The following is a 111425-nucleotide window of genomic DNA, read 5'->3' on the forward strand; positions in this document are numbered from 1 at the left end:
GCACCGTGGGCTGCGTCCATGTGCATCCGAATTCGCGCAACGTCATCCCCGGCCGAGTGGATTTCACCGTCGATTTCCGCCATGCCGACGATGCCAGCCTGCTCGACATGGATGCCGCGCTGCGCGAGGCCGTAACCAAGCTGCAACGCGACTTCCCGGTCGGCGTGACGCTCGAGCAGGTGGTGTATTACCCGCCGGCGGCCTTCGATTCTGTGCTGGTGGATGCGATCCGCCACGGTGCCGAACGCGCCGGCTGCGATTTCCTGGACATCGTCAGCGGCGCCGGTCACGACGCGGTCTACGTGGCGCGCACCGCCCCCACCGCGATGATCTTCGTACCGTGCAAGGACGGCATCTCGCACAACGAGATCGAGGATGCCGAGCCGGCCCACCTGGAGGCCGGGGCCAACGTGCTGCTGCATGCGATGCTGGAGCGGGCCGGGGTAGCCAACTGACGATACAGCAAGGCAAGCGCGGCGCGGCACGGTACGGTTCTGGCTGCTGTGCTTGCTGATGCCGCACCCCCGTCAGCCGGCTGACCACCGAGATGGCGATCTCCGGGAACGGGCAGCAGGTTGCGATTGCTTGCCCCCCAAAGCCGAGTATGTCCAAGCACTCCACGACAGTGCTTTTTACACGATATACCGTGTATTTCTTCCATTGCATGGATATATTGCACGGATGTTCTCTCGATTGATCCAATCCCATCTCAGTACCCTGCTGGCCGAATTTCCGGCCGTGGCACTGCTCGGACCACGCCAGACCGGCAAGACCACGCTCGCGCTGGCCGAAGCCGAGCGGCGTGGTGACGCCCTCTATCTCGATCTGGAACTGCCGTCTGCCCAGCGTCAACTGGATGACCCGGAAGCATTTCTACTGGCGCACCGTAACCGCCTGGTCATTCTCGACGAAGTACAGCGCCTGCCCGAGTTGTTCGCCATTCTGCGCGGGGTGATCGACCAGCGCCGGCGGGCCGGTGAGACGGCCGGTCAGTTCCTGTTGCTCGGTTCAGCCTCCGGGATACTCATGCAGCAGGCCAGCGAAAGCCTTGCCGACCGGGTGGCACAGCTTGAACTCACCCCCTTTCTTGCCCGCGAGGTAATCGCCTCCCACACCGACGCCGTTTCCCGGCAGTTCGATGCGCTGTGGGTGCGTGGGGGCTTTCCGCTGTCGTGGCTGGCGAACAACGATGCAGCCAGTCTGCGCTGGCGCGAGGCATTCATCACCACCTACCTGGAACGCGACATCCCGGCGCTCGGGCCGCGCATTCCGACAACGACGCTGCGCCGTTTGTGGACCATGCTCGCCCACAGCCAAGGCGAGCTGCTCAACCAGGCACAATTGGCTGCGTCCCTGGCGGTAAGCGGTCAGACCGTGGCGCGCTACATCGATTTGCTCGTCGATCTGATGCTTGTGCGCCGCCTGCCCGCCTGGCACGGCAATGTCGGCAAGCGGCTCGTTCGGGCACCTAAAGTGTACGTACGTGACAGCGGACTGGTTCACGCGCTACTCGGCCTCGCCGACCTTGACGCCATACTGGCTCACCCGGTAGCCGGCGCCAGTTGGGAAGGCTGCGTCGTCGAGCAGTTGCTTGCCATCGCCCCCGACATGGAAGCCAGTTTCTACCGTACATCGCATGGCGCAGAAGCCGACCTCGTTCTGCAGCGGCGCAATGGGGAAACCTGGGTCATCGAGATCAAGCGTTCCTCTGCGCCCACCGTGTCGAGAGGCTTCCATTCTGCCGCTGCCGATGTTGGCGCCACACGCAAACTGCTGGTTGCGCCTGTGGCCGACAGTTACCCGATGCGCGAGGGGATCGAAGTAATGAATCCACTGGCTGCGGCGCAATTGCTGGCAACGTAGTACGCCGCGCCGCACGTGATCGACGTGCGCAATTTCGGCCTGATGGGCGGCATCGAACTCGAACCGCGCCCGGCGAGCCCACAACCAGCACCGTACGGTCAGCCGGCGCTGCAGTCCTTCAGATGATGATGCCCCACCAGCGCAGGGTCTGGCGGAAGTGGTCGCGCACCGCCTCGGCTGCACGCTCTTCGTCGCCGGCGATGATCCTGTCGATGATCTCCAGGTGTTCTTCCATCGCCGGCACGATGCGGTCAGGCAGCAGCGGCCGCGAATGCTGGATGATCGAGATCCGGTCGCGGTTGCGGGAGTAGATCTCCCGTGCGCTGTTGTTGTCCAGCGCATCGGCAAGCGTCGAATGCAGCGCCCAGTCGACAGCCATCGCCTCACGCTGCAGCGGCGGCGTGATGCCGCTGCGGGCGGCATCGAGCACCCGCTGGTGCGTCTCGCGCAGCGTGTCGAGCTTGCCTTGTACGCCGTCGCGCACGAGTTGGCGCGCACCTTCCTGATCGAAGATGGTGCGCAGGTGGAAGCACTCGCGAACCAGCTCCGGCGTGGCTTCCATGACGGCAACGCCACGCTTGGGCAGCACGCGTACCAGCGCGGCGGACTCGGCGCGCTTGACCGCCTCCCTGACGGGCGCGATCGGCAGCCCGATCGACTTCACCAGGTCAGGCATCGACACGAACTGGCCGGCGCGCAGGCCGCCGCCAGTGAACAAGTCACGCAGCGCCAGGAAGGCCTTGTCGGCCAGCAACAGGCCATCGGCATCCGGCATGTTCATCTCGATACTCCCGTGTGAGGGGGCATTGTCACATATGGCTGACGCAAGGCAAATGCCTGCCGGAATCTTAACCTTATACCATTTAAAATTTCTATTGTTATATTAGTGACGTTATAACTAACATTTCAGAAAAGATATAACCCGCCGCAGCCGGACGTAGCACCCGACGTCCAGGCAGTGGTGGCCGCAACGAGCGTGCCGAACCCCGGCCAGGCCTGAATGCGGCACAAACCAAAGACGGCTGCCGACGGCAGCCCCCTCCACACGGTTCGCGAGGTGAGCCATGAAGAAACCTTTCTACAAAACTTTGTTCGGGCAAGTCGTCATCGCCCTGATCCTCGGGGTGATCGTCGGCGTCGCATGGCCCGATTTCGCCGCCAAGCTCAAACCGCTCGGCGATGGCTTCATTAAGCTCATCAAGATGATCATCGCGCCGCTGGTGTTCTGCGTCGTCGTGCATGGCATCTGCAGCACGGGCGACCTGAAGAAGGTCGGCCGTGTCGGCGTCAAGGCACTGGTGTACTTCGAGATCGTCACCACCTTCGCACTGGCGCTCGGCATCCTGCTGGCCTATACGCTGCAGCCCGGTGTCGGCATGAACGTCGACCCGAGTTCGCTCGACGCCTCGGCGATGTCCGCCTACACCGACCGCGTCGCCCAGGCCACGAGCACGGTCAACTTCATCATGAAGATCATCCCGGCCACCTTCGTCGATGCCTTTGCCAAGGGCGACATCCTGCAGGTGCTGCTGATCGCGATCCTGTTCGGCACCGCGGTCGCGGCGCTGGGCGAAAAGGGGCGCCCGGTGACGGCCGCCATCGACAGCCTGTCGCATGTGTTCTTCAAGCTCATCGGCTTCATCGTCAAGCTCGCGCCGCTCGGCGTGCTCGGCGCGATCGCCTTCACGGTGGGCAAGTACGGTGTCGGTTCGCTGAAGCAACTGGGCATGCTGGTGGCGCTGTTCTACGTCACCTGCACGATCTTCGTCGTCGGCGTGCTCGGCATCATCCTGCGCCTCGCCGGCTTCAACATCTTCAAGTTCCTCAAGTACATCCGCGAGGAGCTGCTGGTGGTGCTCGGCACCGCATCGTCCGACTCCGTGCTGCCCCAGGTCATGCGCAAGCTCGAACTGATGGGCGTGAAGGATTCCACCGTGGGCCTGGTGATCCCGACCGGCTACTCCTTCAACCTCGACGGCTTCTCGATCTACCTGACGCTGGCGGCAGTTTTCATCGCCCAGGCCACCAACACGCCGCTGTCCACGGCCGACCTGCTGACCATCCTCGCCATCTCGCTCGTCACGTCCAAGGGAGCGCACGGCGTACCCGGCTCGGCGATCGTGATCCTGGCCGCGACGCTTTCCGCGGTGCCGGCGATTCCCGCGATCGGCCTGGTGCTGGTGCTGTCGGTGGACTGGTTCATGGGCATGGCCCGCGCGCTGACCAACATGATCGGCAACTGCGTGGCCACCGTCGTCATCGGCGTGTGGGAAAAGGACATCGACCGCGAGCGCGCCCACAAGGTGCTGAATGGGGAGATCATCGTCAACCTGCATGCGCCCATCCAGCCCGAAGCCCTGGCCGCCGCCCGTGCCGAAGCGGAAGCCGCCACGGTGGCCGACATCGCAGGCGCTGCGGCACCGGATGCCAAGCCCTCGCGCGCCTGAGCCCTGCCCCTGAGTTCCCCTCCACCTCCCGGCGGGAGCCCGACGCCCGCCGGCTCCATGCAGACCATTTCGTATACATCCACACAGGAGCATTTCCCATGGCCAGCCACACTCCCGGCGCCCCTGTTTTCGCCGCCCCCGCCGACCTGCCCGACTGGGCCCTGCGCTCGGTCGATCTCGCCAACCCACGCCTCGGCGCCAAGGCGATCGCCACCTCCGACGACTTCTTCGCCGAAGTCTCCCGCATGCTCAACCCCGAACCCGCTCAGTTCGTCCCCGGCAAGTTCGACACCAACGGCAAGTGGATGGACGGCTGGGAGTCCCGACGCAAGCGCGTCGCCGGCCATGACTGGGCCATCGTCCGGCTCGGCGTCAAGGGCCTCATCCGCGGCTTCGATGTCGATACCTCCCACTTCACCGGCAACTACCCGCCCGCCGTCTCCATCGAGGCCTGCGTCTCCGATTCCGACGACGCCGAGACCCTCAAGGCCGCCGCCTGGACCGAGATCCTGCCCGCCACCCCCTGCGGCCCCAACAGCCACCACATCCTCGAGTGCGCCAGCACCGAGGCCTGGACCCACCTGCGCGTGAACATGTACCCGGACGGCGGCATCGCCCGCCTGCGCGTCTATGGCCGACCGGTCGGTTCGCTTTCCGCCGCCGCCGGCGAGCTGGTCGATCTGGTGGCGATGGAGAACGGCGGCCGCGCCGTGTCGTGGAACGATGCGAGCTTCGGTTCATCCGCCGCCGCCCTGCTGCTGCCCGGGCGCGGCATGAACATGGGCGACGGCTGGGAGACCCGCCGCCGCCGCGAGCCCGGCAACGACTGGTGCGTGCTCGAGCTGGGCGCCCCCGGCACGGTCGAGCGGATCGAGGTCGATACCGCCTTCTTCAAGGGCAACTACCCGGACCGCTGCTCGGTCCAGGCCGCCTACGTCAGCGGCGGCACCGACCGCTCCATCACCACCCAGTCGATGTTCTGGCAGACCCTGCTGCCCGAGCAGAAGCTCGAGATGGATGCGATCCATACCTTCACCGAGCAGGTCGCCAAGCTCGGGACCATCACCCACGTGCGCTTCAACATCTTCCCCGACGGCGGCGTGTCGCGACTGCGCCTGTGGGGCAAGCCCGAAGCCCGGTAAAACCCGACGCAACACCTTCTGCACGCCCTTCCCGCCCCCGCCCGGGGGCGGGCCTTGTCCTTCCATTCCCCGCGAGAACGACCCATGTCCGAGACCACAGCTTTCCCGCTCCAGGTCCAGCCCCTCACCCGCGAGGCTTTCGCCCCGTTCGGCGAGGTCATCGAGGCCTGTGACGCGGTCCAGCACTTCACCATCAATGCCGGCAACACCGAGCGATACCACGACCTGGCCAACATCGAGCCCGGGCCCGACGGCCGCGTCATCGTCTCCATCTTCCGCGGCCAGCCCCGCTGCCTGCCCTTCACCGTCCAGATGATGGAGCGCCATCCGCTCGCCTCCCAGGCCTTCATCCCCATGTCCGGCAAGCCCTATCTCGTCGTCGTCGCCCCGGCCGGCGAGCCGCCCGCCGTCGAGGACCTCAAGGTCTTCCTCGCCCGGCACGACCAGGGCGTCAACTACGCCACCGGCGTATGGCACCACCCGCTGCTCGCACTCGACGACGTCTGCGACTTCATCGTCATCGACCGCAAAGGAATCGGGCACAACTGCGACGAAATAAAGCTCGAACAACACGGAATCATCCACGACAGAAACCCCTGATATCCAGCATCCACCGGCCCAGGCAGGCAAACGACGCATATCAATTTCCTGATCCACGCTATCGGTGCCCGCCACACACATGGCACGAACGCGCCTCTACACTCCGCGCGCCCCCAAATGCACCAAAGGAGTGCGCAATGTTGCTCGGCCTGTCGCTGTTCTACGTCGGTGCGGTACTGATCCTCAACGGACTCTGGATGCTCGGGCGGATCAGCGACCGTGAGATCTCGATCATCAACCTGTTCACCGGCGGCCTGACCCTGCTGGTGTCGCTGAAGCTCGCCTTCGGCGAAGGCGCGGATCACACCTCGATCAGGGGAGCAGCCCTGTCGCTGCTGTTCTCCTTCACCTACCTTTGGGTCGCCTTCAACCGCCTGACCGGCGCCGACGGACGCGGCCTGGGGTGGTTCAGCCTGTTCGTGGCAATCACCGCCGTGCCGGTCGCAATCGATACCCTGAGTACGGCATCCACTGCGCTGGACTGGTGGCAGGGCCTGTCGTGGGCGGCGTGGTCGCTGTTGTGGCTGCTGTTCTTCCTGATGCTGGCGCTGCACAAGCCGATCGTCCGCTTCACTGCCGGCATGGCGATCGGCCAGGGCATCCTCACCGGCTGGCTGCCGGGCTACCTGCTGCTGACCGGCGTGCTCGGCTGAACCTGTCCACCGCCCTGTCCGCGAAGGCCGTGCCATCCGTCCGGATGCACGGCCTTCGTGCATTCGGGAGCGCGCATCAGATCCGGGCGCACTTCGATTGTGCGCTGCAAAAATATAAATTTTTTTATTCCAGTTATTAGGCCGATGCACACCATATGCCGTGCTGAATCCATAGACTGCCTCCACGTCAATGCAGCACGGCACGGCCATCGCTCAGCAAGGCCCGCCAGGACAGACAATCACGGCCAGCAACAGGTGACAGAAGCAGCACTGAAGGGCAGTCGCAGCCCGCCGAACGGCGCCGGTGACCGCCCAGACGAAAAAAAACGGCACGGACATTGCGTTGACACTCCACCGGCCACGGGTCCGCTCCGGCGGCGAAGAGACAAACAAAAGCGAAGGAAGGGTACGACATGTCAGATCAAGCATCGAAAATCGACGCGCAGCAGATCCATCCGGTGGATGAGAAGCTGCCGACCGGGCGTCTCGCCACTCTGGGCATGCAGCACGTGCTGGTGATGTATGCCGGCGCCGTGGCAGTACCGCTGATCGTCGGCCGCGCGCTCGGCCTCGACCCCCACCAGGTCGCCATGCTGATCTCGGCTGACCTGTTCTGTTGCGGCCTGGTCACGCTGATCCAGTCGCTCGGCTTCACCAAGTACTTCGGCATCAAGCTGCCGGTGATGATGGGCGTCACCTTCGCCGCCGTCGGCCCGATGGTGGCGATGGCCAACGTCCAGAGCGGGCCGGAAGGGGCCCGCGCCATCTTCGGCGCGATCATCGGCGCCGGCCTGATCGCGATCGTCATCGCGCCATTCATGAGCCGGCTGCTGCGCTTCTTCCCGCCGGTCGTCACCGGCACCATCATCGCCATCATCGGCATCAGCCTGATGCGGGTGGGCGTGGGCTGGGCGATGGGCGGTCCGGCCCACCTGGCCCAGAGCGTCGATGTACCGCGGCTGGTGCAGATGGTCGATGGCGCCAAGGAAACGGCCGCTACCGCAGGTACCGAGCTGACCCGCCTGCCGGGCCCGATCCCGATGGCCGACAACCCCAACTACGGCGCGCTCGACACCATGGCGGTCGCGGCCTTCGTGCTGGTGGTGATCCTGCTGATGGTGCGCTTCGGCCGCGGCTTCGTCGCCAACATCGCAGTATTGCTGGGCATCGTCATCGGCTGCATCGTCGCGGTGATCATGGGCAAGATGCACTTCGACATGGTCGCCAAGGCCGACTGGTTCGCCATCGTCACGCCCTTCGCCTTCGGCATGCCGACTTTCGATCCGGTGATGGTGCTGACCATGGCGCTGGTGATGATCGTGGTGATGATCGAATCGGTGGGCATGTTCCTGGCGCTGGGCGAGATCACCGACAGGCACATCACCCGCACCGAACTGGCGGCAGGCCTGCGTACCGACGGCCTGGGCACGGTGATCGGCGGCATCTTCAACACCTTCCCCTACACCAGCTTCTCGCAGAACGTGGGCCTGGTCGGCGTGACCGGCGTCAAGAGCCGCTGGGTGTGCGTGGCGGCGGGCGTGATCATGATCGTGCTCGGCATGCTGCCCAAGATGGCTGCGCTGGTGGAATCGGTGCCGACCTTCGTGCTCGGCGGTGCGGGCCTGGTGATGTTCGGCATGGTCGCGGCGACCGGCATCCGCATCCTGACCAACGTCGATTTCAAGGGCAACCGCAACAACCTGTACATCGTCGCACTGTCGATCGGCTTCGGCCTGGTGCCGCTGGTGGCGCCGCGCTGGACCCAGCACATGGCCCACAGTCTGCATCCGCTGCTGGAGTCGGGCATCCTGCTGACCGCGATCTCGGCCGTGCTGCTGAACATGTACTTCAACGGCGGCCGCGACGACACCGCCGGTGCGATCGAGGCGGCAAAGACTGCGGAAGCACACTGATCCACGCAGTCCGGCAGTGAAGCACGACAGGCCACCGGGCAACATGCGGTGGCCTGTTCCATTTCAGGCCCGGGCGCTGGCGGCGCCCCAGCGCTCTCGCCGATACGGGAGCGACCGTGCTGCCCCTAAGCGCCCTCTTCCCTGCCTTCCCAATATCCCGGCCGGTTGTAGACCACCTTCAGGTAGTCGATGAAGTGCCTCACCTTGGCCGGCAGGTAGCGTTGCTGCGGATATACCGCCTGGATGTCGTAGCTCGGTGCGGCGAAGTCGTCGAGCACCGTCACCAGTTCGCCTCGCCGCAGTTCCGCCTGGATCTCCCAGGTCGAGCGCCAGCCCACCCCCAGGCTCTGCTTCACCCACTGGAACAGCAGCTCACCGTCGTTGCAGGCCAGGTCGCCTTCGACGCGGACGGCGAACAGCTTGCCGTCGCGCTGGAAGCTCCAGCCGCGCTGCTGGCCGCCGGCGAGGTTGAAGGCCAGGCAGTTGTGGCGCACGAGGTCTTCAGGCTGGCGCGGCACGCCATGGCGCTCGAAGTAGTCCGGCGTGCCGCAGACCACGCGCCGGTTCGGGAACAGCCGCACCGCGACGTAGTTGGGGTCGGTGACCTCGCCGATGCGGATCGACATGTCATAGCCTTCGCGCACCAGGTTGACCACGCTGTCGGTGAAGTTGAAGGACATCTTCAGCTCCGGGTGCATGGCCCGAAAGCCGAGCGCATGCGGTGCCACGTGCCGCCGGCCGAACGCGGCCGGCGCCGACACCACGAGGTGCCCGCGCACCACCTTGCGCCCGGCGCTGATGCCGCGTTCGATCTCGTCGAACTCGCGCAGCAGCTGCCGGCATTGCTCCAGGAACTGCTCGCCGAGGTCGGTCAGCGTCAGGCCGCGGGTGGAGCGGTGCATCAGCTTGACGCCGAGGCGCTTTTCCAGCCCGTCGAGGCGGCGGCCCATGATGACCGGCGTGACGCCCTCGACCAGGGCGGCGGCGGCGAAGCTGCCTTTTTCGGCGACGAGGGCGAAGCTGCGGATCTCGGTATGGCGGTCCATGGCATTCAGTACCTGAAGTATCGACAGAAACGATTTATACGCCCATTCAGTCTTCTTTGCAGGATGCTTATCCTGCAGCCATCGGATTCGCCCAACATCCATCAAAGGAGACAGAAATGGCCCGCATGAGAGCAGTCGATGCCGCAGCCGCGGTGATGCGCAAGGAAGGCGTGAGCACCGTGTTCGGTGTGCCCGGCGCCGCGATCAACCCGCTGTACTCGGCGATGAAGAAGAACGGCGGCTTCCAGCACGTTCTCGGTCGCCACGTCGAAGGCGCTTCGCACATGGCAGAGGGCTACACCCGTGCCAAGGCGGGCAACATCGGCGTCTGCATCGGCACCTCGGGCCCCGCCGGCACCGACATGATCACCGGCCTGTACTCCGCCTCGGCCGATTCGATCCCCATCCTTTGCATCACCGGCCAGGCGCCGCGCGCCCGGCTGTACAAGGAAGATTTCCAGGCGGTGGACATCGAGTCGATCGCCAAGCCGGTGACCAAGTGGGCGGTGACGGTGCGCGAGCCGGCGCTGGTGCCGCGCGTGTTCCAGCAGGCGTTCCACGTCATGCGCTCCGGCCGCCCCGGCCCGGTGCTGATCGACCTGCCCTTCGACGTGCAGATGGCCGAGATCGAATTCGACATCGACACCTACGAACCGCTGCCGGCGTACAAGCCCGCCGCCACCCGCGCCCAGGCCGAGAAGGCGATGGAGATGCTCAACGCCGCCGAGCGCCCGCTGATCGTCGCCGGCGGCGGCGTGCATAACGCCGACGCCGCTGCCCGCCTGCAGGAGTTCGCCGAACTCACCGGCGTGCCGGTGATCCCGACGCTGATGGGCTGGGGCAGCGTGCCCGACGACCATCCGCTGATGGCGGGCATGGTCGGCCTGCAGACCGCCCACCGCTACGGCAACGCGACCATGCTGGCGTCCGACTTCGTCATCGGCATCGGCAATCGCTGGGCCAACCGCCACACCGGCTCGGTCGAGGTCTATACCGAAGGCCGCAAGTTCGTCCATATCGACATCGAGCCGACCCAGATCGGCCGCGTCTTCGGCCCCGACTACGGCATCGTCTCCGACGCCGGCGCGGCACTCGACCGCCTGCTGGAAGTGGCACGCGAGATGAAGGCCGCCGGCACGCTGCGCGACCGCAGCGCCTGGGTCGCCGACTGCCAGGAACGCAAGCGCACGCTGCTGCGCAAGACGCACTTCGACAACGTGCCGATGAAGCCGCAGCGGGTGTACGAGGAGATGAACCAGGCTTTCGGCAAGGACACCTGCTACGTCAGCACGATCGGCCTGTCGCAGATCGCCGCCGCACAGTTCCTGCATGTGTACAAGCCGCGCCACTGGATCAACTGCGGCCAGGCCGGCCCGCTGGGCTGGACCATCCCCGCCGCGCTGGGCGTCTGCGCCGCCGATCCGCAGCGCAAGGTGGTGGCGATCTCGGGCGACTACGACTTCCAGTTCATGATCGAGGAACTGGCGGTGGGCGCGCAGTTCAACCTCCCCTACATCCACGTCCTGGTCAACAATGCCTACCTCGGCCTGATCCGCCAGTCGCAGCGCGGCTTCGACATGGACTACTGCGTGCAGCTCGCCTTCGACAACATCAACGCGCCGGAGACCGAAGGCTATGGCGTCGATCACGTCGCCGTGGTCGAAGGCCTGGGCTGCAAGGCGATCCGCGTGCGCAAGCCGGAGGACGTCGGCCCCGCCTTCGCCCAGGCCCAGCAGTTGATGCAGGAGTTCCGCGTGCCGGTGGTGGTCGAGATCATCCTCGAGCGGGTGACCAACATCTCGATGGGTACCGAGATCAACGCCATCAACGAATTCGAGGAACTGGCCGAGCGCGGCGAAGACGCCCCGACCGCCATTTCGATGCTCGATTGAGTAAGCTCGCCGGGCCGTCCCAGGACGGCCATGCGCGCCCTCTTGCGGGGGGCGTCCGCGCACGAGCCCCCACGACCGACAATAGGAGAACACGACGATGCCAAGATTCGCCGCCAACCTGACCATGCTGTTCAATGAAGTCCCGTTCCTCGAGCGTTTCGAGGCTGCCGCTCAGGCTGGCTTCAAGGGCGTGGAATACCTCTTCCCCTACGCCTTCGACAAGGAGGCGCTGGCCGAGCAGCTGCAGAAGCACGGCCTCGTGCAGGTGCTGCACAACCTGCCGGCGGGGAACTGGGAAGGCGGCGAGCGCGGCATCGCCTGCCATCCGGACCGCGTCGGCGAGTTCCAGGACGGCGTCGGCCGTGCGATCGAATACGCCACCGCGCTCGGCTGCAAGCAGATCAACTGCCTGGCCGGCATCACGCCGGCCGGCGCCGACGCCGGCAAGGTGCACGAGACCCTGGTGAGCAACCTGCGCTTCGCCGCCGGCAAGCTCGGCGAAGCCGGCATCCGCCTGCTGGTCGAGCCGATCAACACCTTCGACATTCCCGGCTTCCACGTGAATGGCACCGCGCAGGCGATCGCGCTGCTCGACGAGGTCGGCTCGGACAACATCTTCCTGCAGCACGACATCTACCACATGCAGCGCATGGAGGGCGAACTGGCCAACACCATCGCCCGCCAGCTGCCGCGCATCGCCCACATGCAGATCGCCGACAACCCTGGCCGCAACGAGCCGGGCACTGGCGAGATCAACTACGCCTGGCTGTTCCGCTTCATCGACGGCCTCGGCTACGACGGCTGGATCGGCTGCGAATACAAGCCGGCTGCCGGCACCCGCGAAGGCCTGGGCTGGATCGAGGCGCTGGCGCGCTGACGCATACATGCACCGAACACGACAAATATCAGGAGACGACATCATGGCGAACATCGGCTTCATCGGCCTCGGCATCATGGGCACCCCCATGGCCGCCAATCTCATCAAGGGCGGCCACACGGTCTACGCCCAATCCCGCAGCGGCGTGCCCGCCCAACTGCTCGAAGCGGGCGCCAAGCCGTGCGCCAACGCGGCCGAGGTCGCGCGCCAGGCCGACATCATCATCACCATGGTGCCGGACACGCCGCACGTCGAAGAAGCGCTGTTCGGCGCCGATGGCGTCGCCGCCGGACTGTCGAAGGGCAAGATCGTGGTCGACATGAGCTCGATCGCGCCAGTCGCGACCAAGGATTTCGCCAAGCGCATCAACGCGCTCGGCTGCGAATACCTCGACGCGCCGGTGTCGGGCGGCGAAGTCGGCGCCAAGGCCGCCAGCCTGACGATCATGGTCGGCGGCAGCGAAGCCGCCTTCGAGAAGGTCAAGCCGATCTTCGAGCTGATGGGCAAGAACATCACCCTGGTCGGCGACAACGGCGCCGGCCAGATCACCAAGGTCGCCAACCAGATCATCGTCGCGCTGAACATCGAGGCCGTCGGCGAGGCCCTGGTGCTGGCCGCCAAGGCCGGCGCCGACCCTGCCAAGGTGCGCCAGGCGCTGATGGGCGGCTTCGCCAACTCGCGCATCCTCGAAGTGCATGGCGAACGCATGGTCAAGCGCACCTTCGACCCCGGCTTCCGCATCGAACTGCACCAGAAGGATCTGAACCTGGCGCTGACCACCGCCCGCGAACTCGGCGTGTCGCTGCCCAACACCGCGACGGCGCAGGCCCTGTTCAACGCCTGCACGGCACACGGCGGCGCCAAGTGGGATCACTCCGGCATGGTGCGCGCGCTGGAGAAAATGGCCAATTTCGAAATCGGCCAGTGATCCGGACAATAAGCACAGGCTTATCGGCCAAGCCCATCAACAACTGATAATCACGAAGTACCGGCACAGACCGGCACCCGGGCGGCGGACGCTCTCCCTCCCCTCTTGCGTCCGCCGCCCACCCACCGAAGGAGATCACGATGCGCCATCTCGCCATCGAAGTCGGCTCGTTCCGCTTCGTTGCCCGCATGGAGGAAGAGGCCGCACCCAAGACCTGCGCCGCCTTCCTCGAACTGCTGCCTTTCTCGAACCAGGTCATCCACTCGCGCTGGAGCGGTGAAGCGGTATGGGTGCCGCTTGGTGAGTTCGATACCGGAGTCGGCTTCGAGAACCATACCAGCCACCCCTCGCGCGGCGACATCCTGCTGTATCCGGGCGGTTTCTCGGAAACGGAGATCCTGTTCGCCTACGGCAGCAGCTGCTTCGCCAGCAAGATGGGGCAACTCGCCGGCAACCACTTCCTGACCGTGGTCGAAGGCACCGATCAACTCTATGAAATGGGCCGCACCGTGCTGTGGAAAGGCGCGCAGTGGATCCGTTTCACCGACCTCGGCGAGCGCTGACCATGAAGCCCACACACATCCTGTCCCTGGAAGACGCCAGGCGCATCGCCATCGCCGCGGAAGCCGAAGCCCGCGACAAGGGCTGGTCGGTCAGCATCGCGATCTGCGACGCCGGCGGCCACGCGCTGTGGCTGCAGCGCATGGACGGCGCACCGCTGATGAGCGCCGCCGTCGCCCCGGAAAAGGCCCGAACCTGCGTGCTCAGCGGCAAGCCGAGCAAAACCTACGAAGACATGGTCAACAACGGCCGCTTCGCTGCCCTCGCCATGCCGGTGGTGCCACTCGAAGGCGGCGAGCCGATCGTCATCGACGGCAACATCATCGGTGCCGTCGGCGTGTCCGGCGTCAAGGCCGGCGAAGATGCCCAGGTTGCCCGCGCAGGCGTGGCCGCCCTCATTGCACATCAGGGAGATGCAGCATGAAACGCGAACGCAGCGCCCGCATCCTGGCCACCCTCGGCCCCGCCAGCTCCAGCCGCGAACAGATCCGCGCCCTGGCCGAGGCCGGCGCCGACGTCTTCCGCCTGAACTTCAGCCACGGCAGCCACGAGGACCACGCCGAACGCTATCGGACGATCCGCGAGGTCGAGCAGGAAGTCGGCCGCCCGATCGGCGTGCTGATGGACCTGCAAGGCCCCAAGCTGCGCGTCGGCCGCTTCGCCGAAGGCAAGATCACGCTCGCCGCCGGTGCGGCCTTCCGCCTCGACCTCGACCCGGCCGCCGGCGATGCCAGCCGCGCCAACCTGCCCCATCCCGAGATCTTCGCCGCGCTCGAAGCCGGCACCGAACTGCTGCTCGACGACGGCAAGCTGCGCCTGCGCGTCGATGCCTTCAGCGCCGACTTCGCCGAAACGACCGTGCTGGTCGGCGGCGTGCTGTCGGACCGCAAGGGCGTCAATGTGCCCGGCGTGGTACTGCCGATCTCGCCGCTGACCACCAAGGACCTCGCCGATCTCGACTTCGGCCTGTCGCTGGGCGTCGATTGGGTGGCGCTATCCTTCGTGCAGCGCGCGGAAGACCTGCGCGAGGCGCGCGAGATCATCGGCGACCGGGCCTGGATCATGGCCAAGCTGGAAAAGCCTGCAGCCATCGACCAGCTCGAACCGATCGTCGCGCTGGCCGACGGCATCATGGTGGCGCGCGGCGACCTCGGCGTGGAGCTGCCGCCGCAACAGGTGCCGGTACTGCAGCGGCGCATCGTGCGGGCCTCCCGCGCTGCCGGCAAGCCGGTGGTGGTCGCCACGCAGATGCTCGAATCGATGATCACCTCGCCGGTGCCTACACGCGCCGAAGCCTCGGACGTCGCCACCGCGATCTACGACGGCGCCGACGCGGTGATGCTGTCGGCCGAATCGGCCTCCGGCCAGTATCCGCTCGAAGCAGTCGGCATCATGCACCGCATCATCTGTGAGGTGGAACACGACCCCGCCTGGCGCGCCGGCCTGGAGGCCAGCCACACTCCAGCCGAATCGAACACGCCGGATGCGATCTGCTGCGCCCTTCGCCGCGTCACCGGCCTGCTCGGCGCGGCAGCCACCGTGGCCTATACCACCTCCGGTTTCAGCGCCCTGCGCGCCAGCCGCGAACGCCCGGTGGCGCCCATCCTCGCACTGACGCCGCAACTGGCGACCGCGCGCCGGCTGGCGCTGGTGTGGGGCGTGCATGCGGTACCGTTCGAGGAAGTGCATGACGTCACCGAAATGGTCGAGCACGCTGCCAACGCCGCCGTCAGCAACGGCTTCGCCAAGCCGGGTGACGACGTCGTGATCATCGCCGGCATCCCCTTCGGCCGCAGCGGCACCACCAACCTGCTGCACGTGGCGCGCATCCCGCGCTGACGAAGCGCTTTCGCGCCTTGAAGAGCGCCCTGCCCGCCGCCCTGTCCCTGCAGGCGACGGGCAGGCCGCCGGCTGTCCTGTCAGCCCGACAAAGCTCCACAGGCCGTGCGCCATTCGTGCGCAAGCCGTGCCATCAGCTCCGGCGCCGGCAACTCCCTCGCCGCAGCAACCCCCTGGCCAGCCCACAACGAAAGATAGTCCGCTCGCCCCCGAGCCGCGGCCACGCGACGCAAGGCGCCAGTAAGAGCGTTCTGGATGGGGTATTCGGGCACGCTGGCTTCATCGCACACAAGCCGCTCCATCATCGCATTGACGATGCCGCGCGCCGAACGGCCGGAATAGATGCGCGTCACGCGCGTATCCGTGGCCCTGGCACACGCCATGGCCTCACGCTGCGCCGAGGTGACGGCGGACTCGGGGCAGGCAAGAAAAGCCGTGCCCATCTGCACCGCCTGTGCGCCCAGCGCCTGCGCCGCGGCGATGCCGCGCCCGTCCATGATGCCGCCCGCGGCGATCACCGGAATGGACAGCGCATCCACGCACTGCGGCACCAGCGCCATGGTGCCGATCATGCTGGCGGCGAAATCCTCCGCCGACGGCTGCCCGCTCCCGTCCGTCATTCCACTCCGCGGCAGGAAAGTGCCGCGATGGCCGCCCGCCTCCATGCCAGACACACACACCGCATCCGCGCCCACTGCCTGCCATGCCAGCGCCTCGGCCGGCGTGGTCGCGGTACCGATCACAACGCTGCCGGCCTCGTCCCTCAGGCGCCGCACCTGGGCGGCATCGAGGATGCCGAAAGTGAAGCTCGCGACAACCGGGCGGGCGGCGATCAAGGCCTCGAACTGCGCGCCGAAATCCTCGCACCAGCGCTCCGGCGGTTCAGGCTCGAGGCCGAATTCGGCATACAGCGGTGCAAGCCGCGCCATTGCCGCCTGGACGACAGCGGGATCGGGCGAAGGAGTGGGCAGCACGAACAGATTCATGCCGAAGGGCTTGGCGGTGGCTGCACGCACCGCAGCGGCAGCTTCTGCCATCGCCGCGGGCGAACGCATGCCGCAGCCGAGCATGCCGAGCCCACCCGCTTGCGAGACGGCGGCAGCCAAACGGGGCGTATCGGCGCCGGCCATCGGCCCCTGGATGATGGGCAGCTCGATGCCCAGGCGTTGCAGCAGCGAATTCATGGGCCAGGTTCCATGCAAATGAATCGGACGGAGAGTGTCTGCGGGAGTGTGGCACGATTCTTCAGGGCTCATATGGGCCCAAGACCTGCAGACGCCTCTCGATGGCGCTCTCACGCTACTTGCGATCATCCCTGAGCTTCTCAAGAACCGCCTGCGCACCTGAATCGATCCCGCCCGGCTCATCAGGATGGCCACCTGGGGCCACTTCTGCCGGTTGCATTGCCTGCGAAAAGCATGATGGCCACGAAGGAAACGGGGGGCAAACGCCCCCCGGAATGGTATTCGCCGCCCCGCCCGAACCCCGCCGCTTCCCTGGCCGTGCTTCAGCCCCCCAGTCCGACCGGAGCGGGGGCAATGTTCACGATGCGGGAAAACAGTGCCGCATACTCGCCCGCCGCACCTTGCCACGGATTGTCGTTGGCAAGGAAAGCGGCGTCGATAGCGGCCCAGTCGTCGGCGGTGAGATGCTTTTTTGCGAGCGGAAAGATCATCCGCTCTTCCATGTTCATGTGTTGCCATTCGTGCTCGACATACGTCTTCAGCACGGCCTGAAAATCTGCCAGGCCAGCCGCGCCGCCCTGGCGCCAGGTGTTGAGCGCGGCGCGCAAGGCGACGATACGTGCATCCCCCTGGCGGTGCTCCTGTTCCAGATGCTCGATGATCGGCAGCGCCTCGTCGCTGCGCAGGCGCAGCAGGGCGAACAGGTAGGCGTCTTCCTTCGGGTGGTGGACCTTCTCCGGCACCTTGTCGATGTACTCGATCATCGAGGCCATCAGCTCGAAATCGGGCTGCAGCCGCCCGGCTTCGATCGCGGAGACCAGTGTGCGCAGGCCGCTCAGCATTGCCGCCAGAGCACGGTGCTCGTCGTGGATGACGTCGAGAGATGCGTATTTCATGTTCGGATTCCTTGCAAATGCAATCCGTGACTCAGACACCGAGGTGCTTCTGGATCAGCTCCGGCTGCGCGCGGATTTCGTCGCTGCTGCCGTCGAACACCACTTGCCCTTTCACCAGGATCATTGCCCGGTCGCAGATGCTGGTCACCGCGGCGTGGTTCTTGTTGACGATGACGGTGGCGATGCCGGTCTTGCGGATTTCCTTGACGATGCGCCAGATTTCCATCGCGATCAGCGGTGCGAGTCCTTCCGTGGCCTCGTCGAGGATCAGCAGGTCGGGGTTGGTCATCAGCGCGCGGCCGATGGTCAGCATCTGCTGCTCGCCGCCAGACAACTGCCAGCCGCCGTTGTTGATGCGCTCGCCCAGGCGCGGGAAGGTTTCCATCACGCGCTCGAAGGTCCATTCGCGGCGGCCGTCGACACCGGCACGCGCCGACATCAGCAGGTTCTCGCGCACCGTCAGGCTCTTGAAGATGCCGCGGCCCTCGGGCACGTAGGCGATGCCCTGTTGCGCGGTCTGGTAGGTGCGGGCCCTGGTGTAGTCGTCACCGCGCACCAGCACCCTGCCGTGGCGGGGACGGACCAGGCCCAGCATGCTCTTGATCAGCGTCGACTTGCCCATGCCGTTGCGCCCCATCAGCGCGATGCCCTCGCCTTCCTCGATGTGGAAGTCGATGCCATGCAGGATGTGGCTGGCACCGTAGTAGGTGTGGATCTCCTTGGCTTCGAGCAGCATGTTAGACATGGAAGCTGTCCTCCGTACCCAGATAGGCCTGCTGGACGGCCACGCTGGCCTTGATCTGCTCCGGCGGACCGCACTCCAGCAATTGCCCGTTGACCATCACGGTGATCATGTCCGCGACCGCGAACACCGCATCCATGTCGTGCTCCACCAGCAGGATTCCGCGCGTCTGGCGCAGGCGCTTGAGCACGGCGACCATGCTCGCGGATTCCTCCGAGCCCATGCCGGCCAGCGGCTCGTCGAGCAGCAGGACCTGGGCGTCGGTCGCGAGCACCATGGCGATCTCGAGCTGGCGCTGCTCGCCGTGGCTGAGCGTGCCCGCATTCCAGTTGACACGGCGGCCCAGGCCGGCGTCTTCGATGCAGGCGCGGGCCTTCTCCAGCGCCCATTTCGCCTCCATCGCCTTGCTGAAGATGCGCCAGGGCTGCTGGCGACGCGACTGCGCGGCGAGGCGGACGTTCTCGAGCACGGAGAACTGCGGGAAGATGTTGGTGCGCTGATAGCTGCGCCCGATCCCCACCTGCGAGCGCTGCGCCGCCGTCAATGCGGTGATGTCCTTGCCGCAGTAGAAGATCTTCCCCTCCGAGGGCGGCAGGTCGCCCGACAGCATGTTGATGCAGGTCGATTTGCCCGCGCCGTTGGGGCCCAGCAGCACGTGGATCATGCCGCGCTCCAGGGTCACGTCGAGGTCCTGGTTCGCGACCAGGCCGCCGAAGCGCCGTGTCAGCTTCTCCGCCTTCAGCAGGGTTTCCTTGCGGACGGGTTCGTTCATTTGGCATTTCCTCCCTGCAGCGCACGCTTGATCCGCCCGGGCACGCCGGCCAGGCCGCCCGGCAGGAACAGCACCACCGCGACGATCACGCCGCCCATCAGCAACTGCCAGTACTTGGTCACGTCGGCGAACACTTCGCGCATCGCCTCGAAGGCGAAGGCGCCGGCGATCGCGCCGCCGAGGTTGCCCATGCCGCCAAGAATGACCATCAGCAGCACGTTGCCCGATTCGTGCCACGACAGCAGTTCGGGGGTGACGAAGCCGAACAGCACGGCATAGAGGAAACCCGCCAGTCCGCCCAGGCCGCCGGCCAGGGTGAAGGCGCCGAGCTTGTAGCGGAAGGTGAAGTAGCCGAGCGACTGCATGCGGTGCTCGTTGCTCTTGATGCCGTACAGGGCGCGCCCGAACGGCGACTTCAGGATCCGGGCGAGAAACAGGTAGGCCAGCACCGTCATCACCAGGATGAAATAGAACATGTGCACTTCGTCGCCGAGATCGAACGGCTCCCAGTCGAAGATCGCCGCCGACGGCCGGCTGTTCAGGTACATGCCGTCCGAGCCCCCGCCCAGCGGGGTGTCGTGGAAGACGAAGTAGGCCATCTGCGCGAATGCCAGCGTCACCATGATGAAATAGATGCTCTTGGTGCGCAGCACGAACAGCCCGATCACGAACGCGGCGAGCGCCGACAGGCCGATGGAAGCCGGCAGCACCCACCACAGGCTCTGGGCGTCATGGCCGGGGCTCAGCAAGGCCACCGCATAGGCGGCGATGCCGAAGTACGCGGCATGGCCGAAGCTGACGAGGCCGGTGAAACCCACCAGCAGGTCGAGGCTCATGGCGAAGATCGCCATCACCAGCACCTTGCCGACGATTTCGATGTAGAACGACTCGCCCGACAGGGGCACACAGGCGATGGCGGCGACGACGGCCAGCCTGAGGATCAGGGAAACATGCGTGTTCATGGTTTCAGCCCTTCTTCAGGATGCCTTCGGGGCGCCACAGCAGCACCACGGCCATCACCACATACACGACGATGCCGGACAGCTCGGGGATCAGCACCTTGCCGAAGGTGTCGGCAAAACCCACGATCAGCGCCGCGATCAGCGCGCCCCATACCGAGCCGATGCCGCCGATGACGACGATCACGAAGGAGATGATCAGCACGTGGCTGCCCATGTTCGGGAACACCGACGAGATCGGCGCCGCCAGCATGCCGGCCAGCGCCGCCAGGGCCAGGCCCAGGGCGAAGACGATGCGGTAGATCATGTCGATGTTGATGCCGAGCGACTCGACCATCGTGCGGTCGTCGTTGCCGGCGCGGATCATCATGCCCAGCCGGGTGCGCTGGATGACGTAGTACAGGGCCACCGCCAGCACGATGCAGACCACGGAGATGGCCAGCCGATAGACCGGGTAGCTCATCACCTCGGTGAGCTGGATCGACGCGTCGAGGAAGGACGGGATGGCGACGCCATGCACGTCGTCGCCCACCAGCAGGCTGCGCAACTGCTCGAAGATCAGGATCAGGCCGTAGGTCAGCAGGACCTGCTCGAGGTGGTCGCGCTTGTACAGGTGGGAAAACAGCGCCCATTCCAGGAAGGCGCCAAAGGCGAGCGCCAGCGGAATGCCCAGCAGGACGGCGAACACCAGGCTGCCCGTGGCGCTGGTGAGCACGAAGGCGAGATAGGCGCCGATCATGTAGAAGCTGCCGTGCGCCAGGTTGATGATGCCCATGATGCCGAACACCAGCGTCAGCCCGCTTGCCACCAGGAAGAGCAGCAAGCCGTACTGCAGCGAGTTCAGCATCTGGATCAGGAAGCTTGCGAAATCCATGACTGTCCCCTGCCCGGCAGGCCGAAGCCTGCCGGGCCGACAAGATCTGTGGGAAGGATGCGGAGAGAGGGGGCTTACATCTTGCAGCCGCGCGCCGGATCTTCCAGGCCGCGGGTGGCGACCTCGATCACGACGTTGCCGCCCGCCTTGACTTCACGCATGTAGATGTCCTGGATGGGGTTGTGGGCACGGGACAGCGTGAAGGTGCCGCGCGGGCTTTCGATCTTCGCCGCTTCGATGCCCTTGATCACGGCTTCCTTCTGCTTCGGGTCGCCGCCCGCCGCCTTCAGGCCGGCGTCGAACATCTGCGCCGCATCGTAGCCCTGCACGGCGTAGACGTCGGGCTGGCCCTTGTAGGCCGCCTGGTACCGGGTGCGGAACGCGACGTCCTTGGCATTGTCGAGGCCGTCGGCATAGTGCAGCGTGGTCATCAGGCCTTCGCCGGCACCGCCCATGGCGTCGAGGTTGCCGTCGGTCAGGAAACCCGGGCCGTAGAGCGGCACGTTGTTCTTGAGGCCCGCTGCGGCGTAGTCGCTGACGAACTTGGCCGCGCCCGCGCCGGCAAAGAACACGAACACGGCATCGGGCTTGAGCGAGGCGATCTCGGTCAGGAAGGGCTGGAATTCGACGTTCGGAAAAGGCAGCGTCATTTCCTTGACGACCTTGCCGCCGCTCTTCTCGAAGGCTTCCTTGAAACCGGCGACCGATTCCTCGCCGAACGAATATTTCCAGGTCACGGTGGCGACGTTCTTGATGCCCTTCTTCGTCAGTGCCTCGCCCATCGCGTACGACGGCTGCCAGGCCGAGAACGACGAGCGGAACACATAGGGCGAGCACAGCGGGCCGGTGATGTCGTTGGCGCCCGCGTTGGGCACGATCATCAGCGTCCTGGTATCGCGCGCCACTTTCGCCATCGCCAGCGCGACGCCGGAATGGACCGTGCCGATCAGCACATCGACCTTGTCGCGCGACACCAGCTTCTTGGCGTTTTCGGTCGCCTTCGCCGGATTCGATTCATCGTCCACCACCGCGTATTCGACCTCGAGGCCGCCGAGCTTGCCGCCGTTCTCCGCCACATACTGCTTGAAGCCGTTGGTGATGGCGTTGCCCAGCGAGGCATAGGTGCCGGTGTAGGGCAGCATCAGGCCGACCTTGATCTTGTCCGCCGCATGCGCGCCGCCCATGCAGGCAGCGGCGATTGCGAAACCCAGCACGGCGCGGCCGGCGATCCTGACTGTCTTTTTCATGACTCCTCCTTCTTCTTTGTCTGTATTCGGGTGGGGAATGCGGTCGGCTGAGCCATGAAAGGCGCCGCTTCGTCTCCTCGGGGTTCCTGCACCACGCGCTCCACCGCAACGGTGTGAGGCGCAGATTACGGGCAGCGGAGGGGGCGCAATATCCACTTCCTGCACAACAGCTATCCGCTTTGTGCACGCAGGAATGGCGTGCAGGGATTGGATATCGATACTGCAGGAAGTGGATATTTCACGCCCCTGCTCATCCCTAGGATGCGGTCTCCATGCAGCACACAACAATGGAGACTCAGGCGATGATCACCACGGAATATCTGGACTCGCTGGTCCAGAAGGACAAGGACAAAGGAATTTTCCGCTGCAAGCGGGAGATGTTCACCAACAAGGAATTGTTCGAGCTCGAGATGGAACACATCTTCGAGGGCAGCTGGATCTATCTCGCCCACGAAAGCCAGTTGCCGAGCATCAACGACTACTACACGACCAAGATCGGCCGCCAGCCGGTGTTCATCACCCGCAACAAGAACGGCGAACTCAACTGCTTCATCAACTCCTGCGCGCACCGCGGCGCCACGCTGGCGCGCTTCAAGCACGGCAACAAGAGCAGCTTCACCTGCCCTTTCCACGGCTGGACCTTCAACAACTCGGGCAAGCTGCTGAAGATCAAGGACCCCACCGACACCGGCTACCCCGAGAGCTTCAACTGCAACGGCTCGCACGACCTGAAGAAGATCGCGCGCTTCGACTCCTACCGCGGCTTCCTGTTCGGCAGCGTGAATCCTGACGTGCAGCCGCTCGAGGACTTCCTCGGCGAGACGAAGACCATCATCGACATGATCGTCGACCAGTCGCCCGAAGGCCTGGAAGTGCTGCGCGGCGCCTCGACCTACGTCTTCGAGGGCAACTGGAAGCTGCAGGCCGAAAACGGCGCCGACGGCTACCACGTCACCGCCACGCACTGGAACTACGCCGCGACCCAGGCGCAGCGCAAGAGCCGCGACAGCGGCGACGACATCAAGGCGATGAGCGCCGGCGGCTGGGCCAAGCGCGGCGGCGGCTCGTATTCGTTCGAGAACGGCCACATCCTGCTGTGGACGCGCTGGGACAACCCCGAAGACCGCCCGCTGATGGAACAGCGCGACCGCCTGGTGGCGGAATTCGGCGAAGCGAAGGCCGACTGGATGATCGGCAATTCGCGCAACCTGTGCCTGTACCCGAACGTGTACCTGATGGACCAGTTCAGCTCGCAGATCCGCGTGTTCCGCCCGCTCGACGTCAATCGCACCGAAGTCACCATCTACTGCATCGCCCCCAAGGGCGAATCGCCGGAAGCCCGCGCCCGCCGCATCCGCCAGTACGAGGACTTCTTCAACGCCTCCGGCATGGCCACGCCCGACGACCTCGAGGAATTCCGCGCCTGCCAGGAAGGCTTCCTCGGCCGCTCGCTCGAATGGAACGACATGTCCCGCGGCGCGACGCACTGGATCGCAGGGCCGGACGACGAAGCCGACAAGATCGGCCTCAAGCCCGTGCTGTCGGGCGTCAAGACCGAGGACGAAGGCCTCTACGTCACCCAGCACAGCTACTGGCTCGAACAAATGCACAAAGCGGCCGCGGCCAAGTGAGCGAACGCCAACCGGAGACTATCGAAATGCGTATTTCCTACGACGACCTGTGCGCCTTCCTGTATCGCGAAGCCCGCTATCTGGACGAGCGCGACTGGGACAACTGGCTGGCGATGTACGCCGAGGACTGCACCTTCTGGATGCCGGCCTGGGACGACGACGGCGAACTGACCGAAGACCCCCAGAGCGAGATCTCGCTGATCTGGTACGGCCGCCGCGCCGGCCTCGAGGACCGCGTGTTCCGCATCCGCACCGAACGCTCGAGCGCCACCGTTCCCGACACGCGCACGAACCACCTGCTGGGCAACGTCGAGGTGCTCGAACAGGACGAGCAGGCGATCAGGCTGCGTTTCAACTGGCACACCACCAGCGTGCGCTACAACCACATCGATCACTTCTGCGGCACCAGCTTCTACACCCTGGACCTGAGCGGGCAACAGCCGATCATCAAGCACAAGAAAGTCGTCCTCAAATCCGACTACATCCGCCATCTCATCGACGTCTATCACGTCTGAGCCACCAACACGAAGACTGCCGCCGCGCGCCGGCCCGCTCGCCATCCAGGCGCAGCGCGCCCGGCAGCCGGACGGCCGCCCACCCCCAGCACTGGAGACCAGCATGGCATTCAAGATCGCCCTGAATTTCGAGGACGGCGTCACCCGCTTCATCGACTGCAACGCCTCGGAAACCGTCGCCGACGCCGCCTACCGCCAGGGCGTCAACGTGCCGATCGACTGTCGCGACGGCGCCTGCGGTGCCTGCAAGTGCAAGGCCGAATCGGGCGCCTACGAACTCGGCTTCTACATCGACGATGCGATGAGCGAGGAAGAGGCCGCGCTGGGCTACGTCCTCACCTGCCAGATGCACCCCAGGAGCGATTGCGTCGTGAACGTGCCGGCCTCGTCGGCGGTCTGCAAGATCAAGCAGGCGACGCTCAGCGCAACGGTGGCCGAGGTCCGCCAGTTGTCGCCGAGCACGATCAGCCTGGTTGTTCAGGGCGACGGCATCAACAAGCTCGCCTTCCTTCCCGGCCAGTACGCCAACCTCGAAGTCCCCGGCACCAGCCAGACCCGGGCCTACTCGTTCAGCTCGATGCCGGCCGACGGCAAGGTCGGCTTCCTGATCCGCAACGTGCCCGACGGCCTGATGAGCGGCTACCTCACCGGCCGCGCCAGCCCGGGCGACACGATCAGGCTCGCGGGCCCGATCGGCAGCTTCTACCTGCGCGACGTCGCCCGCCCGGTGCTGATGCTCGCCGGCGGAACCGGCCTTGCCCCTTTCCTCGCCATGCTCGACAAGCTCGCTGCCCAGGGCGGCAGCCCCCACCCCATCCACCTGATCTACGGCGTCAATACCGACGCCGACGTCGTCGCGCTCGATCGCCTGGATGCCTTCAAGGCGCTGCTGCCCAACTTCAGCTACGACGTCTGCGTGGTCGCCGACGACAGCGCCCATCCCCGCAAAGGCTACGTCACCGCCCACATCGAGCCGGCCCACCTGCACGACGGCAAGGTTGACATCTACCTTTGCGGCCCGCCGCCGATGGTCGAGGCCGTCGCGCACGCGCTGCGCGAACGCAAGATCGAACCGAACAGCTTCCACTACGAAAAATTCGCTGCCAGCGTCTGAGCCGGCCGGCCCCCAGGAGCAAACGAACATGAGAAAGCGCTTCCAGGACAAGGTGGCGATCATCACCGGCGCGGCACAGGGCATCGGCCAGCGCGTCGCCGAACGCATGGCCGAAGAAGGAGCGGCGCTCGTCCTCGTTGACCGTTCGGAGATCGTCCACGAAACCGCCCGGCGCCTCACCGAAGCGGGCACCAAGGTACTCGCGCTGACCGCCGACCTCGAGAAGTACGCCGAATGCCAGCGCATCGCCGACAGCGCGGTCGAGGCCTTCAGCCGCATCGACGTGCTGGTCAACAACGTCGGCGGCACCATCTGGGCCAAGCCCTACGAGCACTACGCCGAACACGAAATCGAAGCCGAGGTGCGCCGTTCGCTGTTCCCCACGCTGTGGTGCTGCCATGCAGTGCTGCCGCACATGCAGGCACGGAACAAGGGCGCGATCGTCAACGTGTCGTCGATCGCGACGCGCGGCGTCAATCGCGTCCCCTACGGCGCCGCCAAGGGCGGCGTCAATGCCCTGACCGCCTGCCTGGCAATGGAAAACGCGACGCGCGGCATCCGTGTCAATGCGAGCGCCCCCGGCGCCACCCAGGCACCGCCGCGCCGCGTGCCGCGCAACACCCAGCAGCAGAGCGAACAGGAAAAGATCTGGTACGAACAGATCTTCAGCCAGTCGCTCGAAAGCAGCCTGATGAAGCGCTACGGCAGCCTCGACGAGCAGACCGACCCGATCCTGTTCCTCGCCTCCGACGATGCCGCCTACATCACCGGCACCGTATTGCCGGTCGGCGGCGGCGACATGGGCTGATCAGCGCCCCCCTTCCCCTCCCCGTTGGCGCTTCCGCCGCGCCGCCCGCTTGGGCGCGGCGGTTTTTTCCCGGCACTGCGCCCGAGGCCAAAAATTTACCCTATGGCTATATAGACATTATTTTTACCCCTCAATAAAATCGAGATTATTTTTTTTCTCGACATAACAGCCATCCACGGCGCAATACACCCAACGACAGGCAGCAGGCTGTCCCTTGGAGGGGAGGGAATGACAATGCAGAGTTCACATCTGACGCAGACCGGCAGGGGCGGCATGGCGCCTCTCCAGTTCCTCAACGGCAACAGCCGCATCTTCTCCGGCGCCAATCCGTACGAGGTATCCGAGTACGTCCGCGCCAACGTCGGCTCGCACAGCCTGAAGCTCTCCAGCGCCAGCAAGGACAGCGCGTCGCTGAACCATCTCCACGCAGGCATGCTGGACCTGTGCCGCATCAGCTACGGCGCGCAGGCGCGCATTATTTCCGAGGGCCTGGGCGACATCTACCACGCCCAATTCATCCTGCGCGGCCACTGCCGCTACACGCTGGCCAACACCACGCTCGACCTGTCGGCAGGCCACGTGCTGGTGCTCAATTCGGACGACCCCATCGACCTCACCTACTCGGACGACTGCGAGAAGTTCATCCTGCGCATTCCGTCGTCGATGCTCGACGATGCCTGTGTCGAACACCGCTGGTTCAAGCCCAACGAGTACGTCAAGTTCAACCCGGTGCCGCACAAGTTCGAGGACATCGACAGCCTGCTGATGCTGCTCCATCTGCTGTGCGAAGAGGCCGAATCCGGCCTGAGCACGCCGCAGATGCTGCAGCACTACAGCCGCGTGATCACGACCAAGCTGATGGTCATGCTCGAGCACAACGTCAGCATGGGCACACCGATGCGCCATGCGCCGAGCTTCGAGCGCCTGGTGCAGTACATCGAGCGCAACATCAAGCTCGAACTGAGCGCGCAGGAGCTCGCCCGCCATGCCGGGCTCAGCCTGCGCTCGCTCTACATGCTGTTCGAGAAGAATGTGCGCACCACGCCCAAGAACTACGTCCGGCAAAGGAAGCTCGAGCGGGTACACGCAATTCTGAGCATGCCCCGGCAGTCCTGTCCGAACGTCACCGCAGTGGCGCTCGAATACGGCTTCACCCACCTCGGGCGTTTCTCCGAACTCTACAAATCCACTTACGGTGTGCTGCCATCGCAGACCATCCGTTCTCACCGCACCTGAGTCTCGCAACAGGACCCTCCCGACATGGAACGCTTGGCCATCAATCCCCCCGAACTATTCAGCGGCAAGGCTTTCAGCCAGACCTTCTCCATCCGGGGGCACGAGCGGCTGGTCTTCGTGTCGGGCCAGGTCGATTGCGACGCGGACGGCAAGGTCCGCCACCCGGATGACCTCGAAGCGCAACTCGCGGGCACGCTCGAGAATCTCGACATCGCCCTGCGCGCCCAGGGTGCCAGCATGCGCGACCTGGTCGCGGTGACGATCTACGTGGTCGGGCTGCAGCCCGAGCAGACCGCCCGCATCCGCGAAATCCGTTCAGCCTGGTTCGACGCCGAACGTCCTCCCGCCGTGACCCTGCTCGGCATCGAGCGCCTGGCCTTTCCCGGCCTGCGGGTCGAGATCGACATCATCGCTGCGCAATAAGGCTTCCCGATGCTCGCTGAACACCTCGAAGGCCCGCGCGCGCCCGCGCCGGGCTGGGGCCGCCTGCGCGCCGACCTCGGCCCCGGCTACCTGATCAATGGCCTGATCGGCTTCATTTTCGCCGCGACCGGCCCGGTGGCGATCATTCTCGCCGTCGGCACGCGGGGCGGCCTGAGCCCGGCGGAGCTGGCCTCATGGGTATTCGGTGTCTTCTTCATCAATGGCCTGCTCAGCATGCTGATGAGCTGGCGCTACCGCATGCCGCTCGGCTTCGCATGGACGATTCCCGGCACGGTGCTGGTCGGCCCCGCCCTGCAGCACCTGAGTTTTGCCGAGGTGATCGGCGCGTTCTACGCAACCGGCGTGGTCGTGCTGCTGATGGGCATGAGCGGCTGGGTCAAACGCTTCATGGCAACGCTGCCGATGCCGATCGTCATGGGGATGGTCGCGGGCGTTTTCCTGCGCTTCGGCCTCGATCTGGTGCGCGCGCTCCATAGCGACATCGCCATCGCGGGGCCGATGGTCGCCGTCTTCCTGCTGTTGTCGGCGGTTCCCGCGCTGGGCCGGCGGCTGCCGCCGGTCATCGGCGCATTGCTTGCCGGCGCGGCGGCCATGACCGTCCTCGGCAGCGTTGACTTCGGCACGATCGGCAGCCTCGGCATGGCCCGGCCGGTCATGCAGATTCCCGCGTGGTCGCTCGCCGCCATGATCGAGCTCGTCGTTCCGCTGGCCATTACAGTGCTCGTGGTGCAGAACGGCCAGGGCGTCGCCGTGCTGAAAGCGGCCGGGCACGAGCCTCCGGTCAACACCATCGCCGCCGTATGCGGCATCGGCAGCCTGCTGTCCGCCGCGGTGGGTGCCGTCAGCTCCTGCCTGACCGGCCCCACCAACGCGCTGCTCACCTCGTCGGGCGAACGCGAACGCCACTACATCGGCGCCCTGGGGTTCGGCATCCTCGCCATGTCCTTCGGCCTGATGGCGCCGATGTTCACCGACCTGATGCTGGCCGCGCCGGCCGAGTTCATCATGGTGCTCGGCGGCCTGGCGATGCTGCGGGTGCTGCAGGGCGCCTTCCTCGCCTCGTTCGGCGGCATGTTCTCGCTCGGCGCCCTGATCAGCTTCCTCGTCACCGTCGCCGACATCGGGCTGTTCAACATCGGCGCCGCCTTCTGGGGACTGCTGGCGGGCCTGGCCGTGTCCTGGCTGCTGGAAAGGCAGGATTTCGCCAGGGCAGCAAAAGGCTGACGGCGGAGCAGCTCGCGCGGGTGCGATTCGTGCACCGCCGCGCACCCCCCGTTGCCGCCTGGTGGCGAGCGATGTGCTGCGCAAATGGCGCGCTCCGCCCCGAAAAGCGGAAAAGGAAACGGGGGGCAGATGCCCCCCGAAATGCCCCCGTAATGCTTCGATATGGTGACGCCGCCCGACAGTGGCGGTCAGGCGTCCGATTTACAGGAGTTTCGACGGAACACCAAAGGTGCGCCGCCGTGCGAACGTTTCACCATCCACAGCGCCAGCGCCGAATCCATGTAGTCGGCGTGGCCCGGAAACCAGTCCATCAGGGCCTGGGCCAGGCCGCGCACGACCTCGGTGTTCCCTCCGGCCAGCGCCTGCTGGACCTCGCGCACCGACTCGAGCACCTTGGCGTGCTCGTCGATGTGACAGTCGGCGGCAGGAAAGCCGCTGCCCTTCATCCAGCCATCCTCCTCGCCGAAATGGGCGACGGCATGGTCGGCGAAGGCGGCCAGCGCCTGCTCCAGCTCGGCATCGGGCGCCCTCAGCAACGCATCGACCCGCTCGACGAATTCGCGATGCGTGTCATCCATCGCCGCATGGCCGAGCAGATAGCGATCGTTCCAGTCGAAACCTGCCGTTTCCTCGGCCATGCTCTGCCTCTCCCGCTGCGCTTCGATCAGGTCAACACGCTCAGGAAGCGCTCGTTGAGCTTCCGGTCGTGGTAGAAGATGCCGGTTCCGACCTCGTCGAAAGTCCAGGTCAGCGGCTGGTGGTCGGGATAGGTTTCGTAGCCGCCGGAGAAGGTCTCGAAGCGGTTGCCCGAAGGATCGAAGGCGTAGATCGTGGTGCCGCGGGTGATGCCGTGGCGGGTCGGGCCGATGTCGATCGAGACCTTGTTCATCGACATGATGTCGGCGGCGCGCAGCACTTGCTCCCAGCTTCCCAGCAGGAAAGACAGGTGATGCAGCTTGCCCGGCTCGGGATGGCAGATGAAGGCCAGGTCGTGGGCCTTGTGCGAGCACGAGATGAAGGTGCCCAGCAGCGCCTTGCCGTCTTCCATCAGCACGCGCTCGACCAGGTGGAAGCCCAGCACTTCGGTGAACAGCTTGAGGTTTTCCTCGATGTTCGGGCCGTACAGCAGGCAGTGGTCGAAGCGGTGGGGGCCGATGCCGTGCTCGGACGAGGGAATCCACGGATCGGGGTTGGTGTAGGACTGGCCGTTGCCGACGTCGGTCTTGTCGGCATACAGCTCCATCACGTGGCCGGTCGGGGTCGTGAAACGCACGCGTTCGCCGGTTTCGAGCAGCTCCCCCGCGGCAATGCGCTCGGTCGGAACGCCGTAGGCCTGCAGGTCCTTGTCGAGCTGCTCGAGGGTGGCCCGGTCCTTGACCTTGAAGCCGATCAGGTCCATCCCGGCACGGTCGGCCTGGCGCAGGATCACGCTGTTGTGGTCCCGTTCGTCCCAGGCCTTGAAATACACCCGCCCGGCATCGTCCCGGCCGGTTTCGACCAAGCCGAGCACGTTCTTGTAGAAATCGACACTCTCATCCAGGTCCAGCACGCGCAACTGGATATGCCCGGGACGCATCACGCCTGTAGTCGCCATCTTCCAATCTCCTCTTAGAGTCATGAACTGGGTTTCGGGCGCGACATGCCGCCCTCCACCCGGTTTGTGCAAATCGCGGGATGTCTCCCGTCAAACGCGCTGCCGCTCAGTTCCGCGGCTACGGACAAACGTTCTTCTTCATCTTTCCGAGAACCGCCAGGCGGATATCGGACAGGGGCTTGACCCGGCATGCGAGCACGATGCCGTCGCGCTCCTCCTCGGCACTGACGCATTCGCGGCTCATCACCCGCGCACTGAACGAGCCGGCCTCGATCTTCACCTTGCACACTCCGCAGCCGCCGCCGCGGCAGCCCACCGGAATGCCACGGCGGCCAAGCCGCTCCATGCCCGCCAGCAGGGTTTCGTCCTCGCGGCAGCGAAACACCTCGCCGGAATCGGCCACCGTCACCATGAAGGAAGCCTTGACTGGAAGCTTTTCCATGTCAGCAGGCGCCGCTCGCTTCCACCGGAACCGCTTGCCGTCCCCGCAGGCCGGCCCACCGCGGATTTCCGCAGCCGATGACACGGCCGGCGTTTCCCGCTGCGGCCATCAGCGCCGCCGGCTTGTCCCAGCCACCTGCCGTTGAACGGTTTTTCTCCACGGAAGCCTTATATATCGAGATATACAATAATCTCGATTTTATGGGAGAAGAAAAACAATGTCTATACGCCCATATGAGAAATTTTGATCGCAGCTCAGGCGGAGTCGGCGGCCTGCCGGCAGGTGGGACATCAGGACTTGCCGTGTCCGGGATCGAGAAATCCACGCAGCAGGCGGACCAGCCGGGGCATCACCAGCCAGGTCATCGTCACCACGATCAGCGCGGTCAGCAGCGCCGTGCGCAGCAGGAAGGGCAAGGGCTCCAGCAAGGGGGCGACCAGCCAGAGCACCAGGGATACGGTCGGGAAGATGCCCAGCCAGGTCACCAGCGCCATGCGCGCGCGGGGCGGGTGCATGCTGGCCGATACCACGGCTGGCTCGAACCAGGCCTCCAGGCCGCTGAGTTTCCTCAGCTCCGGCTCGCCGTCGGCGACTTCGCTCAGGCGTTCGAGGCATGACAGCCGCGCTTCGCTACGGTCCCAGGCCTCGCATTCGGCCTCTGAGGCAAAACGGGTGACGACCTGGTAATCGCCACCCGGCTGCTCGGGCGGAATGATGTCGCCGCCGAGAAAGCCCTTGTAGCCACGCATCTGCGCCAGCATCTCGCGCACGCACGATTCGTATTCCGCCTCGCGGCCCGCTTGCGCCCGGCGGCGGGCAATGCGGGTGATACGCGCGGAACTGGTGCCAGTGGATCGATCCATCTGGAAAAACGCTCCCGGCAAGCGTGGGAAAATGCGCCGCCTGCCCCACCACTCCGGGGCAGGCGGGCGCCTGGAACTCAGCGTCCCAGATCCTTGGCCGAGACGCCGCCGATTCCCCAGTTGGTCTTCGGCACCTCGTTGATCATGACCCGCACGCTCTGCTGGGGCGCTCCCAGCGCGTCCATCAATGCCTGGGTGACTTTTTCGATGACGGCGCGCTTCTGCTCCTCGGTGCGGCCTTCGAGCATGTTGATCTGCGCAAATGGCATGACTGGCTCCCTGAAAACGAAACGGGGGGCAGACGCCCCCCGGATGGTTCAAATCACTTGAAGCGCACGGATACCGAGCCCATGCCCTGCACCCGCAGCGTGACGTCGTCGCCCGGCTGCACGGCCACGGCCTCGGTGATGCCGCCCGACAGGATCAGCGAGCCCGCCGGAATCTCCTCGCCGCGCTCGCCCAGCATGTTCGCCAGCATCGCCACCGCCGCGGCGGGATGGCCGAGCACCGCCGCGCCCGCGCCGAAGGCCACCGGCTCGCCGTTCTTCTCCAGCACGATGCCGGTGGTGCGCAGATCGACATCGGCGGCGCCGGCCATGTTGCCGCCGACGACGAAGCGGGTCGACGAGCAGTTGTCGGCGACGACGCTCTTCAGGTCGAACTTGAAATCGCGGTAGCGGCTGTCGATGACCTCGATGGCCGGAATGACGAAATCGGTGGCGGCGAGCACGGCGCCGATGTGGCAGCCCGGCCCGCGCAGCGGCGCCTTGGTGACGAAGGCGATCTCGGGTTCGACCTTGGGGTGGATCAGCTTCGAGGTGTCGATCTCGCTGCCTTCGGGCACGCTGAAGTAATCCACCAGGAAACCGAACACCGGCGTCTCGACGCCCATCTGCTTCATCTTGGCATGCGAGGTCAGCCCGGCCTTCAAGCCGATGACGCGGCTGCCGCGGGCGACCTTACGGCGCTTGATCTCGTCCTGGATGGCATAGGCGTCATCCCAGTCCATGTCGGGATGGTCGTCGGTGATCTTGGGCGTGTCCCTGGCCTCGAGCTCGCAGGTCTCGAGATGTTCGGCCAGGCGCTCGATGGTTTCGCGCGACAGTTTCATGCTGCAACTCCTTTCGCCCGCGCCAGGTTGAGTGCGGTATCCTCGATCATGTCCTCCTGTCCGCCGACCATGCCGCGCCGCCCCATCTCGACCAGGATCTCGCGCGCCGGCACGCCGTACTTCTTCTCCGCGCGCTTGGCGAACAGCAGGAAGGAGCCATAGACGCCGGCATAACCCAGCGTCAGCGCATCGCGGTCGATGCGGATCGGGAAGTCCATGATCGGCACCACCAGGTCTTCGGCCACGTCCTGGATTTTGAACACATCCACGCCGGTCTCGATCCCCATCAGGTCGCATACCGCGATGAACACTTCCATCGGCGTGTTGCCTGCCCCCGCGCCCAGCCCGGCCGCGGCCGCGTCGATGCGGGTGGCGCCCGCTTCGAGCGCCGCCAGGCTGTTGGCCACGCCCATCGCCAGGTTGTGGTGGCCGTGGAAACCCAGTTCAGTCTCGGGTTTCAGCGCCTCGCGCACCGCGCCCAGGCGCGCTTTCACGGTCTCGGGCAGCAGGTGGCCGGCCGAGTCGGTGACGTAGATGCAGTTGGCGCCGTAGCTTTCCATCAGCTTCGCCTGCTTCACCAGCCCTTCGGGGCTGTTCATGTGCGCCATCATCAGAAAGCCGACGGTGTCCAGGCCGAGCTTTCTCGCCATGCCGATATGCTGTTCCGAGACATCCGCCTCGGTGCAGTGGGTGGCGACGCGGATCGTGGCGACACCCAGCTCGTGCGCCATCTTCAGGTGATCGACGGTGCCGATGCCCGGCAGCAGCAGCGCCGAGACCTTGGCCTGCTTCATCAGCGGGATCACGGTGCCGAGGTATTCCTCGTCGCTGTGCGCCGGGAAGCCGTAGTTGACCGAGCTGCCGCCCAGGCCATCGCCGTGGGTGACCTCGATCAGCGGCACGCCCGCTTCGTCCAGCCCGGTGGCGATCGCCTTCATCTGCTCGAGCGTCATCAGGTGGCGCTTGGGGTGCATGCCGTCGCGCAGCGTCATGTCGTGCACGGTGACTTTCTTGCCGCGAAGTTCCATGTTCATCTCCTTCATCGGGCGGCCGTTCAGGCCGCCATCGTTGCGCGGTTCGGTTCGAGTTTCAGGCGCCCGGCGAGGATCTCCTCGGCGAACATCTCGGCGGTGCGCGCACCGGCCGCGGTCATGATGTCCAGGTTGCCGGCGTACTTGGGCAGGTAGTCGCCCAGGCCTTCGACTTCGAGGAAGACCGAGACGCGCTTGCCGTCGAACACCGGGCCATTGACCAGGCGGTAGCCGGGCACGTACTTCTGCACTTCGGCGATCATGGCGTGGATCGAGGCGGTGATCGCGGCCTGGTCGGGTTCGGTCTCGGTCAGGCAGTGCACGGTGTCGCGCATGATCAGCGGCGGCTCGGCCGGGTTCAGGATGATGATGGCCTTGCCCTGCTTCGCCCCGCCCACCTTCTCGACCGCGCCGGCGGTGGTGCGGGTGAATTCGTCGATGTTCTTCCTCGTGCCGGGGCCGGCGGATTTCGACGACACGGTGGCGACGATCTCGCCGTAGGCGACCGGCTGCACGCGCGACACTGCGGCGACCATCGGGATCGTCGCCTGGCCGCCGCAGGTGACCATGTTGACGTTCATCTCGCCCTTGCCGACGTGCTCGACGAGGTTGACCGGCGGCACGCAGAAGGGGCCGATCGCCGCCGGGGTGAGGTCGATCATCAGTACGCCCAGTTCGTTGAGCTTGCGGCTGTTCTCGGCATGGACGTAGGCCGAGGTGGCGTCGAAGGCGATCTGCACGCCGTCGGCCAGCACGTGCGGCAGCAGGCCGTCGACGCCGTCGGCGGTGGTCTTGAGGCCCAGCTCGCGGGCCCGCGCCAGCCCTTCGGAGGAGGCGTCGATGCCCACCATCCACACCGGTTCCAGCACCGGGCTGCGCTTGAGTTTGTACAGCAGATCGGTGCCGATGTTGCCAGGGCCGATCAGCGCGCATTTGATCTTGTTCATGAGTCGGTTCCTTGTCGGAAAGTTGGATGCAGTCGGCCTGTGTTGCAATCAGCCGATGCTATGGTCAGCCAATGCTGCGCACGATGCCGCCATCGGCACGCAATGCCGCGCCGTTGGTGGCCGCCGACAGCGGGCTGCAGACATAGGCCACCAGGTTGGCCACTTCGGCCGGATCGATGAAACGCCGCAGCAGGGAACTCGGGCGGTCGCGATTGAAGAACTCGCGCTCGATCGTTTCCACCGCCACGCCCTGCTCCGCCGCCAGCTTGCCGAAGTACTCGATGACGCCTTCGGTGCGCGTCGGCCCGGGCAGCACGGCATTCACCGTCACGCCGGTACCCGGGCAGGTCTCGGCCATGCCGCGTGACACCGAAAGCTGGGCGGACTTGGTCATGCCGTAATGCACCATGCCGCCCGGCGGGTTCAGGCCGGATTCGCTGGAAATGAACACGATCCGGCCCCAGCCGCGCGCCTTCATGCGCGGCAGGCAATGGCGGGCGAGGCGCACGCCGCTCATCACGTTGGCCTCGAAGAAGCGCAGCCAGTCGGCATCGCCGATGTCCTCGAAAGCGCAGGGCTCGAAGATGCCGAAGTTGTTCACCAGCAGGTCCAGGTCGCCGCAGCGCTCGAGCAGGCTGGCCACGCCGGCGGCGGTGCTCACGTCGGCCGCGACGCCACGCACCACGGCCTGCGGCAGTTCGGCACGCAGACGCGCGCAGGCGGCCTCGACACGGGCCGCATCACGGCCATTCACGACGATTTCGGCGCCTTCGGCAGCGAGCCGGCGGGCAATGGCGTAGCCGATGCCGGCGGTCGAGCCGGTCACCAGCGCGCGTTTGCCGGATAGTTCCAGGTCCATCCAGAGTTCTCCAGAAGACGGAAAAAAAGAAGCGCGGCGGAACGGGAGGGAGACAGGAAGAGCTTGCCCGCCGCGCGTCAGCAGCAATCGATCAGACGAAACGCACCGAGCAGCCGCCGATGCCGCCGATGGTGACGCGCAGGTTGTCGCCCGCCACCACCGGCACCATGATCGCCAGCGAACCCGACAGCACGACTTCGCCCGCCTTCAGCGGGATGTCGAGCGCGCCGAGCGTGTTCGCCAGCCAGGCCACCGCATTGGCCGGCGCGCCGAGCGCCGCGGCGCCCGAGCCGGTGGCGACGATCTCGCCGTTCTTCTCCAGCACCATGCCGCAGGTGTTCAGATCGACCCGGCGGGGGTCGACCAGGCTGTCGCCGAGCACGAACACGCCGCAGGAGGCGTTGTCGGCCACGGTGTCCTGGATGCGGATCTTCCAGTCGCGGATGCGCGAATCGACGATCTCGAAGCAGGTCATCACACCTTCGGTGGCGGCCAGCACTTCGGCGGCGGTGACGCCCGGCCCCTTCAGGTCCTTCTTCAGCACGAAGGCGATCTCGCCCTCGGCCTTGGGCTGGATCAGGCTGTCGGCCGGAATCGCCTCGCCTTCGTTGTAGAGCATGCGGTCGGTCAGCATGCCGAAGTCGGGCTGGAACACGCCGAGCATGTTCATCACCGCCTTGCTGGTGACGCCGATCTTCTTGCCGACGATGCGCTCGCCGGCTTCCAGGCGGCGCGCGATCATGCGCTGCTGCACGCGGTAGGCGTCGGCGATGGTCATCTCCGGATGGCGCTCGGTGAGCGGTGCCAGCACTTCGCGCTTGACCAGCGCCTGATAGAGCTCGTCGCCGAGCTGTTCGATGAGTTTGCTATCCATGTCGATTACCTCAATTCAGGGGTTTCGGTTCGTCGTCACCGGCTTCGGCGAGAAAATCGCCCACCAGGCGGGCAAAACGTGCGGCATGTTCGATCTGCGTCCAGTGGCCGCAGCGGCCGAAGACGTGGAGCTGCGCGCGGGAAATCCAGTCGGCCAGGGTCAGCGAGGTGAGCAGCGGGATGACCTGGTCGTCGCGGCCGTGGATCACCAGGGTTTCGTGCGGCAGCGCGCGGATGTCGGCCTCGCGGCTGGCCATCGCATCCACCCAGCGCTGGCGCGGCGCGGGGAACATCGCCGCGAAGGACTCCTGGAAGCCGGGACGGATGCTGGCTTCGTAGCGCAGTTGCGCCAGTTCGTCGTTCACCAGCGAACGGTCCCAGGCAAAGTAGTCCATGATCGCGCGCATGTTCTCGAACGAGGGGGTATAGCCCCACACCGCGTCCAGCCCAGGCGTGATCTCGAATGGCACACCGACGCTGCCCATCAGCACCAACCGGCGCACCCGCCGCGGATGGCGGATGGCGAGGGCCAGCGCCAGCGCGCCGCCAAAGGAGTTGCCGACGAGATCGGTACGCTCGATGCCCAGCGCGTCGAGCAGACCCACCGCCTGCGCCACCCAGGCATCCATGTCGTAGCGCTGGCCCGCCGGCCGCTCGGTGAAGCCGAAGCCGACCATGTCGGGGGCGATCACCCTCGCCTGCCTGGCCAGCCCGGGCATCACCAGCCGCCAGTTGGCCCAGGCCGACACGCCCGGACCGGAACCGTGGATCAGCAGCAGCGGATGGCCGCTGCCGACGTCGTGGTAGTTGGTGCGGATGCCGGCAGCGACGATGCTGCTGGCGATCTCGGGGCTGACGTTGTCCATCGCGGCCGGCATCACAGCTTGATGCAGATGTTCTTCTGCTCGGTGTAGAACTCGAGCGAATGCACGCCGCCTTCGCGGCCGATGCCGGACTGCTTGGAACCGCCGAACGGCGTGCGCAGGTCGCGCAGGAACCAGGAATTCACCCACACCAGGCCGGCTTCGATGCGGCCGGCGACGCGGTGGGCGCGCGCCAGGTCGCGGGTCCACACCGAGCAGGCCAGGCCGTAGTCGGTGTCATTGGCGCGGCGGACCACTTCGTCCTCGCTGTCGAAGGGCTGGATCAGCGTGCAGGGGCCGAAGATTTCCTCGCGCGCGATCGGCGAGCTGTCGTCCAGCCCGGTCCAGATCGTCGGCTGCACCCAGGCGCCGTTCGCCAGTTCGCCCGGCATCTCGGGCGCGCCGCCGCCGGTGACGACGGTGGCGCCCAGCGCCTTGGCCTTCTCGTAGTAGGACAGCACCTTCCGCTTGTGCTCCTGCGAGATCAGCGGGCCGAGGCCGGTGCTCGCATCCTCGGGACGGCCGAGCCTGAGCCCTTCGGCGCCCTTCTTCAGCGCCTCGACGAAACGCTCGAAGATCGGCCGCTCGACATAGACGCGCTCGGTGCCCAGGCAGACCTGGCCGCAGTTGGCGAAGACCGAGCGCATCGTGCCTTCGATGGCGGCATCGAAATCGCAGTCGGCGAACACGATCGCCGGGTTCTTGCCGCCCATCTCGAGCGACACCGGGCGCGCGCCTTCCGCCGCGGCCCGCATGATCGCCGTGCCGGTGCGGGTTTCGCCGGTGAAGGTGATGGCATTGACATTCGGATGCGTGGTGACGAATTCACCCGCCGAGCCCGGGCCGAAGCCATGCACGACGTTGTAGACGCCCTTGGGCATACCGACCGCGTTCATCACCTCGCCGAGCAGGGTCGCGGTCTGCGGGGTTTCTTCCGAGGGCTTCACCACCACGGTGTTGCCGCAGGCCAGCGCGGGGCCGACCTTCCAGGTCATCAGCAGCAGGGGCAGGTTCCACGGGCAGATGACGCCGACCACGCCCACCGGGCGGCGCACGGCGTAGTTCAGCGCGCCGCGGCCATCGGGCGTCGCCATCTCGAAAAACTCGGTCGGAACGCTCTTGATGACGTCGGCGAAGACCTTGAAGTTGGCCGCGCCGCGCGGGATGTCGATGTGGCTGGCGAGGCTGCGCGGCTTGCCGGTGTCGGCGCACTCGGCAGCGAGGAATTCGTCGAAACGCTTGTTGATGCCGTCGGCCACCGCATTGAGCAGGTCGACGCGGTCGGCCACGGTCATGCTGCCCCACGGCCCCGACAAGGCGGCGCGCGCCGCGGCGACGGCAGCATCGACCTCGGCCTTGCCCGCCTCATGCACCTTGGCGATCAGCGAATTGTCCAGCGGCGAAAACTTGTCGAAGGACTTGGCGGTGGCGACGAATTCGCCATTGATGAAATTGTGGATCTGTTTCATGGATTGCATTCCTCACGCTTCGATGTCGTCGGCACCGATCGCGCGCAGACCGGCGCGCGCGCAGATGCCGTCCTGTTCTTCCGTGGCACCGGACACGCCGATGCCGCCAAGCAATACACCTTCACTGCGAATCGGCAGCCCGCCGCCGAACACGATCAGACGGGGACGGGCGGTGAAGCCGAGCTTCATGCCTTCGTTGTCGCCGACCGCCTTCATCCAGTCTCCGGTCGGGAAACCGAAACCGCCGGCGGTGTAGGCCTTGTCGATGGAAATCGCGATCGATTGCGGGAAGGCTCCCGGCATGCGCAGGAAAGCGACGAGGTTTCCGGCGGCATCGGCAACACCGACGCTGATGCGCAGGCCCAGCTTCTCCGCTTCCCGCACCACGGCCTCCACTGCGGCATGGGCAGCTTCCCAACCGATCGCGCTCTGCGTGACAGCCAATTTCATCGCTTAGTCCCCTCGTTGTGCCCTGCGGGCTTGTTCTTGTGCCCTGCCGGGCTCGTTTTTCGAGAAATTAGAGCATCATTTTCTCGATGTCAATATATTTTCTCGAGATTTTAACAATCTGCTGCAATGCCTGCCGTCGGCTAGAATGCGAAAAAGCTATTTCTTCAGTTCCCGCGCCACCATGAGCGAAACCGCCCTGCCTCAAGCTGTCCTGAACCCGCCCACGAACTCTCCGGAAGAGCCCAAGACCCTGGTCGAAGGCGCCTACCAGCGCCTGCGCCGCGACATCATCGAAGGCGTGCACGCACCGGGCGAGAAACTGCGCGTCGAGCACCTGAAGGAACACTACGATGTCGGCGCCGGCACGCTGCGCGAAGCCCTGCTGCTGCTGGTGACCGATGCCCTCGTCGTCGCCCAGGGGCAGCGCGGCTTCCGCGTCGCGCCGATTTCCATCGCCGACTTCGAGGACATCACCCGCACCCGCGTGCTGCTGGAAACCGAGGCCCTGCGCCAGTCGATCGCCACCGGCGGCGAGGACTGGGAAGCGGCCGTCGTCGCCGCCTTCCACCGCCTGTCGCGCGCCGAACAGCGCCTCGCCGACCACGACGCCAGCACCAGGCAGGAATGGGAGATGCGGAACCGCGCGTTCCACGAGGCCCTCATCTCCGCCTCCGGCTCGCGCTGGATCCGCCATTTCCAGCACATTCTTTATCAGCAGTCCGAGCGCTACCGCCGCATCAGCCTGTTCCACCAGCCGATCGCGCGCGACATCCACGCCGAGCACCAGACCCTGTTCGAGGCGACGATCGCGCGCGACGCGACCCGTGCCACCTCGATCCTGACCGAGCACATCCTGCGCACGCTGGACGCGGTCAAGCGCATGCCGGCGGGTTTCCTCTCCAGCAAGAGCAAGCGCTGAGCCGCCGCGCCTGCGGCGGCTGGCGCAGGCCGCCGGGGCTCAGGACACGACCGTCAGGAAACGCTCGTTGAGCTTGCGGTCGTGGTAGAAGATGCCGGTGCCCACCTCGTCCCAGGTCCATTTCACCGCCTGGTAGTCGGGATAGGTGTCGTAGCCGCCGCAGAAGGTCTCGAAGCGGTTGCCCGAAGGATCGAAGGCGTAGATCGTCGTGCCGCGGGTGACGCCATGGCGGGTGGGGCCGATGTCGATCGACACCTTGTTCATCGACATGATGTCGGCAGCGCGCAACACCCGCTCCCAGCTGTCGAGCTTGAACGAGACGTGGTGCAGCCTGCCCGGCTCGGGGTGGCGGACGAAAGCGATGTCATGCGCCTTCGTCGAGCATGACAGCCAGATGCCGAGATCGGTCTCGCCGTCCTCCATCACCACGTGCTCGACGAGATAGAAGCCGAGCACCTTCTCGAAGATTTCCTGCACTTTCTCGATATCCGGGCCGTACAGCAGGCAGTGGTCCATGCGCGTGGGCGCGATGCCGCGCTCGGCGTCCGGCACCCAGGGGTCCGGATTGACGTAGGACTGGCCGTTGCCGACGTCGCGCTTCTCGGCATACAGCTCGATCCGATGACCGGAAGGCACCTCGAAGCGGACGCGTTCGCCGGTTTCGAGCATCTCCCCTGCCGGGATGCGCTCGGTCTGGACGCCGAACGCCTTGAGGTCGCCATCGAGCCTGTCGAGCGTGGCCTTGTCCGCGACCTTGAAGGCGAAGAAGTCGATGCCCGCGGAATCGGCCTCGCGGATCAGCACGCTGTTGTGTTCGCGTTCGTCCCAGGTCTTGAAATAGACCCGCCCCTGCCCGTCGCGGCCGGTTTCGACCAGGCCCAGCACGTCACGATAGAAACGGATGCCTTCCTCGAAGTCGAGCACGCGAAGCGAAATGTGTCCCGGCCGCAGCACGCCAGTCATAGCCATTGTTTTCTCCTCCTGAATGGGTGTGCCCGGCCGGGAAACGAGCGGCCGGGCCAGTTCCCGATGGTTGTGGTTTCAGTCGCCGCCGCGCATGTACTGCGCCTGGAACATCCGCGGCGGGTTCTGCTTAGGATCTACCTGGCCCTTGAAGTGGCCGGTGGTGCAGTGCTTGGCCTGCACGTCGATCATCGAGAAGGCGTCGTCGATGCCGATGCCCGAACCCTTGTTGATCGGCAGGTGCTGGTCGGCATGCGACTTGCCGACCATGAACACCTTCCACAGCTCGCCCTTGCGGTCGTAGATCTCGTTGGCGCCGTTCAGGTTGCCGAGCTGCGCGTCCATGTAGAACACGCGCTTGCTGACCGGATGGGCGGCATTGACCGGTTCGGCCTCGAGCACATAGACCTTGCGCAACTGCCAGGTGCCCTGGTGGAAGCACTCGCCCTGGCCGCCGAAGCTGACGTACTTGAAGCCGTCCGGGTCCTTGAACTCGTCGCTGAGCGGCAGCTCGTTGTGGTTCCACATCGGCAGGATCACGTTCTTCGTGCCCTTGTAGGTCCACTTCATGTCGGAAATGCGGCCGTTGTAGCCCTCGAAGTCCTCGATCATCAGGTCGGAGCCGAGGAAGGAGTCGGTCGTCTGCCCGGTCGCCAGCCGGCGCACGCGGCGCTGGAAGCCGAGATACAGGTAGGCGTCGTCGATCTTCTGGTCGTCGTCGTAGCGCTGGATCAGCAACTGGGTGTTCTTCAGGTCCTGCGGCGCATCGACCTTGACGTAGATGCCGCGGAACAGGTTCGAGGGATTGGGCGTCACCTCGGGCACGGGATCGTCCTTGACCCGGTGCTTGAAGTTGAGGAAGTGGAAGCTGAACTGGATCGTGCGCTCGAGCTGGCCGGTCGCCATGTTGCGGTACTTCCAGTAGAAGGGCGTGATGTTGGCGCCGTCGCCCCAGTTGACGCCGTACTTGTAGTTCCAGGCCAGCTTCTCGCCGGCACGCGGATCCTTGATGTCCGGCTCCTCGACGAAGGGACGGCCGCCCTCGAAGCCTTCCAGGTCGCCGCTGTTGGGGCCGAGCCTGGCCTTGCCCAGGTTGCGCCGGGTGGCCTCGACATAGGCGCCGGAAAGCTCGAACTGGGTGGTCGGGCCGACCTTGATCTCGAACAGGCCATCCTTGAGCAGCTTGTAGACACCCGCCGGCACCACGTCCTTGAACTGGTCGACGTTGCCCTGGTTGATCACGGTCCCCGCACTCAGCCCGGCATGGCTCGGGAAACCGTTCTGGTAGGGGTTGAAGCTGGCCTTGAGTTCGGCTTCCGTCGCCGCCTGGGCGGTCAGGGAGAGGCCGAGCAGTGCGGCGGCGATGATGGTCTTCTTCATGGGGAATGTCTCCTCGGGTCAGAACTGGTAGCGCAGCTTGAAATACACTTCGTCTTCGTACATCGCCGAGCCGATCGGGCCGGCGCGGAAGCGGCCGAGCGGCTCGAAGCCGGCCAGGCCGCGCGAATACGGCGTCATCGCATCGGGGTCGCCATTCGGCGCGGTGAAAGGCATCCAGGGGTTGCAGGCGCGGCAGTCGTCGAAGCGGCGGGCGCCGGTGCCGACCTTGAAGTTGCCGCCGAAACTGAGCTTCAGGTTGTCGGTGAGGCTCCATTCCACCGCCGGCACGATCGCGGTCGCCCTGGCCTTGAAGTCGCGCGCGATGATCAGCTCGGGGCTGAGGCGGTCGTTCAGCATGAAGGACTTGATCAGCAGCGTGCCGATGTAGCTGTCCTTCCAGTCCGGCATGCCCACCGCGCCGAGATAGTTCTGGCCGTTCTTCGTGCCGGTCGAGTAGTACTCGTGGTCGAAGATGTGCTGCCAGAACAGTTGCGCCGAGATCAGCGTGGTGCGGTGCGGGTTCAGGAAGGGAATGAAGGTCGGCCGGTCGATGCCGATCACGCTGCGCCACACGCGGTTCTTCGAGTACAGCCCGGGCCGCGCGGTGTTCGAGAACTCCTCGCCCCAGGTCATCGCGCCTTCGAAGCGGAAGGCCGCGCCCAGCGTCTCGGACTGGAAGTCGAGCGAGCCGCCCAGCAGCTTGACGCGCGGGAAGTGCATGTCGAAGGAGATCAGGTAGGGGTTGTGCTCGCTGTATTCGCCGGTGAAGCCGTTGGTGGTGCGCTTCGCGCCGCGCAGCGAGGGCAGTTGCGAGCGGTAGTACAGCGCGTTCAGCGAGAACGCCAGGCCGTCCTGGGTGACGCCCTCGAACTTGGCGCCGATCTGGGTGTTGGCCAGGCTCCAGGACGGCAGGTTGACGTCGCGCAGGCCGATCTGGCCGGGGCCGAAGTTGGTCGCGAGCAGGGTGCCCGGCGCGACGTTGGCGAAGTTGGCGACGGTACCGCCGTTGTCCCACAGGTTGGCCATGCCGCGGAAGAAGCAGCCGGCGTCGAGGATCGCGTTGGGTGAGCCGCACTGGCCCAGGTTGTTGGGGCGGAACTTGTCGAAATTCCACACGATCTGGAAGTTGCGGTCCTGCATCGACTCGGACGGGCCCATGCGCCATTCGGCCTGCACCATCCACATCGGGATGCGGATGTCCTGCAGCTCGTCATAGATGTTGTTGCGCGAGTAGTCGACCGGGTTGATGACGTCGAGCACGCGGAACAGGTCGGTGCGGCCCCACACCACCTGCTGCTTGCCGATCTTGAGGAACAGGTCGGAGCCGTCGTCGAGGGCGAAGCTCTTGCGCACGTAGGCTTCGCGGATGAAGTCGAGACGGTCGTTGAACTCCGGCGCCTCGAGTTCGGCGCGGGTGCGGTCGCCGTAGCCGCCGAAGTCGCGGCAGCCGCGCTTGTCGGTGTCGCAGGGCCGCACCGGCACGCCGAAGGCGACGCCGCCGTCGGTATCGTGGAGGCGGTCGCCGAGCACCCGCAGGCCCTCGTTCGGGCTGTTGCGGTAGCCGGCGCCCGAGACGAAGGCGTTGTTGGTCAGGCCGAGACCGTCAACCAGCTCCTTATTGACCGGGCCGGCGCCATGCGGCGTCTCGATGTAGCCGCCCGGCGTGGTCGATTGCAGCGTCACCGCGCCGCCGGCCGACCTGCCGTACTGGCCCTTGTTCATGCGATAGACGCCGTCCCAGGTGCCGCGCAGGATGCCGCGGAAGGCCCAGTCGTCGCCGAGATCCTTGTCCGCTTCGAGCTGCAGCGTGTTGCGGAACTTGGACAGGCCGACGCGCTCGCCGGTGTGGTCCTTGCCGCGGAAGGCGGTGTGGTTGTCGTAATAGACATCCACCTTCCAGGGCGCCGTCGAGCTGCCGAGGTCCGGCAGTTGTTGCGCAGCGGCGGGAAAGGCCAGTGCGCAGCCCACGGTGCAGGCGGCGAGCCTGAACACCGGCGGACGGACGATCCGTTTCTTCCTCATCTCATGTCTCCTAGCTTCTTGTCGTTTTCCGGGCACTCCCCCCGGCTCCTTGCCGGACCGGGCCGCAACGGCGGCCCGGCCCTGAACACCCTTCACACCTCGAGCACGCCGTCCTCGTCGTAATGCGCGGCGGTGACGAACTTCGGCTTGAACACCACGCACCAGCTCGGCACGATCAGCACCGCGGCGATGGCATTGACGACGAGCATGTACACCAGCAGCAGCGCGGCGTCGGACTGGAATTTCAGGTCGGACATGAAGATCCACAGCACCACCCCGGCGATCAGCGTCGCGGCGGTGAAGGACACTGCCGAGCCGGTGGTGGCGACCGCCTTGATCACCGCCTGCTTCATGTCGCCCAGTTCGGCGAATTCCTCGCGGATGCGGTCCATGAAATACACCGCGTAGTCGATGCCGACGCCGACGCCGACGGCGATCACCGGCACGGTATTGACGCTGATGCCGATGCCGATCGCGCCCATGTAGGCATAGGTCATCAGCGTGGCGAACAGCATCGGCAGCACCATCAGCCAGCCGGCATGGAGCGAGCTGTAGTAGAGCGACACGATCAGGAAGGCGAAGACCATCACCGCCGGAATGATGATCAGGTGGTCGGTGTGCAGGGCCTGGTTGGCCGCGGCGGTGACGCCGATGATGCCGCCGCCGAGCTCGATGTGCAGCCCTGGCACCTCGGCCTCGGCCCGGCGCGCGCCCTCCTCGGCCAGGGCGACGACCCGGTCGATGGTGTCGGCCTGGTGGTCCTTGTAGTAGAAGACGATGTTGGCCTCGTCCTCCTGCGCATTGACGAACTCCTTCAGCGCGCCGGGAATCGGGCTGGAGGCCATGTAGGCGAACATCAGGCCGCCGATTTCCTCGGCGCTGTCGGGCAACTGCATCCAGCGCGGATCGTCGTTGTGGGTCAGCTTGTTGACCACCCGCACGACGCCCGGCAAGGCCTTGGTGCCGCCCAGCGCGGGGTCGGACATCATGTGCGCCTGGAAGCGCTCGATCGCCGCCATGACCTCCGGCCGCTTGATGCCGCCCGGCTCGTCGGTATGGGCAAGGACGTGCAGTTCCTCCGAACCCGGGAAGCGCTCGTTGATCGCCGTGGTCAACACGTTGTAGTCGTGATGGCGGTGCAGTAGCGGCGAACCCGGCTCGGTGTCGCCCATCTTGATCAGGCCGAGCAGGTACATCCCGCCGAGCGCGCCGATCAAGGTCAGCACCAGGATCGAGCGCGCGCCGCCGTCGGTGCCGCCGGTCTTGGCCATCGCGCCGCCGAGGATCGCCGGCATGAAGTCGTTGCTGTTTTCGGTCTTGCGCGGCGCGGGCAGCACCGACAGCGCCAGCGGCACCATGAAATGCACGGTGAAGATCACCGAGATGCCCCAGAAGCCGGCGGCGATACCGAGCTTGTGGTTGAACGGCGCCGCGCCCAGCACCAGCACCGCCAGGCCGACCGCATCGACGATGATCGCCAGCGAACCGGGGCGGAACAGGGCGTCGAGCGCATTGCGCGCCGCCTTCTGGCCGTCCTTCACGATCGCCAGTTCCTCGTAGTAGCGCGCCACCAGTTGCACGCCGTGCGAGGTCGCGCGCGCCGCGATCAGGAAGGGGATCGGCAGCGACAGGGGCTCGAGGTTGATGCCCATCAGCGCCATGAAGCCCAGGCCCCAGATCGTCGATAGCGCAATGCCCAGCATCGGCAGCGCGATGCCGTACAGCCGGCGGAAATACACGATCAGCAGCAGCGCCAGCAGCATCAGCGTGAACACCATGATCCGGATGATCTGGTCCAGGTAGGTGTAGACCCAGCCGGTCAGCACCGGATTGCCGGTGACATGGATGGCGTGCCCGGGCGTGGCGAGCTCCTCGCGCACCTTCTGCAGGGCCGCGAAAGTCGCCGGGTAGTCGATGTCGCCTTCGTTGAGCTGGGCCTTGATCAGCGCCGCCTTCAGGTCGGGCGAGACGAGCAGACCGTACATCGTCGGGTTGGCGATGACGTCCTTCTTCAGCTGCTCGAGCTCGGCCACGCTGCGCTCGGGCTTCTGCGGGTCGTAGTAGGACTCGGAGGCGAAGCCGCCCTGCTCGTCGAGGAAGATCTTGCGTGCCGTCCGGTGCGTCAGGCTGGACACCAGGTTGTGGTTGACGCCCGGCAGGCTGTCAACGCCCTGGGTCGCCTCGTGGATCAGGCGCAGCGTGCGGTCGTTGAAGATGGTGCCCTGCTCCACTTCCACCGCCATCACCACCATGTTGGCGCCGCCGAAGTTCTCCTTCAGGCGGTTGTAGGTCTGGATGTAGGAATGGTTCTGCGGCAGCAGATCGGAAAAGTCGGTGAACACCCGCAGCCGCGGCAGCGCCAGGCTGAACAGGACGGTGCCCAGCAGGATCAGTGCGAGGATGGTCTTCGGATTGGCGAAGATCCATTCCTCGGCGACGTGCAGCCTGTGGGTGATGGAGTGACGCAGCTTGCTGACCAAGTTCCTGTCCTCCTCAGTTGGCCCGGATGCCGATCACGCGCAGCAGACCGCCGGGGCTACCGGCGGCGAGCGCCGATTGCCCCGGCAGCGAAGCGCCGGCACCGAAGAACACGGGCAGGGGGTCGGGGTAGGCGACGGCCTGCCAGACGCCCTGCTCCAGCCGCGCGACCGTGCCGCCCGCACCGACGCCGTACGGCACGCCTTCGTGCATGAACAGGCGGTAGAGCGGCGCGTGGGTGTTGTTGGCCTGCCGCGCCCAGCTCCGTCCGCCATCGGCGGTGTGCAGGATCTGGCCGGCGATGCCGCTCACCCAGCCTTCGTCGCGGGAGGCGAACAGCGCGGCATACGGGTAGAACTCGTTCGGAATCGGCTCGAGCCGATTCCAGCTCGCGCCGCCGTCGGTGCTGACGGCAACCAGGCCGAACTCGCCGACCGCGATCGCATGCTCGCCATCGACGAACTGCAGGGCGGTGATCTGCGCATCCTCGTCGAGATCGACGTGCGACCAGGACGCCCCCCGGTCGGGCGAGTGCGCGATGCCGGCATGGGTGCCGGCGACCCACCATCCCCCTTTGGGATCGCAGGCGATCGACAGCGGCACGCTCGGCTCCTCGAACGCCGAGGATGCGGCGACGGCGCCGTCGGCGGCGATCGCCACGACGCGGCGGTAGAAATCCAGCGCGATGAAACTGCCGTCCGGGCACTGCGCCGAGTCGATCAGCGATGCGCCATCGACGCTCGTGCGCTGCCAGCTGTGGCCGGCGTCGGTCGATACCAGCATGGACCCGGCCTGCGTGCCGGCAATGACGACCTGCTGGTTGGCATTCAGGGTCTGGATGACGTGGTAGCGCTGCAGCGGGCGTTCCGCCTGGGCGCGGACCGCCGACAAATCCGGCTGGGCCTGGCAGGCAGCCAGCGACAACGCGCAGGCAGCCGCCAGCAGCCCCGGGCGCAAGAGCCCGTCGGCAAGATGATTCATTGTCTCCTCCTCTCCGGCGCCGCGTCGCGGCCCCGGCGCCGGCAGTCGGGGCCGGCTGGTCTTGTTCGTTCAGCGCATCGGGAAGGCGCGCTTCAGGCTTGTCCGCCCGCTTCAGATCTTCTTGAACAACGGGCTGCGGACCTGCTGGACATCCGCCGCGGAGAAGAACTTCTCCATGTAGATGTCGCGCTCGAACAGGCGGCCCTGCATCAGCGCGGTGATGCAGGCGTCGATCATCAGCGGCGGCCCGCACAGGTAGGCCTTGTGGCCGCGGAAATCGCCGTTGAAATGGGCTGCCGCCGCCTCATGGACGAAGCCGCGGAAACCCGTCCAGCCGGAATCGGCCGGCTCGTCCGACAGCGCCGGCACGTAGCTGAAGTTGGGATGGCGCCCGGCAAGCGCGAGAAACTCATCGTGGTAGTACAGTTCGCCGCGATGGCGCTGGCCATACACCAGCGTCATCGGCCGCGTGTCGCCGGCTTCGAGCAGGTCGAGGATCATCGAGCGCGGGCTGGACAGGCCCGAGCCGCCGGCCATGAACAGCAGCGCCTCGGGCGCCGACTTGCGCACGAAGAAGCGGCCATAGGGGCCGGACAAACGGACCCGCTCGCCGGCCGCGAGGCTTTCGTGAACCCAGGTGGTGCCGCGGCCGCCCGGCACGATGCGGATGTTGAGTTCCACTTCGCGGCCGGTCGAGGGCGGGTTGGCGAGCGAGAAGGCCCGGCTGTACTCGCCGCCTTCGAGGAAGAAATTGACGTACTGCCCGGCCTGGAAGTGCATCGGTTCGTCGGTCTCGATGAACACCGCCTTGATCGTCGGCGTCAGCGATTCGATCCGCGTCACGGTGCCGGGGAAGTCCCGCACCGGGATGGATTCGGCATCCGCCTCCTCCTCGATCTCGGCCTCGATGGTGACGTCCGACTCCAGCCGCGCACAGCAGGCCAGCGCCTTGCCTTCGTCGCGCTCGAAGTCCATCAGCGCGAAGCTCGAGGCTTCGCCATGGTCGATTTCGCCGTCGACCACCTGCACCTTGCAGGTGGCGCACAGGCCGTGGCAGCAGGCGTGGGGCAGCCAGATGCCGGCGCGCAGGGCGGCGTCGAGGATGGTCTGGCCGTCTTCGACCTCGATCGTCTGGCCGATCGGTTCGATCGTCAGTTCATGACTCATGATGCGTTTCCGTTGTCTCTGTCGTTCGGCAGGCGGAGGCGGCGGGCGCCGCCGCCTCCGCCTGTTGCGCTCAACTGCAGGAGCCCTCGATGCCGGTGAGGCCCGGGGTGCGGAAGCGAAGCACGTCCTTGTGGCGGAGTCCGTTGTCCGCCAGCGACTTGCCGAAGTCGGGGGCGAAGGGCTTGCCGGACTTAAACCACTCGGCCTTCGCCCAGTCGATCCGGGCGAAGTCGGGGTGGTAGCCGAACGAGCCCGGCAGCACACCTTCGACGACGTCGCCGAAGCGCATCGTCGGCGGGAAGGCAAAGGCGAAGGGCGCGCAGAACATCAGGTGATCCTCCCAGCCGATGTAGAGCAGTTGAGCGCCGTGGAACTTGTCGATCGAATCGGCAGGCGGAAAGTCGTAGGCCTTGATGGCGGCAACAGCCATGTCGTGTCTCCTCGGTGTTTTTGTCAGATGTTCCTGGTCGCCTGGCCGCGCCATTCGGCGAAGTTCTTCCGGTCTTCCGAGACCTCGAAATCCAGGTTGTCGCGGCCGTGTTCCAGGTTGTAGTACTTGAGCACCTCGGCCAGCGGGTCGAAGCCTTCCACCGTCGGATCGGTGCCTTCGGGGAAGCAGTTGCCCTGGTAGATCTGGTGCACCGGCAGCCAGGACTGCACGTACTTCTCCGGTTCGTCCTCGAAGATCTTTTTGCAGTGATCCGAGCAGAAGTGGTACTTGTCGGCCTTGTAGTCGACTTCGCGGTAGCAGGTCTTGGTGGGATCGCCCGGTTCGGTGAAGACCATCGGGATCTGGCAGACCTGGCACAGCATCGGCAGCGTCCTGCTGTAGAAGCGGTTGCCCTTGGCCGCCTGCTCGCGCCAGAACCGGTAGCGCGGGCGGTAAAGCTTGTTGAAGCTGTCGGGATACTTGCTCGACAGCCACTGCATTTCGTCGTCGTCCGGCATCCAGGTGTGGAAGTTGGCGGCGGCGGCGTAGTTGTAGAAGGTGCTCCAAGCCTGGTGCGCCAGGTGATCCTTTTCGAGCGCGATCTGCTCGGCGCACTTGGGCATGGTGATGCCGTAGCGGGCCAGGTCCTTGAACAGCGCACCGCCGTTCTCCTCGAAATAGACCTCCCAGGCTTCCTTCCAGCTCATCGTGCGCTTGGGCAGCATGTAGTCCATCATCATCGCCACCAGCGTCAGCACGCGGTAGCCGCGCCAGGTCCACTTGTCGATCCAGCGCTGCACGATCGGCACGTTGGCGGGATCCTGCTCGAGGATGAACTTGATCACCTCCAGGCCCAGCGTCATGTGGCGCGCCTCGTCGGACTGGGCCGAGAAGCCGAAGGTCATCGTGCCCATGTCGCCGTTGTAAGCCGCGCCCGAGACGAAGGGGACGAACAGCAGGTTGGTCAGCACGTACTCGAACGAGAAGCCGATCGCCACCATGAACTCGAAGGGGCCGGCGGTCAGCGCGTCGTCGAAGAAGCTCTTGGGCACCGACAGGAACCACACGCGGTCATGGGCGTGGTGGAAGTCGTGCATGCCGTTGTAGTACTTGTTGTAGTTCGAGATCGAATGCACCTGGGTCTGGGCATGGCGGATCTCGTCGATCGACTGCATCAGGCAGGCGACGCGCGGCCCCGGGCCGGGGAAGGCGCGGCCGGCGTGGGCGAAGCCGCGGTGGGCGACGTATTCGAGCGGGCTGATGCCGCTGATGAACAGCTTGACGGCATTGATGTAGCGCGCGTCGGTGACGTTGAGGTGGCCGTTGTTCTGGTTGAAGGCGTCGATGATCGCGTAGAGCTTGCGTTCCTTCTCGGCCTGGTACTTCCAGTAGGCGTCCATCGTCAGGCGGAACGGATCTTCCCACTTGTCCCAGTCGTGGATCTTGATGCCCTCGTAGGCGACGTAGGGATAGATGTCTTCCATCTTCTGGTAGGACGGCGTCCAGTCGAGGCCGCGGGTCATCACCGCGTAGCGCTCCTTGAGGCCGAGTTTCTTCTTTGCAACCTGCATATCCATTTGGGTGTCTCCTTGGCGTGCCGGCTCAGGCGTTCCAGTACAGGACCATCTCGTCGTCGGTCTGGTCGAGGTTGCCGCTCATCGTGATCAGATTGACCTGCAGCTCCTGCAGGTCGAACGGGCGGCCGATCAGCTCCTCGATCGTCTCGCGGCGGATGAGCAGCCTGCCCGGGGCGTCGATCTTCACCATCGCGGGCTGTTCATTGACGACGGCATCGGGGTTGTCCTGCACGATGGCCTCGATGACCTGGCGGGTTTCTTCGTTGGTCTGCAGCGCGATGAATACGGTGGACATTGGGGGAATTCCTCAGAGGGGCACGCCGGCCTTGGCCATGCGCGCGTTGAATTGCTGGACGATCTCGGCGGTCAGTTCGTCGGCGCGCTCGCCCAGCGCGATGCGCGACACCGGCAGCAGCGCCGCCGCCGCGCGATCGCGCCATTGGCCGATCCAGCCGGCAAGGACGGTCTTGTTGTCGGCCGATTCGGCGGCGGCGGTCTTGACCGTGGCGTCGATCCACTTGCGGGTTTCGGCATGCCAGTCGGTCATGAACTGGGTCAGCATCGCCACCGGCGTGCCGCCCTTGGAGGAAAGCACGTCGTCGATGATCGTTTCGTACACCAGCGGGTACAGCAGGCCGTCGAGCGCCACGTTCTGCGCCACGAACAGCTCGAACGGATCGCGCAGCACCATGGTGTCCTCGACGTAGCGGCGCAGCCCCTGCCAGGTGTCGTCTTCCATCCATGCCTGCTTGCCCGCATCGAGCGAATCCACGTCGCCCAGCAGCAGGCCGACGCGGGTCAGGTACTGGGCGATGCCGAGCTGGTCCATCGCGTGGTAGATGCAGGGCTGGGTGAAGGCCGTGCCGTAGCCATAGGCACAGACGGCGGCGTTGTTCATGTTGGCGCCCCAGGCCACGTGCCGCAGCGGGATCAGCAGCGCCAGCACGGTGTCGCGGATTTCGTCCGGCAGCGTCTCAGCCAGGCCGCGGTTCTCGACGAAGTCGAAATTGGCCTCGGCGGTGTCCTGCTGCTTGGCGCGGGCAAGGGTGTAGGCACCGTAGTAGAACTGGCGCGGGTCCTTGAAGCTGTACCAGTCGGCCATCCTGATCGCCGTCCGGTCGCGGTCGTAGATCAGGTGCTCGGGGTCCCAGGTCGGGCGATAGTGGTAGTTCGCCTCCTGCTGCATGTCCAGCGTCCCCTCCTGGTAGCGGGATGCCGGCTTGTCCGCGCCGATGCGGCGGGCGATGTTGTCGAAGGTGTGCCGCAAGGGCTTGATGCTCACGGTGCGCAGATCCATCTGCATGAATAGCTCCTCCTTTTCGTCGTATGGCCGCGCTCAGCGGAAACGCTGTTGCGTGGCTTGATGCAGATTCCAGTTCCAGTCCTGGGCCTCTTCCGCGCATTCCTCCTGCCGGGGCTCGAGGAAAGTAACGGCGTTGGCCTGGCAGAACGACGCGTAGCCCTCGGCCGGCAGCAGCATCTCGGCGTAGAGCTCGGGGTCGCCGATGGCGAACTCGAACTCGACGAACCCATCCGGCCTGCGCTCGATGAGGCGCACGAACTTGCGGCTGACGTCGATTGCAGGCTCGACATGCTTCATGTCCTTCCCCTCCTCCGGTTTGATCAATGCGGAATCGCGACAGGACAGCCATAAACAACTTCCGTGCCAATCTCGCAAAACTCACCGTTTACACGCTGTTTTCCATTTATCTCGATATTCGTCCGCATATCGCCAATGCCCGGCGCTTCACCAAATGATCAATCGATCCAATTGAGTGATCATTTGATTCACTGGATTTATTGCCGTGCAACATCAACCGCGGAAAGCAGGACGGGCCGGAGACATCCGTCTGCCGGCCCGCCCTCGTTTGCCCTTCTCCCGGGCAGTCGTCCGCTCAAGCCCCGGTTTCCGCGAGAACCGATCGGGCGCCCTTCCCTGGCGTCTCGATCTTGCGGTCACTGATTGAACGAATTGGTCCGCGCTGCCGGTTCCCCCGCAGCGCATCGGCACGATCATGCCAGCGAGCTATTTCTCGAGATTTTCGTTCGGATGCGCGGTTTTCGACCCCAAAACACACCTGGCTCGTTTAAGCTTCGCCCGATATCCGGACGACGACAGGGTCGCAGGAAGACCATCCGCCGCAGAGCGGAGACGACGTGCATCAGGAGGAGACCTTGACCACCATCCAATACCCGGAGAGCGCCGACCTGCGCAGCCTGCTCCGGTTCACGCCCGAGGACGGGCACATCTGGCTGGGCGAGCACCGCATGCTGCTGCTGCATGTGGGCGCGATGTCCGAACTGCGCAAGGAACTGATCGCCTCAGTCGGCCGACAGCAGGCGCGACGCATCCTGACGCGCATCGGCTTCGCCTCCGGCATGCGCGACGCCGAACTTGCGCGCAAGGCCCGCCGCGCGAGCGAACCCGCGGATGCCTTCGTCGTCGGCCCGCAGTTGCACATGCTGGAAGGCTGTGCGCGGGTCGAGCCGGTGCGCCTGGAGTTCGATGGCCCGGGCGACAGCTTCTATGCCGAGTTCCTGTGGCACGACACCTGGGAGGCCGAGGCCCACATGCAGGCCTACGGCGAAGTGGACCAGCCGGTGTGCTGGATGATGATCGGCTACGCCTCGGGCTATACCAGCGCCTTCATGGGGCGCTTCATCCTGTTCAAGGAAACCGAATGCGCGGCAACCGGCTGCGAGACCTGCCGGATCGTCGGCAAGCCTGCCGAGGAATGGCCGGACGCGGACGAGCTCAGGCCTTATTTCGAGGCCGATTCGATCGTCGGCCGCCTGCTCGAGCTGCGCGAGGAGATCGAGGCGATGCGCCGCACCATCGCCTGTCCGCGCAAGACACCCGACCTGATCGGCAGCACTTCGTCCTTTCTCCACGCCTACGACCTGGTCAGCCGCGCCGCCGCGACCAGCGTGTCGGTGCTGCTGCTCGGCGAAACGGGCGTCGGCAAGGAACGCTTCGCCCGCACCCTGCACGACATGAGCGCGCGCAAGGACGAACCCTTCGTCGCGGTCAACTGCGCGGCGCTGCCCGACGAGTTGATCGAATCGGAACTGTTCGGCGTCGAGCGCGGCGCCTTCACCGGCGCCCATGCTTCGCGCGCGGGCAAGTTCGAGCGCGCGCATGGCGGCACGCTCTTTCTCGACGAAGTGGGCGAACTGCCCCTGCCCGCGCAGGCGAAGCTGCTGCGTGTGCTGCAGGAGGGCGAAATCGAGCGGCTGGGCGACGAGCGCACGCGCAAGGTCAATGTCAGGCTGGTCGCCGCCACCAACGTCGACCTGCAGAAGGCAGTCAGCGCCGGCACCTTCCGCCGCGACCTGTTCTACCGCCTCAACGTCTATCCGGTGACGATTCCGCCGCTGCGCGAGCGCATCGGCGACATCCCGGCCCTGGTCGAAGCCCTGGTCCGCCGCTTCGAGACGCTGCACGGCAAGCGCCTCGCCGGCGTCAGCGACAAGGCGATGCACGCCCTGAAGCAGCACCCCTGGCCCGGCAACGTCCGCGAACTGGAGAACGTCCTCGAGCGCGGAGCGATCCTGGCGCCGCAAAACGGCCTGATCGAAGTCGAGCACCTGTTCATCGGCGCCCTGCCGGACGCCTGCCAGGAACACGCGCTCAGCGCCCAGGGCGGGCTCGAGGCGGCTCAGCCGCCGCCACGGGATCTGGTCGCCGCCGTGCTGGAGTCCGGCATTTCACTCGAGGCATTCGAGCAAAGCCTGCTGAATCGCGCAGTGGCTCGGGCCAATGGCAACCTTGCCGCAGCAGCCCGGCTGCTCGGCATGACGCGGCCCCAGCTCAACTACCGGATCAAGAAACAGGCCGGCTGAATGGACAACGCCCGCGCATCCGCCATGAGAAGGCGGATGCGCGGGCGTTTTCGGCACGCCGGAAACGGCGCGGCTTACTTCTTGGCGGCAGCCAGGCCGTGAACGATTTCCTTCTTGGCTTCCTCGACCGAGCCCCAGCCCACGACCTTGACCCACTTGCCCGGCTCCAGATCCTTGTAGTGCTCGAAGAAGTGCACGGTCTGCTTCATCAGCAGTTCGGGCAGGTCGTCGGTGGTCTGGACCTTGTCGTACAGCGGGGTCAGCTTGGACACGGGCACGGCCACGACCTTGGCGTCGACGCCGCTTTCGTCTTCCATCTTCAGCACACCGACCGGGCGGCAGCGGATGACGACGCCGGGGGCCAGCGGGAAGGGCGTCACGACCAGCACGTCGACCGGATCGCCGTCACCAGCGATGGTGTGCGGCACGTAGCCGTAGTTCAGCGGATAACGCATCGACGTGCCCATGAAGCGGTCGACGAAGACGGCACCGCTGTCCTTGTCCACTTCGAACTTGATCGGATCGCCCTGCGCGGAGATCTCGATGATGACGTTGATGTCGTTCGGCACGTCCTTGCCGGCGCTGACCAGATCGAAACCCATGATTCCCTCCCGTGGAAAATTGTGCGCGGATTATAGGGGGAAATGAACAGGTCTTGCACTGCATCATCACCCCCGAGCCACACCTGCGGCACCCGACCCGGAACGTCAGGTCAGGCAGACCACACCTTCCCACAGCGCGCCGCCCAGCGTGGGCGCATGGATAAGGCCGAACACGCCGAAGCCCAGTACCAGCAGGCCGGAGGCGAAACGCACCTTGGGGTTGCGGGTGAAGTCGCGGAAGCGCTTGAACAGCATGCCGGCGAGCAGCAGGTTGGGCAGCGTGCCGAGGCCGAAGGCGAGCATCAGCCCGGCGCCGCGCGCGCCTGAGCCGGTGACGAGGGCGGTGGCAAGAATGGAATAGGTCAGGCCACAGGGGATGAAGCCCCACAGCAGGCCCAGCGGCAAGGCCTGCTTGACCGAGCGCGCAGGCAGGAAATGCCGCGTCGCCGGCTGGATGCGACGCCACAGCACGTGGCCGGCACGCTCGACCGGCGCCAGCAGGCGGGTGAAGCCGGTGAGATACAGCCCGAGCGCGACCAGCATCAGGTTGGCGAGCACGTACAGGCCCATCTGCACCGGCAGCATGCCGTCGTACAGCATGCCGACGGAACCCAGCGCGCCCACCAGGCCACCGAGCGCGGTGTAGGTGGTGATGCGGCCGATGCTGTAGGCCAGGTGCAGCGGCCACTGCGGCCTGCCGCCGGGCACCTGCACCTGGGCGGTGAGCGCGCCGACGATGCCGCCGCACATCGACACGCAATGCGTGCCGCCGAGCAGGCCGATCAGGAAGACGGCGAGGTAGCCGGTTTCAGGCATGGAGCAGTGAAGAAAGGAGAGGAAAGGCTGCCCATTTTACGCACAGGCACGCCGCAAGGCTGCGGCGCGGCGACGCAGGCGGGCTCGCCCGCCCGGGCACAGCCCCTATCCTCGTCAGATCACGCGCGAGTAGCGCGCACGTTCGCGGTCCGCGCGCAGGTAGCGGTCGAACACCATGGCGATGCCGCGCACCAGCAGGCGGCCGGCCGGCTCGACGCTGATCCAGTCGCCGTCGATCTTCACCAGGCCGGCCTTCTGCATTTCCTGCAGGTCGGCGAGTTCGCTGGCGAAGTACTCGCGGAAATTAATCAGGTGGGCGATCTCGATCGACTGCATCGACAGCTCGAAGTGGCACATCAGCGCCTGGATGATCGAGCGCCGCAGCAGGTCGTCCGCATTCAGCTCGATGCCGCGCAGCACCGGCAGCTCGTCGCGGTCGAGGGCGTCGTAGTAGTCGTCGAGCGTCTTGACGTTCTGCGCATACACCGGGCCGATCTTGCCGATCGCCGACACGCCGAAGGCCAGCAGGTCGCATTCGGCCTGGGTCGAGTAACCCTGGAAGTTGCGGTGCAGCCGGCCCTGGCGCTGGGCGACGGTCAGTTCGTCGTCCGGCTTGGCGAAGTGGTCCATGCCGATATAGACGTAGCCTGCTTCGGTCAGGCGGCGGATGCCGAGCTGCAGCAGCTGCAGCTTGGTGTCGGCGGTGGGCATGTCGTCCTGCGAGATGCGGCGCTGCGGCTTGAACAGGCCGGGCAGATGCGCATAGCTGTAGAGCGAGATGCGGTCGGGCGAGATTTCCAGCACCTGTTCGAGCGTGCGGTTGAAGCTGATCACGTTCTGCTTGGGTAGCCCGTAGATCAGGTCCATGCTCACCGACTTGAAGCCGTTGGCACGCGCGGCATCGATGACGAGCTTGGTTTCGTCGAAGCTCTGGACGCGGTTGACCGCTCGCTGGACATCCTCGGCGAAGTCCTGCACACCGACGCTCATGCGGTTGAAGCCGAGTTCGGCCAGCAGCGCGACGGTGTCGTAGTCCACCTTGCGCGGGTCGACTTCGATGGAATATTCGCCGTTCGGCACCAGCGTGAAATGCTCGCGCACCGAAGCCATCAGTTGCCGCATTTCGTCGTGCGACAGGAAGGTGGGCGTTCCGCCGCCCAGGTGAAGCTGCGTCACCTGGTGGCCGCCCTCCAGACAGGCGGCCTGCATTTCGATCTCCTTGGCCAGGTATTTCAGATACTTGGCCGATCGCCCGTGATCCTTGGTGATGATCTTGTTGCAGGCGCAGTAGTAGCAGATCGTGTTACAGAACGGGATGTGGAAGTATAATGAAAGAGGTTTGCTGACGCCGCCGATGGCTCGCTTGGCAAGCCAATCCTTGAGGGCATCGGCGTTGAATGCCTCGACGAAGCGATCCGCAGTGGGATAGGAGGTATACCGCGGACCGTTGATGTCGAATCGGCGGATGAGCTGCGGGTCGAAAATGAGTTCGTTCTGGTCGGTCATGATCTGAAGCTTGAGTGTCTGCCGAACAATGGCAGAACACCACAATATTTTGGTTGACGTGGATCAACGGGCAGGGACGGACCGGAACCGATGGACTGGTGGGGGCGCCCGAGACAGTGTCTGAAGGGAACGGAATTATCGTGCAGATGAGGGCAAGCGTGCCAGTGACCATGAACGGGCTGAAGACGGCCTGTTCGCAATGCAATCTCGTGGAGCTGTGTCTTCCCTTCGGTATGTCCGACAGCGAACTGCACCAGCTCGACGAACTCGTCGGCGGGCGCCGCAAGGTCAAGCGCCAGCAGAGCCTGTACCGCGCAGGCGACCCTTTCGAGGCAATCTACGCGATTCGCGCCGGCTCGTTCAAGACCGACGTGCTGCTCGAGGACGGCCGCGACCAGGTGACCGGCTTCCAGATGACGGGCGAGATCCTCGGCCTGGACGGCATCAGCACCGAAAGCCACAGCTGCAACGCGGTGGCGCTGGAAGACAGCGAAGTGTGCGTGATTCCCTACGCCAAGCTCGAGCAGCTGTCGCATGAGGTCGATGGCCTGCAGCACCAGTTCCACAAGGTCATGAGCCGCGAGATCGTGCGCGACCACGGCGTGATGATGCTGCTCGGCTCGATGCGCGCCGAGGAGCGGCTGGCGGCCTTCCTGCTCAACATGTCGCAGCGCTTCACCGCCCGCGGCTTTTCGGCAGCCGAATTCCACCTGCGCATGACGCGCGAGGAAATCGGCTCCTACCTTGGCCTCAAGCTCGAAACCGTGTCGCGCGCATTCTCACGCTTCCAGGAGGAAGGCCTGATCTCCGTGCAGCAGAAGCACATCCGCCTGATCGACAGCACCAGGCTGCGCAAGCTGGTCCAGCACCAGACGGCAGGCTGCGGACGCTGAAAGCCCCTGCCGGTTGGCCTGCGGCGCCCTCCCCCTCGACCTATCCCGACTGGCGCTTCAGGCAACGGCAGCCAGATAGCCCGCAGCGTTCTTGGTCAACGCCACCGACACGATCCACGCATACACCGCAACTGCCGCAGCAAACGCGAACACCCGCTGGGAACACGTCCTGCCGCGCTTGAGCGCGATGGTGCCGAGCAGGATGTAGGCGATGAGCCCGATCACCTTGGCCGTCACCCAGTCGGCCTGGAAGGGATACTGCTGGATCATCACGGCGAGCACGATGGCAGTGATCAGCAGGACGCTATCGACGACATGGGGCAGCACCCGCGCCGGCAGGCTCTTCAGCAATGGGCTGCCGCTGATCATCCAGTAGCCTCGCAGCAGGAAACCCAGGATGCTGAGCGCCACACAGGTGACGTGAAGGTGCTTGATGGCGAAATACATGTTCTTCCTCTTTTCCAGGGGCGCCACAGCCGCCACGGCCCCTGCCCTCAATTAGAATGGAGGCCGACAAACGAGACGGCTTCCCACCCAGGAGCGCCCGCACATGGCCAGCCCCCCACCCATAGACATTCCCACGCTGCTCAAGCGCATCCCGCTGTTCAGCGAACTGTCTGACGCCGACCTCGAGCGCGTCGGCCGCTACACCCGCGACCGCCACATCGCCCGCAGCGAAGTCCTGTTCCAGCGCGGCGACCAGCCGCATGGCTTTTACTTCGTCGTCTCGGGCCAGGTCAAGCTTGCCTTTTCCTCCCCCCAGGGTACGGAGAAGGTCGTCGAGATCGTCGGCCCGATGCAGAGCTTCGGCGAAGCGGTGATGTTCATGAACAAACCCTATCCGGTATTCGCCGAAGCGCTGACGGAAACGACGCTGATCCACATCGGCCAGGCAGTGGTCAGCGAACTGATCGACCAGGACCCGTCATTCGCCCACAAGCTGCTCGCCGGCATGTCGATCCGGCTGCACAGCCTGGTCCACGACGTCGAAACCTATTCCCTGCGCTCCAGCATCCAGCGCGTGATCGGCTATCTGCTGCAGGTCGCCGACAGCGACTCGCCATGCGAGATCGACCTGCCCACCAGCAAGCAGGTGATCGCTTCGCGCCTGAACCTGACGCCCGAGACGCTGTCGCGCATCTTCCACGATCTCAGCGAATCCGGCCTGATCAGCGTGCACGGCAAGCACATCACCTTGCACGACCCTGCCCGCCTGGCACGCCATCAGGTCTGAACCGGCGCCTCAGGGCTCCAGCACGTAGCTTCCCGGTGCGGGACACAGCGCCGGGAAGCTGTCGTTCGCGGCCGGACGCGCGTTCAACTTCCGGGCCGACACGCGGCTTGAGCCAGCGCATCCAGTCCTCCCACCAACTGCCTTCATGCGGTTCGGCGCGCTGGTGCCAGGAGTCGGTGGTATCGGAGCGATGCGTATCCGCCACCCAGTAGCGCCGCTTCGGCGGATGCACGACCGGATTCAGGATGCCGAGGATGTGCCCGGAACTGGACAGCACATAGCGCCGGCTGCCGGTGACATGGTTGTTGATGGCGAAGGTCTGGCGCCAGGGCGCGATGTGGTCGTCCTCCGCCGCCACTGCATACAGGGGCTGGCGGATCAGCGACAGATCGAGCTTCTCGCCGGCCACTTCCAGCGCATCGGGCTGGATCAGCTTGTTGTGCAGGTAGAGCTCGCGCAGATACCAGGCGTGCATCGCATGCGGCATGCGGGTGGAATCCATGTTCCAGTAGAGCACGTCGAAGGGCGGCGGCGTCTCGCCATACAGCCAGCCGTTGACCACGTATTGCCAGATCAGGCTGTTCGAGCGCAGCAGGCGGAAGGACGCTGCCATCTCGGCCCCATCCAGGTAGCCCTTCTGCTCCATCTTGTTGCACAGGTAGTCGATACTGCTCTTGTCGATGAAGACTTCGATATCACCTGGCTTGTGGAAATCGATCAGCGTGGTGAATAGCGTCCAGTCAGCGACCGGCACAGCGTCCTCGCCATAGCGGCGGTTGGCCCAGGCCATGTACATCGACAGCGCCGTGCCGCCGATGCAGTAGCCGACCGCGTGCACCTTGTCCGCACCGGTGAACTCGCGGGCGACGCGGATGATGGTTTCGACCCCGTCGAGCAGGTAGTCGTCGAAGGTGGCGTCGCGTATCGACGCATCCGGGTTTTTCCAGCTCGTGATGAACACGTCCAGCCCCTGGTCGAGCAGGAAGCGGACCATGCTCCGCTTCGGGTTCAGGTCGAGCACGTAGAACTTGTTGATCCAGGGCGTGACGATGACGACCGGCTCGGCATGGACACGCGGCTGGCTGGGCGCATAGTGGATGACTTCCAGCATGCGGTTGCGGAAGATCACTTGACCCGGCGTGGTGGCGAGGTTTTCGCCGACCTTGAAATCGTCCGGGTCGGTCATCCTGATGTCGCCTGCCTTCAGGTCGGCGATGAAGTTCTCGAAGCCTTTCACGAGACTGGAGCCGCGGCTTTCCAGTGCCTTGCGCAGGGCCACCGGATTGGTCAGCAGATAATTGGTCGGTGACACCGCATTGAGCCAGTTCCTCCACCAGAATGCCGCCCGCCGCCGCTCCTTGTTCGACAGGGCCGGGGTCTCGTAGAGCATGTCCTGGGTATGGTGGGTGAAGGCGAGATACCATTCCTTGATCAGGTCCCAGGTCGGCGACTCGGTCCACACCGGATCGGCAAAACGCGTGTCATCCTGATGCGGCTCGATCGGATCGCTGCTGGGCAGGCCGACCGCACGGTTCCAGGTATGCCACTGCAGACGCCACAGATCGGACGACAGCCGCACGGCACGCTCCGCCAGTTCCTGGGGATGGGCCAGCCAGGCGAGCTGTGCATGAACGATGGGTGCCGCCAGACCGAGCGGATCGGCCGCCTCGGCGATGCCTTCGTTGATGCGATGCAGGGTCTTGTATATCTCCGGCGGCCGCGGCACGGCAGATTCGAGCTGCCTGGCCGTCCCATTGCTCCGCTGTACCCGCTTCTTCGCCGGTCCATTCTTCTTCTGGTTCATGTTCGATCTCCCAAGCTCATTGGATGACGTAGGGCTGCCCGGCTGCGGGCATCACCACCTGCCGCCATCCCAGCCTGCCCTGGATGGCATCGACCAGCGCCAGTGCGCCGAGCGGCTCTCCATGGACGACGAAAGTATGCTGCGGCGGCTGCCTGAACTGCCCGAGCCAGTCGAGCAGCGCCGGCTGGTCGGCATGCGCGGACAGACCGCCGATGGTATGGATACGGGCACGCACCGGGACCCGCTCGCCGAACAGCGTGACCTGCTGCGCTCCATCGACCAGCCTGCGCCCCAACGTGCCCGCAGCCTGGAAACCCGCGATGACGACCGCACATTCGCTGCGGCCGAGGTTGTGCGCCAGATGATGGCGGATTCGACCTGCATCGCACATGCCGCTTGCCGAAATGATCACCAGCCCGCCACGTACCTCGTTGAGCGCCATCGACTCCTCGACATCCTGGACGAAGTTGACATGGAAACGCTCCGGGTTGGACTGCCACCAGGCGTGGAGCGCCTGTGTTTCCTCATCCCAGAGCTCGCGATGATCCAGGGTCAGCGCCGTGACTGCCGACGCCATCGGCGAATCGACCACGACCTTGAGCGGACCCAGGCGGCCCATGTGCACCAGATCGGCCAGCACGAAGAGGATTTCCTGTGTGCGTCCGACCGCGAATGCCGGAATCACCACATTTCCACCTCGCCCGTACAGGGTCTGCTGCAGGGCATCGACCAGTTCGTCGTAAGTGGCCCCGAGCGGCCGGTGGGCACGGTTGCCATAGGTCGATTCCACGCACAGCACATCCGCACGCTCCACACGCACCGGGTCACGCACCACCGGGCGCATCGGCTGGCCGAGATCACCCGACGCCACCAGGCGCTTCGCCGCAGAGCCTTCACCCACATCGATCTCGATGATCGCCGACCCCAGGATGTGCCCCGCTTCACGAAAACGGCAGCGCACTCCCGCTCCCGGCCTGAACTCCGTCTCATAGGCAACGGGCCGCAAACGGGCCAGGCTGGCGCGGGCCTGTTCGACGGTGTAGAGCGGCGCCATCTCCGCGCGGTGGCGGGCACGGCGATTGCGTGTATTGCGCATGGCCCACTCTGCTTCCTTCTCCTGGATGTGCGCGGAATCCATCAACATGATGCCGAGCAGATCCACAGTCGCCGGCGTAGCCAGGATCGGTCCCTTGTAGCCGAGCGCGACAAGACGTGGCACCAACCCCGTGTGATCCAGATGGGCGTGCGTCAGCAGCACGAAATCGATCTGCCCGAGATCGAAATCCAGCGCTCGGCGATTCCGCACTTCCGCACTCCTTCCGCCCTGGAACAGGCCGCAATCCACGAGGAAACTCCCATGCTCGTGATCGACCCGCAGGCAGGATCCCGTCACCTCACCAGCCGCCCCCATGAAGCTCAGTTTCATCCGATATCTCCTTGCCATCAACGATGCGCCCCTCGAGCGGCATACCGTTTGACCCTGGTCAAACCCGATGCCGAGGTACAGCCGGCTATAATCGAATTGCTCACAACCGACAGGAGAGAAGCACCATGTTCAAGCACATCCTCGTTCCTACTGATGGTTCCACGCTGTCGGAGGGCACGGTTTCCCGCGCGGTGACGTTCGCTCGTGAAGCCGGTGCCCGGATCACATTCTTCTACGCCCAGCCCGACTTCCCGATGCCGATCTACGGTGAAGGCGCCCTGATCGACCCCACCACGCCGGAACAGTTCGCAAAATCCGCCGCGGCGGAAGCACAATCCATCCTCGACAGGGCGAAAGCGGTGGCCGACAGCGAAGGAGTCGTGGCAGCAACCGATACGGTCGTCAATGAAATTCCTTATGAGGCAGTGATCGATGCCGCGGACCGCCACGGCTGCGATCTCATCTTCATGGCTTCGCACGGCCGTCGTGGCATCGCCGGCCTGCTGCTCGGCAGCGAAACCCAGAAAGTGCTGACGCACAGCAAGATTCCGGTCCTTGTCTATCGCTGAACAAGCGACTGCAAGATACCGGCGCTGAAATGCAGGACGGCCCTTACGGGCCGTCCTGCATTTCAGCGGGGCATCAATTCCGGCGATTCAGTTCGCTGGCACTGCGTTGCAGGAAGATCGTGCACAGGCTGGAGGCCGCACACACCAGCCAGAAACCGAGAAAGCCGATCGAATAGGTGGCCAACTTCCCATAATCGACCGGCTGGCCAAACAGATAGAGCTGTTGCGGATCGATCACGGTGAAAAAGACTGCCTCTGCCGCTGCGGCAACCAGGAATGAAGGCCAGAGCACCTGTATCCATTTCAGCATCGAGTCTCTCCTTCGTATGGGAGAATTATGACACTGCTCTCACCGGCCCGTTCCAACCCACCGGCTTCGGCCATGCTGCGCATGATGGGGACCGGGAGTCGATAATCACTGCCGATGGCAGGGCAGCCGTGGCCGGGCAGAGCGAACCGCTACTCCAGACAAACGTCCATTGGGGATCACTCCCAATATAGACGCATCAAGAAGAACCTGCTGGATCGATCCAGATCTCCGTCTCTGTCGGGATATAGGTTGCTCCACTCATGCGCCAGCTGCGCGCCTCATCCTCCAGCAGAAACAGCCAGCGCCCGGTGCTCAAGGGTGCCAGCGCAGCCTGATAAACACCGCCGGCACCTTCGATCAGCATTTCCTGGTCCATTCCGCCACGCGTGGGGTGCGAAACGGTGAGGTGAAGCCTGGCAGGCAGCTTATCCGTATCGAGCGCATCGAGCTCGATACGGATCGAATCGCTACGCACGACGAGGTGCGCCCTCAGCCCCAGTGCCTTCGCATGCTCGGCACGCTCCATCGTCTGGACGATCGCACGCCCTTCCTTGTAGTAATCATCGACCACCATGCCATCGAAGGTATTGATGGCGATCACCAGGGTTGCAATCCCGGCGACGACGGCAATCGCCGGAAAGCTGATCAGAAACCAGGGCCAGCCCTGCTTGTACCACGGTGGTGGATTCTTCTCGGTCAAGGTCGTGTTCATCTTGGAATGAGGAAAGTCGTTTCTTCTCTGATGCTCAAGCCGGGATCGTCTTCCGCGGTGATCTGGAAGGCGATCGTGTTCGCTCCCGGCTGCCCCTGGTCGTAAGGCACAAGCACCTGGGTCGTCAGCGAATAGGCGGCGGCCGGCGCCACTTCGACCTGCTGCGCGGTACCGATATGTACTCCTTCCAGGCCCGACACTTCGATGCGGAAACTGCGTGTCCGCTCGGTCATGTTCATCACCTGCAGGTTGTACACGTTTTCGATCATGCCGCCTTCGATCTCGCGCCCCAGCGAGGAGCGGTCACGGATCACATCGACCCTCAACGGCTCCCGATTCGCAAGCAGGAAGACGAAGCCCACGCACATTGCCGCAAGAACGAAACCGTAAATCAGCGTCCGGGGGCGAAAGACGTGTCCGAGGATCTCCTTGCTGCCCCAGCCCTTCTTCAATGCATTCTCGGTCGAATAGCGGATCAGGCCTCGCGGATACTGCATCTTGTCCATCACCTGATCACAGGCGTCGATACAGGCCGCACAGCCGATGCACTCGTACTGCAGACCTTCGCGGATGTCGATCCCGGTCGGACAGACCTGGACGCAGATGCCACAGTCGATACAGTCCCCTTTGCCGACCGTTCTTGGATCGATTCCCTTCTTCCGTGTGCCGCGCGGGTCGCCACGCGCTTCGTCATAGGTGATGACGAGCGTGTCCGGATCGAACATCACGGCCTGGAAACGGGCGTAGGGGCACATGTACTTGCACACCTGCTCGCGCATCACACCTGCGAACAGGTATGTGAAACCGGCATAGAACAGGATCCAGAACAGTTCCCATGGACCAAAGGAAAAGTGCGGCACGGCTGCCAGCAGTTCCTTCAACGGCGAGAAATAGGCCACGAAGGTGAAACCGGTCCACAACGCGAACAAACCCCAGACGAAGAACTTGGCCCCCCGCCTGAGCAATTTGTCGCCGCTCATCGGCGCAGCATCGAGCTTTTGCCGCTTGTTGTGGTCGCCCTCGATCTTCTGCTCTATCCACATGAAGATTTCGGTGTACACCGTCTGCGGACAGGCGTAACCACACCACAGGCGGCCGGCGATCGCAGTGAAGAAGAACAAGGCGTAGGCAGAAATGATCAGCAGCAGGGCGAGGAAGAGCACGTCCTGCGGCCAGAACACCCAGCCAAAGATGTAGAACTTGCGTTCGGTGAGGTGGAACAGGACAGCCTGGCGGCCGTTCCATGTCAGCCACGGCAAACCGTAGAAAACTAGCTGCGTGATCCACACCAGAGCCCAGCGCCAATTGGCGAACAGGCCGGTGACGGCACGCACGTAAAGTTTGCGGCGAGCTTCGTAAAGGGAGTCGCTCGATTCGGAAGAACTCTGCTTGGCCGATTTCTTCGGCTGTGGGGATGGGCTGCTCATGGTGCCTCTGACCGATGATTTCTTGTTCTTGTTTTATTGGTAGCCCCGGGAGGACCCCCTCCTCCCGGGGATGGAACTGCTTTTACTGCAACTACTGTTACTTCTTGCTCAGGCTCAGCACATAGGCCGTCAGCAGGTGGACCTTGTCCTCACCGAGGAACTTACCGAAGGCCGGCATCTGGTTGGTACGGCCGTGGGTCACGGTCTCGATGATGGTCGCTTCGGACGAACCGTACAACCAGGCCTTGTTGGCCAGGTTGGGCGCACCGAGCAGCGGGTTGCCGGTGGCATCGGCGCCGTGGCAGGCCACGCAGTTGGTGTCGAAGGCATCCTTGCCGCGCTGGGCGCGCAGCGAGTCGTGTGCCAGACCCGACAGCGAACGCACGTAGTTGGCAACATCCTTGACACCTTCCGCACCCAGGGCCGGGCCGAAGGGCGTCATGATGCCCATGCGCCCCCCGGTGATGGTCGCCTTGATCGTCTCGGGATCGCCGCCCCACTGCCATTCATCATCGGTCAGATTGGGGAAACCCTTGTTGCCTTGCGCAGCCGAACCATGGCATTGGGCACAGTAGGTCAGGAACAGGCGCTTGCCCATCTCGTTCGCTTTCTGATCGGCGGCCACGGCCATCACGTCCATCTCGCGATACTTGGCAAACTCCGGACCATACTTTTCTTCAGCCTGGGCCATCTCGGCGTCGTACTGCGCCCATTGGCCACGACTCTGGTTGCTGTTGCCGAAACCCGGGTAGATCGCCAGGTAGGCAACGGCAAAGAAGATCGTGATCCAGAACAGGTACATCCACCAGCGCGGCAGCGGATTGTTGTACTCGGCGATCGTTTCGTCCCACACGTGGCCGTGCAGCTCGACCGGTCCCTTCTCGCGCTTGGTCATGTTCGATGCCAGCACGAACACGCAGAACAGGATGGAGAGGGTCACGAGGACCATCACATACATGTTCCAGAAACCGCTGATAAAGTCAGCCATTTGCTTTTCCCTCTTGGTCTTGCCGGCGCTCGGAGGCCGGCAGGTCGTCATCGCTCAGGGGCAGGCGCGCCGCCTCGTCGAATCCCGCCTTGGCGTGCTTGCTGTACGCCCAGGCAACGATGCCCAGGAAACACAGAAAGCCAAGGACGGTGATTACACTTCTGAGGTCATTGATATCCACGACGCGCCCGTTCCTTACTTAAAGTCCGAAATCGCAGTGCCAAGACCCTGCAGGTACGCAATAACTGCGTCCAGTTCGGTCTTGCCCTCGAGGGCAGCAGGCGCGGCGGCAATTTCTTCTTCGCTGTACTTGTGCAGGCCCACCTTGTTGAGCGCGCGCATCTTCAACTGGATGTCGTCGGCCTTGGCCGGACGATCGAGCCAGGGGAACGCAGGCATGTTCGACTCAGGCACCACGTCGCGCGGGTTCATCAAGTGCGCACGCTGCCATTCGTCGGAATAGCGACCGCCGACACGCGCCAGATCGGGGCCGGTACGCTTGGAGCCCCACTGGAACGGGTGGTCGTAGATGTACTCACCTGCCACCGAGTAGTGGCCATAGCGCTCGGTTTCGGCGCGGAACGGACGGATCATCTGCGAGTGGCAGTTGTAGCAGCCTTCGCGGATGTAGATGTCGCGGCCAGTCAGGCGAACCGGGTCGTAGGGCTTGACCACGAGCGCATTACCCTTCTGGTCGATTGCCGTCGTCGTCGAGTGCTGGAAGAACAGCGGCACGATTTCCACCAGACCGCCCACGCTGACGGTCATCAGCGTGAGAACGATCATCAGGAATACGTTGCGCTCGATTTTTTCGTGTTTCGATTGAGCCATGTTTGTCGTTCTCCGATCAGGCGTGAGCGGCCGCAGGCGTAAGCACCGGCGCCTCGTAAGCCTTCTGGCCGGCGATGGTCTTCACCATGTTGTAGAACATGATCAGCATGCCGGTGAGGAACAGTGCGCCACCGATGAAGCGGATGGTCCAGAACGGATAGCTGGCCTTGACGCTCTCGACGAAGGAGTAGGTCAGCGTGCCGTCGGCGTTGGTCGCACGCCACATCAGGCCCTGCATCACACCCGAGATCCACATCGAGGCGATGTAGAGGACGATGCCGATGGTGGCGATCCAGAAGTGGACGTTGATCAGCCTGACGCTGTACATCTCGGTCTTGCCGTACATGCGCGGCAGCAGGAAGTAGATCGAGCCGATAGAGATCATTGCCACCCAGCCCAGCGCACCGGAGTGCACGTGGCCGACGGTCCAGTCGGTGTAGTGCGACAGCGCATTCACGGTCTTGATCGACATCATCGGACCTTCGAAGGTCGACATGCCGTAGAACGACAGCGCGGTGACCAGGAACTTCAGGATCGGGTCGGTACGCAGCTTGTGCCAGGCACCCGACAGGGTCATCACGCCGTTGATCATGCCGCCCCAGGACGGTGCCAGCAGGATCAGCGAGAACACCATGCCGACGGACTGGGTCCAGTCGGGCAGCGCGGTGTAGTGCAGGTGGTGCGGGCCGGCCCACATGTAGGTGAAGATCAGCGCCCAGAAGTGCACCACCGACAGGCGATAGGAATACACCGGACGGTCGGCCTGCTTCGGCACGAAGTAATACATCATCCCCAGGAAGCCCGCGGTCAGGAAGAAGCCCACCGCGTTGTGGCCGTACCACCACTGGACCATCGCGTCCTGCACGCCGGCATAGGCGGAATAGGACTTCATGCTGGTCATCGAGATGGGGATTGCGGCGCTATTGACGATGTGCAGCAGCGCGACGGTGAGGATGAAGCCGCCGAAGAACCAGTTCGCGACGTAGATGTGCGAAACCTTGCGCTTGGCGATGGTGCCGAAGAACACGATTGCGTAGGACACCCAGACGATCGCGATCAGGATGTCGATCGGCCATTCGAGTTCGGCATACTCCTTCGACGTGGTGTAACCCAGCGGCAGGGTGATCGCGGCCAGCACGATGACCAGCTGCCAGCCCCAGAACGTGAACGCGGCCAGACCCGGCGCGAACAGCCGGGTATGACAGGTCCGCTGGACCACGTAATAGGACGTGGCGAACAGCGCGCAACCGCCAAACGCAAAAATCACCGCATTGGTGTGAAGCGGACGGAGCCTGCCGAAGTGCAGGAATTCGTGAACGTTCAGTTCAGGCCATACGAGCTGCGCAGCGGCGATGACGCCGACCAGCATGCCCACGATGCCCCACACCACCGTCATGATGGAGAACTGGCGCACGACTTTATAGTTATAAGTCGCTTGCGATTGCATGTAAGTCACCTCTTAGTTGAAAACCCCTCATTGAGCCACGCCAACCGACCGGATGCGCACGCCCCGAGGCCGGGACGAAGGATACGCAGGGATCGAGACCTCAATTTGATACAGATCAACATTGTATTGCAGTGTGTCAGCAGTAGGAAGCCAAGTGGCGGTTGCATGCCGCCTTGCGCAAGGAAGCAAGGGCCTTAGGCAAAAAAAAAGGGTGCGAATCAACGCACCCCCAACCCCAACAGAGAGACAAAAAAGCCTGTTTCGGGCGCCTGCCGCGCAGCCGTCTGAAACCGTCGGAATCAAGTGTGCCGCAACGAGGAGAAAGCAAGTTCGACCTAGGTTAACTCGCGCGCACTTCCTTCAACTCGCTCGCCCCTTTCCCGCCTTTTCATCTCCGTGCTCCGGAGTCTCGGCCTCCTTGGGAGTCTCGTCGCGATCGTCGAGCAGCAAACGATATGCCGGCCCTTCCAGGTCATCGTACTGGCCATTGCGCAGGGACCACCAGAACAGCGCACCAATGACGAACACCAGCACCACGGAGAGCGGGATGAGGAGATACAGGCTTGCTTCCATGTCGAACCCCGCCCCTTATCTTTCGTTGCCGGCACGCGGCACACGCTGCAGGCGCATCGCGTTCAGCACCACCAGCAGCGAACTGCCGGCCATGCCGACACCCGCCATCCAGGGCGTGACCAAGCCGAGCATCGCCAGGGGCACCGATGTGAAGTTGTAGGCAAAGGACCACCACAGGTTCTGGCGGATGATCCGCAGCGTCTTGCGTGCGAGCAGCACCGCCCGCCCGAGGCTGCCGAGATTCTCGTTGAGCAGGACGATGTCGGCCTGGTTGCGGGCCAGCTCCGTCCCTCCCCCCATCGCTACCGAGACGTGGGCCTGGGCCAGCACCGGTGCGTCGTTGACGCCGTCACCCACCATCGCCACGACGGCGTCGGGTGTTTTCTGCAGATCTGCGATCCAGCCCTGCTTGCCTTGCGGGCTCATGCCGCCATGCGCCTCGGCAATGTCCAGCTCGTCAGCGACCGCGGCGACCGCGCGCGGCGCGTCACCGGACAGGACGCCAAGCTTGATTCCATCCTGGGCAAGCTGCCGTACGAACGGCCCGGCCTCGGCACGCACGGTATCGGCCAGCCTGAACAATCCCTGCCAGCCGGCGGCAGAAGCCAGCGCCACCACGGTTCCGCCTTGCTCGGCAAAGGATTCGAGCGCAGGCGGCGGCATCAGGCCTGCAGCCCCGGCGACATACTGGGGGCGGCCTATCCAGAATGCCTCTCCATTCAGCGCCCCTTGCATGCCCTGCCCGGTCTCGGCCTGCAGCGCATGCACCGACGGCAGCTGCATCCCCCGCGCTGCCTCCCGCAAGCCTACGGCCACTGGATGCTCCGAGCCCTGTTCGATTGCCGCAGCCAGCGCAGTCAACCCAGCCGCATCGCGCCCGCCGAGCGGCAGCACCTCGTCCAGCCTCATCCGGCCGTAGGTCAGTGTGCCGGTCTTGTCGAGCACGAAGTGCGTGGCATTGGCCAGCGTCTCGATGGCATGGCCGCGGGTGACCAGCACGCCCATGCGCGCCATGGCATCGGTGCCCACGGTGAGCGCGGTCGGCGTCGCCAGCGACAGGGCGCACGGGCAGGCAACCACCAGCACCGACACGAACACCCACAAGGCCCGTTCGCTGTCGATGAAGTACCACGCGATCCCGGTCAGGCTGGCCAGCGCCAGCAGCGTCACGATGAACCATTCCGCCACCTTGTCGGACTGCGTCGCGACACGCGGCTTCTCCATCGCCGCCCGCTCCATCAGCCGGCGGATGGCAGCCAGCTTCGTCTCATCACCGACGTGCTCTACGCGGAACAGCAGCGGCGACGAGACGTTGATGCTGCCGCCGGTCAGCAGATCGCCGGCCCGCTTGGCGACCGGCAGGCTCTCTCCGGTCAGCAGCGCCTCATTGACTTCGCCCACGCCCTCGACGACGATGCCGTCGGCCGGGATCACTTCACCCGGGCGGACCCGCAGCACGTCGCCCACCACCAGTTGCGAAGCCGGCACGCGCTCGCCTGCGACCTGTTCCGGCCAGCCCGCCAGCCGCTCGGCAAAGGACGGCAGCACCTTGCCCAGCTCCTCGACGCCGCGCACTGCCTTCTGGCGCGCCACCATCTCCAGGTAGCGCCCGCCGAGCAGGAAGAACACGAACATCGTCACCGAGTCGAAATACACCTCCGGCCCATCAGTCAATGTTGCCCACAGGCTGGCGAGGAAGGCGCTGCCCACTCCCAGCGCCACCGGCACGTCCATGCCCAGCCGGCGCAAGCGGATGTCGCGCAACGCACGCTTGAAGAACGGCGCCGCCGAGTACAGCACCACCGGCAGGGTCAGCAGCAGGCTCGCCCAGCGCATCAGCAGTTCCATGTTCCAGCTCATGTCGCCCTCCCGCGCCACGTACACGGGGAAGGCATACATCATGACCTGCATCATGCCGAAACCGGCGACGAACACCCGCCACAGCATCGAGCGGCGCTCCCGGTCGGCGATCTGTTCGGAACGCTCGGCATCATAGGGATAGGCGCGGTAGCCGATCGCCTGGATGGCGCCAAGGATGTCGGACAGCTTGATCCTGCGCTCGTCCCAGCGCACCCGCACGCGCCGAGTCGCGTAGTTGATCTCGACGGCGGACACCCCTTCCTGGCGGGCGACGTGCTTTTCGTTCAGCCACACGCAGGCGGCACAGGTGATGCCTTCCAGGATCAGCGACGCTTCGCGCTCGTGCTCGCCCACCGGGCGGACGAAACTCTTCTGGAAATCCGGATGATCGAACAGGCCGAGTTCCTGCAATTCGACCGGCATCGCCTCGCGCCGCGTCTCGGGCATCGCATCACGGTGGCGGTAGTAATCCACCAAGCCGTTGTCGACGATGGATTGGGCAACGGCCTCGCAACCGACACAGCACATCCGCCGGCTGCGGCCATCGATGCGCACATAGTGCTGCGTTTCAGGCGGGACGGGCAGGCCGCAGTGATAACAGTCGGCATCCTGGCCCTGGGTTGCGGCGGGAGACGGCGAGTGGACAGGGGGGGAGACAGCGGAAGGGTCGGCGGCAGTCATCGGCAACAACACTATGGAGCCGCCTCTGGAGGGCTCATCCTTCAAGGGCGGCTGAAACGGGGCGGCCCGTTTTTAGCACATTTCCCCCTGCCCGGCCATGGCAGCACCACACGCTGCGACACGCAGCCGCAGCACTGGCAGGCAAGGCGAAGGCGGAAGCCTGTCCGGCGCTTACTTCGCTGCCATGCGGATGGCACCGTCGAGGCGAATCACCTCGCCATTCAGGTATGGGTTCTCGATGATGTGACGCACCAGACCGGCGAACTCTGCCGGCTTGCCGAGACGCGACGGAAACGGAACCATCTTGCCGAGCGAATCCTGCACTTCCTGCGGCATCCCCATCAGCATCGGCGTTTCCATGATGCCCGGTGCAATGGCCATGACCCGGATGCCGAAACGCGACAGTTCGCGCGCCACCGGCAAGGTCAGTCCGACCACCCCAGCCTTGGACGAGGCATAGCCTGCCTGCCCGATCTGCCCGTCGAAAGCGGCGACCGACGCAGTATTGACGACGACCCCACGCTCGCCGCCAGCGTCCGCTGCAGCCTTGCTCATGACGTCGGCCGCCAGCCGGATCATGTTGAAAGTGCCGATCAGATTGATCGACACCGTACGAGCGAACGAATCCAGCCGGTGCGGCGCCTCACGGCCGACGACCTTCTCGGCAGGAGCGACGCCCGCACAATTGACGAGCCCGTTCAGGCCCCCAAAACCCGCTACCGCACGATCGATCGCGGCCTTGGCGCTCGTTTCGTCGGTGACGTCGGTGACGACGAAGGCCGCAGCCGCCCCCAGTTCGGCCGCCAGAGCCTCGCCGGCCTCACGATTGACGTCGGCCAGCACCACCCGGCCGCCCGCTCCCACCAGCATGCGCGCCGTCGCTGCGCCGAGGCCCGAGCCACCGCCAGTCACAACGAATACACCGTTTTCGATCTGCATCGCCAACCTCCCCGTCCGTGGACTGAATATCTGAACATCAACTTGCAAACATAGTTCACGTTAAACGTTAACGTCAATATAGATTCGGACCGACCATCACCACGAAAACCGCGCATCGCACGACGCCAAGAAGCATCCACCCATCCGGAAAGGGATGGCATAAAAGCAAAAGGCCATTCACAAGGAATGGCCTTTTGCTTGATTCTGGTGCCGGCAAGAGGAGTCGAACCCCCGACCTTCGCATTACGAATGCGCTGCTCTACCAACTGAGCTATGCCGGCTGAGGGCGCGGACTATAGCCCATCGCCACGGCAGTTTCAAGCATCGCCCGATTTTTGACTGCAAGCTCGCAAAATCGATGAAAAAAACTTTTTCGCCCATGTTCATTTTTTGGGTCGCCTGCACTACACTTCGCACCAATTCGGGGCAGGAGGAGACACGCTCCAATCAGAACGCGACGCCGGGGGCATGCCTCCCGGCAGCCGCGCCAACGCTGCAGCATGCCAGCGCCCGCACGTCTGACACGCCCTCTGCTTTTCCGCTCCTTCCTCCATGGCCGGCCTCGACCTCCTCGAAATCGCCCTCATCGGCCTTGCCGCCTTTGCTGCCGGCGCAGTGAACTCCGTCGCCGGCGGCGGCACATTCTTCTCGTTCCCGGCACTGCTCGCGGTCGGCGTACCGCCGGTCGTTGCCAATGCCAGCAATGCCGTCGCGCTGTGGCCAGGCAGCCTCGCAGGCGCCTGGGCCTTCCGCCGCGAACTCAAGCGCTTCTCAAAGAGCCTGCCGATGCTGTCGGTCGTTGCCTTCATCGGCGGCATCGCCGGCGGCCTGCTGCTGCTGGCGACATCGAACGAATCCTTCTCCCGCCTGATTCCGTGGCTACTTCTCGCCGCCACGGTGCTGTTCGCCTTCAGCAGCCAGATATCGGCGCTGATCAAACGCTGGAAGCCTGCGCCCGCGGGAGCGGATGAGCACCACATCGGCCCGGGCGGTTTCGTCTTTCAACTGGTGGTGTCGATCTACGGCGGCTTCTTCGGCGCAGGCATGGGCATCCTGATGATCGCCGCGCTTGCCATCCAGGGCTTCAAGGACGTCCTCGAGATCAACGCGCTGAAAAACTGGCTGTCCGCCATCATCTACAGCGTGGCGGTGGTCACTTTCGTCATTGCCGGCGCGGTGTCCTGGCCGCACACCATCATCATGATCGTGACCGGCACCTTGGGCGGCTACTGGGGCGCAGCCGTTGCCCGCAAGGTGCCGGCGCTCTGGCTGCGGCGCTTCATCATCGGCGTCGGCAGCATCCTGACGATCTACTACTTCGGCAAGACTCTCTGAAACATGGCTGCCGGTCTGCCAGCCGCGCCCGTGCGCATGCTCCGCAGCCCTCCCTGCACTGGCGTCAACCGCTGCAACACCAGCCCTTATCATCGCCATCTCCTTGCGCCAGAAGAGTAAGCCCCTCAGCCCTGCACAGGGGCCCGCCACATGGAACTCCTGACCCAGATCATTCTCGACGCCGGCCGCTCCGCGGTGGAACTGGCGCTGTTCGTGCTGCTGCCGATCATGGTGGTAATGCTGTCGCTGATGCGCATCCTGGAAGCGCGCGGCGTGCTCGACTGGGTGGTCGCCCGGCTCGCCCCGCCGCTGCGCCCGGCCGGCCTGACCGGGCTGGGCGTCTTCGCTGCGCTGCAGATCAACTTCGTCAGCTTCGCCGCGCCGATCGCGACGCTGACGATGATGGAAAGCCGCGGCGCCTCGGACCGCCATCTGGCAGCCACGCTGGCGATGGTGATGGCGATGGCGCAGGCCAACGTCACTTTCCCGATGGCGGCGATGGGCCTGTCCTTCGGCCCGGCGCTGCTGCTCTCGCTGGTCGGCGGCATCGTCGCCGCAGCCGCGACCTACCATGGCTTCGGCCGCAGCCTGTCGGCAGCCGAAGCCAAGCTCGACGAAACCCTGCATCACCGGGTTGCCGACGACGCCAAGGGCGTGCTCGACGTCATCAACCGCGCCGGCGCCGAAGCCTTCAAGATCTCGGTCGGTTCGATTCCGATGCTGGTGCTGGCACTGGTCGCGGTGCTGGCCCTGCGCACCAGCGGCGCCATCGACACGCTGACCGCCGCGCTGATGCCGCTGCTGGACGCGCTCGGCATCGATCCGGCGCTGATCCTGCTGACCTTGATGAAGTACATCGCCGGCGGCACGGCGATGATGGGCGTGATGGACGAAATGCTGAAATCCGGCGCCGCCGATGTGGCGCTGCTCAACGCCAGCGCCGGCTTCCTGATTCATCCCCTGGACGTGGCGGGCGTCGCCATCCTGATGTCGGCCGGACCGCGTGTCGCCAGGGTATGGAAACCCGCGGCACTCGGCGCCATCGTCGGCATCGCGCTGCGCAGCGCAGGCCACGTGCTGCTGCCGGCGTGAGCCTCTCTTCTTCCCTACCGTACATCCCATGATCGCTGCCCTCACCCTGCTGCTCGCCTTCCAGCTGATCGGCGAAATCATCGCGCGCGGCCTGGATCTGCCGATACCCGGCCCGGTGATCGGCATGATGCTGCTGTTTCTTGGTCTGGTGCTGCGCGGCGGCCCGGGCGACACCTTGCGCCAGACCGCAGGCAGCCTGCTGCAGCACCTATCGCTGCTGTTCATTCCCGCCGGCGCCGGCATCATGCTCTACCGCGACCTGATTGCGGCGGAATGGCTGCCGCTGAGCGCCGCGCTGCTCGGCAGCACGGTGCTGGCCATCGTCGTCACCGCACTGGTGCTCGATGCCTTGGTCAAGCGGCGCAAATCCGGGGACACCAGGCCATGACGCCGCGCCTGACCGAACTCTGGGTCTATCTGTCGGCCTCGCCGCTGCTGGGCCTGACGCTGACGCTCGTTGCCTATCAGGCTGCGCACTGGCTGTACAAGCGCGTCGGCTTCCACCCGCTCGCCAACCCGGTGATGATCGCGATCACGATCGTGATCACGGTGCTGCTGCTGAGCGGCATGGACTACCGCGCCTACTTCGACGGTGCCCAGTTCGTGCATTTCCTGCTCGGCCCGGCGACGGTAGCGCTGGCGATCCCGCTCTACGCGCAATGGCCGCGGCTGAAGGCGATGGCCGGACCGCTGATGATCGCGCTGGTGGTCGGCTCGCTGACCGCCGCGCTGTCGGCCTACGCCATCGGCGCGCTGCTCGGCGCCGGCCGCCCGACGCTGATGTCGCTCGCGCCCAAGAGCGTGACCACGCCGATCGCGATGGCGGTGGCCGAACCGCTCGGCGGCCTGCCCGCACTCGCCGCCGCGATGGTGATCCTGACCGGCGTGCTCGGCGCCATCCTCGGCCCCTACCTCTACCGCTGGCTGCGCATCGGCGACCACGCCATCCGCGGCTTCGCCATCGGCCTCGCCTCGCACGGCATCGGCACCGCGCGGGCCTTCCAGGTCAGCGAGCAGGCCGGCGCCTTCGCCGCGCTGGCGATGGGACTGAACGGACTGCTGACCGCGCTGTCCCTGCCCTGGATCATGCCCTGGCTGGAACGGCTGTTCGGCCGCTGACCCCGGCTCACGTCACCGGCATCCGACACCGGGACATCAAAGACATCGACGCAGAGGAAGCCCGCTTGCTGACCGCCCTCCACCGCTGGATCGACCGCAACATCCTCGAACTCGGCCGTGAAATGCGGCTTTCCTATCTGCCGCCGCTGATGGTGTATTGCGCGGCGGGCCTGGCGACCTTCTCCACCATCGTCGGCACCTTCTTCGTCAAGGACTATCTCGGCCTGTCGGCCGCCTTCCTCGCCGCGCTCGCCTTCTGGGCCTACATCCCGTGGGCGCTGAAGATGCCGATCGGCCACCTGGTCAACCTGCTGTGGCGCTACAAGTCCGGGCTGGTTTACCTGGGCGCCACGCTGATCGCCATCAGCCTGCTGATCATGATCGGCCTGATCGGCAAGCCGGACGCGATGCGCGCGGTGATGCCGGCCGAAGCCTGGTTCGTGCTGTCAACACTGCTGTCGCCGGTCGGCTACGTGCTGCAGGACGCCGTCGCCGACGCGATGACGGTCGAAGCCGTGCCGCGCGTCGACGGACGCGGCCAGCCGATCGACGCCGGCACCGTGCGGCTGATGCACACCACGATGCAGATGCTCGGCCGGGTCGCCATCATCGGCGGCACGGTACTGGTGTCGCTGGTCAACGTGACGATGTTCCAGGGCTCGGAGCACCTGCCCGAAGCCGGCAAGGTCGCCATCTACCTGCGCATCTACGAACTGGCGCTCGTGATCCCGCTGCTGTCGGTCAGCGGCGTGGTGCTGGCCGGCTTTCTGAAGCGCCGCGAAGCGCGCCGGCTGGCCGGACTCGGCCACAGCCGTACCGACATCGACCGCCTGGTGCACGCCCCCGAAGAAACGACCCGGCCCAACTGGTGGATCCTGGGCGGCAGCGCCGCCTTCGTCGCGCTGACCATCGGCGTCGGCCTGTCCGGCTTCGAATACGCCCAGGAGCTCATCTTCACCGCCTCCTTCGCGATCATCGGCTTCATGATCCACCGCCTGCTGCGCGAACTGTCGCCCGAAGCCGCGCGCACGCTGCTCGGCACCGTGATCGTCATCTTCGCCTTCCGCGCCCTGCCGCTGCCCGGCGCCGGCATGACCTGGTGGATGATCGACGAGCTCGGTTTCGACCAGAGCTTCCTGTCCCGCCTCGACCTGCTCGTCAGCACCCTGACGCTGGCCGGGCTGTTCCTGTTCCGCCGCTTCATGGCGGAAAAGACCATCGTCAACATCGTCATCTTCCTGACGCTCGCCTCGGCCCTGCTGATGCTGCCCGCCATCGGCATGTTCCACGGCCTGCACGAATGGACCGCCGCCCATACCGGCGGCGTGGTCGACGCACGCTTCATCGCCCTCGCCAACACCGCGCTCGAATCCCCGCTCGGCCAGGTGTCGATGGTGCCGATGCTGGCCTGGATCGCCAATTCCGCGCCGCCCCACCTGAAGGCGACCTTCTTCGCCGTGATGGCCTCCTTCACCAACCTGGCGCTGTCGGCCTCGCAGCTCGGCACCAAGTACTTGAACCAGATCTTCACCATCACCCGCGAAGTGAAGGACGCCGCCACCGGCGTCGTCACCACACCCGCCGACTACAGCCAGCTGGGCGCCCTGCTCGTCACCGTGACCCTGGTCGGCCTGCTGCTGCCGCTCGGCGCCATCCTGCTGGCGCGGCTGCTGGGGCTGCGCAGCGCGTGATTGCTGCGGATCACGCACCATGCGTTAACCTTTCGCATTGTCTTCGGCGCTGTGCTGGCAGACACTTGTGCCCATTGCACAAGACGAGAGGCCCACGATGACCCCCAGCTCGGTACACGACATTCGCAACCTCGCCCTGTTCGGCCATGCCGGCTGCGGCAAGACCACGCTGATCGAGACCCTGCTCGCCGCTGCAGGCGAGATCGGCACGGCCGGCAGCGTGGAACGCGGCGACACCGTGTCGGACTTCGACCCGCAGGAAAAGGCCATGGGCCACTCGCTGCACGCCGCGCTGGTGCATCTGGAATGGGCCGGGCACTGGATCAACCTGCTCGACACCCCGGGCCTGCCCGATCTCGCCGGCCGCGCGCTGGTCGCACTGCCGGCGGTCGATACCGCGGCGGTGGTCATCGATGCCGCCGCCGGCGTGGAGAGCGTCGCCCGCCGCATGATGGCGGCGGCGCGGGGCAAGTGCCGCATGATCGTGGTGAACAAGATCGACGCAGGCAGCGTCGACTTCGGCGCGCTGATGGAGGCGATCGTCGCCGAATTCGGCCGCGAATGCCTGCCGATCAACCTGCCGTCGGCCGACGGCGGCCGCGTCATCGACTGCTTCTTCGCCCCGCAGAACGATGCCGCTGCCGCTTTTTCCAGCGTCGGCGCAGCACATGATGCGATCGTCAACCAGATCGTCGAACTCGACGAAGCGCTGATGGCGAAGTACCTGGAACAGGGCGAATCGCTCGACCCCGAGCAGTTGCACGTACCTTTCGAGCAGGCCTTGCGCGAAGGCCATCTGGTGCCGGTGTGCTTCGTTTCCGCCCGCAGCGGCGCCGGCGTGCGCGAACTGCTCGACATCCTCGGCAAGCTCGCACCCGATCCCACCGAAGGCAATCCCCCGGCCTTCCTGAAAGGCGAAGGCGCGAGCGCCGAGCCGGTCGCCGTGCTGCCCGAAGCCGACCGCCATGTGGTCGCACATGTGTTCCAGATCGCCAACGACCCCTATCGCGGCAAACTCGGCCTGTTCCGCGTCCATCAGGGCAGTATCACGCCCAGTTCGCAGCTCTTCATCGGCGACGGCCGCAAGCCCTTCAAGGTCGCCCACCTGCTGCGCATGCAGGGCAGGACCGCAGTGGAAACACCGCTCGCAGTGCCCGGCGACCTGTGCGCCGTGGCACGCGTCGACGAACTTGCGCGCGACTCCGTGCTGCACGACTCGCACGACGAGGATTTCTTCCATCTCGCCCCCTCCGCCTATCCACAGCCGGTATTCGGCCTCGCGCTGATGACGCGCAAGCCGGCCGACGAGCAGAAGCTGTCCGAAGCGCTGGCCCGCCTCACCGAGGAAGACCCCTGCCTCGAAGTGAGCTTCGACCATCGCAACCGCCGCACCGTGGTGCGCGGCCTGGGCGAGCAGCACCTGAAGATCGTGCTCGACGAACTGGCGGCACGCTGGAACCTGCAGCTCGACACCGCGCCGCCCAGCATTCCCTACCGCGAGACCATCAGCGCGGTCGCCGAGGCGCGCTACCGCCACAAGAAGCAGAGCGGCGGCGCCGGCCAGTTCGGCGAGGTCGCGCTGCGCGTCGAACCGCTGGAACGCGGCGCCGGCATCGAACTGGCGGACGAGGTCAAGGGCGGCACGATTCCGACCCACTTCATGCCGGCGGTGGAAAAAGGCGTGCGCCAGGCGCTGGCCGAAGGCGCCTTCGCCGGTTTCCCGATCCATGACCTGCGCGTGGTGATCACCGACGGCAAGCATCATGCAGTGGATTCGAACGAAGTCTCCTTCGTCACCGCCGCCCGCCATGCGCTGATCGAAGCGGTGCGGGCCGCGCGCCCGCAGGTGCTGGAGCCCCTGCTCGACGTGCAGGTGAAGGTGGCCGACGCCTTGTTCGGCGACGTCAGCGCCGAACTGGCCGGACGCCGCGGCCGCCTGACCAGCACCGACAGCCCGACGGCGGGCTGGACGCTGATTTCGGCCCGGGTGCCGATGGCAAGCCTGGACGGCTTCGAGAGCCGCTTGAAAGCGATCTGCGCCGGCGAAAGCGAGTTCATGCTCAGCGCCGGCGGCTACGAAGCCGCACCGGCAGAGACCCAGAGCCAGCTGGCGCAGGCCCACGCTGGAAACGGCAACGGCACGCACTGAAACGTGATGACGCAAACCCCGCCGCCGGCCTGGCCGCGGCGGGCGCCTGATCGAACATGACGACGGAACTGAGCACCGCACAACGTGCCTACTGGCGCCGCAACCTGCTGCTGACCTGCGGGCTGCTGGCGGTGTGGTTCGTCGTGACCTTCGTCGCCGGCTATTTTGCCGACGAACTGAACACCCTCCACTTCCTCGGCTTTCCGCTGGGCTTCTACATCCTTGCCCAGGGTTCGCTGGTGGTCTATCTGCTCATCATCATGGTGTATGTGGTCGTGATGGGCCGTCTCGACCGGCGCTACGGCGTTGGCGAACGCCAGTAGCGCCGGCCGGGCTCAGAGCATCACGCCCGGGTTGCCGTCCATGCCCTTCAGCTCCGGCAGGTTCAGCGCCTGCTGGCTGACGACCTTCTGCGCACGCAGATGATTGGCCACCACGTCCCACACGGCGGGGCCGGAATCCCTCGCTTCTTCCGACACCGGCGCCCAGCCTGCGACCTTGTAGGTCTTGCCCGGCTCGATGCGCTTGCCCTTCAGCGTCATGTTGTCGATGCGCCGCCCCATCGCCGCCGTGGGGTCGCAGGTGTACTGCAGGCCGCCCACCCGCACCATGTCGCCGCCCTGCTGGTAGTAGGGATCGGGGTTGAACAGATTGTCGGCGACATCTTCCAGGATTGTCTTGATCATCTCGCCGCTCATCTCGGTGAGCGTGGTCCATGGATAGGTGATCGCGGTCTGGTCGAGCAGGTGTTCCATCGTGATGGTGTCGCCGGGCAGCAGCGAGGTACCCCAGCGGAAGCCGGGCGAGAAGGCCAGCTCGGCATCCTTTTCGGCGATCAGCGCATCGACGATGAGCTGATCCCACGAGCCGTTGAAATTGCCGCGTCGATACAGCAGGCCTTCGGTGACGGCGAGCGGCTCGCGGAGCTTCTCGAGGAAGGGCGCGCGGACCTTGTCGATGAAGGCGGCCATCTCGGCGTCGGCCGGCAGCAGGTTGGCGAACACCGGCAGCAGCCGGTAGCGGAAGTCCGCCACCTTGCCGTCCCTGACATCGAAATCCATCACGCCGAGGAACTTGCCGTTGGAACCGGCGTTGGTGACCAGGGTCTTGCCGCCCGCATTCGCCACCACGGTCGGCGCCGGCATGCCGTCGTGGGTGTGGCCGCCGAAGATGGCGTCGATACCGGTGACGCGGCTGGCCAGCTTGAGATCGACGTCCATGCCGTTGTGCGACAGCACGACGACCACCTGGGCGCCTTCCGCGCGCGCGGCATCGACCGCCTCCTGCATGCCCTGCTCCTGGATGCCGAAGCTCCAGTCAGGCGTCATCCAGCGCGGGTTGGCGATCGGCGTGTAGGGGAAGGCCTGGCCGACGATCGCCACCGGCACGCCGTTGATGTTGCGGATCACGTAGGGCTTGAAGACCGGATCCTCGAAGTCGGTGGTCTTGACGTTCTGGGCGACGATGTCGATGCGGCCGGCGAAATCCTTCTCCTCGATCTCCTTGACGCGCTCGGCGCCATAGGTCGATTCCCAGTGCAGCGTCATCACGTCCACGCCGAGCAGCTTGCAGGCATCGACCATGTCCTGCGCCTTCGTCCACAGCGCGGTGCCCGAGCCCTGCCAGGTGTCGCCGCCGTCGAGCAGCAGCGCGCCGGGACGGCTGGCCTTCAACTGCTTGACCAGCGTCGCCAGGTGGGCAAAACCGCCGACCTTGCCGTAGATCTTTGCCGCTTCGACGAAATCCAGGCAGGTGAAGGCATGCGCCTCGATGCTGCCGGGCTGGATGCCGAAGTGCTTCAGGAAATGCTCGCCGACGAGGTGCGGCACCTTGCCCGACATGTTGCCGATGCCGAGATTGACGCTGGGCTCGCGGAAGTGGATCGGCAACAGCTGCGCGTGGCAGTCGGTCATGTGCAGCAGGCTGACATTGCCGAAAGCAGGCAGCTCGTACAGGGCCGTGGCGGCCTTCTGCGCGCGCGCGAAACCCGAATGCAGGCTCATGCCGCCGGCTGCCGCCACCGCCAGCATCTGCATGAATTCACGACGATTCATCGACATGGTTCATTCCTTTGACAAAAAAAAGCCCGGGGCCGAGGCCTCGGGCCCTGCGCGGTGATATCCGCGAACGGCGCTTACTGGTTGACCGGCGAAGCAGGGTCGAACAGATAGGCCATCACGTGGCGGATCTGGGCTTCGGTGAGAATGCCGCCGTAGCCATTGCGCGGCATGTCGCTGCAGGCGTTGTAGGCCTTGGAGTTCCACAGCTTGCCCCAGGTGTACTTGACAATCTCCTCGCCGTTGCCGCGCTGCTTGGCATAGCCTTCGAGGCTGGGGCCGATGGTGCCTTCGGATACCTCCTTCGGATCCATCGCGTGGCAGTTGTAGCAACCGCCGCCGTTGTTGTCCGGCGTCTTGTCGGTCCAGGTCAGACCGCGGCCGCTGGCAGCGATCTTCTGGCCTTCCTTCCAGTCTCCACCGGTGTAGTTGCCGTCGCTCGGCCACTGGATCCTGGCCATCTCGGCAGCCATCAGGCGCTGCATGGTTTCCGCGTCCGGCGGCACCGGGCTCGAACACGCTTTCTGGATTTCATCCTGCTTCTGGCGGTCGAGGCTGGCAATGCCGTTCGCCTTGAAGGAACTCAGCATCATCGCTTCGACCTTGGCCTGCAGTTCGTCAGCCACGGCAACGGAGGCGCACAATGCCAGCGGCACGGCAATGAACAGTTTTTTCATGTCGTTCGCTCCTCAGCGCTTGACGCCAGGCCACTTGGCCTCGGCACCGTTGCCCTTGCCCGCCATGAAGGTGGACAAGGCAATGATCACATCCGAGCCGAAGATCGGTTCGGCCGCGCGCTGCTGGCGGAAGCAATCCCACAGACGGTGCTGCATGGTCCAGAACTGCGAGCTGGACACCCGGTAGGCCGGCCACGAACCCCAGCCTTCCGCCGCACCTTGAGGGGTGGTGATGTTGGGCAGATGAGTGGCCCGGATGCGCTTGTTGTCCTGGCTGTGGCAGGACGCACAGGAGAAATCCATGACGCCGAGACGGTAGTAGAAGGTCCGCTCGCCGAGCTCGTACATCTCCTTGACCTTCGGATGCGACAGATCGACGGCGATCTTCTCGCCCTTGGAATGCGTGACGACATAGGCGACCAGCGCCGCAAGCTTGGCACGCTCGCCCTGCAGGAACTTCCCGCCGATGATCTCCTTGGACGGAATGCCCTGCAGCGTTTCCATGCAGTACATCAGGCGCGTTTCGAGATCCTGCACCCTGCCCGCGTCCTCGAAGTAGCGCGGCAGCTGTGCCGCCGCGCCCGCGACCACGCCCGCGCCCAGGCCGAGATCGCACTGCTCGAGCGTCGCGTTTTTCGGCCCGCGCGCGGTGCGCCACAGCTCCTCGCCTTCCATTTCGTAGAGTTCGGCCGGATTTCCATCCGCCAGCATCTCGCGGTAAGCGTCGAAATTGAGCTCTTCCTGTGCCGACACGGGCGCAGTCAGGGCAATGCCGACGCATACGGCTACAGCCTTGATTTGTTTTTTCATTGTCTCTCCTTCATGGCCCGCCTCCCGGGCATCCCGACTCACCGCCACGCAGCGCCGCCAGGCCATGCCTGTCCGGAATGCCCCGATCGGGGCCGCACGGCGATCAGGCGATCTGGGCTTCGTCCGTACGCGAGTCGCCCTTGTTGTCCACCCAGCTGACCGTGATCTTGTCGCCTTTCTCGCCCCCCTTGAACTTGAACGCGAGATACGGATTGGTGGATACCGAGGGGCCGAATTCCGCGCTCAACACGAGCTTGTCGTTGTGCTTGGCGGTCAGTTCGGTGATGAAATGTGCCGGAATCACTTCGCCGGACGAATCCTTGCGCTGGCCTGTTTCCATGACGTGCGACATCAGCACACGGACTTCGGTGACGCCATCCTTGGCGGCGGCGCGAATACGCATCGGGCTTGCCATATCGATATTTCTCCTGAAATTCCGTTTGTCGATCAGCCGCCGCAGCCGCCGAGCGTGACCTTGACTTCCTTCTTGGCCATGTAGAACTTGCCACCGGCCTTGACCAGGGCGTAGACATCCGAGGTCTGCCCCATCTTCACACGTGTCTGCACCTCGGCCACGGTGCCTTCAGGAATGGTGAAGCTGGCAGCGAGCATGTACGGGTTCTTCTCGATCATGATCGCCACGTATTCGGTTCCCGGAATGTTGCTGACCACGCCGACGGGCACCACGGCACCGTTCTCGGCGATGTCCGGCGTGGTGATGACCACGTCGCCGCTTTCTGCCGGCTTGCCGGCGCCAAACACGTCGAAAACCGCATCCAGGCTCTTGGCCCCGAAGGCTTTTTCATTCCAGGCCGCATGGGCCGTTTCAGGTTTGATCAGGCCCACCGTGGCCAGTAGTCCGAGCACGCCCAGACCACTACCTGCTTTCAGGGCATCCCTGCGTTGATGATTCATCCCGTCTCTCCTTTTAGAGGTGTTACTGCGCTTTCGCGCCCTGCAAAATCCACTCGACCAGTCGCTCGATGTCACCATCGGCAATGTGTTCATGCGGCGGCATCGGCACGCTGCCCCAGACGCCCTGACCGCCTGCCTTCACCTTGGCAGCCAGCTTGACCGCAGCGTCGGGCTGCCCCCGATATCTGCTTGCAACTTCATTGTAACCGGGACCGATGATCCCCTTCTCCACGCCATGGCAGGCCATGCAGCCCTTTTCGTTGGCGAGCTCCAGCACGGACGGAGCACCCTCCTCGCCGTCATGGGCGGTCTCTGGCGCACCGGTCGGTTTTCCGCGCGTCTGGCCGACGGGGCGGTTCTGCTCCGCCAGATTGCCGTGGGCATCCTGGGCATAGTCGGGCAGCGCCGAAACGATCTCCACTGCCTTCTTGCAGTCCTTCATGCAGGCCACGTTCCTGACGTCGGGTTTGCCGCCGTTGCCGATGCCTCCCTTTGAAGACGGTGCGCCAGGCCACATGCCGTGCTCGGTCGTCACGCCGTTGCGGTTGGGCATGCGTTCCTGCACTTCACGGATGTTCTCGTCGCTCAGCACGTAGTCGGCCGGCACGATTTCGGCCAGGTTCAGCAGATAGGCGAGGATCGCATAGACGTCGTCGGGCGCGAGCGATTTCGGCGACGTCCAGGGCATCGCACGCTGGATGTAGTCGAACAGCGTGGACACCGTCGGCACCTTCATCAGCGTGGTGCGCTGCGGAAAGGAGCCATCGATCAGCCCCGCGACGCGGCCGGTCTCGATGTCCTTCAGCGTGGTGCCGCCGACGATCGGCGTGAACACCTCGTTGGATTCACCAAATACGCCATGACAGCTTGCGCAATGGGTTTCCCACAGCTCCATGCCGCGATCGACGTCGCCGGAACCTTTCGGCAAGCCGGTGAAATCCGGGCGCACGTCGATATCCCAGGCCTTCACTTCTGCCTCGGTCGCCGCACGGCCGATGCCCGGGTAGCGGTCGAAAGCCGCGGCCGAGCCCATGGCGGCGACGAGCCCCAGCGTGATCAGCGTCTTACAGAACCTGGACATTGCTGACCTCCCCGGACTCGATGACCTTCCAGGACTGGATGGCATTGTTGTGGTAGATGGACTTGGTGCCGCGCACTTGGCGCAACTGGCCGTAGCTCGGCTGGACATAGCCGGTTTCATCCACCGCCCGCGATTGCAGGATCGCCGGCTTGCCGTCCCATACCCAGCCGATGTTGAAGCGCGTGACCGCCTTCGACAGCACCGGCGTTTCCAGCCGCGCCTCGCGCCAGTTGATGCCGCCGTCGGTGGACACGTTGACGCGGGTGATCCTGCCCCTCCCCGACCAGGCCATGCCGGAGATGTTGTAGAAGCCCTTGTCGAGCAGCAACTGGCCGCCTGACGGCGTCGTGATGACCGACTTGCACTCCTGCACCGAGGTGTATTGGCGGTGCAGGCCGTCCGGCATCAGGTCGATGTAATGCACCGCCTCGTCCTTGGTCGCCCAGGGCTTGTCGCCGACCTCGATGCGGCGCAGCCACTTCACCCAGCTGACGCCCTGCACGCCCGGCACGACGAGGCGCAGCGGATAGCCGTTCTCCGGGCGCAGCATCTCGCCGTTCATGCCATAGGCGACGAACACCTCGCCGGATTCGATCAGTTCCATCGGGATGGTGCGCGTCATCGACGAACCGTCGGCGCCTTCGGCCAGCACGAAGCGGCCTTTCCTGTAGTCGGCGCCGCACATGTCGAGGATTTCCTTCAGCGGCACGCCGGTGAACTCCGAACAGGAAAGCATGCCGTGCGAATACTGGACGGTCGGCACCGCGACGTTGCCCCACTCCATGCCGGTGTTGGCGCCGCACTCGATGAAGTGGATGCGCGACACCGACGGCAGGCGCATCAGGTCATCCATCGTGAACACCGCGTTGGTCTTGACCAGGCCGTTGATCATCAGGCGATGCTTCGACGGGTCGACGTCGTGCCACCCCTGATGGTGGCGCTCGAAATGCAAGCCTGAAGGCGTGATGATGCCGAACAGCCCCTGCAAGGGCGTGAAGGCCACCGATGAGCCGCCGACCCGCGTCAGGCCCGGGCTCTCGCGGCGCCGCAGGCCTCGCTCGTACTTCGATGGCGTGCCATAGGGATTGGCCGCGACCGGCAGGCCGAGCGAAGTGCTCCAGGGCGGCAGATTCAGGATCGCGGGATCACCTTCGCCCGCAGCGCGCGCCACCGCAGGCGCCGCCATCGCCGACGCGGCCAGAAAGGCCTTGCGCAGGAAATCCCGCCGCCCATCCTTCACCGCAGCAATCTGCTCGGCGGTGAGAAAACTCTCCGGCGCCGGCCTCACCCGACCGAGCCGGGCGTCGATGTCTCCCATACGTGCTCTCCCCCTTCTTGATCAACATCAGCGATACTTATGCATTCATTTGCTTATTTAGACCGAATCTAAAAGCACATGAAAATATAGTCAAGAACTAATATTTATGCAGTGCAGCATTGCGCATGATTCATGGAAAGCAATGCGGAAAGGCCGCACATACCGCGGCATCGATGTCGCTATACTCTGCGTCGCCGGCCCTTGCCTGCACACAGAATGCGCGCCGCACGGCCATTTCAGGGCCTGGCGCAGCTCGCCAACGACACAAGAATCGGAGGGACATCCTTGTGAATCCCAAGCACGCCCTGGCCATGCTCGGCCTCGTCGGGCTCAGCGCTGCGGCGCAAGCCCAGGACCCCAATCTGGCCCGCAATCTCGCCGCCACTTGCGCCAACTGTCACGGCACCAACGGACAGAGCGTCGGCGGCATGGACTCTCTCGCCGGTGAAGCCCAGGACAAGCTGATGCAGAAGCTGATGGACTTCAAGTCGGGCGACAAGCCGGCAACGATCATGCATCAGATCGTCAAGGGCTACAGCGACGAGCAGCTCACGCTCATCACCGCCTGGTTCGCGGCGCAGAAATAAGGGAGAGACAGGACGATGTTCACCAGACGCGATTTCCTCAAGACTGCCGGTATCGCCGCGGCAGGCAGCACCACGCTCGCCGGACTGTCCGCCTGTGCCACGGGCGGCGGCAAGAGCCGCGGCCATGTCGTCATCGTCGGCGGCGGCTACGGCGGCGCCACGGCAGCCAAGTATCTGCGCATGTGGAGCAACGGCACGGTCGACGTGACGCTGGTCGAGCGCAACCCCACTTTCATCTCCTGCCCGATCTCGAACCTCGTGATCGGCGGCGTCAAGCAGATGGAAGACATCACGGTCAGCTACGACAACCTGAAGTCGAAATGGGGCGTTCGTATCATCACCGACGAAGTGACCGCCATCGACGCGGCCAAGCGCACGGTCGCCACGGCACGCAACGGCACGCTGGGCTACGACCGCCTGGTGCTGTCGCCCGGCATCGATTTCATCCCCGGCGCCATCGCCGGCCTGGACGGCAGCCAGGAGCGTATTCCGCACGCCTGGAAGGCCGGCCCCCAGACCGTGCTGCTGCGCAAGCAATTGCAGGACATGGCCGATGGCGGCGTGTTTGCGCTGCACATTCCCAAGGCGCCCTACCGCTGCCCGCCCGGCCCCTACGAACGGGCCTGCGTCGTCGCCAACTACCTGCGCGCGAACAAGCCGAAGTCCAAGGTACTGGTGCTCGACGCCAACGAAGAGATCCAGTCGAAGAAGGGATTGTTCACCAAGGCCTTCGAAAGCTACAAGGGCCTGATCGAGTACGTACCCAACAGCGCACTGCAGAATGTCGATGCCGCCAGCCTCACCGCCGAGCTCGAATTCGACCGTGTCAAGGCCGACGTACTGAACGTGATTCCGCCGATGCGGGCCGGCGACATCGCGGTGAAGGCCGGCCTGCCCTTGATCAACGACCGCTGGGTCGACATCGACTGGCTGACGATGGAAGCCAAAGGCGTACCGGGAGTGCATGTATTGGGCGATGCCCTGTTCCCTGCGCCAGCCATGCCGAAATCCGGCCACATGGCCAACCAGCACGCCAAGGTGGCCGCGGCAGCGATCCTGAACCTGTTCGAAGGCATCGCCCCCAACCCGACGCCGGTGGTGATGAATACCTGCTACAGCTTCGTCGACGACCGGAATGTCATCCACGTCGCCTCGGTGCACCAGTACGACGCCGAAAAGAAGCAGCCGATCCCGGTACAGGGCTCGGGCGGCGTATCTGCGGCGGCAAACGAGATCGAAGGCAAGGCGGCACTGGCGTGGGCGAAGAACATCTGGGCCGACATGCTGGCCTGAGCAGCCCTCTTCCCGTCGAGCCCCGGGACGGGAGCGTGGCCATCGGCCCGCTCCTGTTCTTTCATCCGCACTCGGTCAGTTCAGCGTACTGACGTAGAGCGACACCGCCTTGATCTCCAGTTCGCTCAGCTTCGATGCGATGAAGTGCATGACCGCATTGTCGTTGGTGCGTTCGCGCTGGCCAAAGGACTTCAACTGGCTCTCGATGTATTTCGGCACCTGCCCGGCGAGCCGGGGCAATTCGTCGGTGCCAAGCCCCCGCTCGCCATGACAGGAAGCACAGGGGGGCACCCCCGACTCCTCGTTTCCACGATGGAACACGAAATGCCCCACGGCGGCGAGTTCGGCATCACGCGCCTCGCGTGCCTTGGTCGGCTTGCGTTCGAAATACACCCCCAAGGCCAGCATCTCTTCCGAGGTCAGCCCCTCCGCCATGCTGGCCATGGTGTCGCTCTTGCGCTGGCCGGACTGGAAATCCGCGAGCTGCCTGGCAATGTACCGGTGATGCTGCCCCGCCAGCCGCGGATAGAGGGCCGACGCACTCTCTCCGTCCACGCCGTGGCACAGCGAGCAGCGTCCCGCGCTGATCTGCTCGGCGCGCGCCAGGTTGACTTCGGGCAAGTCAGCGGCACCGGCAGCAAAGGACATGCAGCAGGCGAGGCCTGCCGGGAACACCGTCTTCTTCCAGATTTTCATCGCTTCCCCCAGCACACAGCAGCACGAACCGAACGCAAGGCAACGGAAAAATATCAGAACCTGCTGAACTTCTGAACTCGGCCTTTGGCACGCAGCGCCATCAGGACCAGCCGAGCTCCAGCATCCACGGTGCCCGCGGCTGCCTCAGCGCAGCCTCCACATAAGGAACCATCGGCTGGGGCAGGCTGTCCGGGGCCCACCATGCCATGCCGTCGCACTTGCCGGGCTCGAGGTTTTCCGGCTCTCCGCTCCAGTGAATTGCACGGACGAAAAAATCGATGCGATTGGTGTCCGACAGCCGATGCACCACACCCAGCCAATCGAGATCGTGCTCGCAAATCAACAGGCCGGTTTCCTCGCGCAACTCGCGTACCGCGGCTGCAAGGATCGACTCGCCTGGCTCGACATGCCCGCCGGGCAGGCTGTGCAAGCCATCGAAGAACCCCGTGCCGGCACGACGGATCAGCAACACCCTGCCATCGCACTCGCAGACGATGTGCACGCCGGTCGGGATGCCCGGATGGAGCATCAGTGCTTGCCGGTGCTGCCGAAACCGCCAGCACCGCGCTCGCTGGCATCGAACTCATCAACGACATTGAAGCCGACCTGCAGCACCGGCACCACCACCAGTTGCGCGATGCGCTCCATCGGCTGGATGGTGAAACTTGCCCGCCCGCGGTTCCATACCGAGACGAAGATCTGGCCCTGGTAGTCCGAATCGATCAGGCCGACCAGGTTGCCGAGCACGATGCCGTGCTTGTGGCCCAGCCCGGAACGCGGCAGCACCATCGCCGCGAGGCCGGGGTCGGCCAGATGAATCGCCAGCCCGCTGGGAACCAGCGTGCTCTCCCCCGGGTGCAGGGTGATCGGCCCCGGCAGGCAGGCCCGCAGGTCGAGCCCGGCGGCCCCGCTGGTGGCATAGGCCGGCGGATGCGACTTGAGCCGTTCGTCGAGCAGTTTCACGTCGATGCGATGCATTTTTTTCTCCTTGGCCAGTACCGCGGCATTGCCGCGGCGCTTACCCGGTGTTCAGGATAGGTTCGGACTCAACGCCCCGCTGCCTCCAGCAGGCCAGCCATGTGTCCGACGATGCCGCGGGCAAGCTCGGCCTTCGGCGCACGCGGCAGCGGGTGGCGGCCGGCATCGTCGTACAGCACGATCACGTTGTCGTCCGAGCCCATGCCGTCCTGCACCAGGTTGCCCACCAGCATCGGCAGGCGCTTCTTCCGTCGCTTGCCTTCGGCATAGGCGTCGAGATCCCGGCTCTCGGCAGCGAAACCGACGCAGAAAGGCGCATCCGGCAAGGCCGCGACTTCGGCCAGGATGTCCGGGTTCTGGGTCAGCTCCAGCGTCAGGATGCCATCCGTTTTTTTCATCTTGTGCTCGGCGACTTCCAGCGGCCGGTAGTCGGCCACGGCGGCGACGCCGATGAAAACGTCCGCCCCCGGCAGCGAGGCGAGCACGGCGTCGCGCATGTCACGCGCGCCGGCCACGCCGATCCGCCGCACGCCGACCGGCACCGGCAGGGCCACCGGCCCGCTCACCAGCACGACTTCGGCGCCCGCCTGGGCGCAGGCCCGCGCCAGCGCGTAGCCCATCTTGCCCGAGCTGATGTTGGTGATGCCACGCACCGGATCGATCGCTTCGAAAGTAGGACCGGCGGTCAGGACAACCTTGCGGCCAGTCAGGCGCTTGGTCACGAAATACGCTTCCAGATGTTCGAGAAGCTCCTCGGCTTCGAGCATCCGCCCCATGCCGACCTCACCGCAGGCCTGTTCGCCTGCGGCCGGGCCGAACAGCGTCACGCCGTCGCCGCGCACCAGCGCCACATTGCGCTGGGTGGCCGGCGCTTCCCACATCTGCCGGTTCATCGCCGGGGCGACGATCAGCGGTACGTCCCGTGCCAGGCACAGTGTGGTCAGCAAGTCGTCCGCCCGCCCCTGGGCGAGCCGGGCGATGAAATCGGCCGTGGCCGGCGCCACCAGGATCGCATCCACGTCGCGGCCCAGATCGATGTGCGCCATGTTGTTGGGCATGCGCGCATCCCATAGATCGCTCCAGACCGGATTGCCCGACAGCGCCTGGAAAGTGACCGCGGTCACGAAGCGCCCGCCAGCCTCGGTCAGCACGACATGTACGTCGGCCCCCGCCTTGCCCAGCAGTCGCACCAGTTCGGCCGCCTTGTAGGCCGCCACCCCGCCCGTCACACCAACGACGATCTTCCTGCCCTGTAGTGTTTTCATGACATTCGCTTATAATCCTGCAGCATCGTGCTGCACTCGACGACACCCCCGGGCAGAAGCGCCCTGCCGAGCGCTCCGCGTCTTCCGCTACCGGCCTTCTCTGCCAGCCTGAAGGAGTCCACGTTCATGGCAATAACCGACTGGCCCGCAGAGGAGCGCCCACGCGAAAAGCTCCTTGCCCGCGGCGCGGGCTCACTGTCCGACGCCGAACTACTTGCCCTCTTTCTGCGCGTCGGCATCCGCGGCCATTCCGCGGTCGACCTGGCGCGGCAGTTGATCAGCCATTTCGGCTCCCTGACCCGGCTGTGCTCGGCCAGCGCAAACGACTTCGCCGCGCTGCCCGGCATGGGGCTGGCGAAGTATGCCCAACTGCAGGCTGTCATGGAACTGGCGCGGCGCGCGCTGGGTGAGACGCTGTCCGAACGCGCACTGTTCGATTCGCCCCAGGCCGTGCGCGACTGGCTGCGCCTGCGGCTCGGTCACCTGCCTCACGAGACCTTTTGCATCATGCTGCTCGACGCCCGCCATCGCCTGATCGAGGCGGTGGATCTGTTCCGCGGCACCCTGACGCAGACCAGCGTCTATCCACGCGAAGTGGTCAAGCTCGTGCTGTCGCACAACGCTGCGGCCGTGATCCTGGCCCACAACCACCCTTCGGGCGCTTCCGAACCCAGCACCGCCGACGAAGTGTTGACCCGCACGCTCAAGGATTCGCTGGCGCTGGTCGACGTCCGCGTGCTCGACCATTTCGTTGTCCCCGCACATGGCAAACCGGTCTCGTTCGCTGAACGCGGCTTGCTATGAGGCGGAAAATCGGTTTCAATGCCGGCCCCACGAGCAATTCCCCGCACCCGGCACTTGCCTTCCTGATCCAGGATGCAGTATCCTCGTGCGTTTTCCGCAATCAGAATTCCCTGGAGCATCGTATGGCTCGCGTCTGCCAAGTGACCGGTAAAGCACCGATGGTGGGAAATAACGTTTCCCACGCTAACAACAAAACCAAGCGCCGTTTCCTGCCCAACCTGCAAAACCGCCGGTTCTGGAGCGAGAGCGAAAACCGCTGGATCCGCCTGCGCGTTTCCAATGCCGGTCTGCGCACCATCGACAAGAAGGGCATCGACGTCGTCGTTGCCGAGCTTCGCGCCCGCGGCGAAAAGCTGTAAGCAACAACACTAAACGGAGAACGCCATGGCCAAGGGCATCCGCGAAAAGATCAAGCTCGAATCCACCGCCGGTACGGGTCACTTCTACACCACGTCGAAGAACAAGCGCACCACCCCGGAAAAGCTCGAATTCAACAAGTACGACCCCGTTGCCCGCAAGCACGTGCCGTACAAGGAAATCAAGCTGAAGTAAGTTCGCCGGGCCGCCCCGGAAGCACAAGGGCACAGGCAGGCAGCGCAGCAGAACAAAACAGAAGGGCCGTCGATCACTCGACGGCCCTTCTGTTTTGTTGCATCCGGCGGAGCTTCAAGTCAAATGACGATACCCGCCGAACACGACTCCGATGCTTCCGGCCTCAAGCGCGCTGGATGTTGGACGCCTGCTTGCCCTTGGGTCCCTGCGTAACCTCGAAGGAAACCTTCTCGCCTTCCTTCAGACTCTTGAAACCGCTCATGTTGATGGCGGAGAAGTGCGCAAACAGATCCTCGCTGCCATCATCGGGCGTAATGAAACCGAAACCCTTGGAATCGTTGAACCACTTCACGGTACCAGTTGCCATATTGCTTCGTTCCTTCAAGGTTGCTTGATGCGGCCGTCCCCGGCCGGTGTTGCGGCGCCGCCAGCAACTTGAGGAAGCCTCGAAGAAGCACACCCCGGAAGCCCCCGGGAACGCTCCAAAAAAGCGTCGCATCAAGCCAAGACTGCGCACGGCTTCGTTTTTACGCAGTTGCCCGAAGACCGTCGAACGGTCTGATCTCGGCATTTTTTTGCGGCAGCGCAACAGCCAAACCCCTTGAAAAACACGGAAAACAACCCAGCTATGTTGAGCAGCAAGGGCTCCAGGTTTTTTCGCAGCGCACGATCGGTGCTTCGTCCCCACGCAACAACTCCGGCAAGGGCACGACCGGATTCGCATCAGCCTCGAGACGCGCAAGAAAGTTCGCTCGTCGTGTTTCTCCTGTGTTGCACTCCGCAACGACTTCATTAGAATGGTTTTCATGGGTACCCGGAAACAAGATGAATTCGTCCTCGAGGCGAAGCGGACGCGCACCCGTCCACCACCGATGTACAAGGTGCTTCTGCTCAACGACGACTACACACCAATGGATTTCGTGATTGTCGTTCTGCAGAAATATTTCGGCATGGATCGCGAACGTGCCACGCGAGTCATGCTCCAAGTTCACAGAGAGGGCATGGGGGTATGCGGCGTCTTTCCCCGGGACATCGCATCGACCAAGGTTGAGCAGGTCGCCTCGTTTGCTCGTCAGCATCAACATCCGCTGGCATGCGTGATGGAGGAAAATTGAATGATCGCGCAAGAGCTTGAAGTGAGCCTGCACATGGCCTTCGTGGAGGCACGTCAGAAGCGTCACGAATTCATCACCGTCGAGCACCTGCTGCTCGCTCTGCTGGACAACCCGTCGGCAGCAGAAGTGCTGCGCGCGTGTTCGGCCAACATCGATGAGCTTCGCCAGGAACTGGTCAATTTCATCAACGAGCACACGCCGCGCATCGAAGGCAGCGACGAGATCGACACCCAGCCGACGCTCGGCTTCCAGCGCGTCATCCAGCGTGCCATCCTGCACGTGCAGTCGTCCGGCAAGAAGGAAGTCACCGGCGCGAACGTGCTTGTCGCGATTTTCGGCGAAAAGGACTCGCACGCCGTCTATTACCTGCAGCGCCAGAACATCTCGCGGCTGGACGTCGTCAACTTCATTTCGCACGGCATCGCCAAGAACCCGCCGCAGGGGGCAGGCTCGCAGAATCGCGGCGAATCGGAGCAGAATTCCGAGCAGGAGCAGGATGAGAAGTCTGCCGGCGGCGCCCTCGAAAGCTACACCCAGAACCTGAATCAGCAGGCGCTGGTGGGTAAGATCGACCCGCTGATCGGACGCGAGAAGGAAGTCGAGCGCGTCATCCAGACCCTGTGCCGGCGGCGCAAGAACAATCCGTTGCTGGTCGGTGAAGCCGGCGTCGGCAAGACGGCGATCGCCGAAGGTCTCGCCCGCCGCATCATCGAGGGCCGCGTGCCGGAAATCCTCGAGAATGCCCAGGTGTACGCCCTCGACATGGGCGCCCTGCTCGCCGGCACCAAGTACCGCGGTGATTTCGAGCAGCGCCTGAAGGCCGTGCTGAAGCAGCTCACCGAGAACCCGAATGCGATCCTGTTCATCGACGAGATCCATACCCTCATCGGTGCGGGCGCGGCCTCGGGCGGCACGCTGGATGCCTCCAACCTGCTGAAGCCGGCGCTGTCGTCGGGCCAGTTGAAGTGCATCGGCGCAACCACCTACAACGAGTTCCGCCAGATCTTCGAGAAGGACCACGCGCTGTCGCGGCGCTTCCAGAAGATCGACGTCGTCGAGCCCTCGGTGGCGGAAACGGTCGAGATCCTGAAGGGGCTGAAGAGCCGCTTCGAGGAGCATCACGGCATCAAGTACAGCAGCTCGGCGCTGTCGAGCGCTGCCGAACTGTCGGCCAAGTACATCAATGACCGCCATCTTCCCGACAAGGCGATCGACGTCATCGACGAAGCCGGTGCCGCCCAGCGCATCCTGCCCAAGTCGAAGCAGAAGAAGACCATCGGCAAGAACGAGATCGAGGAGATCGTCGCCAAGATCGCCCGCATCCCGCCACGCACCGTGTCCAACGACGACAAGGCCGCGCTGAAGACGCTCGACCGCGATCTGAAGAACGTTGTGTTCGGCCAGAACGCCGCGATCGAAGCCTTGGCAAAAGCAATCAAGATGTCGCGCTCGGGCCTCGGCAATCCGCAGAAGCCGATCGGCTCCTTCCTGTTCTCCGGTCCGACCGGCGTCGGCAAGACCGAAGTCGCGCGCCAGCTCGCCTATACGCTGGGCATCGAACTGGTGCGTTTCGACATGTCCGAATACATGGAGCGCCATGCGGTCAGCCGCCTGATCGGCGCGCCGCCGGGTTATGTCGGCTTTGACCAGGGTGGCCTGCTGACCGAGCAGATCACCAAGAAGCCGCATTGCGTGCTGCTGCTCGACGAGATCGAGAAGGCTCACCCGGACATCTACAACATCCTGCTGCAGGTCATGGACCACGGCACGCTGACCGACAACAACGGCCGGCAGGCGGATTTCCGCAACGTCATCATCATCATGACGACCAACGCGGGCGCCGAATCGATGCAGAAGGCGGTGATCGGCTTTTCGGCCAAGCGTGAAGCAGGAGACGAGATGGCCGACATCAAGCGCCTGTTCACACCGGAATTCCGTAACCGGCTGGATGCGATCATCTCGTTCAAGGCACTGGACAACGAAGTCATCCTGCGCGTGGTCAACAAGTTCCTGATGCAGCTCGAAGCCCAGCTGCACGAAAAGAAGGTCGAGGCGCACTTCAGCGACGAACTGAAGGCATGGCTGGCAGAAAAGGGATTCGATCCACTGATGGGCGCCCGTCCGATGGCACGCCTGATCCAGGACACGATCCGCTCTGCACTGGCCGACGAACTGCTGTTCGGGCGCTTGGTCAATGGTGGCAAGGTCACCATCGAGCTCGACGAGGACGACAAGGTCAAGCTGGTCTTCGAGGAAGCGGAAACCGCCGCAACAGCCTGACGCCATACCCAGTCATCCCTGAACGGCGCCTCCCTTGCGGGAGGCGCCGCTTTTTTTCGCTGCCTGTATCGCAGCACGGGCACATATCCCACCCTCGTCGCATGTCACCAGACAAGGCACTGGACTATCATGCGCGCTACCAGAGGCAACCACCCCATCGACAAGGAACAGACATGAACATCCAGACAGCCGATCTGTGCGACGCCCATGATGACAAGCTTGCCGTCGTAAGCCCGATGTTCCGCAGTTACGGCGGACGCAGCTCATTCGGCGGCCCGATCAGCACCCTGAAGATCTTCGAAGACAACTCCTTCGTTCGCAAGGCCGTTGAATCGGCCGGTAACGGCCGTGTGCTGGTCATCGACGGCGGCGCTTCGATGCGCTGCGCGCTGGTAGGCGACCAGCTTGCCGAACTGGCGGTCAAGAACGGCTGGGCCGGCATCATCGTCTATGGCTGCATCCGCGACTCGAAAGCCATCGGCGGCATGGACCTCGGCGTCTTCGCCCTCGGCACCCATCCGCGCAAGACGGTCAAGCGCAATGTCGGCGAAGTCGACATCCCCGTCACCTTCGGCGGCGCGACTTTCGTGCCGGGCCACCATGTTTACGCGGACGAGGACGGCGTAGTCGTGTCCGAAGGCCCCCTGCTCTGACTCATCATCGGCACGGAGCCCCGTCGCGAGGGATGGATTGAGCTCAGCCCGAAGACATCGCAGTGCAACACCCCAGGCATGCGAATACATTTCACAAGATTCACTTTCGTTTCACATCCCGATAAGAAAAAATCAAGCCCATGTTTTATTTGAGAAATATTCTTTCTTATATCTTATATAAGACATATTGCTGCTAAGCAAAAACATCCCTATACTTCTCTCCATCGGCAAGGCTTTTTCCCTCGAACGCTCTTGCGACGGATACACCGCGACCGGCGACCGAACCGAGCGCGATGGTTGACACTCTTCTGCACTGAAAAGGAAGCATCATGACTCTGACCCGCGAACAGCAAATCGCCGCTCTGGAAAAAGACTGGGCCGAAAACCCCCGCTGGAAAGGCATCAAGCGCGGCTACTCCGCCGCCGACGTCGTCCGCCTGCGCGGCAGCCTGCAGCCCGAATACACGCTGGCCCAGCGCGGCGCCAAGCTGCTGTGGGAGCGTGTCAACGGCGGCGCCAAGAAGGGCTATGTGAATGCCTTCGGCGCCATCACCGCGGGCCAGGCCATGCAGCAGGCCAAGGCCGGCCTCGAGGCCGTGTATCTGTCCGGCTGGCAGGTCGCCGCCGACGGCAACACCTCCGAAACCATGTACCCCGACCAGTCGCTGTACGCCTACGACTCGGTGCCGACGATGGTTCGCCGCATCAACAACACCTTCAAGCGCGCCGACGAAATCCAGTGGTCGCGCGGCATCAACCCGGGCGACAAGGAGTTCATCGACTACTTCCTGCCGATCGTGGCTGACGCCGAAGCCGGCTTCGGTGGCGTGCTGAACGCCTTCGAACTGATGAAAAACATGATTGCCGCCGGTGCCGCCGGCGTGCACTTCGAAGACCAGCTGGCCGCGGTGAAGAAGTGCGGCCACATGGGCGGCAAGGTGCTGGTGCCGACCCAGGAGGCGGTCGAGAAGCTGATCTCCGCCCGCTTCGCCGCCGACGTCATGGGCGTGCCGACCATCATCCTGGCCCGTACCGACGCCGAAGCCGCCAACCTGATCACCTCGGATCACGACGCCAACGACAAGCCCTTCCTCACCGGCGAGCGCACCCAGGAAGGCTTCTACCGCGTCAAGAACGGCCTTGAGCAAGCCATCAGCCGCGGCGTCGCCTACGCGCCGTATGCCGACCTGGTCTGGTGCGAGACCGGCACCCCTGACTTGGGCTTCGCCCGCGAGTTCGCGCAGGCCGTGCATGCCGCCTGCCCGGGCAAGCTGCTGTCCTACAACTGCTCGCCGTCCTTCAACTGGAAGAAGAACCTCGACGACGCCACCATCGCCAAGTTCCAGGACGAACTGTCGGCGCTGGGTTACAAGTACCAGTTCATCACCCTGGCCGGCATCCACATCAACTGGTACAACACCTTCCAGTTCGCCCACGCCTACGCCCGCGGCGAAGGCATGAAGCACTACACCGAGATGGTGCAGGAACCGGAATTCGCTGCGCGCGACAAGGGCTACACCTTCGTGTCGCACCAGCAGGAAGTCGGCGCCGGCTACTTCGACGACGTCACCACCGTGATCCAGGGCGGCTCGTCCAGCGTCAAGGCACTGAGCGGCTCGACCGAGGAAGAGCAGTTCCACTAAGCAGCACGGCTGTCCCCAAGACGAAAGGCCATCCCGCGGGATGGCCTTTTTCCATTCAGGCAGCGCGATGATCAGCCGCGCGGCTCACGCATGCCGCGTTCGCCCTTGCCGGGGCCCCTGTCGCCCTTCTTGCCGAAATCATGGCGTCCCGCCTTCTGGAACTCGGCATCGAACACTGTCTTCTGCGCACTGCCGAGCGTGGCATAGAAGGCTTCGACCGCCTTGCGGGTCTCGGCCATCTCGGCCAGACGCAGCTTGCCGGCTTCCTCCATGCGCTGCATGCGCTCGATCGCGGTCGCCGGCCTGGCTTCCGCGCGACCTGCGGCCGTGGTCTCCGCCATGCGCTCGGCACGTGCCTTCATCGTGTTCTTGAAGGTCTCGAAAGCGGGCTTCTGCTCCGCACTCAAGGCAAGCGCCAACTCCAGCCGGGCCATCTGCAGTTCGACGCGCTGGGCCATGCGCTGCTTCATCTGCGCCGGCTCCATCTGCGACCAGCCGGCCTTGCCGCCATGCGGGCCGTGGCCATGTCCGCCCCAGGCAAGCGCGGCCGTGGTGCCGAGGCCGGCGGTGGCGATGACGGCGGCGGCGGCGGCGATCGAGGTCTTCATCCAGGTCTTCATGGTGCTTCTCCTTTCGGTTCGGTTCGTCGTGCCCGTTCGTTCGGGCGACGGAGCCATTTCAACACCACGATGTAAGCCGCGTTTGTCCGCATCCCCCCGGTTTGCAGCCTCGTGTCTCTCACCCCTGGATTGATACGCTGGGATACAAAAGCAGGCGGGCGGAGGCTTAAGATTCGCCCCATCGAAAACACCGGCACCAATGCCATGAGCCAGCAAGACCACATCCTGATCGTCGACGACGACCGCGACATCCGCAGCCTCCTTGCCGACTACCTGGAAAAGCAGGGCTTGCGCTGCACCACCGCAGCCGATGGACGCGAAATGAAGACCGCCCTGGATCAACATCGCATCGACCTGATCGTGCTCGACGTGATGATGCCGGGCGAGGACGGCCTGACCCTGTGCCGCAACCTGCGCGCGGCTGGCGGCCCGCCGTCGAACATCCCGATCCTGATGCTCACCGCCCGAGGCGACGACATGGACCGCATCCTCGGCCTGGAGATGGGCGCGGACGACTACCTGACCAAGCCCTTCGTGCCGCGCGAACTGTACGCCCGTATCCGCGCCGTGCTGCGCCGCACGCGCGCGCTGCCGCCCAACCTCGACGCCGCGCCGCCGGCCAATGCGCGCGAGCTGCGCTTCGCCCAATGGCGGCTGGACACCGTCAACCGCCACCTGATCGACGCGGCAGGCACCGTCGTCGCGTTATCAGGTGCGGAATACCGCATGCTGTCGATCTTCCTGTCTCATCCGCAGAAAGTCCTGTCGCGCGACCAATTGATGGAACTGACCCAGGGGCGAGAAGCGGACGTCTTCGACCGCTCGATCGACCTGCAGGTCAGCCGCCTGCGCCAGCGCCTCGGCGACAACGCGCGCGAACCGGCAATCATCAAGACCGTGCGCAACGAAGGTTACGTACTGGCCACCGACGTCAGCGTCGCGTCATGAAGCTGCCCTGGCCCCGCAGTCTGTTCGCCCGCCTGATGCTGATCCTGATGGTCGGCATCCTGGTCGTGATCGCGGTCAGCGTCATGCTCTTCGTCAGCGAGCGCGAGCGCATCGGACGCAACGCGCTGTTCGAGAGCGTTGCCCAGGAGATCGCCGCGGCTGCAGACGTGCTCGACCGCCTCGCCCCTGCCGAACGCAGCCGCTGGATCGACGAACTCGGCCGCCGCCGGCTGCGGCTGGCGCTGCGCGAACCATCCGAACGCCTGCAGCCATTGCCTGACGACCACCCTCTGCCTACGGCGCTGCGCACCGCAATGCCGGAACGCAGCACCATGGCCTATGCGCAGGACCGTCCCGGCATGCCGCATGCCGTGGTGGTTGCCGTGGTCGATCTAGCCGACGGCGCCCCGCTGCTGGTCCGCCTGCCCGGCATCCCCCCTTCGCCGCCCATCCGCCCGCCCGAACCGGATCAACTGATTGCGGCCCTGGCCGCGCTGATCGGCGGCGTAGGCCTGCTGACCTGGTTCGCAGTACGGCTGGCGACCCGCCCGCTGTCGCGCATGACCGAAGCCGCCCTCGCACTCGGCGAGGATCCGGAGCGGGCACCGCTCGACACTCACGGCCCGACCGAAGTCAGCCAGGCTGCACAGGCTTTCAACCAGATGCAGCAGCGCATCCGGGACTATGTCGGTGAGCGTACCCGCATCCTGGCCGCGATCTCCCACGATCTGCAGACACCGATCACGCGGCTGCGGCTGCGCGCGGAACTGGTTGACGATGATGAACTGCGCAGCCGCATCCAGGCCGACCTCGACAGCATGCAGGCACTGGTCAAGGAAGGGCTCGCCTACGCTCGCAGCCTGGATGATGCCGCACCCGCACAACCGATCGATCTCGGCCGGTTGCTCGAAGCCCTGCGCGACGACGCCGCCGACATGGGCTGGAAGGTCCGGCTCGACGGCGGTGCCGATGCTCCGTTGATCGCACAACCGACTGCCTTGCGGCGCGCCTTGTGGAATCTGATCGAGAACGGCATCAAGTTCGGCAGCGAAGTCGACATCTCCGTCACCACCAGACCGGAAGCCTTCGAGATTCGCATCCGCGACCAGGGCCCCGGCCTGCCGGAAGATCAACTGGAAAAAGTCTTCGAACCTTTCTATCGGCTCGAAACCTCGCGCAACCGGGAAACCGGCGGCACCGGCCTGGGCCTTGCCATCACCCGCAACCTGCTGCGCCGCCAGCGCGGCGACGTGCGCCTGCAGAATTCCGCCGCAGGCGGGCTGGAAGCCACCGTGCTGCTGCCACGATCGAGCGAGACTGCAACACGGCAGTGATTTCCACACAGGAACGGGCCGGATTTCGTACACGCAACGTCCCGATGTGGTTCAATGCCGGGCCATATCGCTGCGCCGCAACATCCCATGCCTGCTCTCTGGATGCTCGTTTCCTGTCTGCTGTTCGCCTGCATGGGCGTCTGCGTCAAGCTCGGCTCGAGCACCTTCTCGACTGGCGAAGTCGTGTTCTACCGTGGCTTCGTCAGCGTCGTGATGATGGCCGTGATCGCCAGGTGCAAAGACATCCGGCTGAGCACGCCCCACTGGCGCATGCACGTGTCGCGCAGCGTGTCAGGCTCGATCGCACTGAGCTGCTACTTCTTCGCCATCGGCATCCTCCCGCTCGCGACTGCGGTGACGCTCAACTACACCTCGCCGATCTTCGTCGCCCTGCTGCTGGCACTGGTTTTCCACGAGAAGCTGCGCTGGACCGGCATGCTCTCGCTGGCCATCGGCTTTGCCGGGGTCGTGCTGCTGCTGCGCCCTACGCTGGCCGCCGATCAGTTGCTGGGAGCCCTCGTCGGCCTCGGCTCCGGCGCCATCTCCAGCATCGCCTACGTCAGCGTGCGCGAGCTGGGGCGCGCCGGCGAACCGGAGGTCCGCACCGTATTCTGGTTCTCGCTGGTTACGATGCTGTTCGGCATTGCCGGTGCAATGTACGCCGGCCCGCATCTGCCCGATCTGCAGGAGCTCGTCATCCTGCTCGGCATCGGCGTATTCGGCGGCCTCGCCCAGCTTGCAATGACCCGCTCCTACAGCTACGGCCACACCATGTTGTCGGCCAACCTCAGCTACGCCACCGTCGTCTTCGCCAGCCTGTTCGGCGCATTGTTGTGGGACGAAGTCATGCCATGGCTGAGCTGGATCGGAATCGCCTGCATCGTCGCCAGCGCGATCATGATCTCGCTCCGCCCGAGCCGCCCTGCGGCCCCCCTGGCGGATTGAGCCGAACCGGTGCGAGGGCTATAGTAGTAGGCAACCAGTCCAAGACGACGGAGGCCACAATGATCAGCATCGAGCACCGCGACAATCTGGTCGCAATCACTGTTTTCGGCGAATTCGCACTGGCCGACTACAAGGAGTTCGAAGAACTGGTCAATTACAAGATCCAGTTCGCCGGACCGATCGACCTGCTCTTCGACCTGCGCGAAATGGCTGGTTTCACGCTCGACGTAGCATGGGAAGAAATCAAGTTCTCGCGCCAGCACGCCCATGATTTCCGCCGCATCGCCGTGTTGACCGACGACCAGTGGCTGACCTGGAGCGCCTGGGTGTCGCAGTTGTTCGTCGACGCCGAGGTCCAGGTATTCGACGATGAAGCCGAAGCCCGCGGCTGGCTGGACATCACGGCCGAGGCAGCCGAGTGAACGCATCCTATTCGACACTGATCGGCGCGGCAGAGCTCGCTCAACGGCTCCATTCGCCCGACTGGGTCGTGTTCGACTGCCGCTTCGATCTCTGCAACGCGGATTTCGGCCTGCACGCCTATCTGGGACAACACATCCCGGGTGCCTTTTTCCTGGATCTGGAAGCAGATCTCTCGGCGCCCAAGACGGGCCTCAACGGCCGCCACCCCCTGCCCGACCCCGCAAAGCTCGCCGCCCGTCTTGAAGCCTGCGGAGTCAGTCATCATAGCCAGGTGGTCGCCTATGACGACGCCAGCGGCATGTTCGCCGCACGGTTGTGGTGGCTGCTGCGCTGGCTGGGGCACAACCGCGTCGCCGTGCTGGATGGCGGTCTGCAAGCCTGGTGCAGTGCCGGCCTGCCGCTGGATTCGGCCCAGCCCGAAGCCCCGCCCGCCACCTATGCCCTGTCGCTGCGCGCGAATCGGGTCGATGCGGATTTCGTCCTAGGCCATCTGGGCCAGCCGCAGATGCTGCTGATCGACGCCCGTAGCCCGGACCGCTTCCGTGGCGAAAACGAAATGCTGGATCCGGTGGGTGGCCACATCCCCGGCGCCATCAACCGTTTCTTCCGCGACAACCTGCAGCCCGACGGCCTTTTCAAGCAGGCCTCGATACTGCGCGAGGAGTTTGGCGTACTGCTGGGAACACACTTGCCGCAACAAGTCGTGCATCAATGCGGCTCCGGCGTGACGGCCTGCGTCAACGTGCTGGCGATGGAATCGGCTGGTCTGTCCGGCTCGCTGCTCTACGCCGGCTCATGGAGCGAGTGGTGTGCCGATCCCCGGCGGCCGGTTGCGACTGGCCCGGTTTGACACAACCCTGCCTGCATGCTCCCTCCAGCACTCCAGATCGAACATCAGCCGCTCACCAATCGACTTTTTCCACCTGCCCAAGCGAACGGCCAAGAAAACGCTCGCCGATGGTCTGGAAGCGTAGCGGTACGTCGCTGACAACAAAGCGATAGCTCGCAGTTCCACCCGCGGCGCGAGCCAGACCGTCCTGCTGCAGGCGCTGCGCTGCGAATTCCGCCGTCGTCACCGCCGAATCGATCAGCCGCACATCCGGCCCCGCAACATCGCGCAGCAGGGGCTTGAGCAGCGGATAGTGGGTGCAGCCCAGCACAAGGCTGTTCGACCTCCTCGGCCAGCACCGGACGCAGGTATTCCTGCGCGGTGAGGCGCGTCACCGGGTGGTCGAGCCAGCCTTCCTCGACCAGCGGCACGAACAACGGGCAGGCCTGGGAATACACCCGCACCGACGGATCGAGCTCGTGCATGCGCCGGGCGTAGGCATTGCTGTTGATCGTGGTCGGCGTGCCGATCACGCCGATGCGCTGTCCGCCTTCTGCCGACACCGCGGCACGCGCACCCGCCTCGATCACGTCGAGCACCGGAACGTCACGCGCCAGGCGATGGACGACGTCGGCCGCGACGGCCGCCATCGTGTTGCAGGCGATGATCAGCATCTTCACGTCGCAGCGCAGCAGGTAGTCGGTGATCTGCGCGGTGAACTGCTCGATCGTCGCCACCGACTTGACGCCGTAGGGCACGCGCGCGGTATCGCCGAAATAGACGATGCTCTCCAGCGGCAGGCGCTCCATCAGCGCCCGCACGACGGTGAGGCCGCCGACGCCGGAATCGAACACGCCGATCGGGCGTGCGGCATCGGCTGTGGTCATGCTCCGCCGCCCTTCATGCACTGGTCGCGGCTCAAGCCAGCACCACCGAGGCGAACTTGCGCTTGCCGACCTGCAGCACCACCTTCTCGCCCGTGCGCAGCAGCAGGCCCTTGTCTTCGGCGCGTTCGCCGTTGATGCGGACCGCGCCCTGGTCGATCATGCGCATCGCCTCGGACGTGCTGCCGGTCAGCCCGGCCTGTTTCAGCACCTGGAACAGCACGATGCCTTCGGCGCCGGCGGGCACCGTCACCTCCGGGATGTCGTCCGGGATCGCGTTGCGCTGGAAGCGCGCCTCGAAATCGGCCAGCGCGTCCTCGGCGGCCTTCGCGCCATGGAAGCGCGCAACCAGCTCCTGCGCCAGCATCACCTTGACATCGCGCGGGTTGCGCCCCCCCTCCACTTCGCGCTTCAGGCCTTCGATCTCGGCCGTGGAACGGAAGGACAGCAGCTCGTAGTAACGCCACATCAGGGTGTCGGACACCGACATCGTCTTGCCGAAGATCTCCTTCGGCGCCTCCGAAATGCCGATGTAGTTGCCGAGCGACTTCGACATCTTGTTGACGCCGTCCAGGCCTTCGAGCAGCGGCATCATCAGCACGCACTGCGGCGGCTGGCCGTAGTGCTTCTGCAGCTCGCGCCCCATCAGCAGATTGAAGCGCTGGTCGGTGCCGCCCAGTTCCACATCGGTGCGCATCGCCACCGAGTCGTAGCCCTGGCAGAGCGGGTAGAGGAACTCGTGGATCGCGATCGGCTGGTTGTTGCCGTAGCGTTTGGCGAAATCGTCGCGCTCCAGCATGCGTGCCACGGTCTGCTGCGCCGCCAGGCGGATCATGCCGGCAGTACCCAGGCCTTCCATCCAGCTGGAGTTGAAGCAGATCTCGGTCTTCTCCGGATCGAGGATCTTGAACACCTGCTCTTCATAGGTCCTGGCGTTCTCCATGATCTGCTCGCGCGACAGCGGCGGCCGCGTGGCGTTCTTGCCGCTCGGATCGCCGATCATGCCGGTGAAGTCGCCGATCAGGAACATGACGTGATGCCCCAGTTCCTGGAAATGGCGCATCTTGTTGATCACTACGGTGTGGCCAAGGTGCAGGTCGGGCGCGGTCGGGTCGAAGCCGACCTTGACGCGCAGGGGGCGCCCGCTCTTCAGCCGCTCGACAAGCTCGGTTTCGATCAGCAGTGCATCACAGCCACGCTTGATCAGCTCCATGGCGGCCTGAACATCAGTCATTCGATTTCTCCAAAAATATTCTCCCGAATGCAAGGGCATATTTGCTAGAATTCCGGAAATTTTTTGCCGATCCTGGCCCAGGTAAGCTCATGCAGGCGAGAAAGACCAGAATTCTAGCCGAACTGCCGGCACAACTCCTCACCCGTCCACGCCCCTGGCTGTTTGCAGGCATCGCCGGCGTATCGATGATGGGCGTCGTGGCCGCAACTGCAGTGGCTCCCGGCAGCAATACCGCCGGCATCGTCGTCCGTCCGATCGTCGAGACCTTGCCCACGCCCCGTGTGGTGATCGACACCGGAACCGACCTGCCCTTCGTGCACAGCGAACGCATCCAGGCCGGCGACTCCTTGCCATCTCTGTTCCGTCGCCTGAACATCAAGGATGACGAAGCGCTGTCCTTCCTGAGCACCTCGGGCGAAGGCAAGCAGGCCGTTCGTCAGCTGCGTGCCGGCCGCACGGTCACAGCGATGGTGCATGCCGATGGCCGCCTCGCTTCGTTCAGCCTGCCCGTGGGCAATGGCGAACAGCGACTGGTGATCGAGCGCGACGACGGCGGTGCCCTCCAACTGCGCGAATCCGAGGCCGCAGCGCAAAGCACTCTTGTCGAAATGCGTTCGGGCACGATCCGCAGTTCGCTGTACGGCGCAACCGATGCGGCGGGCGTTCCCGACAGCGTCGCGACCCAGCTGGCCGACATTTTCGGCACCGAAATCGATTTTCACACCGACCTGCGCAAGGACGACCGCTTCAGCGTCGTCTATGAAATGGTCTATCAGGACGGCAACGCTATCCGGGCTGGCCGCATCCTGGCCGCCGAGTTCATCAACCAGGGCAAGCGCTATGCCGTCGTCCTGTACCGCGGCCCGAGCGGCAAGGAAAAATATTACTCCGACGACGGTCGCAGCCTGCAGCAGGGCTTCCTGCGCTCGCCGCTGGAGTTCTCACGCATCAGTTCGGGTTTCGGTCGCCGCGTACACCCGCTGAACCGCAACTGGCGTGATCACAAGGGTACCGATTTCGCCGCACCGACCGGCACCCCGGTCAAAGCCACCTCGGACGGCACCGTCGAATTTGCCGCTACTCAACGCGGCTACGGCAACATCGTCATCCTGAAGCATCGCGGCAACATCTCCACCGCCTACGCCCACCTCCACGGCTTTGCCAAAGACATGCAAAAAGGCAAGGAAGTCAGCCAGGGCGACATCATCGGCTACGTCGGCTCCACCGGCTGGTCAACCGGCCCTCACCTGCACTACGAAGTCCGCATCAACGACGTCGCACAGGATCCAATGACGGTCGCGCTGCCCATGGCAGACTCGTTGAACTCCAGGGAACTGGCCGCATTCCGACGAGACACCGCCGACCTCCGCAACCGCTTCGCCCTGCTCAATTACGAGTTGGCCAAGGCAGACTGAACGGCAGCGGGCAGCACCGCCGCCCGCCACTCGAATCGGCTTCATGCAGCAAGGAAGAGTGATCGCCGCACGCGTGCGACCGGATTAGAAAACAATTATCAACATCACCTCTATTCCAAAATGCGCTCCTGTTAATGACTGCATCCGCCTGTCATCCTCATAACGAGAGCCGCAATGACCTCAACCCAAGCCCCACGCCCGGCACGCCGACCGCGCCCGGCATTTCTACCCCTGGCCTGCCTGGCCATATTTGGTCCCAGCCCCCTGCAGGCACAGGATAATCCTGCAGACACCCCGACAGCCGCTACCTTGAGGACGGTGACCGTCGACGCCCAGGCCTACGACCCGGACGACGTGCGCCCTGCCACCGTATCCACTGCCACCAAGACGGCCATGGCACTGCGTGACATCCCGGCCACGGTCGACACCATCGAGGTCGGCAAGTACAAGAGCTACGGCATCAACGACCTCAGCATCATGCTGGACGGCATTCCCGGCATCGACGCCAGCTACGACATGCGCGGCGAAGGCATCGTGATCCGCGGCTTCGATGCCAGCAGCAGCGACATGTACCGCGACGGCATCCGCGAAAGCGGCCAGGTACGGCGCAGTACCGCCAACGTCGAGCGCATCGAGATCCTCAAAGGCCCCGCCTCCGTGCTGTACGGACGCGGCAGCGGCGGCGGCGTGGTCAACATGGTCAGCAAGCAGGCACGCTTCGATGCCATCAGCAGCATCAATCTGCGTGGCGGATCGTGGGACAACCGCGGCGGCACCATCGACATCAACCGCATCGTGCATCCCAACGTGGTGGTGCGCCTGACCGCCGATCATGAAGAGGCGGACAGCTTCCGCAAGGGTATCGAGAACCGCAACATCATGTACTCGCCCAGCATCCTGGTCGACACGCACAACGGGCTCAGTTGGCTGGCCCAATACACTCACGATGACGTATGGCGCCGCCCCGATCGCGCGCCATCCTACGACAACTTGCCCGACGGCCTTTCCCGCCGCCAGGCATTTGCCCACCCGGACGATTATGTGAAGGACAGCCTGCGCATGTTCCGCTCGGTGCTGACCTACGACTTCGCCGATGACTGGTCGATCAAATGGACTGCGGCGCAACGCAAGGCCAACCAGGACTTCGATCACCTGTATGCAGGCAGCTACTGCAACCTGGAAGGCAGACTGAGCAATGGCCGCGCATGCAGCAATCCAGGCAAGATGACGTTCACACGGGCATGGCAGGTCACCTCGAACGAGACCAAGACCCACACGCTGGATATCACCGGCAAATTCGACACCGGCCCGATCAAGCACGACATCCTGATCGGCGTCGAATACACGGACGAACTGCGCCACCCGCGCCTGGCCACCTCCGGTGCAACTTCCGACCCCTCACTCGCCTACCCTCTAGCGATCGACCCCTTCAATCCCGTATGGTCGCTACCCAAGACGCCGCGCGGAGCTGCGCCGACCAACAATGAGCACAAGGCCAGCGCAGTAGCTCTGTACGCGCAGAATCTGATCACCTTGAATCCGCAGTGGAAGCTCCTGCTCGGCATCCGCCAGGACGACTACGAATTCAAGTCAACCAATCTCAACAACGGCGACTCGCGCAAATACGACGGCCGCACCGTAAGCCCACGCGCCGGCCTGATCTGGCAACCCGTCAACGAGCACAGCCTGTACGCGTCGTACAGCCGCAATTTCGCTCCATACGGCGGCAATGGTTTCCTCAGCGTCAGCACCAACGAGAATGCAGTATTCAACGAAGAACCGGAACGCAGCGAACAATACGAAATCGGCATCAAGAGCGACTGGCTGGACGGGCAGCTCAGCAGCCAGCTGGCTGTTTACGATCTCACGCTACTCAACATCCGCTATCGTCCGGACCCGGAGAACGATCCTTACACTTGGGCAGTGGGCCGCAAGGAGCGCACCCAAGGCGTGGAACTGAGCCTTACCGGCCGCGTCAGCCGGCACTGGTATGTACGCGGCGGCCTCGGCTACCAGGAGCCCAAGGTCATCAAGGACGTCACCACTCCAGCCAACGAAGGGAAATACAAGGCCAGCCGCTCACGCAAGAATGGCAACTTCTTCGTGCGCTACAGCCCCAACGATACCTGGTACGGCGAAATCGGCCTGACTTACAAAGGCCCCTATTACACGGCTATAGACAACCTCTACCAACGCTCAGGCTACACCCGCTGGGATGCACTGATCGGCTATCGCGGCCTGCCGTGGAATATCACGCTGGCCATCACCAACCTGACCGACAAGGACTACTGGCGCTCCAGCAGCATGCCGGGAGCCCCACGCACCGTGCTGCTTAATGCCAGCTATCTGTTCTGATACAGGCTCTGCCCAAACAGAACGGGGGCGCCAAGGCGCCC

The 111425-nt window shown here is 64.7% G+C and carries 110 protein-coding genes, 1 tRNA gene and 2 pseudogenes (1 of these 113 only partly in view); 48 read left to right on the plus strand and 65 right to left on the minus strand.

Annotation, left to right across the window (positions count from 1 at the left end):
• Together QM748_RS09440 and QM748_RS09445 are read left to right on the plus strand one after the other, a co-directional pair.
• Nucleotides 1–455: the end of a Zn-dependent hydrolase gene (locus QM748_RS09440; protein ID WP_415246735.1), read on the plus strand. 817 nt of this gene lie to the left of the window's left edge; 455 of the gene's 1272 nt are visible here — the last part of the coding sequence; its start codon lies beyond the left edge, outside the window; it ends in the stop codon at nucleotides 453–455.
• A 226-nt stretch (nucleotides 456–681) separates the two neighbouring features.
• Nucleotides 682–1863 (plus strand): ATP-binding protein, encoded by a 1182-nt coding sequence (locus QM748_RS09445; protein WP_415246736.1) that lies wholly within the window; start codon nucleotides 682–684, stop codon nucleotides 1861–1863.
• A gap of 118 nt (nucleotides 1864–1981) precedes the next feature.
• On the opposite strand, the gene QM748_RS09450 is transcribed toward QM748_RS09445, so the two are convergent.
• Complete coding sequence (locus tag QM748_RS09450) at nucleotides 1982–2644, minus strand: GntR family transcriptional regulator (RefSeq protein WP_415246737.1); 663 nt, start codon at nucleotides 2642–2644, stop codon at nucleotides 1982–1984.
• A gap of 283 nt (nucleotides 2645–2927) precedes the next feature.
• On the opposite strand from QM748_RS09450, the gene QM748_RS09455 reads away from it, so the two are divergent.
• The 5 genes from QM748_RS09455 to QM748_RS09475 all read left to right on the plus strand — a co-directional run bounded on the left by QM748_RS09455 (nucleotide 2928) and on the right by QM748_RS09475 (nucleotide 8618).
• A complete protein-coding gene (locus tag QM748_RS09455; protein ID WP_415246738.1) occupies nucleotides 2928–4310 on the plus strand; it encodes a C4-dicarboxylate transporter DctA in 1383 nt (460 codons plus the stop codon).
• A gap of 98 nt (nucleotides 4311–4408) precedes the next feature.
• Entirely contained in the window at nucleotides 4409–5452 is a 1044-nt protein-coding gene (gene alc, locus QM748_RS09460; RefSeq protein ID WP_415246638.1) for an allantoicase, read from the plus strand.
• Between the two features lie 84 nt (nucleotides 5453–5536).
• The gene (locus tag QM748_RS09465; RefSeq protein ID WP_415246739.1) at nucleotides 5537–6052 is read left to right on the plus strand and encodes an ureidoglycolate lyase; all 516 of its coding nucleotides are present in this window, start codon (nucleotides 5537–5539) and stop codon (nucleotides 6050–6052) included.
• A gap of 137 nt (nucleotides 6053–6189) precedes the next feature.
• Nucleotides 6190–6705 carry an AmiS/UreI family transporter gene (locus QM748_RS09470; RefSeq protein WP_415246740.1) on the plus strand — a complete coding sequence of 172 codons (516 nt, stop codon included), beginning with the start codon at nucleotides 6190–6192 and terminating at the stop codon, nucleotides 6703–6705.
• Nucleotides 6706–7118: 413 nt separating this feature from the next.
• Entirely contained in the window at nucleotides 7119–8618 is a 1500-nt protein-coding gene (locus QM748_RS09475) for a nucleobase:cation symporter-2 family protein (protein WP_415246741.1), read from the plus strand.
• 125 nt (nucleotides 8619–8743) lie between these two features.
• Here QM748_RS09475 and QM748_RS09480 read toward each other — a convergent pair whose 3' ends face one another.
• Entirely contained in the window at nucleotides 8744–9664 is a 921-nt protein-coding gene (locus QM748_RS09480) for a LysR family transcriptional regulator (protein ID WP_415246742.1), read from the minus strand.
• 116 nt (nucleotides 9665–9780) lie between these two features.
• Between QM748_RS09480 and gcl the strand changes: the two genes are divergently transcribed.
• The 6 genes from gcl to pyk all read left to right on the plus strand — a co-directional run bounded on the left by gcl (nucleotide 9781) and on the right by pyk (nucleotide 15761).
• Nucleotides 9781–11556, plus strand: a complete 1776-nt coding sequence (gene gcl, locus QM748_RS09485) for a glyoxylate carboligase (RefSeq protein ID WP_415246743.1) — start codon at nucleotides 9781–9783, stop codon at nucleotides 11554–11556.
• A 97-nt stretch (nucleotides 11557–11653) separates the two neighbouring features.
• A complete protein-coding gene (gene hyi, locus QM748_RS09490; protein WP_415246744.1) occupies nucleotides 11654–12433 on the plus strand; it encodes a hydroxypyruvate isomerase in 780 nt (259 codons plus the stop codon).
• A 7-nt stretch (nucleotides 12434–12440) separates the two neighbouring features.
• Entirely contained in the window at nucleotides 12441–13361 is a 921-nt protein-coding gene (locus QM748_RS09495; protein WP_415246745.1) for a 2-hydroxy-3-oxopropionate reductase, read from the plus strand.
• A gap of 140 nt (nucleotides 13362–13501) precedes the next feature.
• Nucleotides 13502–13924, plus strand: coding sequence for a DUF3830 family protein (locus QM748_RS09500; RefSeq protein ID WP_415246746.1), 423 nt, complete (start codon nucleotides 13502–13504; stop codon nucleotides 13922–13924).
• A 2-nt stretch (nucleotides 13925–13926) separates the two neighbouring features.
• Nucleotides 13927–14346 (plus strand): GlcG/HbpS family heme-binding protein, encoded by a 420-nt coding sequence (locus QM748_RS09505; protein WP_415246747.1) that lies wholly within the window; start codon nucleotides 13927–13929, stop codon nucleotides 14344–14346.
• Nucleotides 14343–15761, plus strand: coding sequence for a pyruvate kinase (pyk, locus tag QM748_RS09510; protein ID WP_415246748.1), 1419 nt, complete (start codon nucleotides 14343–14345; stop codon nucleotides 15759–15761). The genes QM748_RS09505 and pyk overlap by 4 nt, the downstream gene beginning before the upstream one ends.
• Before the next feature lie 80 nt (nucleotides 15762–15841).
• Here the strand turns inward: pyk and QM748_RS09515 are convergent, their stop codons facing one another.
• The 7 genes from QM748_RS09515 to QM748_RS09545 all read right to left on the minus strand — a co-directional run bounded on the left by QM748_RS09515 (nucleotide 15842) and on the right by QM748_RS09545 (nucleotide 22435).
• The gene (locus QM748_RS09515) at nucleotides 15842–16945 is read right to left on the minus strand and encodes an NAD(P)H-dependent flavin oxidoreductase (RefSeq protein ID WP_415246749.1); all 1104 of its coding nucleotides are present in this window, start codon (nucleotides 16943–16945) and stop codon (nucleotides 15842–15844) included.
• 323 nt (nucleotides 16946–17268) lie between these two features.
• Entirely contained in the window at nucleotides 17269–17841 is a 573-nt protein-coding gene (locus tag QM748_RS09520) for a hemerythrin domain-containing protein (protein WP_415246750.1), read from the minus strand.
• A gap of 31 nt (nucleotides 17842–17872) precedes the next feature.
• Entirely contained in the window at nucleotides 17873–18586 is a 714-nt protein-coding gene (locus QM748_RS09525; RefSeq protein ID WP_415246751.1) for an ABC transporter ATP-binding protein, read from the minus strand.
• Nucleotides 18579–19355 (minus strand): ABC transporter ATP-binding protein, encoded by a 777-nt coding sequence (locus tag QM748_RS09530; protein ID WP_415246752.1) that lies wholly within the window; start codon nucleotides 19353–19355, stop codon nucleotides 18579–18581. Before QM748_RS09530 ends, QM748_RS09525 begins: the two co-directional genes overlap by 8 nt.
• On the minus strand, nucleotides 19352–20317 hold the full coding sequence (locus QM748_RS09535) for a branched-chain amino acid ABC transporter permease (protein ID WP_415246753.1): 966 nt from the start codon (nucleotides 20315–20317) through the stop codon (nucleotides 19352–19354). The genes QM748_RS09530 and QM748_RS09535 overlap by 4 nt, the downstream gene beginning before the upstream one ends.
• Before the next feature lie 4 nt (nucleotides 20318–20321).
• Nucleotides 20322–21188, minus strand: coding sequence for a branched-chain amino acid ABC transporter permease (locus tag QM748_RS09540; protein WP_415246754.1), 867 nt, complete (start codon nucleotides 21186–21188; stop codon nucleotides 20322–20324).
• Between the two features lie 74 nt (nucleotides 21189–21262).
• Nucleotides 21263–22435: an ABC transporter substrate-binding protein gene (locus tag QM748_RS09545; protein WP_415246755.1), complete on the minus strand. Its 1173-nt coding sequence runs from the start codon at nucleotides 22433–22435 to the stop codon at nucleotides 21263–21265.
• A 302-nt stretch (nucleotides 22436–22737) separates the two neighbouring features.
• On the opposite strand from QM748_RS09545, the gene benA reads away from it, so the two are divergent.
• The 7 genes from benA (at nucleotide 22738) to QM748_RS09580 (ending at nucleotide 29407) form a co-directional block, all read left to right on the plus strand.
• Nucleotides 22738–24066 carry a benzoate 1,2-dioxygenase large subunit gene (gene benA / locus QM748_RS09550; RefSeq protein ID WP_415246756.1) on the plus strand — a complete coding sequence of 443 codons (1329 nt, stop codon included), beginning with the start codon at nucleotides 22738–22740 and terminating at the stop codon, nucleotides 24064–24066.
• 26 nt (nucleotides 24067–24092) lie between these two features.
• Entirely contained in the window at nucleotides 24093–24581 is a 489-nt protein-coding gene (gene benB / locus QM748_RS09555; RefSeq protein ID WP_415246757.1) for a benzoate 1,2-dioxygenase small subunit, read from the plus strand.
• 103 nt (nucleotides 24582–24684) lie between these two features.
• A complete protein-coding gene (gene benC, locus QM748_RS09560; protein ID WP_415246758.1) occupies nucleotides 24685–25695 on the plus strand; it encodes a benzoate 1,2-dioxygenase electron transfer component BenC in 1011 nt (336 codons plus the stop codon).
• A 28-nt stretch (nucleotides 25696–25723) separates the two neighbouring features.
• Nucleotides 25724–26503, plus strand: coding sequence for a 1,6-dihydroxycyclohexa-2,4-diene-1-carboxylate dehydrogenase (locus QM748_RS09565; protein WP_415246759.1), 780 nt, complete (start codon nucleotides 25724–25726; stop codon nucleotides 26501–26503).
• 234 nt (nucleotides 26504–26737) lie between these two features.
• Nucleotides 26738–27739 carry an AraC family transcriptional regulator gene (locus QM748_RS09570; RefSeq protein ID WP_415246760.1) on the plus strand — a complete coding sequence of 334 codons (1002 nt, stop codon included), beginning with the start codon at nucleotides 26738–26740 and terminating at the stop codon, nucleotides 27737–27739.
• A 24-nt stretch (nucleotides 27740–27763) separates the two neighbouring features.
• Complete coding sequence (locus QM748_RS09575; protein ID WP_415246761.1) at nucleotides 27764–28162, plus strand: RidA family protein; 399 nt, start codon at nucleotides 27764–27766, stop codon at nucleotides 28160–28162.
• 9 nt (nucleotides 28163–28171) lie between these two features.
• On the plus strand, nucleotides 28172–29407 hold the full coding sequence (locus QM748_RS09580) for a benzoate/H(+) symporter BenE family transporter (RefSeq protein ID WP_415246762.1): 1236 nt from the start codon (nucleotides 28172–28174) through the stop codon (nucleotides 29405–29407).
• 188 nt (nucleotides 29408–29595) lie between these two features.
• Here QM748_RS09580 and QM748_RS09585 read toward each other — a convergent pair whose 3' ends face one another.
• The 13 genes from QM748_RS09585 to QM748_RS09645 all read right to left on the minus strand — a co-directional run bounded on the left by QM748_RS09585 (nucleotide 29596) and on the right by QM748_RS09645 (nucleotide 39909).
• The gene (locus QM748_RS09585; RefSeq protein WP_415246763.1) at nucleotides 29596–30045 is read right to left on the minus strand and encodes a bacteriohemerythrin; all 450 of its coding nucleotides are present in this window, start codon (nucleotides 30043–30045) and stop codon (nucleotides 29596–29598) included.
• Between the two features lie 26 nt (nucleotides 30046–30071).
• On the minus strand, nucleotides 30072–31001 hold the full coding sequence (locus tag QM748_RS09590) for a catechol 2,3-dioxygenase (protein ID WP_415246764.1): 930 nt from the start codon (nucleotides 30999–31001) through the stop codon (nucleotides 30072–30074).
• A gap of 118 nt (nucleotides 31002–31119) precedes the next feature.
• A complete protein-coding gene (locus QM748_RS09595; protein ID WP_415246765.1) occupies nucleotides 31120–31443 on the minus strand; it encodes a 2Fe-2S iron-sulfur cluster-binding protein in 324 nt (107 codons plus the stop codon).
• 290 nt (nucleotides 31444–31733) lie between these two features.
• Nucleotides 31734–32306, minus strand: a complete 573-nt coding sequence (locus QM748_RS09600) for an antibiotic biosynthesis monooxygenase (protein ID WP_415246766.1) — start codon at nucleotides 32304–32306, stop codon at nucleotides 31734–31736.
• Between the two features lie 77 nt (nucleotides 32307–32383).
• Nucleotides 32384–32575, minus strand: a complete 192-nt coding sequence (locus tag QM748_RS09605; protein ID WP_415246767.1) for a 2-hydroxymuconate tautomerase — start codon at nucleotides 32573–32575, stop codon at nucleotides 32384–32386.
• A gap of 53 nt (nucleotides 32576–32628) precedes the next feature.
• Entirely contained in the window at nucleotides 32629–33417 is a 789-nt protein-coding gene (gene dmpH / locus QM748_RS09610; RefSeq protein ID WP_415246768.1) for a 2-oxo-3-hexenedioate decarboxylase, read from the minus strand.
• Nucleotides 33414–34445: a 4-hydroxy-2-oxovalerate aldolase gene (gene dmpG / locus QM748_RS09615; RefSeq protein ID WP_415246769.1), complete on the minus strand. Its 1032-nt coding sequence runs from the start codon at nucleotides 34443–34445 to the stop codon at nucleotides 33414–33416. Before dmpG ends, dmpH begins: the two co-directional genes overlap by 4 nt.
• 26 nt (nucleotides 34446–34471) lie before the next feature.
• The gene (locus tag QM748_RS09620; RefSeq protein WP_415246770.1) at nucleotides 34472–35395 is read right to left on the minus strand and encodes an acetaldehyde dehydrogenase (acetylating); all 924 of its coding nucleotides are present in this window, start codon (nucleotides 35393–35395) and stop codon (nucleotides 34472–34474) included.
• A 64-nt stretch (nucleotides 35396–35459) separates the two neighbouring features.
• Nucleotides 35460–36254, minus strand: coding sequence for an SDR family NAD(P)-dependent oxidoreductase (locus tag QM748_RS09625; protein ID WP_415246771.1), 795 nt, complete (start codon nucleotides 36252–36254; stop codon nucleotides 35460–35462).
• A gap of 91 nt (nucleotides 36255–36345) precedes the next feature.
• Nucleotides 36346–37128, minus strand: a complete 783-nt coding sequence (gene dmpE / locus QM748_RS09630) for a 2-oxopent-4-enoate hydratase (RefSeq protein ID WP_415246772.1) — start codon at nucleotides 37126–37128, stop codon at nucleotides 36346–36348.
• Nucleotides 37129–37138: 10 nt separating this feature from the next.
• On the minus strand, nucleotides 37139–37993 hold the full coding sequence (locus tag QM748_RS09635; RefSeq protein WP_415248044.1) for an alpha/beta fold hydrolase: 855 nt from the start codon (nucleotides 37991–37993) through the stop codon (nucleotides 37139–37141).
• Nucleotides 37994–38004: 11 nt separating this feature from the next.
• Complete coding sequence (locus QM748_RS09640) at nucleotides 38005–39459, minus strand: 2-hydroxymuconic semialdehyde dehydrogenase (protein WP_415246773.1); 1455 nt, start codon at nucleotides 39457–39459, stop codon at nucleotides 38005–38007.
• Between the two features lie 12 nt (nucleotides 39460–39471).
• Nucleotides 39472–39909: a GlcG/HbpS family heme-binding protein gene (locus QM748_RS09645; RefSeq protein WP_415246774.1), complete on the minus strand. Its 438-nt coding sequence runs from the start codon at nucleotides 39907–39909 to the stop codon at nucleotides 39472–39474.
• A gap of 181 nt (nucleotides 39910–40090) precedes the next feature.
• Between QM748_RS09645 and QM748_RS09650 the strand changes: the two genes are divergently transcribed.
• Nucleotides 40091–40828 carry an FCD domain-containing protein gene (locus tag QM748_RS09650; RefSeq protein ID WP_415246775.1) on the plus strand — a complete coding sequence of 246 codons (738 nt, stop codon included), beginning with the start codon at nucleotides 40091–40093 and terminating at the stop codon, nucleotides 40826–40828.
• A 39-nt stretch (nucleotides 40829–40867) separates the two neighbouring features.
• On the opposite strand, the gene QM748_RS09655 is transcribed toward QM748_RS09650, so the two are convergent.
• The 11 genes from QM748_RS09655 to QM748_RS09705 form a co-directional block, all read right to left on the minus strand.
• A complete protein-coding gene (locus QM748_RS09655; RefSeq protein ID WP_415246776.1) occupies nucleotides 40868–41797 on the minus strand; it encodes a catechol 2,3-dioxygenase in 930 nt (309 codons plus the stop codon).
• Nucleotides 41798–41869: 72 nt separating this feature from the next.
• Nucleotides 41870–43171 carry a DUF1329 domain-containing protein gene (locus QM748_RS09660; protein ID WP_415246777.1) on the minus strand — a complete coding sequence of 434 codons (1302 nt, stop codon included), beginning with the start codon at nucleotides 43169–43171 and terminating at the stop codon, nucleotides 41870–41872.
• An 18-nt stretch (nucleotides 43172–43189) separates the two neighbouring features.
• Nucleotides 43190–45193, minus strand: a complete 2004-nt coding sequence (locus QM748_RS09665; protein ID WP_415246778.1) for a DUF1302 family protein — start codon at nucleotides 45191–45193, stop codon at nucleotides 43190–43192.
• Nucleotides 45194–45285: 92 nt separating this feature from the next.
• Nucleotides 45286–47673, minus strand: a complete 2388-nt coding sequence (locus tag QM748_RS09670; RefSeq protein WP_415246779.1) for an efflux RND transporter permease subunit — start codon at nucleotides 47671–47673, stop codon at nucleotides 45286–45288.
• Nucleotides 47674–47686: 13 nt separating this feature from the next.
• The gene (locus QM748_RS09675) at nucleotides 47687–48652 is read right to left on the minus strand and encodes a WD40/YVTN/BNR-like repeat-containing protein (RefSeq protein WP_415246780.1); all 966 of its coding nucleotides are present in this window, start codon (nucleotides 48650–48652) and stop codon (nucleotides 47687–47689) included.
• A gap of 111 nt (nucleotides 48653–48763) precedes the next feature.
• Entirely contained in the window at nucleotides 48764–49819 is a 1056-nt protein-coding gene (locus tag QM748_RS09680) for an NADH:ubiquinone reductase (Na(+)-transporting) subunit F (RefSeq protein ID WP_415246781.1), read from the minus strand.
• 70 nt (nucleotides 49820–49889) lie between these two features.
• Nucleotides 49890–50249, minus strand: a complete 360-nt coding sequence (locus tag QM748_RS09685) for a phenol hydroxylase subunit P4 (protein WP_415246782.1) — start codon at nucleotides 50247–50249, stop codon at nucleotides 49890–49892.
• Between the two features lie 23 nt (nucleotides 50250–50272).
• Nucleotides 50273–51826, minus strand: coding sequence for an aromatic/alkene/methane monooxygenase hydroxylase/oxygenase subunit alpha (locus QM748_RS09690; protein WP_415246783.1), 1554 nt, complete (start codon nucleotides 51824–51826; stop codon nucleotides 50273–50275).
• A gap of 25 nt (nucleotides 51827–51851) precedes the next feature.
• Nucleotides 51852–52121 carry an MmoB/DmpM family protein gene (locus QM748_RS09695; protein WP_415246784.1) on the minus strand — a complete coding sequence of 90 codons (270 nt, stop codon included), beginning with the start codon at nucleotides 52119–52121 and terminating at the stop codon, nucleotides 51852–51854.
• 12 nt (nucleotides 52122–52133) lie between these two features.
• Nucleotides 52134–53129 carry an aromatic/alkene monooxygenase hydroxylase subunit beta gene (locus QM748_RS09700; protein WP_415246785.1) on the minus strand — a complete coding sequence of 332 codons (996 nt, stop codon included), beginning with the start codon at nucleotides 53127–53129 and terminating at the stop codon, nucleotides 52134–52136.
• A gap of 33 nt (nucleotides 53130–53162) precedes the next feature.
• Nucleotides 53163–53426 (minus strand): phenol hydroxylase subunit, encoded by a 264-nt coding sequence (locus QM748_RS09705; protein ID WP_415246786.1) that lies wholly within the window; start codon nucleotides 53424–53426, stop codon nucleotides 53163–53165.
• Between the two features lie 575 nt (nucleotides 53427–54001).
• Here QM748_RS09705 and QM748_RS09710 point away from each other — a divergent pair.
• A complete protein-coding gene (locus QM748_RS09710; RefSeq protein WP_415246787.1) occupies nucleotides 54002–55669 on the plus strand; it encodes a sigma 54-interacting transcriptional regulator in 1668 nt (555 codons plus the stop codon).
• Between the two features lie 74 nt (nucleotides 55670–55743).
• On the opposite strand, the gene ppa is transcribed toward QM748_RS09710, so the two are convergent.
• The 3 genes from ppa to hemN all read right to left on the minus strand — a co-directional run bounded on the left by ppa (nucleotide 55744) and on the right by hemN (nucleotide 58593).
• A complete protein-coding gene (gene ppa / locus QM748_RS09715) occupies nucleotides 55744–56271 on the minus strand; it encodes an inorganic diphosphatase (protein WP_415246788.1) in 528 nt (175 codons plus the stop codon).
• 105 nt (nucleotides 56272–56376) lie between these two features.
• Nucleotides 56377–57087: a sulfite exporter TauE/SafE family protein gene (locus QM748_RS09720; protein WP_415246789.1), complete on the minus strand. Its 711-nt coding sequence runs from the start codon at nucleotides 57085–57087 to the stop codon at nucleotides 56377–56379.
• A 114-nt stretch (nucleotides 57088–57201) separates the two neighbouring features.
• Complete coding sequence (gene hemN / locus QM748_RS09725) at nucleotides 57202–58593, minus strand: oxygen-independent coproporphyrinogen III oxidase (protein WP_415246790.1); 1392 nt, start codon at nucleotides 58591–58593, stop codon at nucleotides 57202–57204.
• A gap of 146 nt (nucleotides 58594–58739) precedes the next feature.
• Here hemN and fnr point away from each other — a divergent pair, with 146 nt between their 5' ends.
• Nucleotides 58740–59486: a fumarate/nitrate reduction transcriptional regulator Fnr gene (gene fnr / locus QM748_RS09730; protein ID WP_415248045.1), complete on the plus strand. Its 747-nt coding sequence runs from the start codon at nucleotides 58740–58742 to the stop codon at nucleotides 59484–59486.
• 57 nt (nucleotides 59487–59543) lie between these two features.
• On the opposite strand, the gene QM748_RS09735 is transcribed toward fnr, so the two are convergent.
• Nucleotides 59544–59933 carry a SirB2 family protein gene (locus tag QM748_RS09735; protein WP_415246791.1) on the minus strand — a complete coding sequence of 130 codons (390 nt, stop codon included), beginning with the start codon at nucleotides 59931–59933 and terminating at the stop codon, nucleotides 59544–59546.
• Nucleotides 59934–60036: 103 nt separating this feature from the next.
• Between QM748_RS09735 and QM748_RS09740 the strand changes: the two genes are divergently transcribed.
• The gene (locus tag QM748_RS09740) at nucleotides 60037–60720 is read left to right on the plus strand and encodes a Crp/Fnr family transcriptional regulator (protein WP_415246792.1); all 684 of its coding nucleotides are present in this window, start codon (nucleotides 60037–60039) and stop codon (nucleotides 60718–60720) included.
• Between the two features lie 9 nt (nucleotides 60721–60729).
• On the opposite strand, the pseudogene QM748_RS09745 reads toward QM748_RS09740, so the two are convergent.
• Both QM748_RS09745 and QM748_RS09750 read right to left on the minus strand, forming a co-directional pair.
• Nucleotides 60730–62416: pseudogene (locus QM748_RS09745) on the minus strand (PHA/PHB synthase family protein).
• A 124-nt stretch (nucleotides 62417–62540) separates the two neighbouring features.
• The gene (locus tag QM748_RS09750; protein ID WP_415246793.1) at nucleotides 62541–63950 is read right to left on the minus strand and encodes an MBL fold metallo-hydrolase RNA specificity domain-containing protein; all 1410 of its coding nucleotides are present in this window, start codon (nucleotides 63948–63950) and stop codon (nucleotides 62541–62543) included.
• A 125-nt stretch (nucleotides 63951–64075) separates the two neighbouring features.
• Here QM748_RS09750 and QM748_RS09755 point away from each other — a divergent pair, with 125 nt between their 5' ends.
• Nucleotides 64076–64519 carry a universal stress protein gene (locus tag QM748_RS09755; RefSeq protein ID WP_415246794.1) on the plus strand — a complete coding sequence of 148 codons (444 nt, stop codon included), beginning with the start codon at nucleotides 64076–64078 and terminating at the stop codon, nucleotides 64517–64519.
• A 73-nt stretch (nucleotides 64520–64592) separates the two neighbouring features.
• On the opposite strand, the gene QM748_RS09760 is transcribed toward QM748_RS09755, so the two are convergent.
• From QM748_RS09760 to QM748_RS09810, 11 genes are all read right to left on the minus strand, one after another.
• Nucleotides 64593–64829, minus strand: a complete 237-nt coding sequence (locus QM748_RS09760; RefSeq protein WP_415246795.1) for a hypothetical protein — start codon at nucleotides 64827–64829, stop codon at nucleotides 64593–64595.
• 196 nt (nucleotides 64830–65025) lie between these two features.
• Nucleotides 65026–65541, minus strand: coding sequence for a FixH family protein (locus QM748_RS09765; protein ID WP_415246796.1), 516 nt, complete (start codon nucleotides 65539–65541; stop codon nucleotides 65026–65028).
• Nucleotides 65538–66968, minus strand: a complete 1431-nt coding sequence (gene ccoG, locus QM748_RS09770; RefSeq protein ID WP_415246797.1) for a cytochrome c oxidase accessory protein CcoG — start codon at nucleotides 66966–66968, stop codon at nucleotides 65538–65540. Before ccoG ends, QM748_RS09765 begins: the two co-directional genes overlap by 4 nt.
• 97 nt (nucleotides 66969–67065) lie before the next feature.
• Nucleotides 67066–67956, minus strand: coding sequence for a cytochrome-c oxidase, cbb3-type subunit III (gene ccoP, locus QM748_RS09775; RefSeq protein ID WP_415246798.1), 891 nt, complete (start codon nucleotides 67954–67956; stop codon nucleotides 67066–67068).
• Nucleotides 67949–68137: a cbb3-type cytochrome oxidase subunit 3 gene (locus QM748_RS09780; RefSeq protein WP_415246799.1), complete on the minus strand. Its 189-nt coding sequence runs from the start codon at nucleotides 68135–68137 to the stop codon at nucleotides 67949–67951. The genes ccoP and QM748_RS09780 overlap by 8 nt, the downstream gene beginning before the upstream one ends.
• A gap of 14 nt (nucleotides 68138–68151) precedes the next feature.
• Nucleotides 68152–68787 (minus strand): cytochrome-c oxidase, cbb3-type subunit II, encoded by a 636-nt coding sequence (gene ccoO / locus QM748_RS09785; protein ID WP_415246800.1) that lies wholly within the window; start codon nucleotides 68785–68787, stop codon nucleotides 68152–68154.
• A 16-nt stretch (nucleotides 68788–68803) separates the two neighbouring features.
• Nucleotides 68804–70234, minus strand: coding sequence for a cytochrome-c oxidase, cbb3-type subunit I (ccoN, locus tag QM748_RS09790; RefSeq protein ID WP_415246801.1), 1431 nt, complete (start codon nucleotides 70232–70234; stop codon nucleotides 68804–68806).
• A gap of 360 nt (nucleotides 70235–70594) precedes the next feature.
• Nucleotides 70595–70807: a cbb3-type cytochrome oxidase assembly protein CcoS gene (gene ccoS / locus QM748_RS09795; protein ID WP_415246802.1), complete on the minus strand. Its 213-nt coding sequence runs from the start codon at nucleotides 70805–70807 to the stop codon at nucleotides 70595–70597.
• Between the two features lie 15 nt (nucleotides 70808–70822).
• On the minus strand, nucleotides 70823–73348 hold the full coding sequence (locus QM748_RS09800) for a heavy metal translocating P-type ATPase (RefSeq protein ID WP_415246803.1): 2526 nt from the start codon (nucleotides 73346–73348) through the stop codon (nucleotides 70823–70825).
• A 171-nt stretch (nucleotides 73349–73519) separates the two neighbouring features.
• Nucleotides 73520–74287, minus strand: a complete 768-nt coding sequence (locus QM748_RS09805; RefSeq protein ID WP_415246804.1) for an SDR family NAD(P)-dependent oxidoreductase — start codon at nucleotides 74285–74287, stop codon at nucleotides 73520–73522.
• Between the two features lie 205 nt (nucleotides 74288–74492).
• Nucleotides 74493–74568 (minus strand) — tRNA-Thr (locus QM748_RS09810).
• Between the two features lie 271 nt (nucleotides 74569–74839).
• Between QM748_RS09810 and QM748_RS09815 the strand changes: the two genes are divergently transcribed.
• The 7 genes from QM748_RS09815 to QM748_RS09845 all read left to right on the plus strand — a co-directional run bounded on the left by QM748_RS09815 (nucleotide 74840) and on the right by QM748_RS09845 (nucleotide 81996).
• Complete coding sequence (locus QM748_RS09815; RefSeq protein WP_415246805.1) at nucleotides 74840–75622, plus strand: sulfite exporter TauE/SafE family protein; 783 nt, start codon at nucleotides 74840–74842, stop codon at nucleotides 75620–75622.
• Nucleotides 75623–75772: 150 nt separating this feature from the next.
• A complete protein-coding gene (locus QM748_RS09820; RefSeq protein ID WP_415246806.1) occupies nucleotides 75773–76714 on the plus strand; it encodes a nucleoside recognition family protein in 942 nt (313 codons plus the stop codon).
• 28 nt (nucleotides 76715–76742) lie between these two features.
• The gene (locus QM748_RS09825) at nucleotides 76743–77102 is read left to right on the plus strand and encodes a CidA/LrgA family protein (protein WP_415246807.1); all 360 of its coding nucleotides are present in this window, start codon (nucleotides 76743–76745) and stop codon (nucleotides 77100–77102) included.
• The gene (locus tag QM748_RS09830) at nucleotides 77099–77833 is read left to right on the plus strand and encodes an LrgB family protein (protein ID WP_415246808.1); all 735 of its coding nucleotides are present in this window, start codon (nucleotides 77099–77101) and stop codon (nucleotides 77831–77833) included. The genes QM748_RS09825 and QM748_RS09830 overlap by 4 nt, the downstream gene beginning before the upstream one ends.
• A gap of 65 nt (nucleotides 77834–77898) precedes the next feature.
• Nucleotides 77899–79524, plus strand: coding sequence for a hypothetical protein (locus QM748_RS09835; RefSeq protein WP_415246809.1), 1626 nt, complete (start codon nucleotides 77899–77901; stop codon nucleotides 79522–79524).
• A gap of 97 nt (nucleotides 79525–79621) precedes the next feature.
• Complete coding sequence (gene fusA, locus QM748_RS09840) at nucleotides 79622–81673, plus strand: elongation factor G (RefSeq protein WP_415246810.1); 2052 nt, start codon at nucleotides 79622–79624, stop codon at nucleotides 81671–81673.
• A 56-nt stretch (nucleotides 81674–81729) separates the two neighbouring features.
• Entirely contained in the window at nucleotides 81730–81996 is a 267-nt protein-coding gene (locus tag QM748_RS09845; RefSeq protein ID WP_415246811.1) for a DUF4212 domain-containing protein, read from the plus strand.
• A 12-nt stretch (nucleotides 81997–82008) separates the two neighbouring features.
• Here QM748_RS09845 and soxB read toward each other — a convergent pair whose 3' ends face one another.
• The 7 genes from soxB to soxC all read right to left on the minus strand — a co-directional run bounded on the left by soxB (nucleotide 82009) and on the right by soxC (nucleotide 88531).
• Entirely contained in the window at nucleotides 82009–83733 is a 1725-nt protein-coding gene (gene soxB, locus QM748_RS09850) for a thiosulfohydrolase SoxB (protein ID WP_415246812.1), read from the minus strand.
• Nucleotides 83734–83807: 74 nt separating this feature from the next.
• Nucleotides 83808–84407: a sulfur oxidation c-type cytochrome SoxX gene (gene soxX, locus QM748_RS09855; RefSeq protein ID WP_415246813.1), complete on the minus strand. Its 600-nt coding sequence runs from the start codon at nucleotides 84405–84407 to the stop codon at nucleotides 83808–83810.
• Between the two features lie 12 nt (nucleotides 84408–84419).
• Entirely contained in the window at nucleotides 84420–85217 is a 798-nt protein-coding gene (gene soxA / locus QM748_RS09860) for a sulfur oxidation c-type cytochrome SoxA (RefSeq protein ID WP_415246814.1), read from the minus strand.
• A 103-nt stretch (nucleotides 85218–85320) separates the two neighbouring features.
• Nucleotides 85321–85632 (minus strand): thiosulfate oxidation carrier complex protein SoxZ, encoded by a 312-nt coding sequence (gene soxZ, locus QM748_RS09865; protein ID WP_415246815.1) that lies wholly within the window; start codon nucleotides 85630–85632, stop codon nucleotides 85321–85323.
• Between the two features lie 32 nt (nucleotides 85633–85664).
• A complete protein-coding gene (soxY, locus tag QM748_RS09870) occupies nucleotides 85665–86132 on the minus strand; it encodes a thiosulfate oxidation carrier protein SoxY (protein WP_415246816.1) in 468 nt (155 codons plus the stop codon).
• A gap of 22 nt (nucleotides 86133–86154) precedes the next feature.
• Complete coding sequence (locus QM748_RS09875) at nucleotides 86155–87213, minus strand: c-type cytochrome (protein WP_415246817.1); 1059 nt, start codon at nucleotides 87211–87213, stop codon at nucleotides 86155–86157.
• Nucleotides 87197–88531 carry a sulfite dehydrogenase gene (soxC, locus tag QM748_RS09880; protein ID WP_415246818.1) on the minus strand — a complete coding sequence of 445 codons (1335 nt, stop codon included), beginning with the start codon at nucleotides 88529–88531 and terminating at the stop codon, nucleotides 87197–87199. The genes QM748_RS09875 and soxC overlap by 17 nt, the downstream gene beginning before the upstream one ends.
• 287 nt (nucleotides 88532–88818) lie before the next feature.
• Between soxC and QM748_RS09885 the strand changes: the two genes are divergently transcribed.
• Together QM748_RS09885 and QM748_RS09890 are read left to right on the plus strand one after the other, a co-directional pair.
• Nucleotides 88819–89118, plus strand: coding sequence for a c-type cytochrome (locus QM748_RS09885; protein WP_415246819.1), 300 nt, complete (start codon nucleotides 88819–88821; stop codon nucleotides 89116–89118).
• Nucleotides 89119–89133: 15 nt separating this feature from the next.
• Nucleotides 89134–90411 (plus strand): FCSD flavin-binding domain-containing protein, encoded by a 1278-nt coding sequence (locus tag QM748_RS09890; RefSeq protein WP_415246820.1) that lies wholly within the window; start codon nucleotides 89134–89136, stop codon nucleotides 90409–90411.
• A gap of 75 nt (nucleotides 90412–90486) precedes the next feature.
• Here QM748_RS09890 and QM748_RS09895 read toward each other — a convergent pair whose 3' ends face one another.
• The 4 genes from QM748_RS09895 to coaBC all read right to left on the minus strand — a co-directional run bounded on the left by QM748_RS09895 (nucleotide 90487) and on the right by coaBC (nucleotide 93350).
• Nucleotides 90487–91107: a c-type cytochrome gene (locus tag QM748_RS09895; RefSeq protein ID WP_415246821.1), complete on the minus strand. Its 621-nt coding sequence runs from the start codon at nucleotides 91105–91107 to the stop codon at nucleotides 90487–90489.
• A gap of 100 nt (nucleotides 91108–91207) precedes the next feature.
• Nucleotides 91208–91636 (minus strand): NUDIX hydrolase, encoded by a 429-nt coding sequence (locus QM748_RS09900; RefSeq protein ID WP_415246822.1) that lies wholly within the window; start codon nucleotides 91634–91636, stop codon nucleotides 91208–91210.
• Nucleotides 91636–92085, minus strand: a complete 450-nt coding sequence (dut, locus tag QM748_RS09905) for a dUTP diphosphatase (RefSeq protein ID WP_415246823.1) — start codon at nucleotides 92083–92085, stop codon at nucleotides 91636–91638. The genes QM748_RS09900 and dut overlap by 1 nt, the downstream gene beginning before the upstream one ends.
• A gap of 68 nt (nucleotides 92086–92153) precedes the next feature.
• On the minus strand, nucleotides 92154–93350 hold the full coding sequence (gene coaBC, locus QM748_RS09910) for a bifunctional phosphopantothenoylcysteine decarboxylase/phosphopantothenate--cysteine ligase CoaBC (RefSeq protein WP_415246824.1): 1197 nt from the start codon (nucleotides 93348–93350) through the stop codon (nucleotides 92154–92156).
• Between the two features lie 126 nt (nucleotides 93351–93476).
• On the opposite strand from coaBC, the gene radC reads away from it, so the two are divergent.
• The 3 genes from radC to rpmG all read left to right on the plus strand — a co-directional run bounded on the left by radC (nucleotide 93477) and on the right by rpmG (nucleotide 94706).
• Complete coding sequence (gene radC / locus QM748_RS09915) at nucleotides 93477–94154, plus strand: RadC family protein (RefSeq protein ID WP_415246825.1); 678 nt, start codon at nucleotides 93477–93479, stop codon at nucleotides 94152–94154.
• 122 nt (nucleotides 94155–94276) lie between these two features.
• Nucleotides 94277–94513: a 50S ribosomal protein L28 gene (gene rpmB / locus QM748_RS09920; protein ID WP_153166427.1), complete on the plus strand. Its 237-nt coding sequence runs from the start codon at nucleotides 94277–94279 to the stop codon at nucleotides 94511–94513.
• A gap of 25 nt (nucleotides 94514–94538) precedes the next feature.
• Nucleotides 94539–94706 (plus strand): 50S ribosomal protein L33, encoded by a 168-nt coding sequence (rpmG, locus tag QM748_RS09925; RefSeq protein WP_068636144.1) that lies wholly within the window; start codon nucleotides 94539–94541, stop codon nucleotides 94704–94706.
• Nucleotides 94707–94869: 163 nt separating this feature from the next.
• Here rpmG and QM748_RS09930 read toward each other — a convergent pair whose 3' ends face one another.
• A complete protein-coding gene (locus QM748_RS09930; RefSeq protein WP_002924494.1) occupies nucleotides 94870–95073 on the minus strand; it encodes a cold-shock protein in 204 nt (67 codons plus the stop codon).
• A 439-nt stretch (nucleotides 95074–95512) separates the two neighbouring features.
• Here QM748_RS09930 and clpS point away from each other — a divergent pair, with 439 nt between their 5' ends.
• The 4 genes from clpS to aceA all read left to right on the plus strand — a co-directional run bounded on the left by clpS (nucleotide 95513) and on the right by aceA (nucleotide 100397).
• Nucleotides 95513–95821 (plus strand): ATP-dependent Clp protease adapter ClpS, encoded by a 309-nt coding sequence (gene clpS, locus QM748_RS09935; RefSeq protein WP_068636212.1) that lies wholly within the window; start codon nucleotides 95513–95515, stop codon nucleotides 95819–95821.
• A complete protein-coding gene (gene clpA, locus QM748_RS09940) occupies nucleotides 95822–98101 on the plus strand; it encodes an ATP-dependent Clp protease ATP-binding subunit ClpA (protein WP_415246826.1) in 2280 nt (759 codons plus the stop codon).
• A 173-nt stretch (nucleotides 98102–98274) separates the two neighbouring features.
• On the plus strand, nucleotides 98275–98754 hold the full coding sequence (gene rraA, locus QM748_RS09945; protein ID WP_415246827.1) for a ribonuclease E activity regulator RraA: 480 nt from the start codon (nucleotides 98275–98277) through the stop codon (nucleotides 98752–98754).
• 329 nt (nucleotides 98755–99083) lie between these two features.
• Nucleotides 99084–100397, plus strand: coding sequence for an isocitrate lyase (gene aceA, locus QM748_RS09950; protein ID WP_415246828.1), 1314 nt, complete (start codon nucleotides 99084–99086; stop codon nucleotides 100395–100397).
• Nucleotides 100398–100468: 71 nt separating this feature from the next.
• Here aceA and QM748_RS09955 read toward each other — a convergent pair whose 3' ends face one another.
• Complete coding sequence (locus QM748_RS09955; RefSeq protein ID WP_415246829.1) at nucleotides 100469–101017, minus strand: Spy/CpxP family protein refolding chaperone; 549 nt, start codon at nucleotides 101015–101017, stop codon at nucleotides 100469–100471.
• A gap of 204 nt (nucleotides 101018–101221) precedes the next feature.
• On the opposite strand from QM748_RS09955, the gene QM748_RS09960 reads away from it, so the two are divergent.
• The 5 genes from QM748_RS09960 to QM748_RS09980 all read left to right on the plus strand — a co-directional run bounded on the left by QM748_RS09960 (nucleotide 101222) and on the right by QM748_RS09980 (nucleotide 105517).
• Nucleotides 101222–101965, plus strand: coding sequence for a response regulator (locus QM748_RS09960; RefSeq protein WP_415246830.1), 744 nt, complete (start codon nucleotides 101222–101224; stop codon nucleotides 101963–101965).
• Nucleotides 101962–103299 carry an ATP-binding protein gene (locus QM748_RS09965; RefSeq protein WP_415246831.1) on the plus strand — a complete coding sequence of 446 codons (1338 nt, stop codon included), beginning with the start codon at nucleotides 101962–101964 and terminating at the stop codon, nucleotides 103297–103299. The genes QM748_RS09960 and QM748_RS09965 overlap by 4 nt, the downstream gene beginning before the upstream one ends.
• A gap of 87 nt (nucleotides 103300–103386) precedes the next feature.
• Nucleotides 103387–104244 carry a DMT family transporter gene (locus tag QM748_RS09970; protein WP_415246832.1) on the plus strand — a complete coding sequence of 286 codons (858 nt, stop codon included), beginning with the start codon at nucleotides 103387–103389 and terminating at the stop codon, nucleotides 104242–104244.
• A gap of 59 nt (nucleotides 104245–104303) precedes the next feature.
• The gene (locus QM748_RS09975; RefSeq protein ID WP_415246833.1) at nucleotides 104304–104666 is read left to right on the plus strand and encodes an STAS/SEC14 domain-containing protein; all 363 of its coding nucleotides are present in this window, start codon (nucleotides 104304–104306) and stop codon (nucleotides 104664–104666) included.
• Complete coding sequence (locus QM748_RS09980) at nucleotides 104663–105517, plus strand: sulfurtransferase (RefSeq protein WP_415246834.1); 855 nt, start codon at nucleotides 104663–104665, stop codon at nucleotides 105515–105517. The genes QM748_RS09975 and QM748_RS09980 overlap by 4 nt, the downstream gene beginning before the upstream one ends.
• A gap of 52 nt (nucleotides 105518–105569) precedes the next feature.
• Here the strand turns inward: QM748_RS09980 and murI are convergent.
• Nucleotides 105570–106383 (minus strand): annotated as a pseudogene (murI, locus tag QM748_RS09985) (glutamate racemase).
• 31 nt (nucleotides 106384–106414) lie between these two features.
• On the minus strand, nucleotides 106415–107614 hold the full coding sequence (gene tyrS / locus QM748_RS09990) for a tyrosine--tRNA ligase (protein WP_415246835.1): 1200 nt from the start codon (nucleotides 107612–107614) through the stop codon (nucleotides 106415–106417).
• Nucleotides 107615–107703: 89 nt separating this feature from the next.
• On the opposite strand from tyrS, the gene QM748_RS09995 reads away from it, so the two are divergent.
• Both QM748_RS09995 and QM748_RS10000 read left to right on the plus strand, forming a co-directional pair.
• Nucleotides 107704–109029 (plus strand): peptidoglycan DD-metalloendopeptidase family protein, encoded by a 1326-nt coding sequence (locus QM748_RS09995; RefSeq protein WP_415246836.1) that lies wholly within the window; start codon nucleotides 107704–107706, stop codon nucleotides 109027–109029.
• Nucleotides 109030–109347: 318 nt separating this feature from the next.
• The gene (locus QM748_RS10000) at nucleotides 109348–111384 is read left to right on the plus strand and encodes a TonB-dependent receptor (protein WP_415246837.1); all 2037 of its coding nucleotides are present in this window, start codon (nucleotides 109348–109350) and stop codon (nucleotides 111382–111384) included.
• The last annotated feature ends 41 nt before the right edge of the window (nucleotides 111385–111425 follow it).

Origin of the sequence: Thauera sp. (assembly GCF_047601425.1) — a bacterium.
In the GTDB taxonomy this organism is placed as follows: domain Bacteria; phylum Pseudomonadota; class Gammaproteobacteria; order Burkholderiales; family Rhodocyclaceae; genus Thauera.

Bases quoted from the DNA above. Each gene is read 5' to 3' on its own strand.
- clpS (WP_068636212.1), top strand. From the start codon at position 95,513: ATGGGTACCCGGAAACAAGATGAATTCGTCCTCGAGGCGAAGCGGACG.
- QM748_RS09545 (WP_415246755.1), bottom strand. From the start codon at position 22,435: ATGAAAAAGACAGTCAGGATCGCCGGCCGCGCCGTGCTGGGTTTCGCA.
- QM748_RS09520 (WP_415246750.1), bottom strand. From the start codon at position 17,841: ATGAAATACGCATCTCTCGACGTCATCCACGACGAGCACCGTGCTCTG.
- QM748_RS09680 (WP_415246781.1), bottom strand. From the start codon at position 49,819: ATGAGTCATGAACTGACGATCGAACCGATCGGCCAGACGATCGAGGTC.
- QM748_RS09475 (WP_415246741.1), top strand. From the start codon at position 7,119: ATGTCAGATCAAGCATCGAAAATCGACGCGCAGCAGATCCATCCGGTG.
- QM748_RS09720 (WP_415246789.1), bottom strand. From the start codon at position 57,087: ATGCCTGAAACCGGCTACCTCGCCGTCTTCCTGATCGGCCTGCTCGGC.
- QM748_RS09765 (WP_415246796.1), bottom strand. From the start codon at position 65,541: ATGAACACGACCTTGACCGAGAAGAATCCACCACCGTGGTACAAGCAG.
- QM748_RS09585 (WP_415246763.1), bottom strand. From the start codon at position 30,045: ATGGCCGAGGAAACGGCAGGTTTCGACTGGAACGATCGCTATCTGCTC.
- pyk (WP_415246748.1), top strand. From the start codon at position 14,343: ATGAAACGCGAACGCAGCGCCCGCATCCTGGCCACCCTCGGCCCCGCC.
- QM748_RS09665 (WP_415246778.1), bottom strand. From the start codon at position 45,193: ATGAGGAAGAAACGGATCGTCCGTCCGCCGGTGTTCAGGCTCGCCGCC.
- QM748_RS09480 (WP_415246742.1), bottom strand. From the start codon at position 9,664: ATGGACCGCCATACCGAGATCCGCAGCTTCGCCCTCGTCGCCGAAAAA.
- QM748_RS09640 (WP_415246773.1), bottom strand. From the start codon at position 39,459: ATGAAACAGATCCACAATTTCATCAATGGCGAATTCGTCGCCACCGCC.
- QM748_RS09660 (WP_415246777.1), bottom strand. From the start codon at position 43,171: ATGAAGAAGACCATCATCGCCGCCGCACTGCTCGGCCTCTCCCTGACC.
- QM748_RS09535 (WP_415246753.1), bottom strand. From the start codon at position 20,317: ATGAACACGCATGTTTCCCTGATCCTCAGGCTGGCCGTCGTCGCCGCC.
- hyi (WP_415246744.1), top strand. From the start codon at position 11,654: ATGCCAAGATTCGCCGCCAACCTGACCATGCTGTTCAATGAAGTCCCG.
- alc (WP_415246638.1), top strand. From the start codon at position 4,409: ATGGCCAGCCACACTCCCGGCGCCCCTGTTTTCGCCGCCCCCGCCGAC.
- QM748_RS09805 (WP_415246804.1), bottom strand. From the start codon at position 74,287: ATGCAGATCGAAAACGGTGTATTCGTTGTGACTGGCGGTGGCTCGGGC.
- benB (WP_415246757.1), top strand. From the start codon at position 24,093: ATGCGTATTTCCTACGACGACCTGTGCGCCTTCCTGTATCGCGAAGCC.
- QM748_RS09575 (WP_415246761.1), top strand. From the start codon at position 27,764: ATGGAACGCTTGGCCATCAATCCCCCCGAACTATTCAGCGGCAAGGCT.
- coaBC (WP_415246824.1), bottom strand. From the start codon at position 93,350: ATGAAAACACTACAGGGCAGGAAGATCGTCGTTGGTGTGACGGGCGGG.
- dmpE (WP_415246772.1), bottom strand. From the start codon at position 37,128: ATGGATAGCAAACTCATCGAACAGCTCGGCGACGAGCTCTATCAGGCG.
- QM748_RS09895 (WP_415246821.1), bottom strand. From the start codon at position 91,107: ATGAAAATCTGGAAGAAGACGGTGTTCCCGGCAGGCCTCGCCTGCTGC.
- QM748_RS09525 (WP_415246751.1), bottom strand. From the start codon at position 18,586: ATGTCTAACATGCTGCTCGAAGCCAAGGAGATCCACACCTACTACGGT.
- fusA (WP_415246810.1), top strand. From the start codon at position 79,622: ATGACCCCCAGCTCGGTACACGACATTCGCAACCTCGCCCTGTTCGGC.
- QM748_RS09750 (WP_415246793.1), bottom strand. From the start codon at position 63,950: ATGAAACTGAGCTTCATGGGGGCGGCTGGTGAGGTGACGGGATCCTGC.
- QM748_RS09515 (WP_415246749.1), bottom strand. From the start codon at position 16,945: ATGAATTCGCTGCTGCAACGCCTGGGCATCGAGCTGCCCATCATCCAG.
- QM748_RS09820 (WP_415246806.1), top strand. From the start codon at position 75,773: ATGGAACTCCTGACCCAGATCATTCTCGACGCCGGCCGCTCCGCGGTG.
- ccoP (WP_415246798.1), bottom strand. From the start codon at position 67,956: ATGGCTGACTTTATCAGCGGTTTCTGGAACATGTATGTGATGGTCCTC.
- benC (WP_415246758.1), top strand. From the start codon at position 24,685: ATGGCATTCAAGATCGCCCTGAATTTCGAGGACGGCGTCACCCGCTTC.
- QM748_RS09735 (WP_415246791.1), bottom strand. From the start codon at position 59,933: ATGTATTTCGCCATCAAGCACCTTCACGTCACCTGTGTGGCGCTCAGC.
- QM748_RS09800 (WP_415246803.1), bottom strand. From the start codon at position 73,348: ATGACTGCCGCCGACCCTTCCGCTGTCTCCCCCCCTGTCCACTCGCCG.
- QM748_RS09890 (WP_415246820.1), top strand. From the start codon at position 89,134: ATGTTCACCAGACGCGATTTCCTCAAGACTGCCGGTATCGCCGCGGCA.
- rraA (WP_415246827.1), top strand. From the start codon at position 98,275: ATGAACATCCAGACAGCCGATCTGTGCGACGCCCATGATGACAAGCTT.
- QM748_RS09650 (WP_415246775.1), top strand. From the start codon at position 40,091: ATGAGCGAAACCGCCCTGCCTCAAGCTGTCCTGAACCCGCCCACGAAC.
- QM748_RS09530 (WP_415246752.1), bottom strand. From the start codon at position 19,355: ATGAACGAACCCGTCCGCAAGGAAACCCTGCTGAAGGCGGAGAAGCTG.
- dmpH (WP_415246768.1), bottom strand. From the start codon at position 33,417: ATGAAACTGTCGCGCGAAACCATCGAGCGCCTGGCCGAACATCTCGAG.
- QM748_RS09495 (WP_415246745.1), top strand. From the start codon at position 12,441: ATGCACCGAACACGACAAATATCAGGAGACGACATCATGGCGAACATC.
- dmpG (WP_415246769.1), bottom strand. From the start codon at position 34,445: ATGGAACTTCGCGGCAAGAAAGTCACCGTGCACGACATGACGCTGCGC.
- gcl (WP_415246743.1), top strand. From the start codon at position 9,781: ATGGCCCGCATGAGAGCAGTCGATGCCGCAGCCGCGGTGATGCGCAAG.
- QM748_RS09700 (WP_415246785.1), bottom strand. From the start codon at position 53,129: ATGCAGATGGATCTGCGCACCGTGAGCATCAAGCCCTTGCGGCACACC.
- QM748_RS09465 (WP_415246739.1), top strand. From the start codon at position 5,537: ATGTCCGAGACCACAGCTTTCCCGCTCCAGGTCCAGCCCCTCACCCGC.
- QM748_RS09755 (WP_415246794.1), top strand. From the start codon at position 64,076: ATGTTCAAGCACATCCTCGTTCCTACTGATGGTTCCACGCTGTCGGAG.
- QM748_RS09580 (WP_415246762.1), top strand. From the start codon at position 28,172: ATGCTCGCTGAACACCTCGAAGGCCCGCGCGCGCCCGCGCCGGGCTGG.
- QM748_RS09450 (WP_415246737.1), bottom strand. From the start codon at position 2,644: ATGAACATGCCGGATGCCGATGGCCTGTTGCTGGCCGACAAGGCCTTC.
- QM748_RS09620 (WP_415246770.1), bottom strand. From the start codon at position 35,395: ATGAACAAGATCAAATGCGCGCTGATCGGCCCTGGCAACATCGGCACC.
- QM748_RS09605 (WP_415246767.1), bottom strand. From the start codon at position 32,575: ATGCCATTTGCGCAGATCAACATGCTCGAAGGCCGCACCGAGGAGCAG.
- rpmG (WP_068636144.1), top strand. From the start codon at position 94,539: ATGGCCAAGGGCATCCGCGAAAAGATCAAGCTCGAATCCACCGCCGGT.
- aceA (WP_415246828.1), top strand. From the start codon at position 99,084: ATGACTCTGACCCGCGAACAGCAAATCGCCGCTCTGGAAAAAGACTGG.
- QM748_RS09705 (WP_415246786.1), bottom strand. From the start codon at position 53,426: ATGAAGCATGTCGAGCCTGCAATCGACGTCAGCCGCAAGTTCGTGCGC.
- QM748_RS09505 (WP_415246747.1), top strand. From the start codon at position 13,927: ATGAAGCCCACACACATCCTGTCCCTGGAAGACGCCAGGCGCATCGCC.
- clpA (WP_415246826.1), top strand. From the start codon at position 95,822: ATGATCGCGCAAGAGCTTGAAGTGAGCCTGCACATGGCCTTCGTGGAG.
- ccoS (WP_415246802.1), bottom strand. From the start codon at position 70,807: ATGGAAGCAAGCCTGTATCTCCTCATCCCGCTCTCCGTGGTGCTGGTG.
- QM748_RS09955 (WP_415246829.1), bottom strand. From the start codon at position 101,017: ATGAAGACCTGGATGAAGACCTCGATCGCCGCCGCCGCCGCCGTCATC.
- QM748_RS09685 (WP_415246782.1), bottom strand. From the start codon at position 50,249: ATGGCTGTTGCCGCCATCAAGGCCTACGACTTTCCGCCTGCCGATTCG.
- QM748_RS09625 (WP_415246771.1), bottom strand. From the start codon at position 36,254: ATGGACCTGGAACTATCCGGCAAACGCGCGCTGGTGACCGGCTCGACC.
- QM748_RS09830 (WP_415246808.1), top strand. From the start codon at position 77,099: ATGACGCCGCGCCTGACCGAACTCTGGGTCTATCTGTCGGCCTCGCCG.
- QM748_RS09540 (WP_415246754.1), bottom strand. From the start codon at position 21,188: ATGGATTTCGCAAGCTTCCTGATCCAGATGCTGAACTCGCTGCAGTAC.
- QM748_RS09645 (WP_415246774.1), bottom strand. From the start codon at position 39,909: ATGAAATTGGCTGTCACGCAGAGCGCGATCGGTTGGGAAGCTGCCCAT.
- QM748_RS09960 (WP_415246830.1), top strand. From the start codon at position 101,222: ATGAGCCAGCAAGACCACATCCTGATCGTCGACGACGACCGCGACATC.
- QM748_RS09455 (WP_415246738.1), top strand. From the start codon at position 2,928: ATGAAGAAACCTTTCTACAAAACTTTGTTCGGGCAAGTCGTCATCGCC.
- soxZ (WP_415246815.1), bottom strand. From the start codon at position 85,632: ATGGCAAGCCCGATGCGTATTCGCGCCGCCGCCAAGGATGGCGTCACC.
- QM748_RS09875 (WP_415246817.1), bottom strand. From the start codon at position 87,213: ATGTCCAGGTTCTGTAAGACGCTGATCACGCTGGGGCTCGTCGCCGCC.
- QM748_RS09655 (WP_415246776.1), bottom strand. From the start codon at position 41,797: ATGGCTATGACTGGCGTGCTGCGGCCGGGACACATTTCGCTTCGCGTG.
- QM748_RS09500 (WP_415246746.1), top strand. From the start codon at position 13,502: ATGCGCCATCTCGCCATCGAAGTCGGCTCGTTCCGCTTCGTTGCCCGC.
- QM748_RS09675 (WP_415246780.1), bottom strand. From the start codon at position 48,652: ATGAATCATCTTGCCGACGGGCTCTTGCGCCCGGGGCTGCTGGCGGCT.
- QM748_RS09815 (WP_415246805.1), top strand. From the start codon at position 74,840: ATGGCCGGCCTCGACCTCCTCGAAATCGCCCTCATCGGCCTTGCCGCC.
- QM748_RS09970 (WP_415246832.1), top strand. From the start codon at position 103,387: ATGCCTGCTCTCTGGATGCTCGTTTCCTGTCTGCTGTTCGCCTGCATG.
- QM748_RS09740 (WP_415246792.1), top strand. From the start codon at position 60,037: ATGGCCAGCCCCCCACCCATAGACATTCCCACGCTGCTCAAGCGCATC.
- rpmB (WP_153166427.1), top strand. From the start codon at position 94,277: ATGGCTCGCGTCTGCCAAGTGACCGGTAAAGCACCGATGGTGGGAAAT.
- QM748_RS09595 (WP_415246765.1), bottom strand. From the start codon at position 31,443: ATGGAAAAGCTTCCAGTCAAGGCTTCCTTCATGGTGACGGTGGCCGAT.
- QM748_RS09590 (WP_415246764.1), bottom strand. From the start codon at position 31,001: ATGGCGACTACAGGCGTGATGCGTCCCGGGCATATCCAGTTGCGCGTG.
- QM748_RS09690 (WP_415246783.1), bottom strand. From the start codon at position 51,826: ATGGATATGCAGGTTGCAAAGAAGAAACTCGGCCTCAAGGAGCGCTAC.
- dut (WP_415246823.1), bottom strand. From the start codon at position 92,085: ATGCATCGCATCGACGTGAAACTGCTCGACGAACGGCTCAAGTCGCAT.
- fnr (WP_415248045.1), top strand. From the start codon at position 58,740: ATGAGGGCAAGCGTGCCAGTGACCATGAACGGGCTGAAGACGGCCTGT.
- QM748_RS09975 (WP_415246833.1), top strand. From the start codon at position 104,304: ATGATCAGCATCGAGCACCGCGACAATCTGGTCGCAATCACTGTTTTC.
- ppa (WP_415246788.1), bottom strand. From the start codon at position 56,271: ATGGGTTTCGATCTGGTCAGCGCCGGCAAGGACGTGCCGAACGACATC.
- soxB (WP_415246812.1), bottom strand. From the start codon at position 83,733: ATGTCGATGAATCGTCGTGAATTCATGCAGATGCTGGCGGTGGCGGCA.
- soxA (WP_415246814.1), bottom strand. From the start codon at position 85,217: ATGAAAAAACAAATCAAGGCTGTAGCCGTATGCGTCGGCATTGCCCTG.
- QM748_RS09600 (WP_415246766.1), bottom strand. From the start codon at position 32,306: ATGGATCGATCCACTGGCACCAGTTCCGCGCGTATCACCCGCATTGCC.
- QM748_RS09635 (WP_415248044.1), bottom strand. From the start codon at position 37,993: ATGGACAACGTCAGCCCCGAGATCGCCAGCAGCATCGTCGCTGCCGGC.
- hemN (WP_415246790.1), bottom strand. From the start codon at position 58,593: ATGACCGACCAGAACGAACTCATTTTCGACCCGCAGCTCATCCGCCGA.
- benA (WP_415246756.1), top strand. From the start codon at position 22,738: ATGATCACCACGGAATATCTGGACTCGCTGGTCCAGAAGGACAAGGAC.
- QM748_RS09470 (WP_415246740.1), top strand. From the start codon at position 6,190: ATGTTGCTCGGCCTGTCGCTGTTCTACGTCGGTGCGGTACTGATCCTC.
- QM748_RS09570 (WP_415246760.1), top strand. From the start codon at position 26,738: ATGCAGAGTTCACATCTGACGCAGACCGGCAGGGGCGGCATGGCGCCT.
- soxC (WP_415246818.1), bottom strand. From the start codon at position 88,531: ATGGGAGACATCGACGCCCGGCTCGGTCGGGTGAGGCCGGCGCCGGAG.
- ccoG (WP_415246797.1), bottom strand. From the start codon at position 66,968: ATGAGCAGCCCATCCCCACAGCCGAAGAAATCGGCCAAGCAGAGTTCT.
- ccoN (WP_415246801.1), bottom strand. From the start codon at position 70,234: ATGCAATCGCAAGCGACTTATAACTATAAAGTCGTGCGCCAGTTCTCC.
- QM748_RS09695 (WP_415246784.1), bottom strand. From the start codon at position 52,121: ATGTCCACCGTATTCATCGCGCTGCAGACCAACGAAGAAACCCGCCAG.
- tyrS (WP_415246835.1), bottom strand. From the start codon at position 107,614: ATGACTGATGTTCAGGCCGCCATGGAGCTGATCAAGCGTGGCTGTGAT.
- QM748_RS09825 (WP_415246807.1), top strand. From the start codon at position 76,743: ATGATCGCTGCCCTCACCCTGCTGCTCGCCTTCCAGCTGATCGGCGAA.
- QM748_RS09900 (WP_415246822.1), bottom strand. From the start codon at position 91,636: ATGCTCCATCCGGGCATCCCGACCGGCGTGCACATCGTCTGCGAGTGC.
- QM748_RS09565 (WP_415246759.1), top strand. From the start codon at position 25,724: ATGAGAAAGCGCTTCCAGGACAAGGTGGCGATCATCACCGGCGCGGCA.
- soxY (WP_415246816.1), bottom strand. From the start codon at position 86,132: ATGAATCATCAACGCAGGGATGCCCTGAAAGCAGGTAGTGGTCTGGGC.
- ccoO (WP_415246800.1), bottom strand. From the start codon at position 68,787: ATGGCTCAATCGAAACACGAAAAAATCGAGCGCAACGTATTCCTGATG.
- radC (WP_415246825.1), top strand. From the start codon at position 93,477: ATGGCAATAACCGACTGGCCCGCAGAGGAGCGCCCACGCGAAAAGCTC.
- soxX (WP_415246813.1), bottom strand. From the start codon at position 84,407: ATGAAAAAACTGTTCATTGCCGTGCCGCTGGCATTGTGCGCCTCCGTT.
- QM748_RS09760 (WP_415246795.1), bottom strand. From the start codon at position 64,829: ATGCTGAAATGGATACAGGTGCTCTGGCCTTCATTCCTGGTTGCCGCA.
- QM748_RS09445 (WP_415246736.1), top strand. From the start codon at position 682: ATGTTCTCTCGATTGATCCAATCCCATCTCAGTACCCTGCTGGCCGAA.
- QM748_RS09845 (WP_415246811.1), top strand. From the start codon at position 81,730: ATGACGACGGAACTGAGCACCGCACAACGTGCCTACTGGCGCCGCAAC.
- QM748_RS09995 (WP_415246836.1), top strand. From the start codon at position 107,704: ATGCAGGCGAGAAAGACCAGAATTCTAGCCGAACTGCCGGCACAACTC.
- QM748_RS09930 (WP_002924494.1), bottom strand. From the start codon at position 95,073: ATGGCAACTGGTACCGTGAAGTGGTTCAACGATTCCAAGGGTTTCGGT.
- QM748_RS09965 (WP_415246831.1), top strand. From the start codon at position 101,962: ATGAAGCTGCCCTGGCCCCGCAGTCTGTTCGCCCGCCTGATGCTGATC.